This is a genomic window from Mangrovimonas sp. CR14 (assembly GCF_011764015.1).
Taxonomy (GTDB): Bacteria; Bacteroidota; Bacteroidia; order Flavobacteriales; family Flavobacteriaceae; genus Mangrovimonas; species Mangrovimonas futianensis.
In genome coordinates, this window is record NZ_JAAFZY010000003.1 from 173015 (window position 1) to 288357 (window position 115343).

The following is a 115343-nucleotide window of genomic DNA, read 5'->3' on the forward strand; positions in this document are numbered from 1 at the left end:
GTATTTTTATAATAGCTCTCTCCTTTTTTTTTACTTGACCACCAGCTTTTTAATGGTCTTTGATTCCTTATTGTGAATTGAAGCCATATAGATTCCTGCTGATAGTTGCGAGACATTCACCGTAGAAGACTGCATAGGCAATGATTGTTGAAAAATTAAATCGCCTCTTAAGCTAAAAATCTCCAAAACACTGTCATTAGGAGCATTAGAAATAGTTAAAGTATCCATAACTGGATTTGGGTAAATGCGAATGGTAATATCCTCTAATTCAACATCCTTAATCGAAAGAGTAGCACATTCCTCTTCATTAGCTACAAAAAATGTATTACCACCTATGTTCCAATTAGCAAGTGTTACTGCTGTTGTTTCATCAACCATAATACATGACAAAGACTCATTACCTGACATGTTAAATTCAACAATATTACCATTATTGCCATTTCTTAAATCAACAGTTGTCAATTCATTATTCTGGCACTGTATTCTCCTCAAAACCCCATTATCTGATAAATCCAAGGATGTCAATTGATTATTAGCTGCATAAAACAAACTTAATTGTGGATTGCTACTTAAATCGATATTTGTAACCTCATTATTGAACATAAGAATTTTCTCCAATAGTGGATTGCTGCTCACATTTAAACTGGTTAAACCATTATTTGAGCAGTTTAAATATGATAATGCTGGGTTATTATCTAAATTCAAATTGGATATATTGGATTGGGAACAATCTAATATTTCTAACAAAGTATTATTGCTAATATCTAAATTTGAAAGATCATTGGTACCAACAAATAAGCTCTTTAGATTGGTATTCAATGAGACATCGATTGTGTTTAAATTATTTCCATAGCATAACAAAAACTCCAATCCAGGATTTCCCGAAACATCTAATGAAGACAAATTATTTAAATTACAGGATAAATATTCCAAGTTGAGATTATTGGAAACATCTAAACTGGAAATGTTATTATTACTGATGTCAAGTTCTTCCAGCTCTAAATTGGCCAGAATATTTAAAGCGTTTAACTGATTGTCTTTGATGTCTATAGATTTTAAATCTATATTTTGACTTAAATCAACTTCTTCCAAATTATTGGAATAAACATTCAAATGTCTTAAACTTATAAATGCTTCGATACCATCAAGATTGTGAATAAAATTGTCAAAAATATTAAGGGTGGTCACATTTTCAGCATCACAATTCAATATATCTCCTGTTATTCCATTTGTGTCAATACCTAGAGTCACAAGAGCCTGTTCAAAATTGGTATCTGGAATTGGAGTTGATTGCGACCATGCAGAGGAAGAAACCGCAGTTAAAATAAAAACTGACAAGAAGTACTTTACGGTATTCTTTGGGTAAAAAACCATAATCGTCAATAGCTTACAAAGGGATTATTAATAGCAAGTCAAATATATCATAATGAAGGAATTAATGCATATTTAATCGATAGGAGAATAATTAATCCGTTAAGTGACTTCTCTTGTATGTAAACTTCTCAAAAAAAACTAGGTTCAATTACACTATGGGCAAAGAATGCTCAGTATAATAACAAATTACCAATTTTTTAATGTTTTTTGTAGGAAAAAAAATTTGTAACTTTATAACTATCAAAGTTATCCCCTCCAAACTACCTCTATTAGATTTTGAAAAAAAAATCATTTACCAATTAGAAACCAACCTTATGTAACGAAATAAAATCAAGCAAATTCTTATAAATTTTATTCAATTGAAATTATCATGAAAAAACAACTTTTAATTTTACCGCTTTTGCTATTTGTTTTCATAGCAAACTACCAATTATCTGCTCAAGAAACAGCCTCAGATTTACAAAGTTTAATCGATATGAGGGCGAGCAACCTTGACTATCAAATGAGAAATCATGGTTATGAATTTATAAAAACTGAAAAGTCTGGATATAATGCCTACCAAAATTGGTGGAGTTCCAGAAAGGATAAATGTGTAACAGTTAGAGTTTCTGATGGTAGAATTAAATCTATTGTTAATTCGCCCGACTTTGATTGTAATAAATCCAATAGAAATTATTCCAATAATCACCGAAATAATGGCAATTCCTTCTACTATGACAACAATGAAAAAACAAATTACAATTATAGTAGATATGTAAATAATTCAGCTACCTCTGCTTATGGTAAGTTAGAAGATGATGGTTTTCATGAAATAAAAACGCACCAAGAAGATGGTTACACCTATAAGCTATGGTATAAAAACAGGACTAATGAATGCCTTAAAACAGTTAGCTATGACTATAAATTAACCAAAGTTTTATATTCTCATCATTGTGATGAAAATAACAGAGGTTATTCAAATAATAGAGGATACTCAAATAATAGAAACCGAGGAAATTTTTATGATTCCTATGATCATGAAGATACGCACACTAATTACACATCTTATATTAATAAAGGAGCCACAACAGCATATCGAAGACTAGAAGATGACGGATTTAGAGAAATTAAAATTTTCCAAAAAGACGGCTATACTTATAAGTTATGGTATAAAAACAGAACCAGAGAATGCATTAAAACGGTTAGCTACGATTATAAATTGACAAAGATTTTGTTTTCTCATCATTGCGATGAAAACAGATAAAATAATCTAAAATATATCAGCACTTTAATTAAGAAAAAGATTAACTTAGGAAGGTGTAATTTTAAATAATAATTCCATGAAAAAAACAAGCTTATTAATTCTTTTCTTCTTTACCGTTTTTATTTCATTTTCTCAAGAAACCGCCTATGACCTTAAAGATTTGGTTGATATGAGAGCTAGTTCTCTTGATAACGAAATGGGAAATCGTGGTTACGATTGGATAAAAACTGAAAAATCTGGGTATAATTCCTATCAAAATTGGTGGAATAACCGAAAGAACAAATGTGTCACAGTGAGGGTAAGTGATGGTAAAGTGAAATCAATAGTCAATGTTCCTGATTTAGATTGTAATAAATCTAGAGGAAATCAGAATCACTCAAACAATAGAGGAGAATTCCATCATTCTAACGACAATGAAAGAAATCACGACAATTATCAGACTTACGTGAATGGTCCCGCCACCTCCGTATACAGAAAGCTTCAAGACGACAATTTTAAAGAGGTTAAAGTTTTCCAAAAGGATGGTTACACCTATAAGCTTTGGTATAAATATAGAACTAAAGAATGCCTAAAAACGGTTAGTTATGATTATAAATTAACCAAAATACTATTTTCCCATCATTGTGATGAGAACCTATAAATCTTCTTAACGAAAACATAAAAAAGCAACCAAATGGTTGCTTTTTTTGATGGTTAGAAATTCTATCAGCCTAAAAGGTTATATTTTTGCAGCACAAATTATTATTATGAAAATAAAGAGTCTGACAATTTTTAGAATATTAGCCTTTTTAGAGGGTATCTCGTATATTTTATTACTTTTTGTAGCTGTACCCATAAAATATTGGCTTGGTGATGAACAGTATGTCAAGTTATTGGGAATGCCTCATGGACTTCTTTTTATAGGCTACATTGCTTTGGCCATTTTAATTAGTAAAGAGCGGAATTGGAATACTAAGGAAACTGGAATTGTGCTTTTAGGATCTATTATTCCATTGGGTACCTTTTTTGTAGATGCCAAGTATCTCAAAAATTCCTAACACATGAATAATTTGACTCATTTCTTTTATGACTTATTTATTGAAAAGGGCCTGAGCGAAACCAGTGCTACTTTTTTGAATATGCTCTCCCTTTTGATTTTATTGGTTATTTTAATTTTTACGACTGATTTTATCACTAGGAAGATTTTAGTTCAGGCATTCAGTAAATTTGCAGATCGTACTACAACTCAATTTGATAACCTCTTAATAAAACACAAAGCTCCGAGAAACTTAGCGCATTTAGTGCCTTTGCTTTTAACCATCGAGCTATTTCCGATTGTATTCAATGACTACCCATCAGTAGAGCAGCCTATTGAAACTTTATTGAAAATTTACGGTGTTTTATTGTTTATTTGGATTTTAAGGAGCATCCTTAAAACCCTCGAATCCTATTTCAAAACTATTCCTTCTTTAAAGGATAAACCTATTGACAGCTATGTACAAGTAGGCATGTTAGGTGTTTGGATTGTAGGTATTGCCTTTTGTTTTGTTATCATTACAGATATTACTCTTATTCAATTTTTCACCACTCTGGGTGCTGCTTCAGCAGTATTACTTTTAATTTTCAAGGATACTATTTTAGGATTTGTAGCCAGCATCAATGTGGCTGTAAACGATACCGTAAGAATTGGTGACTGGATTACCATGGAAAAATATGGTGCAGATGGAGACGTTATTGAAATCAATTTAAATACCATCCAAGTTCAAAATTTTGATAAGACAATAACTAATATTCCAACAGGGTCACTAATGACCGATGCATTTACCAACTGGCGTGGAATGTCTGACTCTGGAGGAAGACGAATTAAACGAGCCATAATTATTAAAGCGACTTCCATTAAATACTTAGCCCAGGAAGAAATTGATGATTTAAGGAAAATTCAATTGATATCAGATTATGTTTCCCAAAGACAAGAAGACATCAATCATTATAATAGAGAAAAGAACATAGACAAATCTGTTTTAATCAATGGTCGCAATTTGACCAATTTTGGAGTTTTTAGAAAATACATTCAAAATTACATAGAAGGTCATTCGGCTATAAATAAGGACATGACCATCATGACCAGACAATTGGCTCCAACTCCACAGGGAATACCTTTGGAGATCTATGCTTTTAGCTCTGATAAACGTTGGGAAAATTACGAATACATTATGGCTGATATTTTCGATCATCTCTTGGCTGCTGTTCCTTATTTCAAACTAGAAATATTTGAACTTCAAAATTTCGATCCAAACGTAATAAAATAAAAAAAAGAGCAGATATCTGCTCTTTTTTTTATTTCTATAATTTAGGATTCTCCTAATTTCCACTTTCGTTTTTAGCGTCTTCCACCATTTTTTCATTTGGTAAAATTGCTAAATTCACACGTCTGTTTTTCGATCTTCCCTCAGAAGTTCCGTTGTCATACATGGGCTGTGTTTCTCCAAACCAGTTGGTGGTAAATCTTGAACTACTTAAACCTTGACTTACAAAATAATCGCGAACTGAGTTGGCACGATTTTTAGACAATGTCATGTTATAAGAGGCATCACCAGTGCTATCTGTGTGTCCCACTACTAATACATTTGTATCTGGATACTCTTTAAGTACATTTGACAACTTATCAAGAGTCACTTGAGAGGCAGAGTTGATATTGTATTTATTAGTATCAAAATAAACACCGCTATTTTCATCAAATGTAACTACAATTCCATTGTCCACTCTTTCTACTTGAGCCCCTGGTATTTCATCTTCAATTCTTTGGGCTTGTTTATCCATTTTATTACCAATAAGAACTCCTGCTCCACCTCCAATGACGCCACCAATAACAGCCCCTAGTTCACCGTTCCCTCCTTTACCGGCATTGTTACCAATTATAGCACCAATAATAGCACCACTAGCAGCACCTATGGCAGCACCTTTTTGCTTATTATTTGCGTTTTGAACAGATTCACAATTGGTCATGGTAAACATTACCGAAACGGCAATTACCATTGTTGTTATTTGTTTTAAATAAGTTTTCATTAGTCGCTTGTTTTAGTAAAGTTCATAAATATTGTAAAAGGTTTTCCATCATCCAATGTCACGGTTTGTTGCCATTGCATGTTGGATTCAGACAATTGAGCTAACTTAAGTCTAAATCCTTGATTGGTTTCAGATTTATGTTTTGCATTGGTAGGCTTTAACATAAAATCATACAAACCTGTATCCTTATCAATAGTTTGAATACTAAAGACAAAGTTGCGTATAGATGAGTCACAATCCATACCGCTTAACGTATAGTTCCCCGTATTGTTATTTGGGATAAAACGCCATGTACTACCTTCAAAACATGCTTGTTCGGCATCATTTAAGAGGTTGACATTAAATTCTCCTGATTCGCTATAGGTTATGGAATTTAAACTCCAATATCCTTTCATGACTTTTTTAGAAACTCCTGTTGTTTTGGTAGAACCGCAAGAGAAAATGGTAGCCACAACCATGAATAATAGAAGTGATTTTTTCATCATGTTAATGGTTATAAATTAAGTGTTAATTTCTATAAATTTACGAATTATACTACATTCAAAGATGTTAATCTCTTCCAAAAAAATCTTAAACCTTGTTAAGACAACCGGTTTTTTACAAACTCGACTTCAGTCTTTCCATGTGGTTTCGGTTTGCCATCATTACCTAAATTTACCATAACAATATTGTCAACCGTTAAAATAGTTTCCCTAGTCATTTTATTTCTGGCTTCACATCTTAAACTTAAAGAGGATTTCCCAAATTTAATGACCTCGATTCCAAGTTCTATAATATCTCCTTGTCTGGCAGAACTCATAAAATTGATTTCAGACATATATTTGGTAACTACCCTAGAATTTTCTAACTGGATTATTGTATACAAAGCTACTTCTTCATCAATCCAAGCTAATAGTTGCCCCCCAAACAGGGTTTCATTGGGATTAAGGTCTTCTGGTTTCACCCATTTTCTGGTGTGGAATCTCATAATGATAATAATTTTTGTTGATCTGAATCATTTGGAATTTTTAAATTGGCATTCAACTCCAGATTCAATTTTTTAATAAAATAAGTGGACAATAAAGGAGATTCTTTTTCAATATTTTGATGAACAAAGAAATCCATTTCCTTAATGCCTTGTTCTTTCCATTCTTTTAAGCGTGCAATCCAATCATCAAGACGACTATAGTCACTCGGGTGGTTAGCACCAACATATCTAATGAAGGCCTTGGAATTTGTTAATCGCATATGCATTAAATCCCTCCTACCTGCAGTATCCACGATGATATTTGTCACATCATTTTTCTCCAACAAATCATAAACCTGATTGGCAACAGCTTCATCATTATACCAATCGGTATGTCTAAACTCCACGGCAAGGGGAATTTCTTTAGGCCATGATTCTACAAAACCAATTACCCGGTCAAAATCCCTAGGTGAAAAATTATTGTGCATTTGTAAAAAGACCGTTCCTAGTTTTTCCTTGAGTTGTGAAGCACTGTATAAATAATCATCAACAACAGTCTTTACCTCATTTAACCGCTTCCAATGACTTATTTCCTGATTAATTTTAGGAAAGAACCTAAATTGGTCAGGAACTTTCTCATACCAAGTCGTAAACTGCTCAGGAGGAAAAATTCTATAAAAAGTAGCATTCAGTTCAATGGAATTGAACTGACGCGAATAATAAGACAGTTCATCCTTGGTACCTCTGGGATAAAATCCCTTTAAATCTGCCCTATTCCATTTGGCGCAGCCCACATAATATTCCGGTTCATTGTCATCCTTGGCCAAATTCAGCACTCTGCTCGTATCTATATGATCTGGAGGTAATGTAAAGTCAATGTTTTCTGGGTTATCTACACTTCCAAATTTCATATAAAATCTTTTATTCAAAGGTACTTCATAATAATGGCTTTCAAAATGTAAACTCCCAAATGTTGATAAAAATGTTAACATCAAAATGTTAGCCCAACATAATCACCTAACAATATGATTAAATTTAATCAAAACTTACAGCCATGAGAAACCGAAGTACTGACTTACTACAGTGTCGTCCTCAAATTCCTTCAGCCGTATTTACTGAAACCATGAGCAGCGACGAACGATTTCAAAATGCCACTTTAAGACCCATTATTAAACTTCAAAATGACCTTTTTGTTGAAGTTTTTAAAAATTATGTCCACAAGCACAAAAATGTATTTTATAGTTTAACAGTGCCAAAACAAATGGAGTATATAGAAAATGCCATTCAGAAGGACATTAAGTTTAGAAACTCTTTAAAAGGTATGGTCATTGGTCAATTCACCGTTGAAGAATATCAATTTTACATTACCAATTCCTCTGCTCTAAATAAAAGGATGATGAATATTGTCAAGGATCGCTTAATAGATAACCTACAGATTTTACAGCCACTCTGTGCCTAATTAATGAATACAAAATTTGAGTTGCTACAGGTTTGTATAGACCATGTACAAAAGCGTATTGAAAGTTATAAAAGCGAAATAGCTCTAATCAAAGAATCCATTGAATCCAATGATAAAAGTTCTGATGATGAGGATGATTCTGGAAACAGTAAGCTTTTTGAAGATTTAGAGAAAAACTCTCAATATTTAAGTGATGCCCAAAAAACCATGGGTATTATTAAAAGTATCAACCCAAATATAAGGTATGAAACATGTGTGTTGGGAAGCTTGGTAAAAACGCAAGAAAACTCTTTTTTTATATCTGCTAGTATCGGAAAGATTGACCTTGATTTTGGCTCCTATTATGCCATTTCTTTACAATCGCCTATTGGGCAATTGATGAAAAATAAAAAAGCTGGAGATCATATAGAATTTAATGGTAAAACTTTTTCAATTTTAGAGATTAAATAACGGATTCCCCATTTAAATTGGTGGTCAAGACATCACTCATATAATCAAAGTAAGGTCTAATCAATTGAAATGATTTGTCGACATCATCCAGGAAATTTTCTGAAAGAACCTCTTTATCTGAATATTTTTTGATGAAAATATATTGTTTTTTCCTAATGAGATCTATGTTAGGATGATCTTTTTCAAAATCTCTTGGAGCTGTTTTAAGTTCGTCTCCTTGTAAATCACCCCAAACTGATTTGAATTTAGGGTCTGCCAATAAATCCCTCATTTCTGAAGCATCCATTTCAAACTCTCTTCTAATCCTATTCAAATCATCTTTATTCGGTTCCCAGAATCCCGTTGCCATAAAGGATTCATTATTTGGAGATAGATGTAAATAATACCCACCTCTTAACTCAGGTTTTTTTCTATGAAAAGAACCTCCAAAATGGATTTTATAGGGTTCTTTGTTTTTTGAAAATCTAACATCCCTATAAATTCTAAAAATTTTGAGATTATCTACTTCGTCATGCATTTTCAACTTAGAAAATAACATTTCATAAAAGTTCTTAACCTCTTTTTGAATTCCCTTAAACTCCTTTTTATGATCATTAAACCAATCGCGATTATTGTTACTCTTTAACTGGTTCAAGAAAGTAAATATATCAGAAGTTAGTTGTGTCGCCATTCATTTTTAATTTAATTAAAAGTACAAAAAAAAGTCCCAAATGAATGGGACTTTTCTTGATGGTTATTTATTAAAGGAATTATTGGATGTCTTTAACAGCAACAAATTCCTGTTTGACTAATTTATTTTTATTTTCATCAAAGTATTCTACGGTAAAGTTACCTTGACTGTTAAAATAGCCTATTCCCGAATACTTATCAGATCTAAAAAAGTAATGGTTTTTGGTGCTTGACTGAATCGCGTTACCAAAATTTACATCATTATCATTTTTAATAGCGACCACCTTGAAACCAGTATCACATCTGTCAAAGTCATACATAGTACCATCGCAAACATATTGTGCAGTTTGCAACTTAGAATCATAAAAGACATCATGATCACTATCAACTTCCACAGTTTTGGTTACTTTTTTCGGGGAAGCCACAATAGATTGATTGACCTTGTTCTTGTCATCTTCATCCAATTTGATTTCCTGCTCCTCCTTGGTCGTTACTTTAATCTTTTTTTCAGTTACTTCTCTACCATTATCAATTTTAATGGTTTTCACGGTTGTTTCCTCAGAAACATTTTTCGGCTTTTCTTGAGCCAAAAGAACTCCTGAAAATAGGAAACAAGCAGCATATATTATCGATTTCATTTTAAGAATTTTAAGGTTAAACAATTAGAAGAATTAAGTTGGGTGCTGTTTATTAATCTACAGCATCTTCAACTTCATCGGCTGCATCCTCTAATCCATCACCTACATCATCAGCAGCTTCTTCAATTTTGTCTCCAGCATCCTTCTCTTCTCTACAACCTACAAAGGCAGTGGATATGGTAAACATCAGCATTAACATATAAATTAAACGTTTCATAATTTTTAAGGTTTTAGGGTTAATTAAAATATTGTTTGAATAAGTTTTTAAGAATGAGCTATGGTTATCTTTTAACCAAACCTCTAACAAGTGATATAACTAGTAGAACTAGAAATACGAAGAAAATAATTTTGGCAATCCCGGCAGCTGCTCCCGCAACGCCTCCAAATCCTAAGATTGCAGCTATAACAGCAATAACTAATAAAGCGATAGTCCAACGTAACATAATAAATTGTTTTAAGGTTAATAATAATGAATCGTAAAAAAGATTCTTATTCAAGGTACGTTGCTAATGAGTGACTTACGCTTTGCATTAACAGTATTTAACTTACATTTTTTTTCTTTAACAAAATTTATGTTAAGATTTAATCTGTTGTTCTTAAAAGTTTTAAGAAGAAGGTTTATTGGAATTCGATCTTATTTAAAATCAAACCTGAAGCTGGTGCAATGTAATTACTTATAGAAAATTCAGATGTGTCTAAACTACGCTCTATGTCTTCCAAGCTAAGTTCATTTTTTCCCAATCTAATAAGGGCACCCATCATTAATCTAATTTGATTTCTGCCAAATCCTTGCCCAACCACACGAAGCATATAGGACTTCTCTGGAAAAAAATTGGCTCTATACAAATCATTTTCAACAAGTTCGCAGGTATCAATCGTTCTATCATACAATCCTTGATCTGTAGCCCGATAGCAATAATTCTTGAAGTTATGCTGTCCTTCAAACAACTTGGCTCCTATCTTCATTATGTCGATATTCAACTCGTCCAAAATAGTTGTTAGGATTGGAGCGCAAAATGGATGGCATTTTTGCCCATGAGCAAACAAATAGACATATTCCTTTAATTTAGAATTTTGGATGATGTTAAAACTTTCATCTACTTCCTGAATATTTAAAGCCCTAATATCTTGAGGCAAATTGTAATTAAACCAATTTAAAAATTGATCTAAATCATCGATGGGTTCATAAACGAAAAGTTCAAAAGCAGTTTCATTAGCTGATACCATAGCATCGGTTCTACCAGCTACCAAAGTTTTAAATGATTTCCCCTCCAACACATATTTAAAGGTTCTATCTATCATTAAATGAAGGGTTTTTAGGTTGGGTTGTTTTTGCCATCCATGGAATCTGTATCCTAAATATTGACATGTAATGAGGTAATAGAAACGCTTTTGAAACACTTATTTTTTGATTTAATCGATTAAAAAGTAATCTGTTACTCTAAGTAAGATTTTTTTTATAACTTCATTCTTATCTGCTAATCTAACTATTAAAAACACAATGACAGACAATTTAACAATCAAACCTCCAAAATGGTATTGGGCCGTAAGTATCATTGCCTTCATTTGGAATCTAATGGGAGTTATTGCCTATTTGGGCCAAGTATACATGACCGAAGAAGATTTAAGGGCACTACCTGAAGCTGAAAGAAGTCTTTATATGGATGTTCCAGCTTGGGTAACGGGCGCCTTTGCTTTGGCCGTATTTGGTGGTGCATTTGGTTGTCTTGGACTTATTCTAAAAAAGCAATGGTCTAAACCACTATTAATTTTATCATTAATAGCCGTTATCGCTCAAATGTCTTACAATCTCTTTATGAGCAGAGCCAGTGAGGTTTATGGACCTGGAGGAATGATTATGCCGATTATGGTAATTATATTGAGTGCTCTTTTGGTTTGGTTTGCTTACTATGCCGCTAAAAACCGCTGGATTTCCTAAAACAATCACATAACTTATTAAAAAAAGGCATTAGAAACAACTAATGCCTTTTTTTAAGAATATCAACAACATCTTCTAAACTAAATCCTTTAGCTTTAAGAAGCATGAGATAGTGAAAAAGCAAATCGGCGCTTTCGTTTAAAAATAAATCGTCGTTGTCATCTTTGGCCTCAATAACCATTTCTACAGCCTCCTCTCCAACTTTTTGTGCTATTTTATTCATGCCCTTTGAAAAAAGGGATGCCACATAAGATTCTTTGGGATCAAAATTTTTAACTCGGTCATCAATAACCTCCTCCAAATCACTTAAAAATCCAAAATGCGGTGTGTTTTCCTCAGCCCAACAAGTATCTGTTCCCTTGTGGCAGGTAGGCCCCGAAGGTTTTGCTTGAATCAAAATTGTATCGTGATCACAATCTACTTTGACATCTTGCAATAAAAGAACATTTCCACTTTCTTCTCCTTTGGTCCAAAGTCTTTGTTTCGATCTACTATAAAAGGTTACTAATTTGGTGCTCATGGTCTTTTGATACGAATCTTCATTCATGTATCCGAGCATCAATACTTTCTTGGTTTCCGCATCCTGAATGATTGCCGGCACCAAACCATTTTCATTTTTACTAAAATCTATAGTCATTACAAACGTACTTCTATATTATTCCTTTTAATTTCTTTTTTCAAATCTAATATTTCAATTTCCCCAAAATGAAATACACTAGCAGCCAAAGCTGCATCCGCTTTTCCCTTATCAAATGCATCAACAAAATGTTGCGTGGTTCCCGCACCACCTGAAGCGATAATGGGAATATTGACATATTGGGATAACTTTGCCAAAGCTTCATTGGCAAAGCCATTCTTGGTTCCATCATGATTCATAGAAGTAAATAAAATTTCACCTGCACCTCGTTCCTCAACCTCTTTAGCCCAAGAAAACAAATCAATTTCTGTTGGGATACTGCCTCCTGCCAAATGCACTTTCCATTCACCATCAATTTCTTTAGCATCGATAGCCACAACGACACATTGATTTCCAAATTTGGCTGAAAGTTCGTTGATTAAATCGGGTCTTTTAACAGCTGCTGAATTTACAGAAACCTTATCTGCTCCGTTTTTTAATAAAATATCCACATCTTCTACTGTGGATATACCACCTCCAACAGTGAAAGGAATGTTAACTTGTTCGGCTACTTTAAGAACCATCTCTCTGGTTGTTTTCCTACCTTCCAAAGTTGCTGAAATATCCAAAAACACCAATTCATCCGCGCCTTTATCGGCGTATTTCTTTGCCAACTCTACCGGATCTCCAGCATCTCTTAAATTCACAAAATTAACCCCCTTAACCGTTCTTCCATTTTTTATATCCAAGCACGGTATTATTCGTTTTGTAAGCATTAAATAAACTTTTCTAGATCTCTTAATGAAATTTTGTTCTCATATAATGCCTTCCCTATGATGACACCTTCACATCCAAGTTCCTTTAGCCTAATAACATCATCTAAATTTGACACCCCACCAGAGGCAATCAACTTGACTGATTGGTCTGAGCTGGAATTGGAGCATTCATGGATAATTTTGGAATACAGCTCATTGGATGGTCCTTCAAGCATTCCATCTTTTGAAATATCAGTACAAATGACATACTGCACGCCTTTTTTTTGATAGGCTTTGATAAAGGTGATTAAATCCAAATCACTTTGTTCCTGCCACCCATTTACAGCAATCTTCTCATCTTTTGCATCGGCACCAAGAATTATTTTTTTACCTCCATATTTATCCAGCCACTTTTCAAAAACCTTTGGATTTTTAACCGCAATACTACCTCCTGTGACTTGTTTAGCTCCCGAATTAAAGGCGATATATAAATCTTCATCTGACTTCAATCCACCTCCAAAATCGATCTTTAAAGACGTTTTAGTAGCAATTTGCTCCAATACTTTATAGTTGACAATTTCATGAGCTTTCGCCCCGTCCAAATCAACTAAATGCAAATATTCAATGCCTGCATTTTCAAACTGTTTGGCCACTTCCAGCGGATTTTCATTATATACTTTTTTGGTGTCAAAATCGCCTCTTGTGAGTCTGACACACTTGCCGTCGATAATATCTATTGCTGGTATAATTCGCATTTTTAAAGTTTTAAAAAATTATTCAAAATTTGAGCCCCCACTTCGCCACTTTTCTCTGGATGAAATTGGACTCCATAAAAATTATGATAGTTTAGAGCGGAAGCATAAACCAATCCATAATCGGTTTTGGCAATCGCTTGTGATCCCAACTCGGCATAATAACTATGCACTAAATATAAATAGGACCTATCTGGAACCTCTTTAAACAAATCTGATTGAAGATCTGTAATGACATTCCAGCCCATATGGGGTACTTTAACGGAATGGTCAAACCGTTTAACATTTGTATCAAAAATACCTAATCCTTCGGTATCTCCTTCTTCGGTGTAATTACATAATAATTGCATTCCCAAGCAAATACCTAAAACCGGTTGTTTTAACTCCGGAATCAATTGATTTAATCCACTTTTTTTAAGCATCTTCATGGCACTACCTGCCTCTCCTACTCCCGGAAAAATGACCTTATCAGCATTTATAATATCCTTTTCATCATGAGTTAAAATGGCATTGACACCCAATCTATTAAAAGCAAATTGAATGCTTTTAATATTCCCCGCTCCATAATCTATTATCGCTAATTTCATTAAAGAACCCCTTTTGTAGATGGCAAAATCATTTTATCCACATCTCTTTTAATAGCCATTTTTATGGCCTTGGCGAAAGCCTTAAAAATGGCTTCAATTTTGTGGTGTTCATTGCTCCCTTCTGCCTTAATATTCAAGTTACACCTAGCACCATCTGTAAAAGATTTGAAGAAATGATAGAACATTTCTGTTGGCATTTTTCCAATCATCTCCCGCTTAAAATCAGCTTCCCAAACCAACCAATTTCTACCTCCAAAATCTATAGAAACCTGAGCTAAACAATCATCCATGGGCAAACAGAAACCATAACGCTCCAAACCTAATTTATCTCCTAATGCTTTATAAAAAACTTCGCCTAATGCTATGGCTGTATCCTCAATAGTATGATGTTCATCTACTTCAAGATCTCCCTCTACTTTTATCCTTAAATCCAATTGCCCATGTCTAGAAATTTGGTCAAGCATATGGTCAAAAAATGCCAAACCAGTCGAAATCTCACTTTGTCCCGTTCCATCCAAATTTAAATCAATCGCTATTTGGGTTTCCTTGGTGTTTCTAACTATGGAAGCAGAACGATCAGCTAATTTCAAAAACTTATAAATAGTCTCCCAATCATCTGTTTCTAGAGCTATAAATTCATTTAATTTTTGTCTGTCTACCGTTACTTCATCTTCACCCAAATAACTTTCGTTATTAATAAAAATGCCCTTAGCTCCTATGTTTTTGGCCAATTCCACGTCTGTTAATCGATCTCCAATAACAAAAGAGTTTTCAAGATCATAGGCCTCAGAAAAATATTTGGTCAGCAAGCCGGTATTAGGCTTTCTGGTTGGAGCATTATCCCTTGCAAAAGTGCGATCAATGAATTGCTCTTTGAATACAACACCCTCCGAAGCAAATGTTTCAAGAATCAAGTTATGAACCGGCCAAAAAGTTTCCTCAGGATAGACTTCTGTTCCCAAACCATCCTGATTGGTAACCATCACCAGTTCGTAATCCAGTTCTTTGGCAATTCTTCCTAAATATTGAAACACTTTTGGATAAAACACCAACTTTTCAAAAGCATCAATTTGCTCATCTTCGGGCTCTTTTATCAAAGTTCCATCGCGATCTATAAATAATACTTTCTGGCTCATTTTATACTTTTTAAAGCTAAGATTAAATTAGTGTTTTCTTCTGTTGTTCCTACAGTAATTCTCAAACAATTCTCACATAAGACTTGATTTGAACGATTTCTAACCACGATTCCCTTTTGTATAAGCTGATTATACCTTTTTGTTGCATCATCTACCTTGACCAAAATAAAGTTGGCATCAGAGGGATATATCTCGGAAATATAAGCGATGCTTCCTAATTCTCTTTCCAAAACATTTCTTTCTGTTAGGATTTGTTGTACTTGGGTTTTAAATACTTCTGTGCTATTCAATTGCTCCAACGCCTTTTGCTGCGTTAATTCATTAATATTGTATGGAGGCTTTATTTTATTTAAGGTAGAAATAATAAATTCTGAGGAATAACAAATACCCAACCGAATTCCTGCCAACCCATAGGCTTTAGACAAAGTTTGGGTTATTACCAAATTTGGAAACTCCTGTAATCTATTAAGCCAACTGGCTTGAGAAGAGAAATCTATATAAGCTTCATCAATTACAACAAGTCCTTTAAACTGTTTCAATAAGCTTTCTATATCTCGTGAATTTAAACTGTTTCCTGACGGATTATTGGGTGAACATATAAACAATATTTTGGTGTCTTCAGAAACTGAATTTAATATGTTCTCTACCCTTAATTGAAATTCTTCGGATAAATTAACGGCTTTCAATTTCACATTATTGACTTCTGCCAAAACTTGATACATCCCATAAGTTGGGGGTAGAATCAATATTTCATCTTGATTGGGTTCACAAAATGCTCGAATTAAAAGATCTAAAACTTCATCACTTCCGTTTCCCAATAATATATTGCTAACCGAAACGCCTTTAAGTTCTGATAATCTTTCCTTTAATTTAGTTTGTTGGGGATCTGGGTATCTGTTCAATCCATTAGAAAATGGATTCTCATTCGCATCTAAAAAAATAAGATCCTTGTTGAACTCTTTAAACTCATCCCTAGCAGAGGAATACGGTTTTAATGCCATCACCGATGGCCTTACCAAATTTTTGATCTCATTAATAGTCATCATGGCTTTTCCTTTTTTAAATCCTTCAATCGGATGGAAACTGCATTTTTATGAGCCGACAAACCTTCTGCTTCAGCCATTAATTCTATGGTTTCACCAATATTAAGAAGTCCGGTTTCTGTAATCTTTTGAAATGTGATGCTTTTTGTAAAACTATCCAAATTGACACCTGAATAGGACTTACTAAAACCATTAGTAGGTAGTGTATGGTTCGTTCCAGAGGCATAATCCCCAGCACTTTCAGGAGTGTAATTTCCTATAAATACTGAACCCGCATTCCTAATTCCATTAATGAAATAATCTGCATTTTCCGAACAGATAATAAAGTGCTCCGGACCATATTCATTAATTAAATCCAAAGCCTGTTCATTACTTTCCAATAATACAAGCCTTGAATTATTAATGGCAGCTTGGGCAATAGATTTCCTTGGAAGTTCTTCAAGCTGATTTTCTATTTCCTGCTCCACTTCTTTCAATAACTTCAAAGAAGGTGTGACCAAAATCACTTGACTGTCTCCCCCATGTTCAGCCTGACTCAATAAATCTGAAGCCACATAACTTGCTTTAGCAGATTCATCAGCATAAACCAAAAGCTCGCTAGGACCCGCTGGCATATCAATGGCTACATTAAATTTTGTTGCCAACTGTTTGGCAACAGTGACGAACTGATTTCCCGGTCCAAAAATCTTATAGACCTGAGGAATTGTTTCAGTACCAAAGGTGAGGCCTGCTATCGCTTGAATACCCCCAACTTTAATGATTTTAGTCACGCCACATAACTGAGCCGTAAATAAGATTTCATCTGCTAATTTCCCTTCTTTATTAGGAGGTGAACACAATACAATTTCTTGGCATCCTGCAATTTTAGCTGGAACAACCAACATTAATACAGTAGAGAATAATGGCGCACTACCACCAGGTATGTATAATCCTATTTTTTCAATAGGGCGTTTTTCTTGCCAACAGGTAATACCTTTTGTCGTTTCTACTTCTACTTTACCTGTTTTTTGTGCGGCATGAAACCGTTCAATGTTATTCTTGGCAATTTCAATGGCATCCTTCAAGTTTTGAGGCACCCTAGAAATTGCTTCCTCCAATTCTTGTTGACTTACCACATAATCAGAAAGAGTAACCCCATCAAATATGGAAGTATACTTTAAAACAGCTGTGTCACCATGTCGTTTGATATCCTCAAAAATCTCTATGACCGTTTTTTCAATGTCTTCAACCTTTTGGGTGGGACGTTTTAAAATTTCTTCCCAGCCTTCGCTATTTGGATTAACTATCGTTTTCATTTACAATACCATATTTTCTATTGGACATACTAAAATTCCTTCGGCACCATTGAGTTTAAGCTCATCTATTACTTCCCAAAATTCATTTTTATTGATAACGGAGTGTAAAGAGCTCCAACCTTCCTTAGCTAAAGGCATAATGGTAGGACTATTCATTCCAGGTAAAATTCTTATAATATCATCTATCTTATCATTAGGCGCATTCAAGAGAACATATTTATTCTGCCTACCTTTTAAAACGGATTGGATACGGAATTGCAAACGCTGTAAAATAGTTTGTTCTACCTCGCCAATCTTTGGAGAAACAGCCAATACCGCCTCCGATTTTAAAAGTACTTCTACCTCCTTTAAGTTGTTTTTAAACAAGGTACTGCCACTGGAAACAATATCAACAATAGCGTCAGCTAAACCTATATTAGGGGCAATTTCTACAGAACCATTAATGATATGTAATTCAGCATTTACCTCATTCTCTTTCAAAAATTCCTTAACCGTATTTGGATAAGAAGTAGCAATTCGTTTTCCGTTTAAATCAGAGAGCGTGTTATAACTTTTTGATTTAGGAATGGCCACAGATACTTTACATTTTGAAAACCCTAATTTTTCAACAGTCTTTATATCTCTTCCCTTTTCAAAAAGAACATTTTCCCCTATTATAGCGGCATCCACTACTCCATCATTTAGATATTGGGGGATGTCTCCATTTCGCAAATAAAATACTTCGAGAGGGAAATTGGCTGCAGATGCCTTTAACTGATCTTTACCGTTATCTATTGAAATTCCAACATCTCTCAGAATTTTCATGGAATCCTCATTAAGTCTTCCAGATTTTTGAACAGCGATTTTTAGTTTCTTCATTACTTAATTTTTTTAAGTTGAGTAAACCGAAGGATTTAGAAATAAAAAAACCCGTTTGATTTACTCAAACGGGTTTTAAATATCTTGATTTTATTCAATACATTTTCAGCTCGCCTGAGTGCAAGTATGAAAATGATGATGATGTAATTGAATAAAATTCATGTTTCGTTTTGTATATGCAAATTTTCAAAATAAAAATCCATATATCCAAATGTTTGGATCACAATTATAAATTTTTATTAAGTTTTAAATCTGATAGTGCTTTTTTTATTGATCCCCTAAAATTATTGGCATCCCTGAATCTCCAGATCCTATAACAACTACTTTGCTATTATTAGATTCCGATAGTTTTACTGTCGCTTCAATACCTTTGTCTTGAAGTATTTTATCTGTTAAAGAAGCACTTAAGATACGGTTAGCATCTGCCTTTCCTTGAGCCTCAATAATCTGTCTTTCAGCTTCTTTTTCAGCAGTAACTAATCTAAATTCGTATTCTAGAGATTCTTGTTCTTGTCTAAGTTTACGCTCTATAGCGTCTTTAATGGTAGGTGGCAAAGTTACATCTCTAATTAACACATTGTTTAATTGAATATATTGCCTTTCTACTATTTTTTTTGTTTCCTCAAAAATTTCTTCTTGAATGGCATCTCGCTTAGTAGAATATAATTGCTCAGGAGTATAACGTCCCACCACGCTTCTCGCTGCACTTCTAATGGCTGGCTGCAAAACTCTGCTTAAATAGTTTTCACCTTTCTCATTATGTAATTTTCCTAAATTCTTTACATCTGGCTCATATAATACAGAGGCGTCTAACTTTATATCTAATCCGTTAGATGACAAAACCGACATTTTTTCTGGAATTTCCTGTTGGCGAGTTTCATAGTCGATAACTCTATTCCAAGGAGCAATTATATGAAAGCCCGGTCCAAGCGGAGCTTTATCTGAATCTACTCCATCTCCTAGGGTTTCATATAATACAGCAGCATGACCAGCATCAATAGTGACCGTTGATTTTGCTAGAATAATAATTAAAAAAATAAGTGCTGCAATGGCAGGAACTGCCACTTTTGGTAATCTCTCCATGATAAAAAATTTAAATTAGTCCGTTATATTTTCTGATAAACCACTCAGCACCAAGCAGTAACACTACCAATGCCAAAAGGTATTTCCAGTCTATTAAAGGTACAACAATTCTATTGTTTTTCAAGAGAGGTTTGTAGCGATTATCTCCTAATAAATCATTAATGATCTGATCATAATCATCAATAAAAAAGCTTTTACCTTGACTTTGGGAAGCCACTTGATTTAGCTTGGTAATTTCGGCATTCAAGAATTGTTGTTCCACATTGTAATCTAAAATTTTAAAGCTTCCGGAGGTGGAAATATTTTCATCCACTGCCTTGACAGTAAAACTATAATCGGATGGTGGCAAATTGCTTAAATCAACTTCAAAAAAGTTATTTTTCAATACCAATGGATAGGTTGTTACCTGTTCACTATTTTTATCCTTTATAACAACTTCTAATGGCTCCCTTTGATCAAATTCATAGTTCTTATTGAAGTATTGGGCCTTTAAAGAAATGTTATTATTACCCTCATAAAAAGATTCGTAATCAACTGTTAATCTACTCTGCTTTTTGGTTGAGGCCAAATACTGAATCAACTTACCTAAAAATGTATCAAACTCTGAAAACGATTTGGAATTCAGATACGTTTGGGCTCTCCATTTCCAGATTCCTTCTCCCAATAATAAGGCATACCGATTTTGATTTCTTTCAAATGTGGACAGCAAAGGTGTTTCTGTTGAAACACTTCCTATTCTTTGAAATAACAAAGGATTTGCTGCTATTTGATAATCTACCTCCCCAAACGTTGATTGCAAAGGTGGAAAAGATTCAAAATCAATATCTTCTATCAAAAAATTAGAATAACCTAGATTCAAGTAAGCTAGATAATCCTCTTTTTGATTGGTAACCGTTTGTTTAAAACCGAGATCCAAAGAATTCAAAAAGTTCCAATCGGTATGAGTGCCTGTGATATAAAATACATTTCTAGAAAAATCATTGAATGAATCAAATACCTTTTTAAAGGTGGTATTAGGTTGATAAGCAATGACTAATTGATAATTATCAATATTCTCTAAATAAGCTTCTGGTGTTAAAATTGTAGCTTCCCGTTGTTCGTTGCTCTCAACAGCCTTTTTTAAAGCACCTAGATCAGGATGCCTAATAGCACTAACCAAAGCCACATTGGTCTTTTGGTCAATGACTTCAACTACAAAATTTTTAGTGTTATTAACCGTATTCTTTTCATTCTCCAAAGGAATGATTTCGGCATGATAGGTAAACACTCCAACTTTATTAGCCGATAAATAAAAATTTAATACTTCAGAATTATCATCAGGAGAAAAAGTGACATTTTTTGAGAAAACCGTTGTATTCCCTACAGTTACTTTAAACGTTGAACTAACAGTTTCTTCGCCATTATAAACCAAAATGGCCTCTACTGGGAATCGATTCTTCAGAAATGCATACTTATTGACATTCAATTTTTGAATTTTCAAATCACTATACACTGTGGAATCTCCAAGAATTACCGGATAAACCGATTGTCCATATTTTTCAGAAGTAAAAGAATAATCTCCACCATAGGTTTGATTTCCATCAGTGACTAATATCGTTGGCGCATTTTCCTGTCTGTAAATCTGAGTTAAATCTGAAAATACCCGATCTAAATTCGTTTGTTTTCCTTTAAAATCAAGAGTATCAAGTTCCGTTAAATCTTCACTAAACGCATACCAATCAACATGAAACCTTTCCTTTAATTCATCATTGTTATCTATGCTTTCAATCAATCTCTTAACTTGGTTATCATGTTCAAGATAAGCGACAGAATTGGAATTATCTACAGCAACAACCAAAGTCGGTTTTTCTTCATAAGAAACCACCTTTTCAAACCTTGGATTAACCAATAACAAGCACAACAAAAAAACGGATAGGAATCTTATTCCTATCAAGATCCAATTTATGGTGCCTTGGTTCTTTCTTTGGTATTTATACTGAAAAAGCGCTAATAAAAGCGCTATGATTCCTGATAATATGATATAAAATATGGTTTCTAAAGACATAAATTATGTTAACATTCCACCATCAACATTAATGGTTTGTCCTGTTACATATGCACTTAAGTCACTGGCTAAGAACACACAAGCATTTGCAACATCTTCAGGAGTTCCGCCACGTTTTAATGGAATAGAATCTCTCCAACCTTGAACTGTTTTCTCATCTAATTTACCAGTCATTTCAGTCTCGATAAATCCTGGTGCAATAACGTTACTTCTAATATTTCTACTTCCTAATTCTAACGCTACTGATTTTGAAAAACCAATGATCCCTGCTTTGGAAGCAGCATAATTGGTTTGTCCTGCATTTCCTTTTACTCCAACTACAGAACTCATATTGATAATAGAACCTTTTCTTTGTTTAAGCATAGTTCTTTGAACTGCCTTCGTCATATTAAAGACTGACTTCAAATTAACTTCGATTACCTTATCAAAATCTTCCTCACTAATCCGCATTAACAAATTATCTTTGGTAATTCCAGCATTATTAACTAAAATATCCACTGAACCAAATTCAGCAACGACATCATCTACCAATTTTTGAGCCTCATTAAAATCGGCAGCATTACTTTGATATCCCTTAACTTTTACTCCGAAAGTTCCTAAGTCTTTTTCCAATTGTTGAGCAGCTTCTACAGAAGAACTAAAAGTAAATGCTACATTGGCTCCATGTTGAGCAAAGGTTTCTGCAATTCCTTTACCAATTCCTCTACTCCCACCAGTGATTATTGCTGTTTTTCCTTCTAATAATTTCATTTGATTTTAAAAAATAGTTGATATTCAAATATACTAATAACAAATTGACGAAATAAAAAAAACCTCACAATATTGTGAGGTTTTAAATACTATTTAAGAATAATTACCCGACTACTTCGGCCACTTTTTTACCGATTTCAGCAGGAGAATCCACTACGTGAATTCCACATTCTCTCATAATTTTCTTTTTTGCTTGAGCTGTGTCATCACTTCCACCAACTATGGCACCAGCATGTCCCATAGTTCTACCTGCAGGAGCAGTTTCACCAGCTATAAAACCAACAATAGGCTTTTTGCTTCCACTTTCTTTATACCATTTGGCCGCATCAGCTTCCAATTGACCACCAATCTCACCAATCATAACCACGGCTTCTGTTTCAGGATCATTGACCAATAATTCTACCGCTTCTTTGGTAGTAGTTCCAATAATAGGATCTCCTCCAATACCAATTGCAGTAGTAATACCTAAACCTTGTTTTACTACTTGGTCTGCCGCTTCATACGTTAGGGTTCCTGATTTAGAAACAATCCCTACTTTTCCTTTTTTGAAAACAAATCCTGGCATAATACCCACTTTTGCCTCTTCTGGAGTAATAACTCCTGGACAGTTAGGACCAATTAAACGACAATCCTTATCTTTTATGTAATCAGCAGCTTTAATCATATCAGCTACTGGAATACCTTCTGTAATTGTAATGATTACTTTGATTCCTGCATCGGCAGCTTCCATAATAGCATCAGCAGCAAATGCTGGCGGAACAAAGATAATAGTTGTATCTGCCCCAACTTGATCAACAGCTTCCTTAACGGTGTTGAAAACAGGCTTATCCAAATGTGATTGTCCGCCTTTTCCTGGAGTAACTCCACCAACTACGTTGGTACCGTAATCAATCATTTGACCAGCGTGAAAGGTACCTTCACTACCAGTAAATCCTTGAACTATTATTTTTGAATCTTTATTAACTAAAACGCTCATTTATGATAGATTTATATTTTTTTTCGAAAACAAATTTAAATTAATACTTAATTAAATTAAAGGTTTTTTACACTTTTATTTGGGAAAAGGAATTAGCCGCCAAAGCATCATCATCTGCCAACTGACTAATCTCGAAACCTTTGAACAACTTTCCATCTTTTAGTTCCCAAATACTAATATAATGCGCCAAAGCAGTCTCTTCATTATCATTCTCAACCGTTGTCACGTAAACAGTATAACGGGTAGTCACATAATTATCTTCTTGCAAAACGTGACTGATTTCTGTTCTCAATTCTGGAAAAGCAGCATTCAAACGCTTTATAAAATCAAAAATACCTTGATGATCTAATGAATGGAATCCTTTGCTACTATTCCAATGAAGTAAGCAGTCGGGATGAAAAAAGTCAATGAAATGTGCCAGAATGTATCTAAAATCAGTTTTATAATAATTCTTGACAAATTCCTTTGAACTCATTCTATTGATTCTTTAGCTTATTGATGATATTAGGAATTTCCTTGACATAGGCCATTTCTTTAAGCTTCTGTCTGGCTTCTTCAGCGGGATACCCAAAATAGGTTTTATGACCTTCCAAAGATTTACTAACCCCTGACTGCGCTAAGATGACCGCTTTTTCTCCAATGGTAATACCACTGGTACTTCCTACCTGCCCCCAAATGGTGACTTCATCTTCAATCACTACACAACCCGCAATTCCTACTTGGGACGCTAAAAGACATTTTTTACCTAAAACGGTATCATGACCAATTTGAATTTGATTGTCCAGCTTAGAACCTTTGCCTATGGTTGTATCTCCTGTCACACCTCTGTCAATAGTACAGCAAGCACCAATATGAACATCATCCTCAATTACCACACGCCCTCCAGAAAGCAATTGATCAAATCCTTCTGGTCTGTTTTTGTAGTAAAAAGCACTAGCTCCTAAAATAGTTCCAGCGTGAATTATCACATTATCTCCAATTACCGTGTCATCATAGATGACTACATTGGGATGAATAATACAATTATCACCGATAGTTACATTGTTTCCAATAAAACAGTTAGGCTGAATGACCGTTTTGTTTCCAATTTTGGCAGTTTCTGAAATGGAACTGGAAGAAGGAACAAACGGTTTGAAATGATTGGTTAATTTATTAAAATCCCGAAATGGGTCATCACTAATCAATAAAGCTTTACCTTCCGGGCAAGCTACCTCTTTATTAATTAAAACGATAGTTGCCGCCGATTGCAAAGCTTTATCATAGTATTTTGGATGATCTACAAAAACAATATCCCCTGGTTCAACCACATGAATTTCGTTCATTCCTAATACAGGAAATGACTCATCTCCAATAAAATCACACCCAATTAAAGATGCGATTTCTTTTAACTGATATGTTTTAGGAAATTTCAATTATTCCTTGATTCGTTCTTTATACGTCCCTTTTTCAGTTTCAATTTTGATTTTATCCCCTTCGTTTATGAATAAAGGTACCATCACTTCAGCTCCTGTTTCAACGGTAGCTGGCTTAGTTGCATTGGTAGCTGTATTTCCCTTAACCCCTGGTTCAGTTTGAGTAACCTCCAAAATAACACTTGCCGGCATCTCTACTGATAGAGGCAAATTATCTTCTGTGTTGATAAGAACAGTTACAACTTCACCTTCCTTCATTAAATCAGCACGATCTAAAGCTGCTTCCAACAATCTAATTTGTGTATAATCTTCAGTATTCATGAAATGGTAAAACTCCCCATCATTATACAAAAATTGAAACTTATGTGTTTCCACTCTTACATCTTCAATTTTATGTCCCGCTGAGAAGGTGTTATCTATCACTTTTCCAGTAGTAACACTTTTCAGTTTAGTCCTAACAAAGGCTGGACCTTTACCTGGTTTTACATGTAAAAATTCTACAATTTTATAAATGTCATGATTAAAACGAATGCATAGTCCGTTTCTAATATCTGATGTACTTGCCATATAATTTTAACTTGATTTTACGTATCCTTTCATGATTCCGCGATGAGAATTCTTTATGAATTGTAAGATTTCATCACGCTCTGGAGTTGCCTCCATTTCAGCTTCAATAATATCAAAAGCCTGAGTATTGTTATAATTTTTTTGATACAGAATTCTATAGATATCCTGAATTTCTCTGATTTTCTCTGTAGAGAATCCCCTTCTTCTAAGTCCTACTGAATTTATTCCAACATAAGATAAAGGTTCACGTGCAGCTTTAACAAAAGGAGGCACATCTTTTCTTACTAAGGATCCACCTGTTACGAAGGCATGATTTCCGATAGAGCAGAATTGATGTACAGCAGTCATACCAGCAAGTACCACATAATCACCTACGGTGATATGACCTGCAAGCGTACTGTTATTAGAAAATATACAATTGTTTCCCACGATACAATCATGTGCTATATGGCAATAAGCCATAATTAAACAATTGTCGCCAACAACCGTTTTCATTTTATCTGTAGTTCCTCTATTGATGGTCACACACTCTCTAATCGTGACATTATCACCGATAATTGTTAGAGTATCTTCATCATCATATTTAAGATCTTGAGGAACAGCTGATATCACAGCACCTGGAAAAATATTACAATTTTTTCCAATTCTCGCTCCTTCCATGATGGTTACGTTACTACCAATCCAAGTTCCTTCACCAATCACTACGTTGTTATGTATGGTAGTAAATGGGTCAATCACCACATTCTTGGCTATTTTGGCGCCCGGATGGACATATGCTAAAGGTTGATTCATTTCTTAGTTTTTTACTTTACTTATTTGTGCCATAAGTTCTGCTTCAGCACATAATTTTCCGTTAGCATAAGCATATCCTTGCATATGACAAATACCTCGTCTAATAGGGGTTAATAAATCACATTTAAAGATTAAGGTATCCCCAGGAACCACCTTTTGCTTGAACTTCACATTATCTATTTTCATAAAAAATGTAAGATAATTTTCAGGATCTGGAACGGTGCTTAGCACTAAAATACCTCCTGTTTGAGCCATGGCTTCTACTATTAATACACCCGGCATAACTGGAGCTCCTGGAAAATGTCCCTGAAAGAATGGTTCGTTCATGGTCACATTTTTCATGCCTATAACACAAGAATCCGTTAAGCTAAAAATTTTGTCAATCAATAAGAAGGGCTGCCTATGAGGCAACATATTCATAATTTGATTCACATCCATCAAAGGCTCTTGATTTAAGTCAATTTTAGGAACATTATTCCTTCTTTCATTCTTGATGACCTTTGACATTTTTTTTGCAAACTGTGTATTGACAAAGTGTCCTGGTTTGTTTGCTATAACTTTTCCTTTAAGTCTAATACCTATTAAAGCCAAATCTCCAACCACATCAAGTAGCTTGTGTCTTGCCGCTTCATTAGGGTAATGCAATGTTAAATTGTCTAAAATACCATTGGGTTTTACGGCAATGGAATCTTTATTAAAAGCTATTTTTAATTTATCAATAGTTGCTGGAGAAATTTCTTTATCAACGTAAACTATTGCATTATTAAGGTCACCTCCTTTAATAAGTCCATGCTCTAAAAGCGTTTCCAATTCATGTAAAAAGCTGAAAGTTCTTGAGGATGAAATTTCAGTTTTAAAATCACTCATGGTGTTTAAAGTGGCATTTTGGGTTCCCAAAACTTTGGTGCCAAAATCTACCATGGTTGTGATTTGATACTCGTTGGATGGCATAACCAATATTTCACTTCCAGTGTCTTCATCGGTATAAGAAATCACATCACTTACTACAAACTCTTCCCTGAAAGCATCCTGTTCTACGATCCCTACTTTTTCTAGAGCTTCTACAAAAAACTTAGAAGACCCATCCATAATTGGAGGTTCTGAGGCATCTAACTCGATGATGGCATTATCAATATCCATTCCCACTAATGCTGCCAAAACGTGCTCTGACGTTTGGATTGTCACTCCATTTTTCTCTAAGCAAGTTCCTCTTTGGGTATTGGTAACATAATTAACATCCGCTTCAATAATAGGAGTGCCTTCCAAATCTATTCTTTTAAAAGCAAACCCGAAATTTTCAGGAGCAGGCTGAAAGGTTAAAGTAACCTCAGTTCCTGTATGCAAACCAACTCCTTTTAAAGAAATGGAGTCCTTAATGGTTTTTTGTTTGACTTCCGTATTAACTATTGCCATTTATTTTCTTTTCAATATCGTTTATGTTTTTAACTATTTTAGGGAAGTTCTTAAAGTGAACATATGATTTGTTAAATTCACCATAATTAAGCGCTGGCGATCCTTGCAACATTTCATTGTCTTTAATATTTCTTCCTATTCCTGATTGTGCTTGAATCTTTACATTGTTTCCTATAACAATGTGTCCCACAATTCCTACTTGCCCACCAATTTGACAATTTTCTCCAATTTTTGTTGAACCAGCAATTCCGGTTTGTGCAGCTATTACGGTATTTCTACCTATTTCTACATTATGGGCTATTTGGATTTGGTTATCCAATTTAACACCTCTTCTTATAATGGTCGAACCTAATGTAGCTCTATCAATAGTTGTCCCTGCCCCCACATCAACAAAATCTTCTATAATAACATTTCCTGTTTGGGGTACTTTGGAATATTCGCCATTTTCATTAGGCGCAAATCCAAATCCATCCGCACCAATGATTACTCCAGAATTAATCACGCAATTACTTCCTACCTTACATTCTGAATAAATTTTGGCTCCTGAAAATATGATGGTATTATCACCTATCTCTACATTATCTCCTATGTAGGCATTTGGAAAAATTTTGACATTATTGCCAATCTTGACATTTTCACCCAAATACGTGAAGGCGCCAATATAAATCTTTTCACCATGCTGTGCCGTTTCCGACATAAACACTGGTTGCTCTATTCCTTCCTTATTCAATTTAACCATGTTGTAATATTCCAACAATTTTGAAAAGGATTTATAGGCATCATCTACCTTAATTAAAGTCGTTGACAAGTCATGTTCTGGTGAAAATGTCTTATTAACTATGGTGATAGAAGCCTGTGTAGAATAGATATATGATTGGTATTTTGGATTGGCCAAAAAGGTAAGAGAGCCTTCAGTGCCTTCCTCTATTTTTGAAAGTTTAGATACTTCAACATCGGGGTTACCCTCAATGTCTCCTTCTAAAATTCCCGCTATCTGATGTGCTGTAAATTTCATTGTCGCAAAAATATAAAAAAAAGTCCTAAAGTTTTTCTTTAGGATAACACATATAGAATTTTGTTACTGGTTTTGAAAGGGCTTTTAGGTTTAATTGATCGGATGCCTTGATGATGTTTTCTATCTTCCCTGATTTATACAAAATATTAATATGGTCCTTTTTCATTTGATAGGCTTGATTTGATATTTCGCCGGTAAAAACAAAATATGATGCCTCTTTTTCAGAGATATTGTACTTCTCCATTAACTTACTTCTATGAAACTCCAATTTCTCTTTTTGAACTTTTTTCTTTTTTAATTTTATCTTTAATAAATCCCTATTAATAATCATATCAGATAAATTCCTCAAAACAAAATCCGAATGATATTGCCATTCTTTCATAGCCGAGATGATATCATAATCATCTAATCTCGCAAATACTTCTAGAGTATTTGAATCGAAATTCTCTATACGGATATCATTCGATAAAAAATACTGTAAAGCCTCAGTGCATTTGAGTGTTTTCCCTTCATGAGTCAATTCTTTGGCTCTTTGCAACATCCTTATTAATAATTGCTCTGCTACCAAACTAGTTTTGTGCAAGTACGTTTGCCAATACATCAATCGTCTTGCTACCAAAAACTTCTCTACACTATAAATCCCCTTTTCCTCTACAACCAGTTCATCATCTACAACATGCAACATGGTAATTAGTCGCTCACTATTTATATTTCCTTCGGCTACACCACTGTAAAAACTATCTCTTTTTAAATAATCTGCTCGATCCATATCTAATTGACTTGAGATGAGCTGACATAAAAAACGACGTTGATATTCCCCCTTGAAAATTTGGATTGCAAGCGTTAAACTTGAGTTAAACTTATCATTCAAATGCTCCATAAACATCATGGAAATTTGTTCATGAGATACATTATTTACAATACTATTTTCCATAGCATGAGAGAAAGGTCCATGCCCTATATCATGTAATAAAATAGCTATATAAAGTGCCTGCTCTTCCTCTTCAGAAATCTCAACACCCTTAAACCGAAGTACATTAACAGCTTTTTGCATTAAATGCATACAACCTAAAGCATGATGAAACCGTGTATGATGAGCACCTGGATAAACGAGATATGACAAACCCATTTGAGAAATTCTTCTAAGTCTTTGGAAAAATTTATGCTCAATCAAATCATAAATCAGCGAATTTGGAATGGTAATAAATCCGTAAATTGGATCGTTAAATATTTTGAGTTTGTTTTGCACTCTCAATCTTTAAAACATTAATTAGTTAAACAAATATACATGAACCATATAAATATTCTTTGGGTTGATGATGAAATTGACCTTCTCAAACCTCACATCCTTTTTCTTGAAAAAAAGAATTACAAAGTAACCACTTGTAAAAGTGGCAGTGAAGCTTTGGATGCTTTAGAAGAAAAAACATTTGATATTGTCTTTTTGGATGAGAACATGCCGGGACTTACTGGATTGGAAACCTTAAATGAAATCAAAGAGAAAAGAAGCACTTTACCGGTCGTTATGATAACTAAAAGTGAGGAAGAATATATTATGGAAGAAGCCATAGGCAACAAAATTGCTGACTACCTCATTAAACCAGTCAATCCCAATCAAATTTTATTGAGTTTAAAGAAGAATTTGGATCATTCCCGTTTAGTTTCTGAAAAAACTACTTCCAATTACCAACAAGAGTTTAGAAAAATAGCTATGGATTTATCTATGGTGAACTCTTATGAAGAATGGGCCACTTTGTATCAAAAACTCATTTATTGGGAAATGGAGCTAGAAAACATTGAAGATGCCGGTATGTTTGAGATTTTAGAATCACAAAAGACTGAAGCTAACATTCAATTTGGAAAATTTATTGATAAAAGGTATTCTGAATGGTTTAAAAACAATCATGATGCCCCTGTCATGTCTCATACTTTAATGAAAAAATGGGTAGTCCCTGAATTATCAAAAGACCAGCCTACCTTATTAATAGTCATTGATAACTTGAGATATGACCAATGGAAAGCATTTGAACCAATTATTTCGCAATACTATAAAAAGGAATCTGAAGAACCCTATTTCAGCATTCTTCCTACTGCCACCCAATATGCCAGAAATGCTATTTTCTCTGGACTCATGCCCAGTGACATGGAAAAAAGACATCCCGATCTATGGAAAAATGATACCGACGATGGCGGCAAGAATCTGCACGAAGCCGACTTTCTTGAGGCTCAAATGAAACGTCTTGGCTTGAATGATTATAAGTATGAATACCATAAAATTACCAATCTAAAAACAGGCAAAAAGTTAACTGAAAACTTCAAATCTTTAAAAGATAACGACCTAACAGTGATCGTGTACAATTTTGTGGATATGCTATCACATGCCAAGACCGAAATGGAAGTTGTAAAAGAATTGGCCTCAAATGATAAAGCATATCGTTCCCTGACACAAAGCTGGTTTAAAAACTCTCCTTTGTTGGAAATGATACAACAAGCGCAACAACTAGGTTTTAAATTACTGCTAACCACAGACCATGGAACTATAAATGTAAAAAGACCTTCAAAAGTCATTGGTGATAAGGATACAAGTTTAAACCTTAGATACAAAACGGGAAGGAGTTTAACTTATGAAGAAAAAGAGGTTTTGGTTGTTAAGGACCCAAAATCGGTTCATTTACCTTCCATAAATATGAGCAGCTCCTTTATTTTTGCCAAAGAAGATATGTTTTTTGCTTATCCTAATAATTACAATCATTATGTAGGATATTACAGAAACACTTACCAACATGGAGGGGTTTCGCTAGAGGAAATGGTTATTCCATTCATTAAACTGAGTCCGAAATAAATCCTTGTAATGCATAAAAATCCGATGAAATACATATTTTTTTGGGTATTGTCACATTTTATTCTTAATATTGTCAAGTAATATCTCAAATTTTGGATACCAACTATTTAATTTCTGATTTAGAAGATGTTGCAAAAGAAGTTCTTGCAAATCTGAAAACCAAAACAATAATCCTCAAAGGTAGTATGGGTACCGGCAAAACTACCCTCATCAAATCTTTAGTTAAACAACTAGGAAGTAATGATGAAGTTTCCAGCCCTACCTTCTCCATTGTAAATGAATATCATTTAGCCAATGGTAAAATTTATCATTTCGACTTATATAGACTTAATGATATTGAGGAGGCCTATAATTTTGGTATTGAAGATTATTTGTATTCTGGACATTGGAATATCATTGAATGGCCTGAATTAATAGAAGATTTGCTTGATGATTATGATAAAATCGAATTAAACATTAATAAAGATAATAGTAGAAATTTAAGATTGAAAGCATAAAATAAAGAACCCAATCTGCCAAAAAATGCACGACTTACGGTTTTTCCCGTAATGAAAAATCCAAAAAGTTATGTTTTTAACATAATTTTAACATTTCGAGACAACTAAACAGAAGGTCTCTACATACTTTTGGGATATAATTAATTAATTAATCCCTTATTATTATGAAAACTAAGAAGTATGTAATCGCAATTGCAATTTTTGGTGGAATGCTGTTCACAGCTCAAGCTACTAACATTTTGAAAGTTGATGGACACCAAACCACAAAAATCGAAAAAAAGCCATTTAAAGTACCAACCCACGGCTAAAAAAGGGTTATTGGTAGGGAGTTTAATTGCTACTTTTATAGCAATTACACCTTACTTATATTCATTATACGAAAGTGTTCCACAAACACAAATATGGAACACTTTTTTATTTTCATATAACAGTACTTATTGGCAGGATGCCAATTTGGTTATGTGGATTTTAACTGGAAAGCTAATACCTCTTCTACTTCTTACTATTTGGTTTTTCACTTGTCGCCATTGGTGGTATCATGCATTATTAGTACCTATTCTTATGTATATTTATCAAATAATAGGCTTATTTAATGAAGACTTGAAGTACATTGACGAATTACAATTACTCTATCTATTACCAATCATGGCTATTGTTATCCCTTCAATTTATCTAATAAGAGCCCAAATGTTCAACAAATTGAATACTGTTGACAAATCTATGGAAGACCTAGAAGAGGAGTTCAAAATTAAACCTACCACCCTTTGGGGTAAAATCAAACAGTATTTTTAATTACAGCCTATTTACTTTCAAAATTTAATTGTATTTTGACTTTTATTTTATTAAGCTATCATGTCAAAATCTTTTTCGCCATTTTCTAAACACGAACTCATACCTCAAGAGGAAACTTTAGAAATTCTTAAACATAAAAGTGCCCTCTTTATTGGTATTCCAAAGGAAACGGCCTACCAAGAAAAACGTGTCTGCTTAACTCCTGATGCCGTTTCGGCATTAATAAACAATGGCCACAGAGTTTTAATTGAGTCTGGTGCTGGGTTTGGCGCCAATTTTACTGATACGGATTATTCAGAAGCCGGAGCAGAAATAACAAATGATCAAGCCAAAGTCTACGGATGTCCTATAATTTTAAAGATAGAGCCCCCTACCCTAGAGCAAATAAAACTAATTAATCCCCAATCTATTTTAATTTCAGCTTTGCAATTAAAAACTCAAAGCAAAAAATATTTTGAGGTCTTAGCTTCTAAAAGAGTTACTGCTCTTGCATTTGAATTTATAAAAGATGAAGATGGCGCCTATCCTGCTGTTAAATCATTAAGCGAAATAGCTGGAACTGCTTCTGTATTGATAGCTGCTGAATTATTAAGTAATGTTAATGATGGTAACGGTTTAATGTTTGGGAATGTTAGTGGTGTACCACCTATTGAAGTTGTTATTTTGGGTGCTGGAACTGTTGGTGAGTTTGCTGCTCGAAGTGCTATGGGACTGGGTGCGAACATCAAAATCTTTGACAATTCCATCACTAGGCTACGAGGTATTCAAACCAATTTAGGCAGACCTCTATTTACATCCACACTTCAGCCTAAAAATTTATTAAAAGCACTTAAACGTTGTGACGTTGTTATTGGCGCCGTAAGAGGTAAGGATCGTTCACCTATTTTGGTTACAGAAACAATGGTTGAATGCATGAAACCTGGCTCTGTTATTATTGACGTTAGTATTGATATGGGTGGTTGTGTTGAAACTAGTGAAGTAACCACACATAAAACCCCAACATTTACTAAGCATGGTGTCGTTCACTATTGTGTTCCTAATATCCCGGCCAGATTTTCGAGAACAGCCTCTATTTCAATTAGTAACATGTTTACGCCATATTTATTGAAAATTGCCGATGATGGAGGTCTGGAAAATTCATTAAGATTTGACAAAGGTTTAAAAAATGGATTGTACTTTTACCACGGCATTTTAACAAATAAAGCCGTAGGAGAATGGTTTGATTTAAAACACAGCGATATCAACCTTCTTATTTTTTAATCTAATTCATTTTTAATGAAATTCATACATCGTCTGGGGTATTACTTGGGAGGATTTTCAATTGGCCTCATTCTTTTGGCCTTCTTCTTAAGTGGAAAAAAGGTATCCTGTGATTACGGTCCCGAAGCCAGAGTTAAAAAAAACATACAATCTAAGCCTTTAAAATATTCCGAGATCATTCAATCACAAATCGGTTCCGGTTCCATTGACAGTCTTGACATCTCCTCCGTTTTGCAACAAGGAGATATTGTTTTTTCTGAAAGCGAACCAAGAAAAGAACCTTGTGGTGTTTATAAGATTAAGTTTGAAGAGAAAGAAATCATGGTCGAAAATTGTGACAGTTTAGTTTCAATTCTTTCTTATAAAAAATAGAAAAGGGAGCGATATGCTCCCTTTCTTATTTTACTTCTAAAATTCTTTTACTGATTTAAAATTATTTTCTTCGTATAAGAGTTCCCTCCTTGTTTAATGGTTAATACATACATACCATTTTGAAAATGACTCAAATCATATTTTTTATTGAAAGTACTTGAAGTTGCGCTTATAGCTTCATTAATTAAAATATTACCCATCATATCGTGAAGGTAAATGGCCGTAATTCTTTCAGCGCCACCTCTCACTTTAATATGAATAAAGTTCTTTGTTGGATTAGGAAATACTGAAAAATCAAAAGCATAATTTTGCTCTCCAGAGTCCGAACCACTACCTAAGTTGTTACAATCCTGATCCACCAACACCATAACACTATCGGTTTGAGAATTAATCCCATTTGACACTACCACAAAATATTCCGTAGTTTCATCAGGACTTACATCTATGCTTTGTGTTGTCGCTCCATTACTCCATAGATAAGTTAATCCACCTTCTGCAAATAACTCAACACTTTCTCCCAAACAAATTTCTTCATCTTCTCCTGCATATGCATTCACTAAAGGAACTACATTAACTATTACACTATCTATTGAAGAACATTCGCCGGTTGTTACCGTTACCTCATAGGTCGTGGTTGCCGATGGGCTTACCTCAATACTCTGGGTCGTTGCCCCGTTGCTCCACTGATAGCTCTCACCACCGGTTGCGGTCAACACAACGGTGGATCCTACTTCCATACTCACATCTGATCCTGCATCTGCTGTTGGTAAGGCATTGACGTTGACAGTGACACTGGCACTTCCGCTCTGCTCACCTTGACTCACGGTCACTGTATATTCCGTAGTGGTATTTGGTGACACTTGAATACTTTGGGTAGTGGCTCCGTTGTTCCATTGATAGCTCTCTCCTTCTGATGCGGTCAATACAGCAGTACTTCCTTCACAGATGGTTACATCATCTCCTGCAGATACAACCAATTCTGGTGTTTCTGGTTGGGTCACTGTTACCGTTACTGAATCTGTGGAAGAACATTCGCCGGTTGTTACCGTTACCTCATAGGTCGTGGTTGCCGATGGGCTTACCTCAATACTCTGGGTCGTTGCCCCGTTGCTCCACTGATAGCCCTCACCTCCGGTTGCGGTCAACACAACTGTAGATCCTACTTCCATGCTCACATCTGATCCTGCATCGGCAGTTGGTAAGGCATTGACGTTGACAGTCACGCTGGCACTTCCGCTCTGCTCACCTTGGCTCACGGTCACTGTATATTCTGTTGTGGTATTTGGTGACACCTCAATACTTTGGGTCGTGGCGCCGTTGTTCCACTGATAGCTCTCTCCTTCTGAGGCAGTCAATACAGCAGTACTTCCCTCACAGATGGTTACATCATCTCCTGCAGACACAACCAATTCTGGTGTTTCTGGTTGGGTCACTGTTACCGTTACTGAATCTGTGGAAGAACATTCGCCGGTTGTTACCGTTACCTCATAGGTCGTGGTTGCCGATGGGCTTACCTCAATACTCTGGGTCGTTGCCCCGTTGCTCCACTGATAGCTCTCACCACCGGTTGCGGTCAACACAACTGTAGATCCTACTTCCATGCTCACATCTGATCCTGCATCGGCAGTTGGTAAGGCATTGACGTTGACAGTCACGCTGGCACTTCCGCTCTGCTCACCTTGGCTCACGGTCACTGTATATTCTGTTGTGGTATTTGGTGATACCTCAATACTTTGGGTCGTGGCGCCGTTGTTCCACTGATAGCTCTCTCCTTCTGAGGCAGTCAATACAGCAGTACTTCCCTCACAGATGGTTACATCATCTCCTGCAGACACAACCAATTCTGGTGTTTCTGGTTGGGTCACTGTTACCGTTACTGAATCTGTGGAAGAACATTCGCCGGTTGTTACCGTTACCTCATAGGTCGTGGTTGCCGATGGGCTTACCTCAATACTCTGGGTCGTTGCCCCGTTGCTCCACTGATAGCCCTCACCTCCGGTTGCGGTCAACACAACTGTAGATCCTACTTCCATGCTCACATCTGATCCTGCATCGGCAGTTGGTAAGGCATTGACGTTGACAGTCACGCTGGCACTTCCGCTCTGCTCACCTTGGCTCACGGTCACTGTATATTCTGTTGTGGTATTTGGTGATACCTCAATACTTTGGGTCGTGGCACCGTTGTTCCACTGATAGCTCTCTCCTTCTGAGGCGGTCAATACAGCAGTACTTCCTTCACAGATGGTTACATCATCTCCTGCAGATACAACCAATTCTGGTGTCTCTGGTTGGGTCACTGTAACCGTTACTGAATCTGTGGAAGAACATTCGCCGGTTGTTACCGTTACCTCATAGGTCGTGGTTGCCGATGGGCTTACCTCAATACTCTGGGTCGTTGCCCCGTTGCTCCACTGATAGCCCTCACCTCCGGTTGCGGTCAACACAACTGTAGATCCTACTTCCATGCTCACATCTGATCCTGCATCGGCAGTTGGTAAGGCATTGACGTTGACAGTCACGCTGGCACTTCCGCTCTGCTCACCTTGGCTCACGGTCACTGTATATTCTGTTGTGGTATTTGGTGATACCTCAATACTTTGGGTCGTGGCACCGTTGTTCCACTGATAGCTCTCTCCTTCTGAGGCGGTCAATACAGCAGTACTTCCCTCACAGATGGTTACATCATTTCCTGCAGATACAACCAATTCTGGTGTTTCAGGTTGGGTCACTGTAACCGTTACTGAATCTGCGGAAGAACATTCGCCGGTTGTTACCGTTACCTCATAGGTCGTGGTTGCCGATGGGCTTACCTCAATACTCTGGGTCGTTGCCCCGTTGCTCCACTGATAGCTCTCACCACCGGTTGCGGTCAACACAACTGTAGATCCTACTTCCATGCTCACATCTGATCCTGCATCGGCAGTTGGTAAGGCATTGACGTTGACAGTCACGCTGGCACTTCCGCTCTGCTCACCTTGGCTCACGGTCACTGTATATTCTGTTGTGGTATTTGGTGACACCTCAATACTTTGGGTCGTGGCACCGTTGTTCCACTGATAGCTCTCTCCTTCTGAGGCGGTCAATACAGCAGTACTTCCCTCACAGATGGTTACATCATTTCCTGCAGATACAACCAATTCTGGTGTTTCAGGTTGGGTCACTGTAACCGTTACTGAATCTGCGGAAGAACATTCGCCGGTTGTTACCGTTACCTCATAGGTCGTGGTTGCCGATGGGCTTACCTCAATACTCTGGGTCGTTGCCCCGTTGCTCCACTGATAGCCCTCACCTCCGGTTGCGGTCAACACAACTGTAGATCCTACTTCCATGCTCACATCTGATCCTGCATCGGCAGTTGGTAAGGCATTAACGGTTACTTGTACTTCATCAGAGTCAGAAACACCACCCTGAGAAACAGTCACAGAATACACCGTAGTTTCATTTGGAGAAACATCAATACTTTGGGTAGTTGCACCTGTACTCCATTCGTAGGAACTTCCTCCACTCGCTGTCAAGGTCGTGGTTCCTCCTTCACAAATAGCAACATTTTCACCTGCAGAGGCAACAACTTGAATTTGATTTACATTTACGGTTATACTATCCTCTGAAGTACAACCATTATTAGTTACATAAACAACATAAGTTGTTGTTTGATTAGGATTGACAACAATCTCATTGGTGGTTTCACCTGTACTCCATTCAATAGACCCTTCAGCATTCACTGATAAATTTGCCGTATCCCCTTGTTCAATAGTAATATCTGAACCTAAATTAATTTCAGGTAATGGATTTACGGTCACTGTTATTTCATCTTCACTACTACATCCATTCTCAACTACAGTTACCGTATACGTAGTAGTACTATTTGGACTTACAGTTGTAGTAGCATTTGTCGATCCAGTACTCCACTCATATGAGTTACCACCTGTTGCCGTAATAGAAACAGATTCACCTTCACAGATAGTTACATCTTCTCCTGCATTTGCAGTTGGTAATGGATTAACTGTTACTTGTACTTCATCAGAGTCAGAAACACCACCCTGAGAAACAGTCACAGAATACACCGTAGTTTCATCGGGTGAAACCTCAATACTTTGTGAAGTAGCACCTGTACTCCAAACATAAGAACTACCTCCATTCGCCGTCAAGGTTGTGGTTCCGCCTTCACAAATATCAACATCTTCGCCAGCTGAAGCTACAACTGTTGGTGTTGAACCAGCCTGTGGGACAGAAACAATCCAAGCAGGAGGATTAGCGTCATTCATTAAACCAGAATTATTCCAATTACTTGCAAAAATTACTTTAGTTCCATTTCTATTTGGAACCGCCATAGACTCATGGCCATATCCAGAGTCATAGTCTGAATGATGTTTTGCATATCTCTCAACTGTATTGGAAGCATCTAATTTTATTGCAAAAATTTCTCTTGAAGCGGTCGGATGATCGGTACAACACCCTTCTGAAACATAGGCCCAACCTGGTCTATTGATATTTCTACAGGAAATATGTCCTCCCCAAATACCAGACTCACCATGAATAGATTGTGGGTAATAATAAAGAGGCGTGATTTGGGCATTGCTAAACCTAATCATTACTAAATAGTACTCATCATTCCAAGTGGAATCATTTCCATATTGAACAAAAACCTCATTACCACTAGCATCAATTCCAAAGTCACCATGGGCCGTATAGTCATAAATATGAGTTTCATTGGTCATATCTATGTTGTATCTTTTCATCCCTTGAGTGGTACCGCTACCATCAGGACGCCAAGAAGCTATGGCATAATTTCCTAAGGAACTAACACTAAACCAATCCAAATCACCATCTGGGATATTTTTGGTTCCGACTACGTTATCATTTTGAATGTCATAAACAATAAGAGTGTTTCCATTCCCAATAAGTCCAACGTATTGGTCATTGTTATCTTGGGTTCCTTCACCATATCCAAAATCAATACTTGAATAATTAGAAAAGGTATGTAATACAGTTGTTTGATCTGTACTTACATTATACTGAACAAACTTATTACCAGAAGTACCATAAATAATATTGGGTTGTGTATTACTCCATCTTCCGTAAGAAGGAATATTAGCCCAATATAAAAATTCATAAGTTTCGCCATCTAAAATGGCTGCTGGATATCCTGCCAATTTAATCAGCGATCCATCAGAGTTCCAAACCTGATCTACGGCATAATTATGTCGCAATCTTGCTGAGGTTGTTCCAAAAACTCCTTTGTCACTTACCCTTGTAATTGAATTTCCGTAAGTACTACCGGTCACTTCTGATAAGTAACCTGGTAAACTAGAACTAGGGGCTTGATAAGCAGAATAATCAATATTGTTCAAATTTTCCTGAGGTGGATAATTTTGAGAAAGTAGGTTAAAAGTTAAGAATAGACTCAAGACAACATATAAATTCCTAGAGCATAGGAATTTAATCCATACAGTTACATTCATTCTCGGGGATTTTGCTATTAATCGAGGCTAAACTATTAAACGACTTAAAAAAAAAATAAGAGGTTTAAACTTATTCGACGAACTACATCAATTAAACAAGTTAATTCCTACTTTTAGTGTATTTTGTAGGATTTAACAACCTCTTAATCGTATAGTTACGTATTTCGTCGGATATTTTTTTTCAGAGAGGATGTTGCACATCAATTATAAGCAGAAATGTAGCGGTTTTTCTACTTTTAAAGGATAATTGAAGATTCAAAATGGGAATAATACCTTATTGAAGTCATTCGGGGTGCAAATATAGTTTTTTATCTAAATAATTAGGAACAATATTCCATATTTAACTAATTTAGTTTTAGCTTTTTAAAAGCGAAACAATGACCCAAAACCAACCTATAAAAAAGCCTACATTGGCATTAGTCATACCCAGTCTTACCCCAGGCGGTGCAGAACGTGTGTTTTCCAATATTGCCAACCACTTGGCAAACAGATATAATATATACATTTTTACCCTCTATAAAGATTTGATTTTTTATGATCTACATCCTTCAATTAAAGTTAACTATTGTCTTGAAGAATACCGATCAAATGTCAATAGGCTAACGTCCTTAAAAATTCATTTTCAATTATTTAGCCGTCTAAAACGTAAAGTTTCAGACATAAATGCCGATTTAATACTTAGCTTCACTACTACAGCTAATTTCTATACGGTTATTTTATCGAAGATTTTAAACATTCCGTCGATAATAAGTGAACGTATTCATCCAAAATACGCCTTAAACAAAGCTTGGCAAATTTTGGTGAGACATAGTTATAAGTACACAACCATTTTAGTAGTTCAAACTGAGGAAATTAAAAATTACTTTAAGAGGTCGCTGAAAGACAATAAGTTGAAAATTATTGAAAACCCCCTTTCAGAGCATTTAATTAGTAAAAAAAACGCAGCATTAAAAAGGAGCAATTCTATTCTGAGCATTGGAAGATTGGAATCTCAAAAAAACCAAGAACTTCTTTTACGGGCATTTAGTAAATTAAACCACAACGACTGGGAATTATTGATCATTGGTTCGGGCAGTCTTTTAGATTATTATAAAGAACTATCCTATACATTAAAAATTGAGTCCCAAGTATCCTTTTTAGGAGCCATAAAGGATGTTTCTCCTTTTTTAAATCAAGAAGGCATTTTTGTTTTAACTTCAAATTTTGAGGGCTCTCCCAACGCCTTGATTGAAGCCATGTATTTTGAAATGCCATGTATTTCAACTGATTGTCCTTCCGGGCCTAATGAATTGATCGTCAATAACCATAATGGCATTTTAATACCTACAAACGATGAACAAAAATTGATTGATGAATTAAATCGATTAATGAACAATTCAGATTTAAGAAATCAATTAGGAAGAGCTGCCAGCGTATCCGTAAACCGGTTCATGCCAGATATCGCCTTAAAAAAATGGGAAGATTTAATTGAAAACACCTTGAAATGATGGATTTAAGAACATTATTACCCACATATAGCGAGAATCAAAAGCAGGATGAATTTTTGTATAAATTCACAGTGTTCACACCAGTTTACAATAGAGCGAAAACTGTTCATAGAGTTTTTGATTCCCTCAAGAACCAAACATTCAAAGACTTTGAGCTTTTAATTATCAATGATGGCTCTAAAGACAATTCAGATGAAGTCATTAGGGAACTTATTAAATCCGCAAACTTTCCGGTGAACTATGTTAACAATGAGATCAATCGCCATAAAATGGCATGCCTCATTCAAGGTTTTTCATTAGCTAAGGGCGAACTGTTCTTAACACTCGATTCTGATGATGAATGTGAAGATAACTCTCTTGAAGTATTTTACTCGAGATACCAGGAAATACCCGAAAACATAAAACCTCTAGTTAGTAGCATGACCTGTATGTGTAAAGATCAATTTGGAAATCCTGTTGGGGATACTTTCGAAACAGATCCTTACTACAGTTCCACTTTCAAAAATATGCTAGACGAAAAGTATCAAAAAGAAAAATGGGGATTGGTGAAAACCAGTATTTTAAGAAATATCGAACTAAGTCCAAAATTATATAGTCAAGGTTATATCCCAGAAGGTGTTCTTTGGTGTTTTCTATCTAAACTCAATTATGAAACTTATTATTTCAATGATTTTTTAAGGACTTATTACATAGACGAGAATGACCAAAATATTTCAAGTGGAACAAGAAAAAATAATCCATTGGGATTAGCAGTATATGCCCTTGGAATTCTCAATTGGTTTCAAAAAGATTTCAATAAAAATCCCAAACTATTTTTAAAGTGGATTTATTATTTATTGCTAGCCTCAAAATACCTGCCCTATAAAAGAAAAGACTACAATCAATCTATTGAAAATCCCTTATTTAAGGCTGTTTTTAATATGGTTTGGCCCATCAAAAACATTGTTATTACTAGAGAATAGTTTTCATGTTGAAAAATCAAATTAATAAAATAATCCAGAATAAAACGGTTTCTAACATTGCTGTAGTTGCCATCATTACCATTTTGGTGAAATTTGTTGGGTTTTACAAAGAAGTAAAAGTTGCAGAAGAGTTTGGTCTTTCTGAGTTACTAGATACTTTTTATATCGCTTTGTTGATCCCGGGCCTGATTAACCAAGTATTTTTAATTTCTTTCAAATCGGTTTTTATTCCAAATTACATTGCAGAATTAAAGGAAAAAAAAGAAGCCGCCTCATTTCAAACAGTGAGTTTTGTTATTACCATTGGCCTTGGACTCATTTTTACCCTTATTTCCTTTTTTTTCACAGACTTTTACTTAGATATTTTCTTTCCAGACCATACAGAATCCTATTACGGCTTGGTTAAGATTCAATTTCATTATCTAGCCCCTTGTTTAGTCATCTGGGGATTAAATGCCCTTCTAAGTGGTATTCTAAATATTTTTGACGAGTTTAAATACTCCTCTGTCTACCCCATTCTGACATCCATATTGATGCTTGTTTGTCTTTTGGGCTTTCAAAATATATTGCAAGAACGTGTACTGGCAGTTGGTATGCTATTAGGTTCTTTAGCTGAATTTATCTTTCTCCTAATTGTTAGTTTACGAAAGGGTATTATCAAGTTCTCAACCCCTGATTTTACCAGTAAAAATACCCGAATGATGTTAAGGGAGTTTCCGGCCAGAATTACATCTAGCTTTTTAACCGGAATGGTCCCTGCTACCGATCAGTATTTTGCCGGACAATTGGCCATAGGCTCCATTACCGCCTTAAATTATGGTTATAAAGTGCCTGCCTTTATTTCGGCGATAGCTATTGTGGCGCTAGGAAATGTCCTTCTTCCCTATTTTTCAAAACTCATTTTGGACAATAAAGAAACTGCTTATGAAAGACTGTATACCATCATAAAGGTTTTGTTTGGAGGCATTTTAGCAGTAATCATTCCTCTATGTTTCCTATCCTATTTTGTTATCGAAATTTTATTTGAAAGAGGTGCCTTTACCGCCAATGACACCAATACAGTAGGCTTGATTCAAATTGTTTACTTTTTGGCACTTCCATTTTCAATATGTACAGATGTACTAGTGAGGTTTTTAACCGGTATCAACAAAAATACATTTATGGCTGTTGTATCTTTCATTAGTCTTCTTTTAAATATTATATTCAACTATATTTTTATGAAATTGTATGGGGTCATGGGGATAGCCCTATGTACCACCGCGATTGAAGCCTTGAAATTTGGAGTCTTTTACATGTATTCCAAAAAGTTGCAAAAAACATGAATCTAGTTATTAGAAATATCATTCTTATACTTCTACTATTGAAGCTAGATAGTTTTGCTCTTATTCATGTTAGTGAGGGGTTGGGTAGCGCATTAAGCTACTTAATGTTGGCGCTATTGGTTTTCTATTATTTTATTTCTGAGAAAACCAAACCTGAATTTTTATTGCTCATTTTAGGATTGTCCTATTTTGTTATTTCTGTTTTTCAATATTATGGGCCAACCAATAATTACATCATTGATTTAATCAAGTTTTTGGTATTTATTATCACTGCCAGTACTCTGGCAAATCAAGCCTCACCTAAAGAAATTGCACTTTATTTATCCATTGGTTCTTTTAGCATTATTGTAAATACTATTGCATTCCCTAATGACTACGGAAGATACAGTGGATTTTATATAAACCCCAACAACGCAGGCCTTATTGCGCTTCTGGGATTTGCTTTTGCATTTGCTGTAAGTAATGTCAAACTGCGAATTGTTTTTCAATTTTTGTGTATTGCTGGAGGAATCATGACGCTTTCAAGGTATTTTTTAATCACCTTAACGCTTATTGCTCTATTATCAGCACTCTATAAAAAATCAAATTTAATAGGTATCCTTTTTGGAGCTATGGCCTTTGTACTGGTACTTTCCAGCGGAAACTTAAAATTAAACACCACTCGTTTCCAAGCCCTTCAAAGTGTCTTTTCAGATGATGTAGATACTCAAACGATTACAAAAGAATCTAGGGAGGAAACTTGGGCCCTGTATAAAACTCCCATACTAAATCATTTACTTTTTGGTAATGGCTATAAGGCAACGCATGGACATGAAAATGACTCAGTTGGCGTGATTACTGGGGTTCACAACACCTATTTGATGGTATTGGGAGACTCAGGGTTTATACCTTTTGTTATTTTAATTTTTATATACATCAGACAACTAGTTAAAAGTGCCAAACACTTTTTTAAACAACCAGAACATTTATATATTGCATTGATATTGGTTACCTTTTTATTAGTAAGTCATAATTATTTTGATAATTACATTGTATTGTTTTTTTCCCTTTGGCTATTTCAAAAAAACAGAGCATTTGAAAATGATTTCATCAAACTAAAAAAGGAATGAGTAAATGTGTGGAATTTACGGAAGTACAAAAATCTATGAACCAGACCAAGTTCAGAAGAAGCTAGAAAGAACCAATTTTAGGGGTCCCGACAAGCTACAACATATAAACATCAACAATAAAGTCGTATTTGGACATAACAGACTGGCCATTGTCGATTTAGATGAAAGGTCAAATCAACCTTTCACTTACCATCATGTACATATTGTATTTAATGGTGAAATTTATAATTTTTTAAGTCTGAAGGATGAACTTGTTCTTAAAGGATACTCCTTTAGAACCACAAGCGATACCGAAGTTATTTGTGCCGCTTACCTTGAATATGGAAATGAATGTGTCAATAAATTTAATGGCATGTTTGCCTTTGTCATCTACGATGAGAAAAATAACATTCTATTTGGAGCCAGAGACCGATTGGGGCAAAAACCGTTTTATTATTATCACAACAAAGGTCACTTTGAATTTGCTAGTCAATTAGCTCCCATTCAGCTTTACAATTCAGATTTAACCATATCAAGTAAATCAATAAGTTATTATTTAGCATGGGGTGATGTTCCAGATCCCTACTCCATTTTTAATGAAGTTAAAAAACTGCCTCCAGGGAATCATTTTACATACCAATTAGATTCCTATAATTTAACGATAAAACCTTACTGGAACATCTCAACCAAACACACCCCTTATTTTCAAGGTTCGTTTGAAGAGGCCAAAGAAGAGCTTAAATCGGTTTTAAAAGATGCCGTAAAGATGAGACTTTTTGCAGATGTTCCCGTAGGGGTATTTCTTTCTGGTGGTGTGGATTCATCAGTAATCGCTGCCATGGCAACACAAACAACAGAGAGCAAAATAAAAACGTTTTCTGTAAAATTTAATGAGAAAAAATTTGATGAGAGTATCTATGCTCAACAGGTTGCGAATCACTTAAAAACGGATCACCATGTTATAGAGTGCAATTATGAAGAAGGTATCGACTTAATCGACAATTTTTCATACTACTACGACGAACCTTTTGCTGATTCCTCCGCCATTCCAAGCATGTTATTATCCAAATACACAAGAGACCAAGTTACAGTTGCTTTGTCTGGTGATGCAGGTGATGAAAATTTTATTGGTTATGAAAGGTATGTTTGGATCAAAAAGGGTAAAATGGCCTTTATGCTTCCTAAACCTGCTCGTCAATTAGCATCAAAAATTCTGCAATTACCTTCTAATTACCGTATCAAAACAATCGGTAAGGTTTTAAATTTCAATGATGTAAATGACATTTACATTGCTGGAATGACAGGTGTTGACACGAGTTGGATTGATTCTGATTTTAATTATCTGGAAGTTGATGAACTGAAATATCTAAAACACAAGGAGAAGAATATTTACGAGCGCATGTCTGATTTTGATCTAAAAACCTACCTTAATTGGGATATCAATACCAAGGTTGATCGTGCCACCATGGCATACTCATTGGAGGCCCGTTCTCCTTTGATGGATTATAGAATAGTAGAGTTTGCAAGATCCCTGCCTACAGAATACAAAATACAGGGTAAAAACCAAAAGCGCATTTTGAAAGAAGTACTTTATGACTATGTCCCTAAAGAAATCTTCGACAGACCAAAAGCAGGCTTCACCATGCCATTTCAAGAATGGTTTAGAGGAACTTTAAAAGATTATGTATTGTCGGAATTAAGTGATTCTGAACTTAATAATATTCCAAACATCAATACTAAAGAAGTTAGTTTAAGAATCAATCAACACATGGATGGATCCTGGAACCGATACCCGCTTATATGGAAACTGTTAGTTTTAAAGCAATGGCTCTCTAAAAATGGAAAAGGCTACTCCATCAAATAATGGAAAAAGACAAAAAACATATAATTTTCATTATTCCTTCTTTGGCTGCCGGTGGTGCCGAAAGAATATTTTCTTTCGTTTCCCAAAAATTGAATAAAGAAAAATTTAAAGTGGAACTTCTTGTAATTGGGAGCGCCCTAGATTCGGTATACCCGATAGACAATGTAGAGACCATCTATTTAAACAAACCAAAGATTTCCAAGGCTTTTTTAAAAATCATCAAAGTATTTAAAAGTAAAAAACCAGATATCGTTTTAAGCTCTATTGCGCATTTAAATTCCATGATGGCTGGCATCTCAATTCTTTTTCCGAACATTAAATTCGTTGCAAGAGAAGCCAATGTGATAAGTGTTTTGGATCAATACAATAAATCCAATGTACTTCCCAAATCAGTTATTGTTAAAACCAACAGGTTCATTGATAGATTCATTGCGCAATCCAAAGACATGAAAGAGGATATGATCAAAAATTTTGGTATTCCTGAAGATAAAATAGAACTTATCAACAACCCCATCACCTCCAAGATCTCTTTAAAAAAATCAACGGTACATTCACTACTCAAATTTATTACCGTTGGAAGATTAAGCAAAGAAAAAGGTCATGACCGAATTTTAAGAGCTTTAGGACAATTGAACTTTCCTTTTTCATATACCATTATTGGGGATGGGAATGAAGCTAAAAATGTTTTTGCATTGGCAAAAGAATTAAATATTCAGAATATCAACCATATACCATTTACTTCGGATGTGGGCAAAGAACTTGGCAATCACGATATATTCCTACAAGGTTCCTATGTAGAGGGATTCCCCAATGTTTTACTTGAATCATGTATGGCAGGGACACCCATAATCGCATTCCAGGCTCCTGGCGGGCTTAACGAAATTATAGAACCAAATATCAATGGTTTAATTGCTCAAAATGAAGATGAATTCATTAGCCACTTGAACCATATCAATCAAGTATTTCCTTTTGAAGCTGAAGAAGTAAGAAAAATTGTTTTGGATCGATTTAATGAGGACAAAATTATTAGTCAATACGAAAATTTGTTACTCAATCTCTAATGAAATCTAAACCTAAAATAGTACTTTTTACCTATGCTCTTTATTTTGGTGGCACAGAAAGAGTTGTAAGTATACTTGCAAATGAACTCGTTAAATATTATGATGTTACAATCATTCTATTTTACAAACAAATTGACTTCTTCATTGATCCCAATATTAAGATCTTAAGCTTATCGAAGCAAAATGAAAAAAGCAAATCCAATCTTGTATCTAAATTGAATGATTATTTGTCGTTTTTTAAATCTTATAAGAAGACATTAATCGAAAATAAAATTGATGTTTCTATTTCCTTTTTAGCTCTGCCCAATGTAATTAATGGCTATGCTAAATCACATTCACCAAAATTAAGAACAATCATAAGTGAACGCTGCTTTCCGTCAAAAAACTATACAGGTATTATTGGTAAAAACCTGAGAAAATGGGCTTTTAAAAAATACTATAACTCCAATGATATCTTATTTTCAAATTCGCAGAATATCAACATAGATCTTAAAAAGAATTTTCATATAAATATGGATACAAGGGTCATCTATAACCCTATTGTTATCGATGCTGAAAAGGATTATTCCTTTCTAAAAAAAGATTCCGAATCCATGAAAATCATAAGTGTTGGCAGGTTTACTTCAGTTAAAAACCATGAAGGAATTATAAGAAGCCTTAAAAAAGTAAACAACCAAATCAGTTTGGATATTTACGGAAATGGTGAACTTGAAGATTATTATAAATCTATCATAACGACAGAAAATCTCCAGAACCGGGTGAATCTTAATAAGGCTGTTCCCAATATTAAAGAAGTTTTAAAAACATGTCATGGTTTTGTTCTTAATTCCCATTCAGAAGGATTTCCAAATGCCCTTTTGGAAGCTATGTCGGTTGGTTTGCCTGTAATAGCAACAAATTGTATGACGGGTCCACTGGAACTGTTAAATGAGAATCAAAAAATCAACATTCCACAAGGAGAATTTCACCTTGCCAAATACGGAATTTTAATAAATGTCAATGACGAAATGGGTCTCGCTAAGGCTATTGAATTTTTATACCACAATGAATCCGAACGCTTAAAATTCAGTAAATTAGGCTTTGAAAGAGCTCAGGATTTTGACATTGAAATAATTGGAAACCAGATCAAACAATTAATAGATACTTTGCTTTAATGTGCGGAATTAACGGAATCATATCATACCATTCAAGTTCTATTGAAGATTTTGAGAATAGGCTTCTTAAAATGAATAATCAAATCATTCATAGAGGTCCCGATGACTCTGGTCATTTTGTTCAAAGAAATTCAACAAATCAAGTGGGGATGGCTATGAGAAGGTTGTCTATTATTGATTTAAATACAGGACATCAACCTATTTATAATCAAGATAAATCATTGGTTATTGTATTCAATGGTGAGATATATAACTATCAAAACTTAAGGTTTGAACTTGAAAATGCTGGAGCTACCTTTCAAACCCAAAGTGACACCGAAGTCATTTTAAAACTTTATGAATTCCAAGGTCCCAAAGCATTTTCAAAGCTGGATGGCATGTTTGCCTTCAGTATTTATGACAAAAAAGAGGAAAAAGTCATAATTGCTCGCGATCTCTTTGGGGAAAAGCCACTCTATTACTATCATGGGCAGAATGAGTTTATTTGGGCTTCTGAGCTTAAGTCGATTGTTTCCTATTTAAATTTTAAGCCTGCTATTTCCAATCAAGGTTTAAGTCTATTTTTAAAACTAACATATATACCAGCGCCTTACACAATTTATAATGACATTTATAAATTAAACGCTAACTCCTATATTGAATTTAACATTCAATCAAATGCATTCAAAACACATTTAATCAACGAGTTAAAAAACTACACAAATACTGAAATTCAATTCTTAAATGCTAAGTCAAAAGTACGTGATTTAGTTATGGAAAGCATAGAATCTCGATCTATTTCAGATGTGCCATTAGGCACTTTTTTGTCAGGAGGTGTGGACTCATCCATCGTGAGTTGGGGATTATCAAAGATTAAAAATGAGAGAATTAATACTTACTCCATTGGCTTTGAAAAGGAGGCGTTTGATGAAACTGACAAAGCCAAAACGGTTGCCAAACTTATAAAAAGTAACCACCATGAGTTTATCTTAAAGGAAAGCGACATTGAAGAAAGTATCCATGAAATTATTTTAAATTTTGACGAACCTTTTGCCGACCCCTCTTCTCTCCCAACCTACATGGTTTCCAAACTTACTCGAGAACACGTCAAGGTTGCTTTAACTGGGGATGGTGGCGATGAAGTGTTTGGTGGTTACAACAAGTATTACATGGGTAAACTGAACACCCATTACACACGTTGGGTTCCAAAAAGCCTTCACAATGCTACTAAAGATTTGACTAATAAATTGCTTTCAAGTAAGGATGATAATCAAGGAATTAAATTCAAACTTAAGAAACTTATTAATTCTGTTGAATATGGCAATTCTTACTATTGGAATATTATAAGTCAAGGCTTTTTACAACCAGAACATATGCTTCAGAAAGACTTTGTTTATGAAAATCCGTTTGATCATTACCAAGAAATCACGAAACACCTAAAATTAAATTCTCTTAATGATTTCAGAGAATTAGATAGACATGTAAGTTTGGAAGGAGATATGTTGGTTAAGGTGGATAGAACAAGCATGTTTGCCTCTTTAGAGTGTAGAGCTCCTTTTTTAAATAAAAAACTCTGGAAATACACCAATTCGCTTCCATCAAGCTTTTTATTGAATGGATGGAATAAAAAACACATCCTGAAGGAAACATTCAAATCTGAATTCCCTGAAGGTTTTCTAGAGAAATCAAAGCAAGGTTTTGTTGTTCCTGTTGGCGATTGGTTACGATCAAGTCTAAAAAAAGAAGTGGCGCATTATGTCTCAAATGAATTTTTAAACAAACAAGGCGTCTTTCAAAAGGATCAAATTCAAGACTTGCTGAACAACCACTTAACCGGAAACATAGATAGTAGCAGACAAGCATGGACATTTTACGTCTTCCAAAAATGGTATGAAAAAAATTATTTATGACAATAGAAAGACGTAAAATTTGTTTAGTAGGCGGCGAAGATGTGCACAAAAGAATCGATCTTTCAAAATATCTAATTGAAGCTGGATTTGAAGTGACGATTATTGGGACAAGTTCCTATAATTTTCCTGACTATATCAGATATGAGAACTACCCTTTGCAAAGGGAGTTTTCACTTTTATCAGACCTCAAGACAATCCAGTGGTACAAAGAATATTTTACAAATAACTCCTTTGATCTGATACACACTTTTGATACCAAACCAGCTTTTCTTTTGCCTATTGCTTTAAGGAAGCAAAATACTCCCGTCAGTAGAACGATTACGGGACTTGGGAAAATTTTCATGAAAAAAGGCCTCTCTTCTTTCATCTTGAAGACCATGTATCAAAAGCTCCACAAATCCATACGGAAAAGAGTTGCTGTTACGGTATTTCAAAATACAGACGATCAAGATTATTTTATTGAAAATCAATTAGCAGATAAGGACCAAACAACCTTAATTTTAAGTAGTGGAATAGAACTAAAAGACATTTCAAAAGTAGCAGCTAGAAAGAGCAATCCTTACACCTTCATTTGCGTTTCAAGATTGGTGTATGAAAAAGGAATCATTAACTATTTAGAGGCCGCAAAGACATTAAAAAGTCAAGGATTTGATTACCGCTTTTTGCTGGTTGGCCCATTGGAGGAAAATAGCGAAAGACTCAATCAATCCATTCTAGATCAATATCAGAATATCGTAGAAATATTGGGTTCCAGAACAGATATCATGGATTTACTTTGTCAATCTGATGCTTTTGTATTACCTACATTCTATGGTGAAGGCTTCCCCAGAGTATTGTTGGAAGCCGCTGCAGTGGGCTTACCCATAATCTCCACAAAGGTCACAGGCGTAACACAATATGTCTACAACAACAAGGAAGCGGCCATTTTAATTGAACCCAACCAAACGAATGCTTTAGTAGAAACCATGAAAGGGTTGGCTGAAAATAAGTACTTGAATGAAGACCTCTCAAAAATTGGGTTGGAGCATGTAAAACAGTTCGGATTAGATAAAATAAGTAAGGAATATATAACTATCTTTGAAACAGCTATTAATCAAAGAAAAATATGAAAATCCCATTTTCACCACCCTACATTACCCAATCCGTATTAGATGAAGTTATGGATTCCTTGCAATCGGGATGGATTACTACCGGACCTAAAGTCAAGAAACTTGAAGAAATGATATGCCATTATACAGGAGCTAAAAATGCTCTTGGCGTGAACTCTGCAACATCAGGTTTAATATTGGCTCTAAAATGGCTGGGAGTCAAAAAAGGTGATGAAGTCATTATTCCTGCTTACACTTATTCTGCAACAGCTCTTGCTGTAATTCATGCTGGAGCTACACCTGTAATGGTAGATGTTAAGGATGATTTTAATATTTCGATTGAAGAAATTGAAAAGAAAATAACTGATAAAACGAAGGCCATTATTCCTGTTGACATTGGCGGTTGGCCATGTGATTATGACGAAATCATGAAAATCACCACCAATTCAAGGCATCTATTTACTCCAGAATCAGTAAATCAGGAGAAATTGGGGAGAATTTTGGTATTATCTGATGCTGCTCATTCATTGGGGGCCAAATACAATGGAACGTATTTAGGTGCATCAGCCGATTTAACTGTATTCTCATTTCATGCAGTCAAAAATGTTACTACTGCAGAAGGAGGTGCCATATGCTTGAATTTACCGGAAGAACCATTCAGTAATGAAGATGAGTATAAATACCTTAGATGCTTTTCTTTAAACGGTCAAACCAAAGATGCATTTACAAAGTCACAAGCGGGTGGATGGAAATACGACATAGTTTACCCAGGAATAAAAGTTAATTTACCAGATGTTTTGGCAGCTATCGGTATTGCTCAATTGCCTGAATATTTTGATTCTACACTTCACCAGCGTAAAGATATTTTTTCATTTTATCAAGATTTTTTTCAGCAAAAGACATGGGCCATTTTACCAAAATTTCAGGATAACGCTAAAGTATCTTCCTGCCATATTTATGCTTTGAGAATAGCCGATTGTAGTGAGGAGCAAAGAGATGAGATTATGAAGAAAATTGCAGAAAAAGAGGTTTCTGTTAATGTTCATTTCCAACCTTTGCCTCTACTATCCGTTTTTAAGGATATGGGGTTTGAAATTGCAGATTTCCCTAGTGCCTATCAACAATATAAATGCGAAATCTCACTTCCTATTTATCCGCAACTAAAAGAAGAGCAATTAAACTTTATCACCCAAACTGTGAGTGAAGCAGTTGAATCTGTCTTATGATTAAAAGAATGTTTGACATTATAATGTCCATTTTGGGAATCTTTTTTTTGTCTCCCATTTTGTTGGTAATCGCCATTCTAATCAAATTGGATTCAAAAGGTCCGATTCTATATCTTCAAAAACGAGTAGGCAAAAACAATCATGATTTCTTTATTTATAAGTTTAGAACCATGTATGTAGATGCCGATAAAAAAGGATTATTGACCTTAGGAGATAAAGATCCAAGAGTGACACATATTGGACAATTTTTAAGGAAATTCAAATTCGATGAACTACCTCAACTATTTAATGTTCTAAAGGGAGACATGAGTTTTGTCGGTCCCAGGCCAGAAGTAAGGAAATATGTTGATTTTTATTCTAAGGATGATTTAAAAATCCTAGAAGTAAAACCCGGTATAACAGATTATGCTTCCATTGCCTTTAGAGATGAGGCCGAATTACTGAAAAAAGCAGATAACCCAGAGGAATATTACATTTCTGAAATCATGCCTGCCAAAATCAAATTGAACATGAACTACATCGACCGTCCGTATTTAATAACGGACATTAAAATTATTTTAAAAACCCTTTTTAAAATAATGAGCTAGTTTCTCAGGTTCTAAAAAATTGATATTTTTATTTCTACAATTATTAATTAAACCAAACCTTTAATCTTTCATGGTCATTGAAGCAGTAAATTCAATATGAGACATTATTTCTTATTTCTAAAATTAGTTTAAACCATTGTCTAAAAGCATCTTAAAGGAACATCGTAGAAATGAGCGATTTATCGTATTTTTTTGAAAGTTAAATGATTATAACAGATATTTACCATGGATCAAAGCGCCAAAAAGGAATATAAGAGAATTTGGTTGTCCCCTCCACATATGAGTGGAAAGGAACTGAAATACATTCATGAAGCCTTTGAATCCAACTGGATTGCCCCAATTGGACCAAATATTGAAGGGTTTGAAAAAGACCTTGAGAGTTATTTACAAAACAGCTCCTATGTCACAGCAGTTACCTCTGGTACTGCAGCCATTCATTTGGGACTTATTATGTTAGGGGTGCGACCTGGAGATGAAGTGCTTTGCCAAACAAAGACTTTTATAGCCTCAGTTAATCCAGTTATTTATTTAGGAGCAAACCCTGTTCTAATTGATAGCGAAAAAGACACATGGAATATGTGTCCTGAATTATTGGAAAAAGCAATAATTTCAAGGATTAAAAAAGGAAAAAGGCCAAAGGCTATAATTGTAATAAATCTTTATGGTATGCCATATAAAGTGGAGCAAATACATACTATTGCAAGCAAATACGGAATCCCCATTTTAGAGGACAGTGCCCAAGCCATAGGCAGTTCCTACAAAAACCAAAAATGTGGTACGTTTGGCGATTTCTCTGTCCTTTCCTTCAACGGCAATAAGATAATTACCACCTCTGGAGGTGGCGCTTTAATTTCTAAATCAGAAAAATTAAAAGCCAAGGCTGTTTATCTTTCTACTCAAGCCAAAGAAGTTGGAATTCACTACTCCCATAAAGACATTGGATACAATTATAGAATGAGTAATGTTTCAGCTGGTATTGGACGCGGTCAAATGGAGGTGCTGGAAGACCGAATTGCATCTAGAAGAAAAATTTATAATTACTATAAAGACAAACTAGACAATATAGAAGAAATCAGTTTTCTTGAAGAACCCGAAGGATTTTTATCCAATAGATGGTTGACGTGCATTTTACTTAAAACACAAGAACAACGTGATGGTATCTTAGACTTATTACTTTCTAAAAATATTGAAGCCAGACCATCTTGGAAACCTATGCACATGCAACCCATTTTTGAAAATGTGCGAGCCTTTTTAAATGGCGTTTCAGAAGACCTATTCAAAAGAGGCCTTTGTTTGCCGAGTGGCTCAAGCATGACAGATAAAGATTTAAATCTTATTATAAAATACATTAAAGCATATTTTGAATAAATTAAACTACATATTGAGAAAGCTATTTAACCGCTATGCCAGTAAATGGCTGGTCATGCTGTTTGATCTCTGTGTCGTTTCATTTACCTTTTTCTTGGCTTACATCATTAGGTACAACTTCGAAATAAATTTTGATGTCGTCATTTTTCTCAAACAAATTCCATTTGTTTTAATAGCTGCTGTAATTAGCTTTTTAGCAGTCAAATCCCACGAGGGCGTGGTTCGATTTACAGGCGCCAACGATGTTATTAACTTGATTATTGGTATTAATATCCTAGCAACCATTTTAATTATTACCACCTTTTTAAGCAGAAAATATCAATTTGATTTAGTATTTGACATACCGGGTTCCATTATATACATCCACCTCTTATTAAATATTTTCTTTTTGGTAGGTGCCAAGTTTTTTGTGAAGTCCATTTACCAAAGTATTGTTACTGAATTTGACGAAAAGAAAATAGCTTTGATTTATGGCGCCGGAACCTCTGGTATGATTGCCTATGATGCCGTCACCAATGACCCCCGAAGTAACATTCAAGTAATTGGCTTCATTGATGATGATGAGCGAAAAACTGATAAAAAAATAAACCAACTGAAGGTTTATAGTCCCAAAAAAATAACTAGAGAGTTCGTTGATAAAAACGTTATAGATGAGGTCATTATTTCCATTCAAACGATAGATTCCAATAGACTATTACAAATTACAAGTAGATTATTTTCGATTGGACTAAAAGTAAAAATTGTTCCAGCTGTAAAGCATTGGATTGATGGCGATTTAAGTTTTGGCCAAATTAAAGATATTAATATTGAAGACTTGTTGGGACGAGAACCTATCAATATAGACAACCCACTCTTAACAGAAGAATACAGCAACAAAGTGGCCTTGGTTACTGGAGCTGCCGGATCTATTGGTAGTGAATTGGTTAGAAAATTGACTAATTACAATCTCAAAAAAATAATTCTTTTAGATAATGCCGAATCTGCGCTTTATGATGTGGAACAAGAATTATTACAAAAGGGAATAACCAATATTGAGGCCATAATCGCTGATATTAGAAATATTCAGAGACTGGACCTCCTATTCCATCGTCATAAACCCGATATTGTATTCCATGCAGCGGCATACAAGCATGTTCCCCTCATGGAACACAACCCCTACGAAGCAGTTAGTGTTAACGTAAAAGGAACTCAAAACCTAATAAACTTATCTAACAAATACGGTATTAATAAGTTTATCTTGGTATCTACAGATAAGGCAGTTAATCCGACAAATGTTATGGGTGCCTCAAAAAGAATTGCTGAAATGATAGTTTGTTGCCAAAAGAAATTTTCAAATGGTAAAACCAAGTTTATCATTACGAGGTTTGGAAATGTTTTAGGCTCAAATGGCTCAGTCATTCCTCTATTCAAGAAACAGATTGAAGCTGGTGGGCCACTTACCGTGACCCATCCCGATATCATAAGATATTTCATGACTATTCCTGAAGCTTGCCAGCTAGTACTGGAAGCTGCTGCTATGGGTCATGGCTATGAAATCTTTGTTTTTGATATGGGCAAACCAGTCAAGATTTTTGACCTTGCTGTCAACATGATTACACTTTCAGGATTTCGATATCCAGAAGACATTGGAATTAAAATAACAGGATTGAGACCTGGAGAAAAGATTTATGAGGAACTCTTGGTGGATGGAGAAAACACTAAACCCACGTATAATGAAAAAATCATGATTGCTAAATGTAAAATCATTGACATTATTCAAATGGAAAAAAACATTAAGGATTTATGTACTGTGGGACCCCACACTCAAAATATTGATATCGTGGCTAAAATTAAAGATATCGTTCCAGAATACAATCCTAACAATACCAAATATGAGGTATTAAATATGAGATCAAAATAATCATTATGAAATCCAAAACCAACTATTACATTATCCTCTTAATCGCTGTTTTCCTATTAAATGCATGTGCCTCTAGAGAGGATGTTGTTTATTTTCAGAATCAGCCTATAACGGCAGAATCAAACATTGCGTTCTCTCCTAGCATTACTTATAAACCTAATGACTTGGTATCCATAAACGTTTCAGCACTTGACCCTGAAACCGTCAAGCCATTCAATTTACCTGTGATTACCAACACTTTCTCATCGGTAAATTATCAAGGAGAAATGCGAATACAGACCTATTTAGTGGATGCCGATGGTAATATCGAATTCCCTGTGCTAGGAACCATTCAAATTGGCGGTTTAACCAGACAAGAAACCGTAAATATGATGCGAGAAAAAATTTCGGAGTATGTTAAAGATCCTATCATAAATATCAGACTTACTAATTTTACTGTCACTGTTTTAGGTGAAGTAAATAACCCTGGTACGTTTTCAATTGAAGACGAACGCATTTCTTTAAGTGAAGCTCTTGGAATGGCTGGAGATTTAACTATCTACGGAAAACGAGACAATGTATTTTTAATAAGAGAAAAAAACGGAGTGAAACAATATGGCAGGTTTAATCTAACTCAAAAAAACGTTTTGAATGACCAAAATTACTATCTAGAACAAAATGATGTAATTTATGTTGAGCCTAATAAAGCTAGGGTAAGATCAAGCGCCTTTAACCAAAATAATGCCATCATCATTTCAGCAGTAGCAACATTAGTTACTTTGGTAGCCATATTGGTAAAATAATTTTATGAAACAAAAAGATAGTTTTCGAGAAATTCTCTCTCCCTATTTACTTAAGTGGAAATTCATTTTAATCTGCTTAATTGGTTTTATGGCATTGGTATTTTTATATTTAAGATATACCGATTATTTATACCAAGCTTCAGCCACTATCAAATTGAAGGACGACAAAAGCAACTCTAAATTACCAGAATTAAATACGCTTCAAAATTATGGTCTCTTTAAAACCAATAATACTAACGTTCTTGATGAAATAGAAGTCATAAAGTCGAGAACCATTATCACCGAAGCCATAAAAGACTTAAAATTTAATATCCAATACTTTGTGGAGGGTAGAATTAATGACCACGAAACCTATTCCAATCCTCCCATTTCAATTAATTTCAGTGAACCCGACTCTCTAATTTATAAGGTTGACACCACCTTAACAATTAAAATTAATTCTGGTACGCAATTTCTCCTTAAAGGAGCCGACTTTTCCAAATTGAAAACAAAAAAGGAAAAGGATTTGGATGACGAAGGCACCATTCATAATTTTGGAGAACCTGTAACAACCAGCTTTGGAGACATTACTATCACTCCCAGAATAGGTGAATATGCCGCCAAAATAGGCTCAAGAATAACTGTAAAAATAAGTCCAATTGAAAAGGTGGCTTCTGATTATAAAGGAAAATTGATTCTTGAAAATAAAGAAACTTCCAATGTCATTAAACTATCCATTAAGGATCATGTTAAGGAGAAAGCCTCCTTATTTCTCGATAAACTAATTGAGAAATACAATGAGGATATTGTCAAGGACAAAGAACTAGTTGTTCAGGCCACTTCTGACTTTATCAATAGCCGACTGGAAATCGTTTCCGAAGAATTGGGCGAAGTTGATTTAACTGCAGAATCCCTGCAGAAAGAAAACAAATTAACCGATCTTCAAACCCAGTCTTCCCTATTCCTTCAAAATGAAAAGGAAAACGAGAGTCAAATCATTCAAACAGCCAATCAAATTCAATTGATTGACTACATGTCCGATCATTTATCTGAAAAAGGACAAGCCAATGACCTACTTCCTGCCAATATTGGAATATCCGACAATTCAGTTGCTTTAATTACCAAAAAGCATAACGAATTGGTTTTAGAGCGTAACCGACTATTAAAGAATTCAAGTGATAAAAACCCAACGGTTGTTAATTTAACCAATCAAATTGATCAGCTTAAAGCGAATTTACAAGAAAGCTTAAGCAGCATCAAATCAACGAACCAAATCACTTATAACAATCTAGTAAATGAAAACCAACGAATAAACTCCCAAATATATTCTGCTCCTAAAAAACAAAGACAATTCAGGGACATTAAAAGACAACAAGACATTAAAGAAGCTTTGTACCTCTATTTACTTGAAAAACGTGAAGAAGCGGCTATTACTCACGGAGTCTCTTCCCCTAATGCCAAAATTGTTGACAAAGCGTATGTTTCAAACCAACCAGTTTCACCCAAGGTACCATTAATTCTACTCGCTGGGTTGATACTCGGTTTAGCAGTACCAGTCGGGTTTGTTTACTTAATTGACTTATTAGATGATAAGGTTCATAACATTTCCGATATCAAAAAAGCCCTTTCCGTTCCTTTTATTGGAGACATCCCAAGATCAAACAAAAAACAACATTTGATATCCAAAGTAGACTACTCACCAAAGGCTGAAGCTTTTAGAATGGTTCGAACGAATATTGATTTCATGCTTCAGAATATTTCCGATAGAGCCAAAATTATTTTTGTCACCTCCACTACGAGTAAGGAAGGTAAATCTCATAGTTCTATTAATTTGGCTTTATCCCTAGCCTATTCCGATAAAAAAGTTCTCTTAATCGAAACTGATATTCGAGTTCCTAGAGCTACTAATTATTTGGATGTTGAGAATAAAACAGGTGTTACCAATTTCATTGGAAACCATCATTTAGACATCCATGAAGTTATTTCAAAATATCCGGGATCCGAATATTTAGACATCATTCCATCTGGAACCATTCCTCCTAATCCGGCTGAATTATTAATGAGTCACAGGGTCAAAGATATGTTTGATTCCGTAAAAAACTCTTATGATTATATCATTGTTGATACGGCCGCTGTTGGTCTGGTAACCGATACGCTCTTAATCAGCAAGTTTGCAGACTTGTTTATATATGTAGTGCGTGCCAATTACCTTAGAAAAGATCAGCTGGAGATAGCTCAAAGAATGTATGATGAAAAACGCCTTCCAAACATGGCTATTCTTTTAAATGGAGTTGACCACAAACGTGGCTATGGCTATGGCTATGGTTACGGAAAGATGCCTTCCAAAAAGAAAGCATGGTGGAAGTTTAAATAATTTAATCTTCTTTTTGGTTTTTCCTTCTTTCCTTTTCTTTGGTTAACAACATTAATTCCCGACCAGTTTGACCGGCAACCGAAGTATTTTCTTCCGCTCTCCTAATAAGATAAGGTAACACATCTTTGACGGGGCCAAATGGGACATATTTTGCTACATTATAGCCTTTTTCAGCTAAGTTAAAGCTAATATGGTCACTCATACCATATAACTGCCCAAACCACACTCTTTCGTCATTATTTGCGATATTCTTTTGAGCCATTAAATCCATGATCAGATAACTACTGAATTCATTATGTGTACCAGCAAATAAGGATATTTGATCCAAATGATCTAAAATATAAGTAGCTGCATTATTGAAATTCTCATCAGTCTCAGCCTTATTGGCACATATCGGGGTTGGATACCCCATCTCCTCTGCACGCTCATTTTCCTTCTCCATATAGGCCCCTCTTACGATTTTGTAACCCAAAAAATAGCCTTTTTCATTGGCTATTTGATGTTCTCGTTTAAGAAAATCCATACGGTCATGTCGGTACATTTGAAGCGTATTGAATACTATTGGTTTTTCTGTATTGTACTTCTCCATCAACTGGCTTACCAAATCATCTGCTGCGTCTTGCATCCAACTCTCTTCAGCATCAATCAAAAGCTCTACATCCAGCTCTTTGGCTAATTTTCCAATTTGATCAAATCGATTCACTACACGTTCCCATTCTTGTTTTTCTGAATCGGTAAGTGGACCTTTTTCTCCAATTTTTTGATACAATTTCAACCTACCAAACCCAGTTGGTTTAAAAACTGCTATTGGCATCGCGTCTTTATTGGCTGAAAATCTGATGATTTCTAGGGTCTTTTCCATCGCAAAATCAAAATGCGCTTCGTTTTCCTTCCCTTCAACAGAGAAATCCAAAACGGAGGACACCCCTTTTTCAAACATTTGGTCAATTACGGGTAGGCAATCTTTCTCATTCACTCCACCGCAAAAATGGTCAAATACTGTTGCTCTAATAACGCTTTCTACCGGTAAATTGGATTTGATTGCAAAATTACTTAACGCCTTCCCAACCTTTACTAAAGGTTCAAATGAAATCATCTTAAATAATAAATAAGCACGATTCAATTCAACATTGCTTTTTAACGAAAAAGCAACCTTGGTGTTATCAAAAATACGTTCGTTATTCATTTCAAAAAATTGGTGTGCAAATATAATTTATCGCAAGCTTTTTTGGTATTAAATTAACGCTTATTTTCACACTTAAAATGACTATTTTTGAACATGAATTCTATTATAAGTAATGGTTGCCCCATTCATTTCAATAATGAATGTTATAAGCAACTAAACCAGCACCTAAAAGAGGTTCGTTATTCTAAAATTTTTGTTCTTGTTGACGAGAATACACACGAGTTTTGCTTGCCTTCCCTTTTGTCTCAAATAGAAACCACTTGTGACATAGAAATTATAGAAATTGAATCTGGGGAAGAACATAAAAACATCGAAACCTGCCTTGGTGTTTGGGAAGCCCTTTCGGAATTGGAAGCAGACAGAAAAAGTTTGCTTATCAATGTAGGAGGAGGCGTCATTACAGATTTAGGCGGATTTGTAGCCTGTACTTTCAAAAGAGGAATGGCTTATATCAATGTTCCCACTTCCCTGCTTTCTATGGTCGATGCCTCTATTGGCGGAAAAACAGGCGTAGATTTGGGTCATTTAAAAAATCAGATTGGGGTTATTAGTTCAGGTGAAATGGTTTTAATCGACACTTCCTTTTTATCTACTCTACCAGAAAACCAATTTAGATCTGGTGTCGCTGAAATGCTCAAACATGGCCTCATACAAGATGAAACTTACTTCAATGCCTTCAAAAAGATGGAATTGTTGGAATCGGACCAATTTGATCAATTAATCCATCAATCCATATTAATTAAAAAGGAGGTAGTTGAAAAAGATCCCAACGAGAACAATTTGCGAAAAACTCTCAATTATGGTCATACACTAGGGCATGCCATTGAATCCTATTACTTAAGCCATCCCCAAAAAAATCCGTTCCTACATGGTGAAGCCATTGTAATAGGAATGATTTTAGAAACTTATATTTCCTTTAAACAACTAGGTTTTCCAGAACATAAACTAGTTGAAATCACTAAAACTTTGATTGAAATATTTGACCATCACCCCATTGCAGAAACGGATTTCCAACCTGTTATAGAGTTACTCAAATACGACAAGAAAAATGATTATGGGCAAATTAATTTTGTTCTTTTAGAGGATATAGGATTGCCAAAAATTGATTGCCAAGTAGACAATAATTTAATAGAGGAAGCTTTCATTTTTTACAACAACCAATAAATTTATTTTGTATTTTTATAAAAAGTTGCTGGAGAAAAGGTTGTAAACTGCATCAATAACACCTAAATCCTTGGTAATGAGAAAAATTATAGTTGACTATAAAAGACTCACGCCTGAAATTCTCAAATTACTAACCGAGAAATTCCCCGATGGTTATGGTGATGACGATATCATAACCTTTGACAATCATCACAACCAAACCATTGAAGCCGTTGAAGTTAGAACTGAAGATGCCATTTACTTGGTAAAAGTAAGTAGCAAATTACATTATACTATGACCAACTTTGAAAGCATTGAAGATTTAGAAGTTGATGACTTAGGTAATGTTATCATTAATGAAGATTTTAAGGGTGAGGTTTATAATGATGACGAAGAAGAATAATCTTGCAAATACCTTTCTTCAAGAACTCGCAAATGATGCTGGCAATGTCCTATTATTACAAAACCCAGCGCCCTAACGGTCATTATTCCATTATTGGCAGTACCTGCCAAGGTTAACTTTTCATCACTAAAGCTTTCAAATAATAGAATGTTGCTTTTTCTGACCATTTCAAATTCCGAAATAAGAGATTCCCAACTACGATTAATTGCTTCTGCAGTTTTTGCATAATCATTCTCATCAAACCCTGGTAAGTTTGTTTGATCTCCTCTTGAAAATCTTAAGGCGCGATAAGCAAAAACTCTTTCAACATCAATCATATGCTGGATAACATCCTTAATAGTCCATTTATCCTCTTGGTAACAATAACCGTGTTTTTCAACAGGTATCTTGTCAAAAAACTCTAGCGACTCCTTTAAATTTGTTTTAAGCCCCTCTATCAAAACCATATCCCCTAATTTATCCATATATGGTTTATAAAAGGAGTGAAATTCTGCAGGAAGGATATTTGATGCTTTCATATAAAAAACAAGCCCCTTTATTTTTAAAGAGGCTTGGCGGATAATAAGTTTAACAATAATATTATAACATATCATTAAAAATAGAATGCATCAAACGCTTCTTGTCGTTGATACTTTCTTCCAATGATATCATAGTTTCTGTTCTGTAAACCCCTTCTATGTCGTCCAGCATAAATATTACATCTTTGGCGTGATCTGTATTTTTAGCTCTTACTTTGCAGAATACATTGAATTTGCCAGTTGTAATGTGCGCCACGGTAACAAAAGGTATTTCGTTAATACGCTCCAAAACAAATTTAGTTTGTGAAGTGTTTTGAAGAAAAATTCCCACATAGGCAATAAACGAATACCCTAACTTTTTGTAATCTAATGTTAATGAAGAACCTTGGATTATTCCAGCTTCTTCCATTTTTTTCACACGTACATGTACCGTACCTGCAGAGATAACCAATTTTTTTGCAATATCAGTAAAGGGAACCCTAGTATTATCAATCAACATATCCAAAATTTGGTGATCGATTTCGTCTAGTTTAAATTTAGCCATAGCGTTTTCGTTATTTTTAATAAAAATCAAAATTAATACATTATTATTAAATAATATGCATCTTTTATTAAGATTTTATCAGTTATAATGAGAATTTCTTAGAATTTATCTCAACGAAATCGATTTCGATACCCTCTGAAATAAGTGTTCCTTTAGCACTTAATACCTTGTGTTTATTGGCATTGAAGACCTTATGAGCGAAGAATTTTGACAAATTGGAAATTTTTTCAACTTTTGGTATAAATTTAATAGTGTTTTGGTCCAATTTTTCCTGATACTGAATTCCTATATCAAATTCAGGACCTTCCATTACATTTCTTATAATGATGTCAAAGAAATTCTTTTCATTATTTGGAATACTAAAATACCCTTCACTCCTATCTCCTTGTACTTCATTTTCTGATATATAAGATAAAGCGCGTAATAGTGAAAAAAATATAAAATACCTCGTTTCCTCCCGATTATAATCATCATCATAATGACCTGCCTCAAACAAAACCGTAGGAGTCCCTAGATTCTGAAACGTATCCCCAACACAATTAATATTGAAACTATCATCATAAATCCCTACCTGCCCTGGAATAACTCTTTGAAGTTCGTCATTCATAGCCGAGATAAGCTCCATAGCAACCTTTCTTGTAGAATTCACGGTTCTTTCTGGGTCTGCAGCTGGAGATAAAAAAGAAACCGTAGCTGATTTTCCTGTATCTCCCACACCAAAGATAGTGCGCTGCCCATGCAGATTAAAACAGAAGTGCGGTTGATATTTATTATAATAATCCCTCAATATAATACTTTCAGGTTGACTAAGATTGACAGCGTCTCGATTCAAATCTACTTCATTGGCATTAACCCTTGTATATTGTTCAGCTCCATCTGGATTTAAAATAGGAATAATAGCAATGGAACAACTATTAAGAATAGCATCAGAATCTTTATTGGATAGTGAAAGAAGATTCAGTATATCAAATACAGCTTTTGTGGTTGTACTTTCGTTCCCATGCATCTGTGACCACATCAAAATCCTTTTGGGTCCATTACCTAACTCAATAGCATAAATAGGCTTATTTAAAACAGATCGTCCAATTTCAGTTACTCTAAAAACGCTCTTCAAGTTGTCTAAAAGAGGTAGTACATGATCGTTGCAAATGTACCTTCCAAACAATGTTTTCTCTTTGACAAGGTTAAAAGTTTCCTGATGTTTAGCTGCCATATTATTTTAAAAATACAAATGTAAACATTTACTTTTTTACAACTGTAAACAGAGGTTTTATAATAGTTTGTATACATCAATAAACATCACCAAGGTCATTTAGAGAGTCTTCCTGATGTTATAAACGCATAAATTAAGCACTAAATCTAAAATTGTATTAAAACGTTGTTTTTCAGTATTATAAATAGACTTTAGTAAAGCATAAATTCAATATATTTTTTACATATTTAAACAAATATTTGAGAAATCTCTATTTAAATATTACATTTGTAACATGTAGTTTTTGAAAATGTAATTTACAATGGTAAACAGCTCCGAATTCGCCATCCGACTTCAAAAAATCATAGAATACTACCAAGAATCTGCCTCCTCCTTTGCAGAAAAAATTGGTGTACAACGTTCCAGTATCTCACATATACTTTCTGGGAGAAATAAACCTAGTTTGGATTTTGTTTTAAAAATTCTCTCATCCTACCCTGAAGTAGAATTGTATTGGCTATTGAATGGAAAGGGGCAATTTCCAGATGAAGGACAAGAAAAGAACACTCTTTTTTCAAACGAAGATTTCGATGTGAAAGAAAATAAAAAATCCCCTGAAAAAACATCGAACGAAGTTGTTTCAGAGGAATTCAAAAAAGATGGTAATAAAATAGAACGAATTGTTATTTTTTATAAAGACGGTACTTTCAAAAATTTCGATCCATCCTAATTTCCTATTTTACAAATCTAGAATGCCAGCTTTCACTAGCTGGCACTTCCCAGTTTTCTTTAAATTCAGCAATGTTATTCACCAAATTATTAAATACAATGGTATTTTTTGAAACAGCTTTATCCTTGGCCATTTTTCTAAATTCGATTAAAGGCTTATAAGCGACGAATTCTCCTTGCTTATAGGACACATTCATTTTGTCCATCAAATCTACCTGGTAAGCCTGCTCCAATTGCTGAATAAAATGTACGGAAGCGTCAATGGAACACCCAGTAGCTGATTGCAACTCCTGATCCAAAGCAATAATGATAAAACGCTTGTATTTTATTGTATATCCTGCTTTTAGGTCACTACCATGAGCCGTCCAAGCCTCTAAAAAGACTTTTAATTTTTCTTCAATATCAGACAATTCCTCATCCGAAAAAGATCTGTTTGCCTGATAGATCCAAACTCGGGATTCATCTGGCAGTGTATCAAAATCAACTAACATAGTTATTTATTTTCGTAGTAATTAAATCTATTTGCAAAGGTCATAAATCCGCCAAAGAATAGAAAATGGAATACAAATTTCCACACATTAAAATCATGGTCTACAAACCAATCAAATCCAGCCATTAGTATAGCAAAAATACCACCGCTGATTACGTACATTTTCACTAACTCCTTTGTAGTTTTTAATTTTCTATCATTCATTTTTCTTCCTCTATTGCTTTTTTATTGAATTGAATCCATAAAACTAAGTGCCCAATAAAAATAAAAACTTATGCTTCATTATGGTATGCTAGGTACAGATCATTGAGCTTCCTATTCCAACAAGTCGATATGTCTATCATGATAACCCAATAGATAAAGTACGCCGTCCAATCCGATACTTGAAATGGAATTTTGAGCATTGTTTTTAACAGTGGGTTTAGCATGAAAAGCAATTCCCAAACCAGCTAGATTGAGCATTGGCAAATCATTGGCTCCATCACCAACCGCAATAGTCTGACTGATATTAATCCCTTCTTTATCAGCAATCTCTTTGAGGTATTCTGCCTTTTTTAAGCCATCCACAATTTCACCAACATACCCTCCTGTCAATTTCCCGTCTTTTATTTCCAGTTGGTTAGCATAGACATAATCCATGCCCAATTCCTTTTGCAAATAATGACCAAAATAAGTAAAGCCTCCAGATAAGATAGCTGTTTTAAAGCCATAGCTTTTTAACGTGTCAATCAATCTTCTAGCACCTTTTGTTATAGGCAGGTTTTTAGCAACATCTTGAAGCACTTCCTCGCTCAAACCTTCCAATAATTTCATACGTTGCGTAAAACTCTCCTTGAAATCAATCTCTCCCTGCATTGCTGATTCGGTAATAGCCTTCACTTGTTCTCCCACCCCTGCTAATTCAGCCAACTCATCAATAACTTCTGTTTGAATTAACGTAGAGTCCATATCAAAACAAACCAATCTTCTGTTTCTCCGGTAGATGTTATCTTCCTGAAAAGCAATATCTACATCCAAATCCTGTGATATTTGCATAAATTTTTCAGTGAATTCCGATTTATCATTGATGCACCCTCTAATGGAGAGTTCGATACAAGCGCGTGGATATTCTTCTTCCTTATTTAAAGAAATCCGCCCTGTTAGTCTTTTTATGGCATCAATATTTAAATTTTTCTCTGAAATAACTTTAGTAACCTTGGTTATTTGTTCGGCGCTTAATTTTTCACCTAAAAGCGTAACGATATAGCGGTCCTTTCCTTGAAAGCTTACCCATTTTTCATAGTTCTCAGAAGTAATTGGCGTAAACTTTGCCGTGATTCCTAATTCATAGGCTTTGAAAAGCAAATCTTTAAGAACAGCCGCAGACTTTGCTTTTGACTTTATTTCGAACAAGATTCCTAGAGATAAGGTATCATGAATATTAGCTTGACCAATATCGAGAACTTTCGCTCCGTAATCGGCCAAAACTTCTGTTAAAGCTGATGTTAATCCTGGTTTATCTTGTCCTGAAATATTTAAAAGGAATATCTCTTTAGTCATGTCTATTTTATCTTTTTTGGGCTGAATAAAAAACTAACTATGAATTGAAAACAAATTCAAATAAATTTTAGAAGACCTAAAACAATAATGTAATCTTGAGATTGTGCGATAGATATTTCAATCTAAAAAGGTTATAAATCTTGGGAATTTGCAATTAATTCAGCGACATCCAATACTTGTATGCTATCCTCCTTCTCCTTCGACTTAACACCATCTGTCATCATCGTATTACAGTAAGGACAACCCGTTGCTATAATTTCAGGCTGGGTTTCAAGGGCATCTTCTGTTCTTAAAACATTAATATCCTTATCACCTTTCTCGGGTTCTTTAAACATTTGAGCTCCACCAGCACCACAGCATAAGGCTGTTCTCCTATTTCGCTTCATCTCCTTAAGGTCTACCCCCAAAGTCTTCAGTAGATTTCTAGGAACTTCAAAAACTTCATTGGCGCGACCTAAATAACAAGGATCATGAAAGGTTACTCGTTTTCCATTTAATTTGGAACTGCTCTCTAGTTTCAGACGACCATTTTGTAATAACTCCTCAATATATTCAGTATGGTGCTGCACGTGATAGTTTCCTCCTAATGAAGGATATTCATTTTTAAGTGTATTATATGAATGTGGACAAGCGGTTACAATTCGTTTTACTTCATAGCCATTTAAAACCTCTATATTCATCATAGCCTGCATTTGAAACAAAAATTCATTCCCTGCTCGTTTGGCTACATCGCCTGTACAACTCTCTTCAGTTCCTAATACCGCAAAATCAACTTGAGCTTTGTTTAAAATCTTAACGAAAGCTCTAGTGATTTTTTTGGCCCTATCATCATAACTTCCAGCTGAACCCACCCAAAACAATATTTCGGGTTGCTTTCCTTCGGCCATAAAATCAGCCATGGTTTTTACTATCAATTGGCTCATGTCGTTTAAAATCTTTTTAAATTCAAGTTATTCATTTACCCAATTAAGACGGTCCATTTGGTTGTAAGGCCAAGGCGCGCCATTATTTTCAATATTGGTCATCATGTTATTCAATTCCATGGGTGCAGCACTTTGTTCCATAACTAAATAACGTCTCATTTCCATAATAATGGACAACGGATCGATACTTACTGGACAAGCTTCCACACAAGCATTACAGGTAGTACATGCCCATAGTTCTTCATTAGTTATGTAGTCGCCAAGTAATTGTTTACCATCGTCCTTAAATTCTCCTTTATTGGCATCGATGTTTTTACCAACTTCCTCCAAGCGGTCTCTGGTATCCATCATGATTTTTCTAGGAGATAATTTTTTACCTGTTTGGTTTGCAGGACATTCACTGGTACATCTTCCACACTCGGTACATGTATAGGCATTTAATAACTGAACCCAATTCAAATCCATGACATCACTAGCTCCAAATTTTGCAGGAACAGTTGCATCGGCTCCTTCTGCAGGTGCTGCAAATGGGTCTACATTGGGATCCATCATCATTTTCACCTCATTAGTAACGGCTTCCAAATTATTGAATTGTCCTTTTGGCGTAACACGACCATAATAGGTGTTTGGAAAGGCCAACAGAATATGTAAGTGCTTTGAAAAATATAGGTAATTAAGAAAAACCAAAATTCCCAAAATATGTAACCACCAAGCGGCACGCTCGATCGTATGCAAGGTTCCAACTGATAAACCTTCAAACCACGGAGCAATCATTTGACTTATTACATTTCCTGAATTCATCTCCTGAAAGTGAACATCTGTAGCATTCATGACTAGAAACAAAGTCATCAATACCATTTCAAAATATAGGATGAAATTTCCGTCATTTTTTGGCCAACCCTTCATTTCGGGCTTCCAAAAACGCTGAAGTTTAATTACATTTCTTCGAATCCAAAAAATAATTACCGAAACAAAAACCAATAAAGCCAATACTTCAAAAGACCCTATCAAGAAGCCATAGAAACTCCCTAAGCTAGACATGATACGATGCGTTCCAAAAAGACCATCGATTATAATTTCCAGTACTTCAATATTTATAATGATGAAGCCTGCATAAACAATAATATGAAGAAATCCAGCTATAGGACGGTTGACCATTTTGGACTGCCCTAAAGCTATTCTCATCATATTACGCCACCTTTGTGGCTTTTGATCGCTTACATCTACATCATGGCCTAGGCGAATATTCCTTAAAAGTTTTTTGACATTTTTAGCAAAATAGCCAATGCCCAAAATTAAAGATAAGGCAAATAAAATATTTGGTAAGTAGTTCATTTATTGATTTTTAAATCACTGTCTTTCATCTTCTGGTTTAACGTATTCATCTTTGTTTTTTCCTCCAAAAACAGACACGTTAACATAGCGCTTTGGGTTCAGTTTGAAATCTTGCAACAGTTCTCTTAACTGCAAAGAAGCAACCTCTAGATTATGGTAAAGCTTATCATCAGTAAGTAATTTACCTAAAGATCCTTCACCATTATTTAAACCAGCCATTATTGAATTCACATTGTCTAGGGTTCCTTCTAAATCATCAACCGTTTTAGATAACTGAACTCCTTTAAGATCTTCTGTAAAAACCGCTAAATCTGTTGTTATTTTATTGAAATTAGCAATGGCCATACTCAAACTATCCTCATTTTGAGCGATTAAGGATCTAACATTGTTAGAGGTAGATCTAAAAGACGCCAACGTTAAATTCAACTCCATAACAGCGTGCTTCAGTCCCTCCTCGCCTTCATCTTGTATAATTCTATTGACATTCAACAGTAAGGAATCGGCTCTTCTTAAGGTGATATCCAAGCCTGTACTCAAACCAGAAAAGTTCTTACTTAAACTTTGAACCAAACCTTGTTCTACTTCAGAATTTAGAAAATCACCATCCTTGGCTACAGCCGCTCCATCTTCTGCAGGAATTATAGCAATCCCGTTGCCCCCCATCAGACCCATTTCATACATTCTTATTCGACTGTTCTTTGAAAATTCCAAACGACTGTCCACAGTGAAAGAAACTCTGGTTTTTCCCGATTCTATCTCATATTTTATTTCATGAACTTTACCAATATTATTCCCTTTAATTGTAACGGGTGAGGATGTAGTAAGAGCATTATAATCAAACTCTGTATAATATGTATTGTTGGACTCCAACAAATCTTCTCCTTTTAAATAGTTATAACTGAAAATTAGAAGAACAATTCCAAGTATAACTAATAAAGCTGTTTTTACTTCTCTAGATAATTTCAACTTATGCGTTTTAGGTTAGAAACAAAATTAGGAATAAATTATAAAGTGGCATGATTTAAATACTATTTTAAGGCTTCATCCAAAGAAATCTGCTGCCCATTTTTAAAAGCTACAACAAAGCTTGACGGGTAACCTTTTGATTTTGCGACACTTTGCATGCGTTTAATTTGAGTGTAACTTGAAGTGTAACCGTAATAGTATTTATAAAGATTTCCTATTTTTTCTCTTGAGATATCATCAAGGCCGTTAAAATTAAAAGGCTTTGGTTCTAACTGTTTGGAGCTTGCTGCAATTTGAACTTTAAAAACCACATTCTCATAAACCTGCTCATTTGAAGCTTCTAAATCATCTTCGCCAACATGCTCGTCAACAATCACATGAGAAATTGACAATTTACCTGTGTTCTGTTCAATGGCGGTCTTATAATCCAAAATCGCCTTAGCAATATTTTTGGAAATTTCGGACTGCCCCTTTTTAGAATTTAAATAATCACCTTCATTTTTATTAGTTACAAACCCAGTTTCTATTAAAACACTTGGCATTATTGTTTGATGTAATACTATCAGTCCAGCCTGCTTAACACCTCTACTTTTGCGTTTTAGAACTTTTGAAAAATTATCTTCAATGTAACGTGCCAACAATATACTTTGATCCAAATACTCTTCCTGCATAAGGGTTAAGCCTATATAAGATTCGGGTGCATTTGGGTCAAATCCGGCATAATTCTCTTCATAATTATCCTCCAAATAAATTACCTCATTTTCCGCTTTGGCTACATTAAAATTGGTTTGGTTTCTATGAATTCCCAACACATAAGTTTCAGTACCGTAGGCCTGAGAATTGTGGGCATTACAGTGAACAGAGACAAAGAGATCTGCCTTGGCTTCATTTGCTATTTTACCTCGAACAAACAAATCAACAAAAACGTCTTTATCTCTAGTGTAGACCACTTTTACATTTGGAGTTTTCTCCAGAATTTTACCCACGGTCAAAACCACATTAAGAGCGATATCTTTCTCCTTATAACCATATTGAGAGGGTTTACCAGGGTCCTTTCCGCCATGTCCAGCATCCAAAACCACCACAAATTGGCCACTTGATGATTGGGAATAAAGCGATTGGAGTGAAATATTTGTTAAACCTAAAAATATTAATAAGAAAAGGGTAATAGGGCGCGTTTTCATACAGATATAACAGCTTTTTTGCCGGTTTATTTTATTGCTCAAAATTTGGGGATTATTAATTTAATCACAAAAAATATATGTACTTTTGGCAATTCAAAAACCGAGCCATACTTTTACAAAAATACACTTAAAAGCATTGCGTACAAACATCTTCCACATACTTTTTACCCTAAGTTTTACAGTGCTTATCAACACTTTTTCCATGGCTCAAGACCTGCCAGGTAAAAGCACTGAGATAAAACCAAAGTTAGAAGATGACACCATTCAAAATGACAGCCTAAATTTGAATGCTGCCGATTTTGAAAAAATGGAACTTTCTGAGAGAAATCAAGACAGCACTCTTCAAGACTCGGTAAAACCAAAAAGAGAGACGCTCACAGGCCCCATAAAATATAAAGCCACAGATTACACTAGGTTCAACATGAAAGAACAGAAGCTTTATTTATACAATGAAGCAGAAGTTCTTTATGAGGACATGCAAATTACGGCCGGTATAATCGTTATTGATTATAATAAAAAGGAAGTTTACGCCGGAAGAATCAAAGACTCTCTAGGAAACTACACTCAAAAACCAGTCTTTAAACAAGGGGATAACGTTGCGGAACCGGATTCCATTCGATTCAATTACGAAACCGAAAAAGCTCTGGTATTCAATACAAACACAGAACAAGGAGGCATGAAAATTTATGCTCCGATAACAAAAAAGGAAAACGACTCTACCATCTTTTTATATAAAGGACGTTTTACCACTTCAGAAAACATTGAAGATCCAGAATATTATTTTCAATCGAACCGAATTAAAATGGTTCCAAAAAAGAAAATTGTAGTAGGATTCACTGATATGTATATCTATGACGTGCCAACTCCCATCCTACTACCCTTTGGATTTTTCCCTTTGACCGAAAAACACACCTCTGGGGTAATCATTCCAACTCCTGGGGAAGATAGCAATAGAGGATATTTTCTTCAAAATGGAGGATATTATTTTGCCATCAGTGATTACGTCGATTTGGCTGTTCTTGGTGATTATTATACAAATGGAAGTTATGGACTAAGAATGGAAAGTAATTATTCCAAAAGATATCGATACAGCGGAAATGCTGGTTTTAGATATGAAAGTCTTATACAAGAAGAACGAGGGTTTCCAAATTACGCCAAGACTTCTATATACAACCTAAGGTGGACTCACAGTCAAGATGCCAAGGCCAGTCCTAATTCCAGGTTTACAGCATCGGTCAACATGGGGTCTAGCCGTTATTATCAACAATCTATCAATCAGGTTAATTCACCCTCTTTTTTAAATAACACACTGGCATCCTCAGTTTCCTATTCAAAAACCTTTGTTGGAGAACCTCAAGTAAATTTAAGTTTAACAGCTACGCATTCGCAAAACACGCAAACCGAGTCCATCAATATGACGTTGCCTACCTTGCAAGCCAGTGTAAGCAGGATTTTTCCATTTGAACCAAAAACGGGCACTAAGAAAGGAATCATTCAAAACATCAACTTCCAATATAACGTCAGAGGAGAAAATAGAATTCAAACGACTGATTCGCTTTTCTTCCAGAAGGAAATGTGGGATGATGCTAGAATGGGTTTAAGACATTCCATTCCATTGACAACGAACTTTAAAGTACTAAAGTATTTAAGTCTAAGTGCCGGAACTAATTATGATGAAACTTGGGTCTTTGAAACTTACAGAAGATCTTATGATAACGAGGAACAAGAAGTTATTACTACAAAGGAAAATGGTTTTGCATCTTACAGAACTTATAATTTCAATTCTAGTTTAGGTACCACTATTTATGGAATGTTTCCTTTTGAAAAGCAAGGAGAAGACAGGAAAATAAAAGCTATCAGACACGTCATGAGACCGTCTGTAAGCTACAATATCAATCCTGGGTTTGAACAGTATTATGACACCTATACCGTAATTAGTGCTGATGGTTTGACATCTGAAGAGGTAGAATACTCAAGATTTCAAGGAACTTTATATGGCGCTCCTAACCAAAATTATTCAAGTTCCATGGGATTTAGCCTTTCCAATAACATTGAAATGAAAGTAAGGGACAAGGACTCCACTGCCACCGAAGCCAAAAAAATCAAGTTATTGGATAACCTTAATTTTTCTACGGGTTATAATTTTTCTGCGGATTCTCTGAATTGGAGTGCTGTAAGAATGACAGGTAGCACCAAAATTTTTGACCAAAAAATGGCCATCAACTTCGGAGCAACCTTAGATCCCTACGCACTAGATAACAACAATAGAAAAATTAACACCTTTAATATCGATAATGGAGGTAGTCTATTTAGATTAACAAGTGCCAATTTAACCACTAGTTACACCCTTTCTAATAGTACCTTTAACGGTGGGCAAAGTGATGAAAGTAAAGAAGAAACGCTACGAAGTGGTGGTAGAAATGATGACATGTTTGGTAGATCTCAAACTTATTATGATGAAGGTTTTTATGATGAAGAAGAAGACGGTACAGATGAAGAAGAGGAAACACCCAACGACCTTTACACCCATAAAATTCCTTGGAATTTAAGGCTAGCTTATGCTGTCAATTATTCCAATTCAAGAAGGGAAAATGAAATTTCGTCACATTCCTTAATGTTTTCTGGAGATATCGAATTAACCAAACGTTGGACCGTAGGAGCCTCTTCGGGATATGACTTTAAAAATCAAGGATTTACATATACGCAGTTACGTTTTGAAAGGGATTTATTAAGTTGGAGAATGAGTTTTAACTGGATTCCTTTCAGCACTAGAAGTTCTTGGAACTTCTTTATTGGTATCAAATCCAACATGTTAAAAGACATTAAATACGATAAACGTAAGCAACCAGACCAACGATTATAAATCAATGACCATGAAAAAAATTATTCAAACTCCGCATGCCCCTGCCCCTATTGGACCTTACAACCAAGCAGTTTTAACTAATGGGATGCTGTTTACCTCAGGACAAATCGCCCTTCATCCTGAAACTGGTGATTTAATCATGGGATCCATTGAAGAGGAAACCAAACAGGTCATGGAAAATTTGAAGGCCGTCTTGGAAGCAGCAGAAATGTCCTTTGAAAATGTGATTAAATCGTCTATTTTCATTAGTGACATGAACAATTTTGGTAAAATCAACGAGGTTTATGGTTCTTACTTTGATGAAGCTACTGCTCCAGCAAGAGAAACAGTTGAAGTAGCTAATCTACCAAAATACGTGAATGTTGAAATCAGTATGATTGCTGTTAAATAATTTGGTTTGACCAAAAAGGAACTTAAGGAATTTCTTGATCAAAAAGCGGCGCTTTATAATAACACGGATTTTATTTCTACAGATCCCATTCAAATTCCACATCAATTTTCTTTAAAGGAAGACATAGAAATTGCAAGCTTTCTCACAGCCTCTATTGCTTGGGGCAATAGAAAAAGCATTATCACCAATGCTAAAAAATTGATGTTACTGTTGGACGAAAGTCCACATGATTTCATCATGAATCATGAGGATTCTGATTTAGACAAAATGCAATCCTTTGTGCATCGTACGTTCAACGGCTTAGATTTAATCACTTTTATAAAGGGGCTTAAGCACATTTATTCTAATCACGCAGGTTTAGAAGGTATTTTCAACAAATATCAGGAAAAGGATTCCTTGCAATTTGCTATCCATAAATTAAAGGAACATATTTTTGAGATTGAGCATTTACCACGAACCCAAAAACACGTAAGTGATCCTTTAAAAAACTCAGCAGCGAAACGAATAAACATGTTTTTAAGATGGATGGTAAGACCCAATAATACCGGTGTTGATTTTGGATTATGGCAGCATATTTCTACTTCCAAACTGTCCATGCCTTTAGATGTTCATACAGGAAATATTGGAAGAAAACTAGGTCTTTTAACAAGAAAACAAAATGATGCCAAGGCATTGAAGGAGTTGGATCAGGCGCTCAGAAAATTCGATCCACAGGATCCAGTTAAATATGATTTTGCACTTTTTGGCCTTGGTGCATTTGAAAAATTTTAACTTTAAGGCTCTAATTCTTTGAGTCTTATGAAAAAATTATTCTTTTCCCTTCTTCTTTTGGTTTTTATTATTCCAAATGCGTTTTCTCAAAAACGTGAGATTCCTACCGATACAGTAATTACCACAAGCCATCAAGCAACCATCAATGGTCAAAATTTCAACTATGAAGCCAAAGTGGGAACACTTCCGGTTTGGAACAAAGACAATGAACCAATTGCCACCTTATTCTATACCTATTATAAGCGTTCCTTAAGTAAACCAGATGACAGCAGGCCCCTAGTCTTTTCTTTTAATGGCGGCCCCGGCTCTGCTTCTGTTTGGATGCACATTGGCTACACGGGTCCGAAAATCTTGAACTTAGATAAAGAAGGCATGCCCGTGCAACCCTATGGCGTTAAGGATAATCCTTATTCCATTTTGGACGTGGCAGATATTGTATATGTGGATCCTGTGAATACTGGATATTCCAGAATGGTGAAAAATAAAGAGGGAAAAGATCCAGACAGAAGTCAATTTTTTGGAATCAATGCCGACATAAAATATCTGGCAGAATGGATGAATACCTTTGTTTCCCGATACAATCGCTGGAACTCCCCAAAGTTTATCATTGGTGAAAGCTATGGCGGAACGCGGGTTATGGGATTAGCCGAAGAACTACAAAACAAACAATGGATGTATCTGAATGGTGTAATCATGGTTTCCCCAGCAGATTACAAGCTTTATAATAACGGTTTAATTTCTTCTGCTATAAATATCCCCTATTTCACAGCCGCTTCCTGGTATCATAACAAACTTCCTTCTGATCTGCAAAACCGAGAATTAGAATCCATCTTACCAGAATCAGAGCAATTTGCTATCAACGAAGTTCTTCCGGCCTTGGTCAATGGAGCTTTTTTAAATGAATCAAGAAAACAGCAACTAGCTGAAAAAATGGCAAAATATACTGGTTTGGATAAAGAACGTATTCTAGATCAAAACTTAGACCTATCAACCTTCTATTTCTGGAAAGAATTGCTCAGAGATGATAAGTTGATCATAGGTAGATTGGATTCGAGGTATTTGGGAATCGACAAAAAGGATACCGGAGACAGACCTGAGTATTTTCCTGAATTAACCTCATGGAATCATTCTTTTACACCTCCTATAAATCATTATTTAAAAAATGATTTAGAATTCGTCACAGATACAAAATACAATATGTTTGGAGATGTACATCCATGGGATTTAACCGAAAACAACACAAGGGACAGGCTAAGACAGGCTATGGCTCAAAACCCATATCTCAATGTTTTGGTGCAATCTGGATACTATGACGGAGCTACCACTTATTTCCAGGCGAAATTAACGATGGGACTTGTTGACCCTAGTGGAAAAATGAAAGACAGGCTCAACTTTAAGGCTTATAAAAGCGGACACATGATGTATGTAAGAGATGAAGATTTAAAACAGTCTACGGCCGATTTAAGAAATTTCATTCTTAAATCTACAGGTCACAAAACGTCAGCAAAATATGATAATCCAAAAAACTAAATTAGATTCATTTTAAACAGTAAGGGTAAATTAACAAAGCTAACATTGACATAACTATTTCTTCATTTAATACCAATTTTTAGTTAACAGACTGGATAAGTATTACTTATAATTTTAGAAAAACATTAATCCATCTAAAAAACTAAAAAATGAAGAAAGTTTTTCTATTGTCTTCTTTAGCAGTTTGCTCCTTTTTCTCATGTGAAAAAGAACTAACTACAGAAGAGTTAAACCAAACAACTACAAACGCTAGCCTTGAAAAAAAGGCTGGAATGAATTTGGAAAATCACTCCATCACTCCCTCTTTTCTTGATTTGAAGCAAGAATTCAAAAACCTAAAAGTGTATCCTATTTTATCCTCTGAGGATGTTCTTGAAGATTCCCCAGAATTCGTTTACGGATCTATGGCCGATGGTGCCGGTTTGTTAAAAAACGAGGATGGAACCTACACTCTTATCAATAACATCGAAGCCGACTATTCCATTGCCAGAATTACATTAGACCAAAACTTAAAACCCGTTCATGGTGAATACATTCTCAATGCAGCTGCAACTGCAGCTACAGCTCAATGTTCAGGTTCGTTAATTACTCCAGAAGAACATGGCTTTGGACCTCTTTATCTTTCAGGAGGGGAATGGGGAGGAGCTTCAAAAGGTGTTTTTGCAACAAACCCTTTTAAAGATACCAATGACGCATCGGTAGCTACGCTTTTGCCCGCCATGGGACAATGGTCTACTGAAAATGCAGTTGCTATAGGAAAAGATGCTTACCCAGGAAAGACCGTTGTATTCATTGGAGATGACCACTCAGATAACACGGTTCCTTCAGGGCAACTTGGTATGTATGTTGGAAACCAAGGAGATTTAGACGGTGGTAATCTTTATGGCTTAAAGGTGACTGATCCTAGCGTCTTATTTGAAATGGACATGGAAGAAGGGCAGTCCTATCCTATGGAGTTTGTACAACTGGAAGAAACCCAAATTGATCTTTTAGATGCCGAATGCAAGCAAAAAGGCGTTATGGGATTCTCTAGATTAGAAGATATTGACTGGAGAAAAGGGTCGCCAGAGAACAACAGAGAGATTTATTTCTGTGTAACAGGTCGTGATAAGCCAGATTTAATTGGAAAAGGAACTAAATATGGTCGTGTTTATAAAGTGACTTTAAATCCAGAAGACCCTACAGCTGCAGGAACCATTACCTGTATTTTGGATGGGGATAATTTAACCGGAAAAGCTAAAGCATTCCATAGTCCAGATAACATAGTCGTTACCAATAATTATGTTTACATTCAGGAAGATCCAAATGGATATTATGACAACCCAAACAAAGATCACTTTGCATCCCTTTATGAATACAATATAAATTCTGAAAAGTTAAAAACCGTATTAGAATGTGATCAAACGGCTGCTCAGGCTTTAGGGTATGGAACTACTGGTAGCAAATGGGAAATTACAGGAATGATTGATATATCTGATGTCGTGGACGTAAACAAAACTTTTATTTTGATCACCCAAAATCATGGTTGGGAAGATCCTGGATTTACAGATCCGAATGCCAACCCAACAACAGCCTCAAATGAAGGAAGTATGTTGTATGTTATTCAAGGATTAAAAAGATAAGTGTCTGCTACTATCTAAAAATAAAGCCTGACCGTTTTGGTCAGGCTTTTCTTTTATAATTAGTGAATACCGATTATCCTCTTAACCAAGCTTCACGTAATTTCTTTTGAGATTCGGTAGCGTCTTCAACAGGTCTTAAAGATTCGCCTTCTGTGAATGATTGCTCTAAAGTTCCTTTTAGTTCAATATCCTGACCTTCTCTTGAAATAACCATTTCAAATTCCATTCCAGGTTGCCACATAAATACTTCTTGGAAAATGTTGTTAGCATTTTGCAACGTCACCTGCTCTCCTCCTACTGATTTAATCACATCATTTGGTTGTACCCCTTGTTCTTTCCAGAAACTGTTGTTTTGAACTGCATCAGAGAAAAAGATAGTTCCATCTTGCGGATTGGCACCAACAATCAACACGCCATCATTTTGGATATAATTTGTCTTTACTTTAGCCTTAGACTTTGCTAATCCTACCTTCTTAAAGAAATCATTATAATTGATTGGAATATCACCTACCACATGATCTTTTAAAAATTCTCCAATTGATGGATAAGTCATAGCTGTGATTTCCTCAATGATTTTATCATCCTCAAACGGTTTGTTCTTTCCATATTTCATTGAAAGCTCTTTCATTAATGATAAAATACCTCTTTGTCCATTGCTTTCTTCTCTCAATAAAATATCAATACACATACCTATTAAAGCTCCTTTTTGATAGACATTGTAATATTGACTAGCATAAGGTTCGTCCAAAACATTTTCACTCATAATGGTAAAACTCATGGAGTCATTCATCATGGCTGCTGTTTTGATTTTTTCTTCAATTTTATCATAAAAATCGTCATCAGAAACCAAACCTTGATCTACTTGGAATAAAGTAGCAAAATACTCAGTTACCCCTTCATACATCCACAAATGCTTAGAAAAAGTAGGCTTGTCATAGTCGAAATAATGAACATCTTCTGAATGTACACTCAAAGGCGTAACAATATGGAAAAATTCGTGAGATACCACATCTATCATGCTTTCATCCAAGGCGGCTTCAGGCATAGATTCTGGCATAACAACCACAGTAGACGTATGGTGCTCTAAAGCTCCAAAACCTTTAGGAGATTGTTCATCACCTCTTGACAAGTACAAGTAAATATCATATCTAGGTGTGCTATTGATGTCTCCTAAATAGGTTTTTTGTCCTTTCATCATTTTAAACATAGTTTCCTTCAACTTCTTGGCTGTATGTGCCTTGGTTGGAGAATAAACACTTAAAACAATTTTGATATCGCCCACTTGAAACTCTTCTACATCTAGATTTCCATACATCATTGGGTTATCAGTAATATCAAAATATCTAGGCGCATAATAACTGGAAGTCATGGTTTGCCCATCATCACTTTTGGAAGTTCCTACTACTTGTAAAGCAGACGTTCTAACAAAATCTGAAGGAGCTGTAACATCCAATTTGTATTGGGCATTTTTTAAAGAATCGAAATAACCAACAAATCCATGAAGGTTTAACACATAATTATCAGGCTCGATATTAGTTCCTGCAGGAGAAAACGGCGTATCGCCTCCAATGCCTCCAGTAACTTCAACATCAAAGGTATCATTGACGTAATAAGTCACATAATCAAGATTTGATGCTTGATTGATTTGCCAGGAATTGGTGTCAATTTTTTCAGTTGGAATTTCTTTACCTTCATAATCAAAGGCTTTGAAATCCTCAATATATTTTCCAAAATCACTAACCGAATAGGTTCCTTGTACCACTCTTGGAAGACGGTAAATTTCAGTTTCACTTGTAAATCGTCCAGGGTTGATGATCACTGGAACTTTATCATCTTTTACTTTGGTCAAGTCTATAGAAGACTCAATCGGATTGCTAATAGCAAGATCTTTAGTAGTTTGGTTAGTTGTTCCGCATGCCATCATAAGCACACCAACTCCTACCGCGGTTAGGATTCTGTTCATTATAAGTTAATTTTCGTTTAAGTTTATGACGCCCAAATTTACAATGTGTTACAGATATAAAACCTAACTTTATGTTAAAAAGTTACTGTTTCAAAGGCTTGCTCACCTATTTATGATTAATTTGATCAAATTGAATTTATTTTCAATACAAACACTATTTTTGTAAATAAATCCTCGGAATGCAGTTTAAACACCCAGAACTTCTTTATGCTCTTTTTGCACTGCTCATCCCCATTATAGTTCATTTATTCCAGTTAAGAAAATTCAAGAAACAGCCATTTACCAATGTGGCTTTTCTCAAAAAAATAAAATTTGAAACTAGAAAAAGTTCGCAACTTAAGAAATGGTTAACCTTATTGACCAGAATGCTGCTTTTAGCTTGTATCATTTTTGCTTTTGCCCAACCCTATTATGCAAAAAAAGGAACTTTTCAAACTAAGAAGGAAACGGTTATTTATTTAGACAACTCCTACAGTATGCAAGCCAAGGGTGATAAAGGAGAATTATTAAAGCGGGCTGTACAGGATTTATTGGAACAAGGTGATGCCTCAGAAAAACTTTCCTTGCTCACAAATGACCAAACCTTTAAAGACATAACCATAAAAGGCGTTCAAAAGGAACTATTGGATTTAGGATACACTTCAAATCAATTAGAAAAAGACGCGGTGCTTTTAAAATTAAAAAAGTTATTGTCACAAGAAAACACGATTAAAGATGTGATTTGGATCTCCGATTTCCAACAAAAGGAAGAACCATTTTCCCTTGAAAGTGATTCAACACTCAACGTTCATTTGGTACAACTAAAACCAGAGAAAACAAATAATCTATCTATCGACAGTTTATATATTGAAGATAAAACGGCGTCAGAAATGGAGTTGGTCGTTATTGTTAATGGTGAAATGGAATCTGCCATTCCTGTTTCGTTATTCAATGGAGATACACTTATAGGAAAGACAACTATTGCCAAAGAACAAAACCCAGCTACGGCTCGATTTACCCTTCCAACCAATAATGGTCTGAATGGTGTTGTCACTTTGGATGATAATCACTTGGAATTTGATAATACCTTCTACTTCTCCATTAACAAAAACAAAAAAATCAATGTTTTAAGTATCAATGCCATTTCAGATGATTTTTTAAAGAAAATTTATACTGAGGAAGAATTCAACTTTACGGGATCAACTTTGGAACAATTGAACTACAGTTCCCTTGAAAACCAAAATTTAATTATTCTGAATGAGCTGCAACAGCTGCCCATATCCTTAACAAATGCCCTAAGGGTGTTTACAGAAAATGGTGGTAATTTGATCATTATTCCTGGAAATGATATAGACATGGAATCATATAATGCCTTGACCTCCATGTTTCAAATAAACTATTCAAGCAAAAGTAGAAACGAGCGCAAAATTACTACGATAAATTTTTCACACCCCATATACTCCAATGTATTTAATAAACAGGTAACCAACTTCCAGTACCCCAATGTAAGAGAGTTCTATGCTTTAACCTCTCCACATTCCAATCCTTTACAATTTGAGGATGGAAGGCCTTTTTTAACTTCTGGTGAAAACATTTTTGTCTTTAGTGCTGCGATAGATAGTGAAAATTCTAATTTCAAGTTGTCTCCCTTAATTGTCCCAACACTGTATAACATTGGAAAGCAAAGTTTAAAAATACCAAACCTTTATTATACTATTGGACAACCGAACGAATTTGATGTCACAGTAGAATTAAAACAAGATAATATTTTAACACTTTCAAAAGACGGGAAAGATATCATTCCGCAACAGCAGTATTTCAATAATAAAGTAAAAGTCAAAACCAACGAATCCCCAACTGAATCAGGAATTTATGCAGTCAAAGACAAAGAAAAGGTTTTGGAATACGTGAGTTTTAATGATAATCGGTCTGAAAGTCAATTAATCTATAATGATTTAAGCCAAATAAAATCCGCTACCGTTTCCAATTCCTTAAATCAAACCTTAGAGGATATAAAAAGTAACTCTAAAGTTAACGAGCTATGGAAATGGTTTGTTATTTTTGCATTGATTTTTCTGGTTCTTGAAATTCTCATATTAAAATTCTTCAAATGAACGCACTTATAAAATCAGCCAAAATTATTGACCCAAAAAGTGATTTTCATAATCAAACGGTTGATATTCTTATTGAAGAAGGCTTGATTACCCAAATTTCCAACGACATTAAAAACAATAAAAACTTCAAAGAAATTAACTTTGAAAACCTTCATGTGTCCCAAGGATGGTTTGATAGTAGCGTTTCCTTTGGTGAACCAGGATTTGAAGAGCGCGAAACTATTGATAATGGTTTAAAAACCGCTGGTAAATCAGGATTTACGGCTGTGGCATTAAATCCCAGTACCAATCCAATTATTGATACGAATTCCAGTATTTCTTTTGTAAAGTCTAAGGCTTCAAATCATGCAACAGGCCTGTACCCAATAGGTGCATTAACAGCAGGCTCTAAAGGTGACGATTTAGCAGAATTATTTGACATGAAAAATGCTGGTGCAGTTGCATTTGGCGATTATAAAAGTCCTATTACCAATCCAAACCTTGTGAAAATTGCATTGCAATATGTTGAAGGATTTGACGGGTTGGTATGCTCCTTCCCTTTTGAGCCTAAGATAGCAGGTAAAGGGGTTATGAATGAAAACATCACTAGTACTAGATTGGGCCTAAAAGGTATTCCTAGCCTGTCTGAGGAACTACATATTACCCGAGACCTGTTTATTTTGGAATACACCCAAGGAAAACTTCACATCCCAACGATTTCTACAGCAAAATCAGTTGAATTGATTAGAGATGCCAAAAGTAAAGGACTTAATGTAAGCTGCAGTGTTGCCATTCACAACTTAGTTTTGAATGATGATGCATTAACTACGTTTGACACCAATTTTAAGGTGCTTCCACCATTAAGAACTGAAGAAGACAGACAAGCCCTTATTGAGGGACTTAAAGATGGAACCATCGATATGATTACCAGTGATCACAATCCTTTGGATGTGGAACATAAAAAAGTGGAATTTGATAATGCTGCTTATGGAACCATAGGATTGGAATCTGCATTTGGAGCCTTGAATAAGTTATTTACCACCAAACAAACGATTGAATTCTTAACAAAAGGAAAAAATCGTTTTGGAATTGAATCACATTCGGTTCAAGTGGGGAGTAAAGCAGAATTGACGCTCTTCAATCCTGATGGCAAACAAACATTTGAAAAATCAGATATTTTATCCACTTCCAAAAATGCCATTTTCCTAAACCAGGAACTTAAAGGAACTGTATATGGTATCTTTGCTAACAATAAAATGGAATTGAAATCATGATGTCACAACAAACCATACAAGAGGGTAAAACATGGGCTATTGTTAGTTATTTTACCTTCATAGGTCTCATAATAGCCATTGTTATGAACATTGAAAAGAAAAACCCTTTCACATCTTTCCATATTAGACAAATGTTAGGGCTCATCCTTATGCTGATTGTTTCTAATGTTACAGAAGCCTATGTCAATTCATGGTTAGGGACCGTTTTATGGATTATTACTTTTGTTTGCTGGATTTTTGGTCTTTATCATGCCATCAAGGAAGAAGCCAAACCCATTCCCGTAATTGGAGAGAAATTTCAGGATTGGTTTAGAAACCTTTAATAAATTATTACACTTTGAGTTTAGAATATATCACCAGACCATCATCTCTTCAAGAAAACGCACCTTTACTTATCATGTGTCATGGCTACGGCAGTGATGAAAACGACCTGTTTTCTTTTGCTTCGGAATTACCTGAAGAGTTATTTATCATCTCTTTAAAGGCACCATTTAAACTGGAACCTTATGGAAATGCTTGGTACGCCATTAATTTTGATGCCGAAAAAGGAAAATGGAGTGATGATGAACAAGCAAAGCAGTCTCGTGATTTGATCTCTAATTTTATAGACGAAGCTTGTGAAAAATATCCGGTAAACCCATCAAATGTGACCTTATTAGGTTTTAGCCAAGGCTCTATTTTAAGCTATGCTGTAGCATTAACTTACCCCAAAAAGGTTAAAAATGTGGTGGCCTTAAGTGGTTATATTAATCCCAACATTTTACCGTCAGAATTTACCAATAAAGATTATTCCAATCTTAGTATCTATGCTTCCCATGGAAGTGTAGATCAAGTAATTCCAGTGCAATGGGCTCAGCAAACCCCTAAATTTTTGAGTCAACTAGGCATTGAGCATGCCTATTCTGAGTTTCCTGTAGGCCACGGCGTTGCTCCCCAAAACTTTTATGAATTTAGAGAGTGGTTAAAAAAACACTTGTAATCTAGTATTCTTTGGTATAAAGTAGATGATCAATCAGTTTGAAATTTAATTGCTTGTCGTCTGTAAATTCATAACGCAATAAAATTTCTCCCCAATATTTACCGTCTGAGAAATTGGCAATAATCCATCTATGGTTTAAAATTCTGATATCATCTATAGCCATTTTGGAATTGGTCATAGAAACATATGGAATCAAAGGATGCTCCTCTCCTTTTTGCAAATTCAATTCATACAATTGATCCTTGATGTAGGGAATAACTTTGGAAATACTGTACCCTTGCTCTTCTAAATAGGTCATGGCCGATTCATTTTCATCCAATTTAAACTGTGATAAATCCAAAATTCGATCTTGCAATTGATTTATAGTATCCTCACAATGCAAATCCTGCCCTTCCACTTTAGATAATTTAGATTCATAATCTTCCAATATCTTTTTTGAGTTGACATATTGAAAAATCACCAACAATAAGGTGAAAATAAAGAGGTACATGAATATTCTACTTTTCATTCTATGGTTATGGTTAAGTTATCGTATGCTAAAAAAACGCCATCTGGCAAGGATTGTTGTACGTTGTCATGAAATCCTAATAAATGGCTAATATGCGTTAAAAAGGCTCGCTTTGGTTTTAATTTTTTAATAAGATCCAAGGCTTCTTCTAAATTGTAGTGGGAAGGATGTGGGTCTATCCTTAAAGCATTAACTACCAAAACTTCCAATCCTTTTAATTTTTCCAATTCCTCGTCTGCGATCGTTTTCATATCGGTCAAGTAAGCAAAATTATCAAATCGAAAACCAAAAACCTGCAAATTATAATGCATGCCGTCAATAGGAATTACTTCTAAATTTCCCAGTTTGAAAGGCTCATTTTTAATTTCATTGCAAACTACACTTGGGGCTCCTGGATATTTATTTTCAGTTTCAAAAATATACCCAAATCGATGCTCCAACTCTCCTAAGACCCTTTTATGGGCATAAATGGGAATATCTCCTTGTCTAAAGAAAAAGGGTCTAATATCATCCAATCCCGCTGTGTGGTCGGCGTGTTCATGAGTAAAAACAATGCCATCAATACGTTCACGATTAACCCGAATCATTTGTTGTCTAAAATCTGGCCCACAATCCACAACATAAGTATATTCATCCCATTCGATTAATATTGATACCCTTAGACGTTTATCTTTAGGGTTCTCACTTAAACATACGGGGTGTTTGCTCCCTATGATTGGGATTCCTTGAGATGTTCCTGTACCTAGAAATGTAACTTTCAACAGCGCTAGCGTTTGGAACAAAAATAAACTTATTTTTTTGTAAAACATGGCTTTTTAATACCTTTGTCTTAATGATAACCTCTGAATTCAAACATGGAAATAACCCTTAAAGGAGATAAGGAATTTGATGATATTCCATCAATAAAAACCAAGGCGCTCCGGATTAATTTAAACGAAAATATTTACGGAACTTTTGCCGAAATTGGTGCCGGCCAAGAAACTGTAAGAAACTTTTTTAGGGCTGGTGGTGCTTCAGGCACGATCGCTAAGGCCATGTCAGCTTATGATAAAGATTTTAGCGATTCTATCTACGGGACTGAAGATGATGGAAGGTATGTGACAGAGGCACGTCTCAGGAAAATGCTTTATCATGAAATAGGGTTGATTGAAAAACGATTAATTCGGGAAAAACACCCTAATAAATTGTTCTTTTCATATGCCAATACGGTTACTACTATTGATTTTGCCAAACAATTTAAGGGGCATGGTTGGGTAGGAATTAAATACCAATTAGATCCCAACCAAAAAGAATACAACGAGATTATCCTCCACATCCGTTTTAAGGAGAATGACGCCAGATTACAACAAGAAACTCTGGGAATTCTAGGAACTAATTTGATTTATGGTGCTTTCTATAAATATAACCAACCTAAAAAGTTGTTGAGATATTTATATGACCATTTAGATAAGGATCAAATTGAAATAGATACCATCAATTTTTCAGGTCCCATTTATAAAGATGTTGATAACCGATTGATGAGTTTGCAATTGGTCAAAAATGGTATGACTGATGCGGTAATGTTTTCGCCTGATGGAAACAATGTCCTTCCAGCAAGAATTCTTTATAAAAGAAATATTTTAGCATTTAGAGGTAGTTTTAGACCCGTTACTAAAGTAAACATGGATATGTATAAAAATGCATATGAAATGTTTATCAAGGAAAATAAAGTAGACGTTAATAAAACTCAGGTTATATTCGAGATCACCTTATCAAACCTACGGGCAGAAGGGGAAATTGATGAACAAGACTTTATGGATCGAGCTAAATTGCTTTGCTCATTAGGTCAAACCGTTCTAATTTCCAATTTCCAGGAATATTACAAATTAGTTGAGTATTTCTCTCAATATACCAAGAATAGAATGGGATTGGCCATGGGTGTCAACAATTTGGTTGATATTTTTGATGAAAAATACTATAGACATTTAAGCGGTGGTATCTTGGAAGCATTTGGTAAATTGTTCTTCAAAGACCTTCGGGTTTATCTCTATCCTATGGTTGGAGAAGATGGCCACGTTATAAATAGTGAGAACCTAAAAGTACACCCACGTATGAAAGAATTGTATAAATTCTTTAAATACAATGGCAAGGTAGTAGATATTACTGATTACGATCCAAAAATACTTACTGTTTTCTCAAGAAGAGTGCTTAAAATGATTACTGGAGGAGAAGATGGTTGGGAAGAAATGTTGCCAAAAGGTGTTTCCAAACTTATTAAAGAAAAACATCTATTTGGACACCGAAGCAAAGAAGAAGTATTAAAAGATAATTAACAAAAAAGCGACTGTAAAAGTCGCTTTTTTTTATTTCAGAATTTGATCGGAATGTTCCTTAGTTTTTACTTTGGAAATAACGTCTTTAATCATCCCATTTTCATCAATAATAAAAGTCGTTCTGTGAATCCCATCATATTCCTTTCCCATAAATTTTTTAGGTCCCCAAACACCATAGGCATTAATGACCTCTTTATCTTCATCTGCTAATAAAGGATAAGGGAAATTATATTTATTTCTAAAATTAGATTGTCTCTTTTCAGAATCAGCACTAACACCCAAAATATCATAACCCTTAGATTTAAAGGCTTCATAATTATCACTTAAGTTACAGGCCTCTGCAGTACATCCCGGTGTGCTTGCTTTAGGATAAAAAAACAAAACCAGTTTTTTACCTTTATAGTCACTTAAAGAAACATATTCACCATCTTGATTTTTCACTTTAAAATTTGGTGCTTGATCTCCTGATTTTAATTGTGTCATAATGTTTAAATTTGAATGTTCATTACAAAAATACAATCCATAAATGACTAAGCAAGAAAAGGTAGACTTTGTTATGAAAACTTTAGACAATATCTACCCTACCATTCCCATTCCATTAGACCACAAAGACCCTTATACTCTACTGATAGCCGTTTTGTTATCTGCTCAAAGTACCGATGTTAGAGTGAATCAAATCACTCCAAAACTGTTTACAAAAGCTGATAATCCTTATGATATGGTTAAACTAACGGTAGAAGAAATTAGGGATATCATTAAACCGGTTGGGCTCTCCCCTATGAAAAGCAAAGGTATTTATGGCTTATCTAAAATTCTAATAGAACAACATAACGGACAGGTTCCTCAAACTTATGAAGAACTAGAGGCGCTTCCGGCGGTAGGTCATAAAACCGCTGCTGTTGTATTATCTCAAGCTTTTGGCATACCAGCTTTTCCTGTAGACACTCACATTCATCGCTTAATGTACAGATGGAATCTTTCCAACGGAAAGAATGTTGTTCAAACTGAAAAAGATGCGAAACGATTATTTCCAGAGGAATCCTGGAACAAATTACACTTACAAATAATCTGGTACGGGAGAGAATATTGTCAAGCTCGTGGTTGGGATTTGGAAAATGATATCATTACCAAAACCATCGGAAGAAAATCAGTTCTTGACACCTACTATAAAACAAAAAAGTCCTGATTGCTCAGGACTTTTTTCAAAGTTTAGTTGAGAAGTGCTTCAAACTTCAAATTATTAATATTTATAACACTTAAAGCCTTAGAATAATTCAATAGAAACTCAATAGTTTCATCTTTTGGGTTAAGTTTACCAGTTTGATTCTTTAGGGATTTTTGAGAGTAAATTTTTGCCATTAATACTGTTTTTATCTGTTACACACATTATTAACGGACTATATAAACCTTTATTGTTTAGTTTGTTAAAATTATTTGGTGTTTATCAATAATCTTTCTCATATTGATTAAAGCATAACGCATCCTTCCCAAGGCTGTATTAATACTAACCCCCGTTATTTCTGATATTTCCTTAAAACTCATATCCTTATACATACGCATCATCAAAACTTCCTTTTGATCTTTTGGCAATTCTTCGATAACCATCTTTAGATGGCTTTCTACTTGATCCTTAATTAAAGCTTTTTCAGCATTTGGTGAATTATCACTTAATACAGAAAAAATATTAAAATCTTCCGTATTGCTAAATTTAGGCATACGGGTATTTTTTCTAAAATGATCAATAACTAAGTTATGAGCTATACGCATCACCCAAGGAAGAAATTTTCCTTCTTCATTATATTTCCCTCGTTTCAACGTTTTTATAACTTTAATAAAAGTGTCTTGAAAAATATCTTCAGCGATATCTCTATCTAAAACTTTGGAATAAATAAAGCTATAAATACGTTGTTTGTGTCTGTGTATTAAGATTTCAAGAGAAGATTCATCTCCTCGAATATAGCTCTTAACCAATTGGGCATCAGTGATAAGTTCATTTTGCATAATCATTACTTTTTAAGCATAGAAAGCTTCTATGTTGGGGTTAAATAGATTAAAAGAGTAATGTTATGCTATAGGCTATATTCGTGATTTTAAGATTAATAAAACCAAATATAACAACAATCATTCCTAAAAAACAAATTCACCAATTAATTTAACATTTAAACCTTTATTAATCTATTTTACATCCTAAGAAACAAATGATATCTTTGTGGGATTAGTCTTTTAGATTCCATGGCAACAGATATTTCACAAGTAAATCCTAAGCAAAACATAATTATAAAAGGAGCAAAACTGCACAATCTCAAGAATATTGATGTGGTTATTCCCAGAAACAAACTAGTTGTAATTACTGGTTTATCAGGTTCTGGAAAATCCAGTTTGGCCTTTGATACGCTTTATACCGAGGGTCAAAGAAGGTATGTTGAAAGTTTATCCTCTTACGCCAGACAATTCCTAGGTAGGCTTAATAAACCCAAAGTTGATTACATCAAGGGAATTGCTCCCGCCATTGCTATCGAGCAAAAAGTGAATTCAACCAACCCAAGGTCTACCGTAGGCACTACTACCGAAATTTATGACTATTTAAAACTTCTCTATGCTAGAATAGGAAGAACCTTCTCTCCTATTTCTGGTGAAGAAGTGAGGAAAGATACGGTCACCAATGTTTTAGATTATATTAAAACCTATGATGAAGGTGAAAAGTGTTTGCTTTTGGCACCAATCCATCTGGAGGAAGGTCGCAAAATGCCTGATAAAATTAAGGTACTTCAACAACAGGGTTATGCCCGAATTAAAATAAACGACCAAGTTTTAAGATTAGATCAAATTGATCCCAACGAGGTTCCAAACGATTGTTTTTTGGTGGTGGATAGAATCATTACTAAAAACGATGAAGATTTTTATAACCGATTGGCTGATGCCACTCAAACTGCCTTTTTTGAGGGCAAAGGAGAATGTATTGTTGAAAGTCTTAAAGACGGGAAACAAAAGCATTTCAGTAATAAGTTTGAACTGGATGGCATGAATTTTCTGGAACCTAATATCCATTTGTTCAGTTTCAATAACCCATACGGGGCCTGTCCCAAATGTGAAGGCTATGGTGATGTTATTGGTATTGATGAAGATTTGGTGATTCCTAATACTGCTTTATCTATCTATGAAAATGCCATTTTTCCTTGGCGTGGAGAAAGCATGAGTTGGTATCGGGACCAATTGGTTAACAATTCCCATAAATTTGATTTTCCGATTCATAAACCCTATTTCAAACTTTCGGAAGAACAAAAAAACTTAATCTGGGAAGGCAACTCCTTTTTCACGGGCTTGAATGAGTTTTTTGGCGAATTGGAAGCAAAGGCCTATAAAATTCAAAACCGAGTCATGTTATCAAGATATCGCGGAAAAACCAAATGTAAAACGTGTCATGGTAAACGCCTTCGGAAAGAAGCTGAGTACGTTAAGGTAGGAGGTAAATCTATTTCTGATTTGGTGGATATGCCTTTGGAAAAGCTAGCCATTTTCTTCCAGGATTTGGAATTGAGGGAATTTGAGCAAAAAGTAGCGGATAGACTTCTAAAAGAAATCAACAATCGTTTATCTTATTTATCTAACGTCGGATTAAGCTATTTAACCCTAAACAGAAAGTCTAATACCCTATCGGGTGGGGAGAGTCAAAGAATTAATCTAGCCACTTCCTTAGGAAGCAGTTTGGTAGGTTCTATGTATATTCTTGATGAGCCAAGTATTGGTCTGCATCCCAAAGACACCGAAAAATTAATTGAAGTTCTCAAATCGTTGCGTGATCTCGGAAATACGGTTATTGTTGTGGAACATGATGAGGATATCATGAAAGCTGCAGATGAAATTATTGATATCGGACCAGAAGCAGGCACATTGGGTGGTGAAGTAGTGGCATTTGGAACATATAAAGACATTCTCAATTCCAAGTCTTTAACAGCTGGTTACCTTAACGGAAATCTGGAGATTGAAATACCCAAAAAGCGTCGCGCTTCAAAATATCAGGTTGAAATTACTGGAGCGCGTGAAAACAACTTAAAGAACATCGATGTCACGCTACCTTTAGGAATGCTTACCGTGGTAACTGGCGTTTCGGGTAGTGGAAAAAGTACCTTAATAAAAAAGATTGTCTATCCCGTACTTCAAAAAAAACTAACTGATTTTGGAGATAAACCTGGCCAATTTTCTGAGCTAAAAGGAAACTTTTCCAACATCAAGCAAATTGAATTTGTGGATCAGAACCCCATAGGACGTTCATCTAGGTCCAATCCAGTGACCTACATTAAAGCATATGATGATATCAGAAACCTCTTTGCCAAACAAAAACTTAGTAAAATAAGAAACTACCAACCCAAACACTTTTCTTTCAACGTAGATGGCGGAAGATGTGAAACCTGTAAAGGAGAGGGTGAAGTAACCATAGAAATGCAGTTTATGGCAGATGTTCACCTTACCTGTGAAACTTGTAATGGTAAACGATTCAAAAAAGATGTTTTGGAAGTGACATTTAATGATAAAAACATTGATGATGTTTTAAATATGACCATTGACGACGCCATTTCATTTTTCACTGAACAGAAACAAGAGAAAATCCAAAGTAAACTACAGCCCTTGCAAGATGTTGGTTTGGGCTATGTCACACTGGGGCAAAGTTCCTCAACACTATCTGGTGGAGAGGCCCAACGTATCAAATTGGCTACATTTTTAGGAAAGGGAAACCGCAGCGATAAAGCACTTTTCATTTTTGATGAGCCCACCACAGGACTCCATTTTCATGACATTAAAAAACTTTTGAAATCATTTAACGCCTTAATCGAGGTTGGTCATTCCATAATTGTAGTTGAACATAACTTGGATTTAATTAAATGTGCTGATTACATCCTAGATCTTGGCCCAGAAGGTGGTGAAAAGGGAGGCCAACTGGTTGCTTCGGGAACACCCGAGGAAATAGCCTTAAATGAGGAATCCTTCACAGGTAAATACCTTAAAGAAAAACTGCATTAATCTAATAAAACATAAAGGCAAACATCATAAGCAGAATGGACGCCGGTATCATCAAAATACCAAAAACGGTAGCAACGATACTAGTTTTAATATAAGTTAAAAACCAACCTTGACCATAAAACCTTTTTAAGGCAATCATTAAATAGAAAAAGGTAGATAAGATTATTAAAAAATTGGCCCAAGCAGGAAATTTTGCCCAGATTAATGAAACCAACACCAAGATGCTAAATACCACAAAAACAAAAGCAAAAAAGTAAAAACTGAACACCAGATGATGTGCATAACGGCCTTTGTTGTAATATAGGACCTTAAGAATAAGCGCAAATAGTGGTAGAAGGAAAAACATGGCTATAGGCAAGGAATCATAGAAAGCTTTCAATAAAGACCCTCCACTCCTATTCCTATAAAACTTTAAGCCTTGTTGATACATTCTTGTTTTAAAGTAACCTGACTCCTGCTCCAATCCCATTACCTTCAAAATTTCCTCATCTGAGGCCCCTGCTTGAATCAGAGAATCAACTTCTTTTTCCTTCTCACCAAAAACCCAACTGGTTTTGACATTATTTTTATTCTTTTTAATAGCAGTACTTCCAGCGTTTATAATAGAATCCAATTCCTTTTTATCTAAATCCTTTAATCCTAACTGATCCTTGTTTTCGTTATAAACTTGCAAAACTTCATTAACCTTTGCACTATCTACGGGCTGTTCAGAAATAGAGTCCATAGTATGCCTTACCTGGTCAAAATCTTTTTTCAAAGCTTGATCAAATTTTTCCTCTTGATTACGGGCGACAAATGAAAACAAAAAGAAAAATACAACAGATACGAATAAATACATTTGTGCGGGATGCAGATATAGAAGGCGTTTTCCTGCTAAAAATTTCCTGGCTAAATATCCTGGTTTGGCCATTAATGGCCAAAAGCTTTTAAAGAAACGGGCATCAACAGAAAAATAATTGGCAATCGTATTACTAAATAATACACCAATGGTTAATTCCTCTTTATCATTTTGTCCACAATAGGGACAATAATTAAAGGCATCATCAAAAATTTGTTCACAATTTTTACAGGTGGTTTCTTTAATAGCCATAAAGTTGGGATTAGCATTCATAAAAGTAAAAAAATAATGACTATAACAAATACCAACGATAAAGAATCTACCAAAAACGAAAGAAACCAAAGTTATCAAAGCTTTTAAAAATCAATCACTTAAACACTTCAAGAAAGTTTGGCACATATATTGGGTTCCAAATGATATAGCGTAAGCCGAAAAGCTAAAGAGTAGGCATCACTTAAATTTTAGAAATTATGAAAAAATTTTTACTATTTGGAATAAGCATGATGTTTGGAACCATGCTTACTATGGAAGCTGAGAATACCATGATCAAAAATGTTGAGCTTCAATCACGCTATCATTTTGCCCAACCCATTTCTTTTATAGAACGCGGTATTGAGTTTCTGATTTTTCCTGATGGCAGTTTTGATTTTAATACCCATTTTGAAGGCAATTTATATGGAGGTGATATGTATTACAGGAATAATACCAGAAGAGCGTCTATAAATGGAACCTTTGGGGCTCCAAGAACATCTTTAGGAAATCCCGTAAGATATTCTCAACCTAATGCAATGGGTGTATTGATAGAGCATGATAGAGATGGGAAGGTAAGACGTATTGGAAATGTTTTTATCAATTATGACAGATATGGTAAAATTAAAAGAGCTGGATCGGTTTATATGAGTTACAACCGAGGCAACAGTGGTCTATTAACTCAAGTGGGAGGTTTAAAGGTAACTTATAACCACTGGGGTGAATTAGTTCATAGTTACGGTTACGTGAACAGACTGAATACAGGCCTTACCTATGGTAATAGTACCTCAAGTAATGGTTCTGTAGTCTTTAACGATTCCTACACAAATACAAGTAATGAGGATTTCTATTATTACAAACAAAACGGAGAAGTTAGAAAGAAAGAAAAACTAAAAAAATAGGCTACTTGTAATAAATAAAACCCTTCAATAGCTTAAACATTGGAGGGTTTTTTATTCCATGGTAACTTTTTCAACGACATTTTCTCCCGTTGTATAGTCAGTACCTTCCAACAAAATATACTTGGCTTGTACACTAAGGCTCGTTAAGGAATCATCCAGCTCCAAAAACATACGATCTAAATAAATTTTACGTCCGTTAACGTTAACAAATACTCTAGGAATGCCTTTACTTGTCATAATTAAGAAAAAAACAAGTTCTTTGGAAGCTGCCAAAGTGAAACGATATAGATTGGTTTTTACAAACTGTACATGAGTACCGTATGCCATCTTTTTTTGAATTGGGCTTAAAGGTTTTTTTACACCACCTTCGGTGTAAACGATACGATATTCATTAACTGGATTATTCTTTTTAAAATAGCTGCCATCTAAATTGGCATCGTAAACATAGGTGTTATGATTGAAGCTATGTTGAATATAAAAAAGTCTATGAGGTGTCCTTTTTGGAATAGGATAATTCTCCTGACCAAAGGCTATGACATGGAAAACAAGAAAACATCCCATGACAATTACTTTTAAATATCTTACCATAAAGAAAACAAAAATTTGTCCTTGTGCTTTTGTTGATGGGTTTGGATTTTAAGGAAAGCACAGTCTTAAAGATATTAAAAAGAACCTATTTTCAAAATTTAGTTCGTTGAATGGAAACCTAGAATTCATTCCATTTTTACTTTAAAAAATCCATTTCTATTTCATAATAAGGATGCAACTATCTCAAAATAAGTGCTTAATGACATGTCCACATGGCTTAAATAAGTTCTTGATTTTGATATAAAAAGTTACAATTCTTTTATTACAAACTTAATCAGGGTATTTAATGATAATGGACTTTCTACCATATTGTAATTCGATCCTCTTCCTTCAGAAACATGGCTTCATCAGGTTGCACATCAAAAGCTTCATAAAATGGTGTCGTATTCATTAAAGGACCGTTAACCCTCCAAACAGGTGGTGAATGTGGATTATTATTAATCCATAACCGCAAATATTCATCCTTCATCTTAACACGCCATATTTTAGCTACCGAAAGAAAAAAGCGCTGATCTGGTGTAAATCCACCCAATTTAGTGGTATCCTGACCTTGAGGAGTCATTTTAAAAGCATCATAGGCAACGGCTATTCCCGCTATATCAGCAGTATTCTCTCCCACTGTCATGGCGCCGTTTATATGTAATGTGTCCAAAACAGTAAAGGTATCGTACAAATCAATGACTTGCTCTATTCTTCCCTTAAACTTCTTGTAATCTGAGTCCGTCCACCAATTATTGACATTACCTTCCTTATCAAATTGCGCTCCTTGATCATCAAAAGTATGCGTGAATTCATGTCCGATGACCATCCCAATTCCACCATAGTTTAGCGCGTCATCGGCATCATTATTAAAATAAGGGGGTTGCAAAATACCTGCGGGGAAAACAATCTCGTTGGCCGAAGGATTATTGTAGGCTGTGACAGTTGATGGTGTTGTAAACCATTCTTCTTTATCGACTGGCTTTCCAAGGTTATTCAAATTAGTTTGAAACAAATTTGCAGAAGCCGAAAGTACATTTTCAAAGTATTGATCCCGATCAATATGCACTTTACTATAATCTTTCCAAACATCAGGATAACCTATTTTTTTGCTGATGGCAAACAACTTTTCTTGAGCTTTTTGTTTGGTACTATCACTCATCCACTCTAACTTATCAATTCTTGCTGCATACGCCTTTTGCACATTGTTAACCAAATCCAACATTCGTGATTTGGCTGATTCAGGAAAATAGGCCTTAACATATAACTGCCCTAGAGCTTCTCCCAAATAGCCATCTACCGCACTTGCCATCTTTTCTCCTCGTGATTTTTGAATTGCTTGACCAGAAAGTACTTTTGTAAATTCAAAAGAAGCATCCACAAAAGGCGTGCTCAAGTAATCTGCATAGTTTGTTAAGGTTTTAGCTTTTAAATAGATTTTCCAGTCTTTAAGAGGAACACTATTTATTAATGTATTTAAGGTTTCATAATAAGCAGGTTGAGCAACGTTTATTGAGTCTGTTTGGGCATTCAAATAACCTAAAAATTGGCTCCATTCAATGAATGGTTGATCTGTATTAAGATTAGCTACTGCCATTTTGTTATAATTAGCTTTGATATCGCGTCGTTCTACCCTAGTCTTATGTGATTTGGCCATTTGCTTTTCTAAATCATAAACCAAGTTTGCTTGTTTGACTGCAACACCTTTATCAGTTCCAATAAGTTGAAGTAAGCTGGCAAGATATTCTTTGTAAGCATTTTGAATTTCGAAAGTAGCAGCATCTGTTTTAAAGTAATAATCTCTATCTGGTAACCCAATGCCCGTTTGATAAGCATGCGCCATATTCATGGCACTATTTTTATCATCAGGACCTACAGATAGTCCAATAAAGGAATTGTTGTTCATCTTCATAGCTTCCGCTACAAACTTCATAATTTCCGACTTATCTTTAATGTTTTCTACATTATTAAGAATTCCTTTAATTGGGTCGTAACCTCTTTTTTCTATGGTAATCGTATCCATTCCAGAAGCGTAAAAATCCCCTACTATTTGTTCGATACTTCCTTCCTGATATTCATGACTAGAAACACTATCCAATATACTTTTCAACTTAATGCGTTGAGGGTAATTCATAAACCGATAGGCACCCACCCCTGCTTGTGTAGATGGAATACTTACCGTATCATACCATTTTGCATTGACATACCTAAAAAAGTCATCTCCAGGCCGCAAGTTTTCATCAATTCCAGTAATTTCAATAACAGGTTTATTTTCAATTTTGGAAGTTTTATTACACGCGACTAAACTGAGAAGTGCAATAAAGATTACAAATATGTTTTTCATGATTTAGATGATTGGTTTTCAAAAATTATAGTAGGAAAGAAACTTTAAGATTGGAATCTAGCTAAAGATAATCATTTTTATTAGAGGGATTTAAGGATTTAAAAAAAGGATTTTCTAAGTAAGGTTGGACTTTTAGGTATTTAAAATGGATTGTGATCCTATTTGCCTAAATTCAAAAAATTGAGGAGCCACTAATATCTAAATAAAAGCTAGAAAATTTAACACCTAAACTTATTAACTTAAATAGCCTTTTTCATTTAGTCAAATTATTTATTTCCTCTACTGATTGATAGAATGGAAAAGGAATATCATTAGTAATGGTTCCATTTTTAGCAATAAAGGAATACGTTGCTCCTCCGTAACAGAAGGCAGAAATATTTTTATCACTAAAGCTCTTTAATGTAGATTCATTTCCCTCAATAGATAAAAAATAGTGTTTAGCTTTCCAATCATTATCAATTATCCTTGCCGCCCACAGGTTCTTATGAGCTAAGTTATCTATGCATATATAAAGGACGTTTACCCTATCTTTATTCGTTTCTTCAAACTCTTTTATTACAGGTAAATTATTTACCAAAGATGAGCCGGCAAATTGCGCAGACCAAAATACAATGAATAAAGGCTTGTTATTATAATTTTCTAGCAACCCATTAAATTGCTCATGATCTAACAAATTGTCAATTAGATCATAATCTGCATTGTACAGTCCATTTTTCAACAAAGAATTAAAGAATTTGAGTCTTGACACATATTTATTCCCTGAGTTCATTGTGTCTAGCTTTTCATAATACATATTATGGTCATACCCCAAAGTCATGCTATATCCAGATAATGTTGAAAAATATTTAGAATAAATATCGTTGTTGAAATTCTTTTTTATGAAGTTTGCCGCCCATTCCATATAGTTTTCATAACGAGGGCCACTAAAAAAAGACTGCCAATTTCCATAAGTGATTTTAACTCCTTCCCTTTGTTTTAAATTTCGTAAATACTCTACTTTCAAAATGCTTTCTAAGCTATTTCCAAAATTCCAATCATTTATGTTATCTAAACTTCTATAGGCATTGCTATTGAAGACATCAAAGGCTTTTGAATTTAAGTCAATTTCTAAGGTCTCAGACTTTTCTTGTGATGATATCATTGATAAAAAATGAGTCACTAAAGTATATTGCTGATAATTTATACGATTAACTAGGAAATTATATTCTTTTCTGGTCAAAGGAGATTCTAATATAATTTTTTCTATTTCAACTTTGTTATCGGCTTTAAGAACCCAATCACTTTTTATGTCTTTATAATATATACTATTTAACAGGTTTATTTGTCCTGTAATTACCTCTTCAATATGTTTTGTAAATGCAGTGAGGGTCTTATTGTTGTCAAAATCAAAATTATTGTATCCAAATTGTCCTAAACGAAGTGTATTGATTTTACCAGCTCCTCGACCTTCAACAAAAAGGGAATTACTTGGATTTTTCATATCAAATTCAAGCTGGATACTATCTCCCTGAAACAAAATAAGAGGTATTGAATGCTTATTAAATTCTAAAATATAATTTGCCCCATCAGTGATGTGATCTGAATTAAAATTAAATTGGCCTCTTGAATTAATATGAGTAACAAGGCTTCTAAAGTTATCAAAGTTGAGGTTCCCTCGAATTCTTGAAACATAGTTTAAGCAAACATGCTCTTTGTTTGAATTCTTCACATACCCATCAATATAGACTTTTTGAATGTTACCAGAATTTGTTTTAAATGAAACGAGAAGAATAAATAAAATGAAAGCTGTAGAAATGTTTTTCATATTTGGTTAATTAGGTCTAAAGATTGATGGTTTGATCTATTTATTACCGTCATTATTCTCCTCCCATTATTTTCAAACAGATTATTCTAGTTTTTATTGTAACCAATAAATAGGAAATTTTACCAGTACATCAGAATCCATTTGGAAATTAAAAACTCTATCAACCACGAATATAACTCCTCATAATCAATTATATAGTTTAAAAAAGAGAATTCATTCACTTATCAATTAGAAAGAACAAAAAATCTTTGGCACGTTGTTTGTAAAACTTAAAACGAGTTTAATTCAAAACCCTTTCAAAATGAAAAATTTAATAGCTCTTATATTTACAACATTATTAGCCATACCCATGGTGAGTGCTAATACCAATCTTGATAACAATGCCGAATCTACAACTTTGAGAGGTTATGGAAATTCTTTCATTTTTGTTGAAGGCGGAATTGAATTCTCCATATTTCCAGATGGTCAATTTGATTTTTACATGCCCAGTTATGGTCCTAATGTGAACGTAGCGGTAAATGCTCCTGGAGTAAGCATTAGCTTTAACTCTGGATATGATTATGGTGCCTATGTTCAATATGATGATTTTGGTGCTGTCGTGCAAATTGAAAACACTCCTATTTTTTATGATTACTATGGGCGTGTTTCTCAAATAGGTAATGTATTTATCAATTACAACGGATTTGGTTATGTATCCAGAGTCGGAGGCTTATATGTACATTACAACAATAGGGTTTTCACACATTGTACTGGTTTCATCAATGTTTATAATCGTGTTTATGTTTATAGACCTTGGCATCGATTTTATATGATTCCTCCAGCACCTTATTGTGTTGTTTACAATAGACCTTACAGAAGGTATTACACTCCTGTAAGATACCATTACAGCAATCCGTACGTTAATAATTATAGAAGAACAACGGCAGTGGCAAGTAGACGTGGTAACACAGTAAGAAGAAACAGTGCTTTAGCTACACATACCAGAGGAAATGCAACAACTAGAAGAAATGCAACAACAAGAAGTAACCAAGCCCAATCTAGAAACAATCGTGCAACACAAGCAACTAGAAGCAATAGGTCTAACTCACAAACTAGAACGGCCTCTTCTAATAGCAGAAATAATAACCCTAGATCTGTGAACTCATCTCAAGGTAGATCAAAGAATCAAGCAAGCCAAAGAACTACTGGTAATAGATCCAATTCTATTCAAAGAAATCGAGTGGTCATGAATAACCAAGGTTCTCAAAGAACTTATTCCAATCAAAGGAATTCAGGTAATTCTGTTAAGGAAAACCAAAGAAAAACGACCAATAACCGTCAAAGTGTTGGAAAATCGTTAAATAATAGAAATAACTCACGTGTAAATAAACCAAATAACTCAAATACACGTAATTCTAATAGAAATGCACAACAAACAAGAAGTGCATCAAACAGATTGAATAGAAGATAGAATAAATTTTTTGGTTGGTTAGTTAGAAAGTCCTGCGATTAAGTTTGCCTCAAAGCAAATTCGCGGGATTTTCTCGTTTTACCTGTTAAGTAGTTTATTAATAATTTGATTGATATCTTCAGATAGATTGAGCGTATATACAATTATGCCGTATCCCAATGCAATCAATAACGATTTCAAGCCTATATTGACAATAGGATGAAATGAAAAGTCCCAGAAATAAAAAGCTCCCATACAAACCAAAATAAGGATAAATACTTTTACCGTATTGGAAGTGAATGGAGACATTCTAAACTTTTTATACACAAACCCTACCTTTGAAGCGCTGTAAAAAAACATAGCCAATAATGTGGCAAATGCAGCCCCATTAATGCCAAATAAAGGAATAAATAAAGCATTCAGGATGACGGTCAAAATAGCCAAAAAAACACCAAGGATTAACACCATTCTATAATAATCGCTATTGAACAAAATAGCATTATTATTACCGATTATACCTTCCATCAATTTAGCCAAACCAATTACAAAGACCACAACCAAACCATCAGCATATCCAGGTTCTAGCATCATATAGAGTTGATTAATATTTAGAACGATAATCAGAAAAATAAACCCTGTTATAATAAATAAATTGATGGAACTTTTTTGATACAACAACTTTAGTCCATCTCTATCCTTTTCATTTAACAATTTAGCTGTTAAAGGACTTGTAATCTGATGAAGAGATCTTGAAGGAACCCCAATAACCGTAGCTATGTAAATAGCCACACCGTAGAAGGCAACATTTTCAATGGGTACATAATAATTGATCATGAATTTATCAATTTCCAAAATAACATTGGCTACAGAACCCGCTATAATAATCAAGGCTGAATATTTTAAAATAGCACTTAAATTCGGGATTTTACTCAATTTAAAAGATGGAAATCGCAAGCTGTAAGCATATAATTTCATAACTATCATCCTTAAAATATAGATACCTACTATACCCCAGATCAATTGGTCTACAGTTAACCAATCCAAATAGAGGCAAACCAATAATAGTGTGGTTAAAATACGATGAAATACTTCTTTCATAAAATTCCCAAACACTGATTGCATTTGAACACGACTCCAGGCGTAAAAGACCTCAAAATAAGCAAAGGATACCGCTGCAATGTATATATGCCAAACATAATCTTTAACAATAGGATTATCACCAGACAACCATTCACTAATAGAAGAAAAAAATAGACATCCCAAAATGCCTGCAGGTATGATTATCGCAAAAGGCAAAAACAACATTAAAATTAAAAAACTGTTCTGGGACTGTTTGCTCCTGAAAGAAGAATAAAATTTGATAATCGTGTTATGAACACCAAAAGCCATTAAGGGCATTAAAATATTGGCAGTAGACAGTATGTAGGTAATCAATCCAAAATACTCTGGACTAAGAAATTTGGTATATAAAAACAAGACATTTATAGCGCCAATACCAAATCCAAGGTAGGTCAATACCGTGTTCTTTGCCGATTGATTTAAAACTATTCCCATCGAATCAAATTAGACAAAACTTTAGTCAGTTCCCGTCTATGGTACTTCTGAACCCCAATAGGATTAGTTTTTAAGGAACCGCTTTGGAATTCAAGATAATACTTTAAAATGACTTCCTTTAAAGCAGGTTTGGAATCATAATAAAAATAACTTCCAGTATTGCTTTGGGTAATGATTCGCTCTACATCAGAACCTTTAGGGCCCAAAGCTATAATAGGTCTGTTGGCAGCCATATACTCAAAAAGCTTACCCGGAATAATAGCCTTGGTTTCCTCAGAATCAATTTCTATCAAGAGTAATAATTGAGATTTTTTCTGAAACACAATAGATTCATTATGTGACACATAACCCACTTCATTTACAAATTTAGTTAAACCATAAAGATTCATACTTTCCAATACTTCCTTACTCACAGATCCTACAAAATCCAATCTTAAATCGGTCGCAAAAGATGGGACATCTTGAACCAGCTCACTTAAAACTTGCCACAAAATTTGCGGGTTTCTTTTGGACAACAAAGAACCAATATGAGACAATGAAAATTTAGTATCCAAAGGTGGTTGATTTACCTTCTCATCATCAAATCCATTGGTAATTACAGAAATGGGTTGTTGCGTAAGGCCCGAAAATTCATCTTTGGTAACTTGGCTTGTAACAATTATATGATCGGCAGAATTTAATACTAAGTGTTCCAATGCCTTGTGCTTCTTTTGGGCAAATGGCAAGAGTTTTAATTCTTTATGATACCCAATACTCGTCCATGGATCCCTGAAATCTGCAATCCAATGCACCCCCAATTGTTTCTTCAATTCTAACCCTATTAAATGGAGACTATGAGGTGGTCCCGTTGTAATTACCGTATCAATGATATGAATCTTTAAATAGTCTTCCAAATACGTTACAGAAGGTTTCACCCAGGATTTCCTTGCATCAGGAATAAAAAAATTACCCCTTATAAATAACATGAGCTTCTCCACCACTCCTTGCTTCCTTTTATCTGGAATAATTCCTTTACTAATGGTTTTAGATTTGTTTTTGGAGAACCTACTCGCTAATTTATAGGGTTCTTTAATAGGCTTCTTTATAACAGTAACATGCTCTGACACTTCGCTTTCAAGAGAAGAATCAGTTAAAGGGTAAGTTGGATTCTCTGGAACAAAAACAATGGGTTCTACATCAAACTGCGGTAAGTATTTTACAAACTTGAGCCATCTTTGTACGCCTGGTCCCCCGGCAGGAGGCCAATAATACGTTATGATGAGTACTTTTTTAGGCACTTTCCTCCTTTTTAGTCTTAAAGATGTAAAATAAGCCTCCTAAAAATAGTAAACCAAAGATTATGGAGCTTGCCATGGCAATTGTGCTTCCCTTAGAAATAACCTCAGGCTCAAATTTAAACGCCACTTCATGGGTTCCGGAAGGAATAAACATCCCTCTAAGAACATAATTGACTCGTACATGAGGAACTTTCTTTCCATCTAAATAAGCATTCCAACCTTGCTGATAATAAATCTCAGAGAATACGGCAAAACCATCTGAATCATTGCTCGTAGTATATTTAATCCTATTTGGTTCATAGTCCTGTACCTTGATACTAGCTAAAGAATCTGTCACAAATTGAGTGGATTTTAAAGTCTTGAGATAGTCATCAAAAACACTTGCATCTATAATGGCCTCTTGTTTTGTATTTAAACTATCCAATGCCGAAATCTCCTCATTGCTATTCGACACGCTCTTCAAGGAATTGATAAACCAAGCATTGCCATTGGCATCAGGATTAGTAAAAGGAAAAGGACTTCCTTTCTCATCTTCAGCAATGATATATTTGGTATTCAGCATATTCAAAACTTCCATATTATTTTTAGCAATGTGGAAATCATATAATTCGTCAAAACGTTTCAGTTTAGCAGCGTGATAACCACTCAATGAATTATAAAAGTAAGAAGCTCTTGCAGGTTCCCTATTGAATAAATCAAGCACCCGAAATTCTGTGGTGTCTTTTCGAATGTATTGATCCAATTGATTTTCCTGGTAAGGTTTATTCACCTTGATAGAAGCTGTAAAATTCTCATTATTGACATATCTTCTATCAACCCCAACCAAATCAAATAAAATTATAATTGCAAAGCCTATTATAACGGCATTTTGCGAGAGTTTTTTTCTTAAATAGAAAAAGATCATTCCAGCAGATAGAAGCACCAATATCAAAGTTCTAAACGTATCTTTCATAAAGAAGGACATACGGTCTTCTTTGACAGCATCTATAAATTCCTGACCATAATTCTGACGATAAAACCCATCATTTCCTCCTGCAAAATCAAAAGATGATTTCAACAATAAAAGTAATATGGCTAAACCACCAGTAATGGCAGCCGTATATTTTAAAGCTTTTAATTTCTCCTCTTCTCTAACAACATCATTAAACAAACGAACCAATGCAAAAACTCCCAAAACAGGCATACACAATTCCAAAATTACCTGAATGGAAGTAATAGCTCTAAACTTGTCGTAAAGTGGAACTACGTTGATGAAAAAATCGGTCAAAAAGGCTAAATGATATCCATAAGATAGCAATAGTGATAAAAGAGTACCTCCTACTAACCACCATTTAAGTCTGCCTTTGACCAAAAATAACCCCAGAACAAACAAAAAGATAATAACGGCTCCAACATAGGCAGGTGCTTCTAATATAGGCTGTTCTCCCCAATAAGTAGGAATGCGCTTAGTTTGCTCTAAGGCTTGAACCGGTGTTGCTCCCAATTTTAAAAAATACTGGTAGGAAGCGGATTCCTTTCCTACATCTTCCAAGCTTCCTCCTCCCATTAATCTTGGAACAAACAAGTTTAAAGATTCTAAAAATCCATAGCTATATTCGGTAATCTTATCCTTATCAAGTCCGCTGGTGATCTCTTTTGGAGAACCATCAGGGTTAATAGTCAACGTTGACTTACCACGAGTACTTTCTTTGGCATATTCTTGAGTTGCCATGATGTTTGTAGCATTTAATCCAATCGCTAAAACGACTGCTCCAACCATAATACCTACCGACTTAAAATAATGAGGTAGTTCTTTTTTCCTGTAGGCATCTACTAAATAGGCAATTCCCAAAACCACAACCAAAAACAGCAAATAGTAAGTCATTTGAAAATGGTTGGCCACCAACTCCAAAGCCATCGCAATGGTCAATACTAAAAAGCCAATAATATATTTTTTCCTAAAGGTTAAAATGATACCGCTTAATACCAATGGCATGTAAGCAATAGCATGAGCCTTACTATTATGGCCTACTCCCAATATGATAATTAAATATGTTGAAAACCCGAAAGCTAGCGCCCCCAATGCAGATAACTTATAATCAACCTTCAGACATAACAAAAGAATATAAAAACCGATGAAATACAAAAACAAATAGTCGGCTGGCCTTGGCAAAAATCTAATAGCCAAATCCAATTTTTTAATATAATTATGAGGATACTTTGCTCCTAATTGATAGGTAGGCATCCCACCAAAAGCACTATTGGTCCAATAGGTTTCTTCTCCGGTAGCTTCACGAAAATCGTTTTGCTGTTTAGACATACCTATGTAATGTAGGATGTCACTCTGATAGATTTCCTGACCTTTTAAAACGGGATTGAAATAAGCAAGGGAAACAACCACAAAACCTATAAGTACCAAGAAATGTGGAAGTAACTTTTTAAAAGTAAACTGCATCAAATTATGTTAAATCTTGAAGGGGAAAATTAATCAATTTCTTCGTAATCTACATATTCTCCCACCTTTTTATTTGAAGATTGGCGAGATTGCGGCATCTTATCTATGGTAACTTCTCCCTCCTTATTTTGTTGGGTTTTGTTTTGATAATTATTGAAACCACCATTAAAACGCTCCTCTGCCTTTTTTGCTACATACTTTACCAATACAGGCGCAAAAATTCTTGATAGAATTTTCAATCCATAATATATCAATAGAATGATCAATAAGGTCCTTAGCAAACCAGTAAATGAAGCGTATTGCAACATGCGTATAGTTTTCAACAAAAATACAATTATCAAATCTTTTATTCCGTTTTAAATACTTAAAAAATCTATAAAATCAATATATTTGATTTTTAACTTTAGTGAAAAAACATAGTGATTTAAGGAGTTCAGAGCAATTGAATTTCTTATTTTAATTCCAAAACCAAAATTTAATGAAAGCTATAAAGCCCTTATTATCTGCACTTACCTTTTTTGCCTGCTTGAATGGATTTTCCCAATACACGGAGGTTATAAACTCCAACAGACCGGGAGTTTCAAAAAGCGCCTTTGCTGTTGGCACCAATGTTCTCCAATTTGAAGCTGGTCCCTACATGCTTACTGAAAAACACAATTTAGCCAATAGAAAAGACAATAGTTTCGGACTTGATTTTGCCGCTAGATATGGTTTATTATGGTCTCCTTTAGAAATAAATGTCGAAGGTACCTTTCAATCAACCAAGAGAACATATTCTAATAATTTGGCAGAAGATGACAGATTCTCAAATTTTAAAACTTTAACAATAGGAGCTAAATATTTGGTGTATGATCCCTACAAGAATTCCGAAGAAGAAAAACCGAATATTTATAGTTGGAAAGCAAACCATAGCTTCAAATGGAAAAATTTAATTCCTGCCGTTGCTGTTTATGTAGGCGCTAACTTTGACACCAAGGACAACCCCTTTACGGCATATGGCGTTGAAGGATTTAGCCCCAAAGTTATGCTGGCGACGCAAAACAACTTAGCTGGAGGCTGGGTGTTTGTAACCAATTTTATTTTGGACCGCATCGGAACCGATCAAAATGATTTTTCCTATATATTAACCTTAACCAAATCTATAACAGACCAGTGGGTGGCATTTGGAGAAACACAAGGAATCAAAAGTGATTTCTATGCTGATAACTTATTCCGTTTTGGAGGTGCTTATCTTTGGAGTAAAAACTTCCAATTGGATGCTGGCGTTACCTTAAACACAAAAGATACGCCCTCTGTTTTTGGAGCAACTCTAGGGGCCTCATACCGCTTGGATTTCCATGTAGACAAGAAAATAGACAATGCTAATTCTGCTGAAGAAGAATTGGAAAGAGAAATGAATTCTCGAGGAGAGAATAAAAAAGAAAAGAAAAGACAGCGTAAGCAGAACAGAAAAAAACAAAAAGACGTCGATTTTGATAGTTAGACTAAAAGTGCCTTATGAGTAATGTGACGTTAAAAAAAGTTTCCAACAAGAAGGAACTTAAGGAATTTGTAACCTTTCCATTCAAAATATATCAAGGATCCAAATACTGGGTTCCCCCTTTGATTGCTGAGGAAATGACCACCTTCAATCAGGATAAAAATCCAGTTTTTGAAAATGCTGAAGCGCAATTATTTCTAGCCTATAAAAATGGTGAGGTGGTTGGGCGTATTGCAGCGTTAATCAATTGGATCGAAATCAATGAACAACAGATTAAACGGATGCGTTTTGGTTGGATGGACTTCATTGATGACCTCGAAGTTTCAAAAGCCTTATTGGATCAAGCTGAAGAAATAGGTAGAGAAAATAACTTAGACTTTATTGAAGGGCCGCTCGGATTTTCCAACTTGGATAAAGCTGGAGCTTTGACCTTTGGATATGACCATATAGGTACTATGGCCACATGGTATAACCACCCTTATTACATTGAGCATTTTGGTAAATTGGGTTATTTAGAGGAAAAGGAATATGTAGAGAGCAAATTTAAATTGGAGTCCCTAATTAATTCCAGATTCCTAAAAGCATATAATGCCATCGTCACTCGATATGAATATAAGCCAAGGAACTTTTATAAAACCAAAGAAATCATTCCGCATATTGATGACATGTTTGCCCTGTTGGATCGCTCTTTTGGGGATTTACCATCTTATGTTCCTATCAGTGCCAAAGAACGTACCTATTTAAAGAAGAAATTTATCAACTTTGTAAATCCAGAATATATCAAATTTGTTTTTGACAAAGATGATCGTTTGATAGCTTTTGGGGTTGCTTTACCATCTTTCTCGAAAGCACTTCAAGAAATCAATGGGAAATTATGGCCTCTAGGCTTTCTTAAGTTGTTAAAAGCCAAAAAAGAAACCGAAACACTTTTGCTTTATTTAATAGGCGTTGATCCAGAATATCAGAACAAGGCTGCTCATGCTGTGGTCTTTCATGAATTCTATCAAACTTTTAAGAGTAAAGGTGTAGTTAATTGTATTAGGTTACCAGAATTGGCAAACAACACTGCCGAACAACAAATTTGGAAGGATTCAGGTAGTGAAGTGATTAAGCGTAGAAAAACATTTAAGAAGAATCTTTAAACTACAAATAAAAAAACCAGCTTTTTCAAGCTGGTTTTTTTTATGAAATACACTATATCATTTACTCTCCCATAGCTGCAGATACAGCCGCTGAAAGTCTTTTGTATGTACCGTTTTCAAGTCTATCCCTAATTGCTGAAAACGCATTTAAGGTTTCCTCAACATCTTCTAATGTATGTGTTGCCGTAGGAATCAAACGTAATAGAATTAATCCCTTTGGTATAACTGGATACACTACGATAGAACAGAAAATACCGTAGTTTTCACGAAGATCCTTTACTAAAGCCATTGCCTCAGGAATGCTTCCTTTTAGATAAACTGGAGTCACACAACTTTGTGTCGTACCCAAATCAAAACCGCGATCTCTCAATCCATTTTGAAGTGCATTTACGTTTTCCCAAAGCTTGTTTTTAAGCTCAGGCATGGTTTTAAGCATATCCAAACGCTTTAAAGCTCCTTTAACCAATTGCATTTGCAATGATTTAGCAAACATTTGAGAACGTAAATTGTATTTTAAATAATCGATGATTTCTTGATCGGCAGCAATAAAAGCTCCAGTACTTGCCAAAGATTTTGCAAAGGTTGCAAAATACACATCAATACCGTCTTGTACACCTTGCTCCTCACCTGCTCCTGCACCAGTTTTACCTAAAGTACCAAATCCGTGCGCATCATCTACTAAGAATCTAAACTTGAATTTCTTTTTAAGCTCAACAATCTCCTTCAATCTTCCTTGTTCACCACGCATACCAAAAACACCTTCAGAAATCACAAGGATACCTCCCCCTGTTTGTTCTGCCATTTTAGTAGCTCTTTCTAAGTTTTTTTCAAGACTTTCAACATCATTGTGCTTGTAAGTAAAACGTTTACCCATATGAAGTCTAACGCCATCAATAATACAGGCATGAGCATCTACATCATATACAATAATATCATCTTTAGAAACCAAAGCGTCAATAGTGGAAACCATTCCTTGATAACCAAAATTCAAAAGATATGCAGCTTCTTTACTTACAAATGCTGCTAATTCTTTTTGAAGCTTTTCATGTAAATCTGTATGTCCAGACATCATTCTGGCTCCCATTGGGTAGGCAGAACCATATTCAATTCCTGCCTCGGCATCAACTTTTCTTACCTCTGGATGATTTGCTAATCCCAAATAATCATTAATACTCCAGGTGATAACATCTTTACCCTGAAACTTCATTCTGTTAGAAATTTGACCCTCCAATTTTGGGAATACGAAATATCCCTCTGCTTGAGAAGCCCATTTTCCTAACGGTCCTTTATCCCTGTAAATCTTATCAAATAAATCTCTCATAGTTTAGCTATAATCAAAATTGCATATCATGCAAATGTATATATTTAAATGAATTTTGCATAATATTTTTATGAACTCTTGTTAACAACAAAGCCGCTCTAATTTCATTGTTTAGAACGGCTTTATTTTTATGTAGTAAAGGTAATTTATTTTACATATTGAATGCTTTGAGCAGCTTCTTCATTTTCAGTATCAAAAAATCCTTGATCACTCATCCATTGATCACTATAAACTTTACTCATATATCTCGACCCATGGTCTGGGAATATAACAACTACTTCATCTCCTTCCTTAAACTCTCCTTCTTCATTAAGCTGTTTGATAGCTTGCATTGCTGCTCCAGAAGTATATCCTACAAACAAACCTTCTTTATGGGCTATTTCTCTAGCTGTATGGGCACTTTCTTGATCGGTTACTTTGATAAATTCATCAATCGCATCAAAATCAGTTGCAGAAGGAATTAAATTTTTCCCTAAACCTTCAATGCGGTAAGGATAAATTTCGTTTTCATCAAATTCTTTGGTTTCATGATACTTTTTAATCACAGAACCAAAAGCATCAACTCCAATGACTTTAATATTAGGATTCATTTCCTTTAAAAATCTTGCTGTACCAGAAATAGTTCCACCGGTACCACTGCATGCTACCAAATGGGTGATTTCACCATTCATTTGATTCCAAATTTCTGGACCAGTTGATTGGTAGTGTGCATCAATATTCAACTCATTAAAATATTGATTGATATATACAGAACCTTTAATTTCTTCATGTAATCTCTTCGCCACCTGATAGTATGATCTTGGGTCATCTGCACTTACATGGGCCGGACAAACATACACCTTAGCTCCCATAGCTTTCAGCATATCAATCTTATCAGCCGAAGATTTTGAACTCACCGCCAAAATACATTCGTAACCTTTGATGATACTAACCATTGCAATACTAAATCCTGTATTACCAGACGTAGTTTCAATAATGGTGTCGCCAGGTTTAAGAATTCCCTTTTTCTCGGCTTGTTCAATAATGTAAAGTGCTATTCTATCTTTTGAGGAGTGACCGGGATTAAAAGCTTCTACTTTTGCATAATAGTTTCCCTTGAATGAAGATGTCATGTTTTTTAGCTTAATGATCGGTGTGTTACCTACTAAATCTAAGACATTTTCACATACTTGCTTTTTTTGTTCCATAGAGAAAATTTAGAATAAGGCAATCTTAAACTGCCTCTCAAACCTGACAAAAGTAAAAAAAAATTTTAACTATTCCTTAATTCCTTCCAAATCTAATAAGAATGCATACTCTAAAGCCACTTCTTTCAAGCTTTCAAATCGCCCTGAAGCCCCACCATGCCCCGAATCCATATCCGTATAAAGCAATAGAATATTTTCATCTGTTTTTAAATCTCGCAATTTAGCAACCCATTTGGCTGGCTCCCAATATTGTACCTGGGAATCATGTAGTCCGGTCGTTACCAAAACATTGGGGTAATCTTGGCTTTTCACATTATCATAAGGTGAATACGATTTCATGTACCTGTAATAGGTCTTTTTATTAGGATTTCCCCATTCATCATATTCTCCTGTCGTTAAAGGAATACTATCATCCAGCATGGTCGTTACTACATCTACAAATGGAACGGCGGCAATAATTCCTTGATATAATTCTGGGTTCATATTCATTACAACTCCCATCAATAAGCCACCAGCAGAGCCTCCATAAGCATATAAATGTCCTTTAGCCGCTAATTTTTCATCTAAAAGAAACTTGGAGCAATCAATGTAATCGTAGAATGTATTTTTCTTTTTTAAAAGCTTTCCTGTTTCATACCATTCCCTTCCTAAATATTCACCACCTCTCACGTGAGCTATCGCATAAACAAATCCCCTGTCCAACAAACTTAATCTGATGCTTGAAAAATACGGGTCAATAGTTGATCCATAGGAACCATAAGCATATAGCAATAAGGGATTTCCTTCTGCTTTTTTAAACTTTTTATGATAAACCAAAGAAATAGGAATTTTAACCCCATCTCTGGCTGTTGCCCAAATTCTATGAGACTCATAATTCGCCTTCTCAAATGTGGAATCCAAAACAGCTTGCTCTTTCTTAACAACCTTGGTTTTGGTTTTAAAATTATAGTCAATGACCGAACTTGGAGTGGTTAAGGAATTATAAGAATAGCGCAAAACATCGCTATTAAAGTCTGGGTTATTCCCGACATAAGCGGTATAAGTTTCACTTGAAAATGGTAAATGGTAATCTTCTTCTCCATTCCAACTGATGATTCTTAAATTGTTCAGTCCCTGCTCCCTTTCACTAACCACTAAATAATCTTTGAAAATATCGATGTCTTCAATAAGTACTTCTTCGCGATGAGGAATAACATCCTGCCAAAACTGCTTATCAGTTTTATCAGTGGTTGTTTTCATCACCTTAAAATTATCTGCCTTGTCCTTGTTTGTGATAATATAAAAATAATCTTCAAAATGAGCAATGGCATACTCCAGCTTTCTGGTACGTTTGCTAAATATCTTGAAGTCACCTTCTGGATTATCTGCATCCAAAATTCTGTATTCAGTTGTTAAGGTACTTGAAGAACCAATGACAATATACTTCCTGGATTTGGTTTTGTATACATAGGTATTATACGTTTCATCCTTTTCATGAAATACTTCTTTATCGTTCTCAACCTTAGAGTGAAGTAAATGTTTAAATATCTTATGAGATCTTAAAGTTTGCTCATCTTTTCTGGCATAAAACAAGGTTTTGTTATCATTTGCCCACGTAACGCTCCCAGTAGTATTCAAGATTTTAGTCGAATAAATTTCTTGGGTTTCCAAGTTTTTTACTTGAATGATATATTGCCTTCTACTAACTAAATCCACTGAAAAAGCAGCCAACTTATTATCAGGGCTAACAGAAATACTCCCTAGTTTAAAGTAAGAGTGTCCTTTGGCCATGTCATTACAATCAAACAACACTTCCTCCTCGGCTTCCAAGGTTTCCTTTTTTCTAGTATATATGGGATAATCCTTTCCCGTTTCATATCTAGTGATATACCAATACCCGTTAAGTTTATAAGGAACCGATTCATCATCTTCCTTAATTCTACTTTTCATTTCCTGAAACAATTTTTCCTGAAAAGGTTCTGTATGCTCCATCACCTTTTTAGTGTAACTGTTTTCAGCGTTTAAATAATCTATGACCTCAGGATTGTCTCGTTCGTTCAACCAATAATAATCGTCAATTCTAACGTCATTATGTGCCTCAAGTTCCATGGGGATTTTTTTTGCCTTTACGGGGAAAATGTCCTTATTCAAAGAGAGAAAATTATAGGGTATTAATCGACCAAAAATATAAAAATTAAATAGTTTTGCATTAATAAACTAAAAATATAGAAGATATGTTTGGAGATATGATGGGTATGATGAACAAATTGAAAGAAACCCAACAAAAAGTTGAAGACACCAAAAAAAGACTGGATACGGTACTAATTGATGAGTCAAGCAATGACAATAAATTAAAAGTAACCATTACTGCCAATAGAAAAATTAAAGCTATTGAAATTGACGAAAGCCTTTTGGAAGATAAAGAAGAGCTGGAAGATTATTTAATCTTAACCCTTAACAAAGCGATAGAAAAGGCCACCACCATTAATGAAAACGAAATTGGCGCCGTTGCCAAGGAAGGCATGCCAAATATTCCTGGTTTGGATATGTTTAAATAGGCTTATTTTTCTTTAGTTTCTAATCGGAAATCCTAAATACTAGTCGATATGAAATAACTTTAGGACTAATATTCTATTTTACTATTAAACTAAAATACGTGTTATCACATGTTTTTTCACCAACATCGTATTTACTTGGTTTTGCGAATAGACTGAAATTATATAAATCTTGTAGTAGCTCAAAATCACCCACTACATGATTATCTTTACAAATAATAAATTGACCTAATTGTAAAGAAGTCATTACGAATAGTGGCGGAGCTATATTAGTTGTCCTATCAAATTCAATTTTTTGCCCCAGTTCCAGTTCATGCAAATTATACATTTTAGAGTAAAACTTGATCTGTATGTTTCTAACTATATTTTTTTCATCATAAAATGAGATTTTAAGGCTTTGAAATCTCGTTTTAGATTTTCTTGAAATTCGTATAATACTTCCAATATTATTAGATGTAACAGAATCCACCTTAAAATCATCAAAATGATTCAATGTGATTTTTTCTACCCCACTAATTTGGAATGAAGTATGAACCATAAAATCAGATTCATCAACTTGAATAAAATATCTAAGTAAATCATTCTTGTAGTTTCTATTCGGTTTGATATTAT

The 115343-nt window shown here is 34.9% G+C and carries 106 protein-coding genes (1 of these 106 cut by a window edge); 47 read left to right on the forward strand and 59 right to left on the reverse strand.

Translation table 11 applies throughout. The features are described from left to right. Positions 1-30 precede the first annotated feature (30 nt). Positions 31-1374 (reverse strand): T9SS type A sorting domain-containing protein, encoded by a 1344-nt coding sequence (locus GZ212_RS06770; protein ID WP_166958415.1) that lies wholly within the window; start codon positions 1372-1374, stop codon positions 31-33. Positions 1375-1744: 370 nt separating this feature from the next. Between GZ212_RS06770 and GZ212_RS06775 the strand changes: the two genes are divergently transcribed. The 4 genes from GZ212_RS06775 to GZ212_RS06790 all read left to right on the forward strand — a co-directional run bounded on the left by GZ212_RS06775 (position 1745) and on the right by GZ212_RS06790 (position 4905). Then, complete coding sequence (locus GZ212_RS06775) at positions 1745-2617, forward strand: hypothetical protein (protein ID WP_166958417.1); 873 nt, start codon at positions 1745-1747, stop codon at positions 2615-2617. Between the two features lie 76 nt (positions 2618-2693). Then, positions 2694-3257: a hypothetical protein gene (locus tag GZ212_RS06780; RefSeq protein WP_166958419.1), complete on the forward strand. Its 564-nt coding sequence runs from the start codon at positions 2694-2696 to the stop codon at positions 3255-3257. Positions 3258-3363: 106 nt separating this feature from the next. Next, positions 3364-3654, forward strand: a complete 291-nt coding sequence (locus GZ212_RS06785) for a DUF3817 domain-containing protein (RefSeq protein ID WP_166958421.1) — start codon at positions 3364-3366, stop codon at positions 3652-3654. Between the two features lie 3 nt (positions 3655-3657). Then, positions 3658-4905 carry a mechanosensitive ion channel family protein gene (locus GZ212_RS06790; RefSeq protein ID WP_166958423.1) on the forward strand — a complete coding sequence of 416 codons (1248 nt, stop codon included), beginning with the start codon at positions 3658-3660 and terminating at the stop codon, positions 4903-4905. A 52-nt stretch (positions 4906-4957) separates the two neighbouring features. Here GZ212_RS06790 and GZ212_RS06795 read toward each other — a convergent pair whose 3' ends face one another. The 4 genes from GZ212_RS06795 to GZ212_RS06810 all read right to left on the reverse strand — a co-directional run bounded on the left by GZ212_RS06795 (position 4958) and on the right by GZ212_RS06810 (position 7519). Then, the gene (locus GZ212_RS06795) at positions 4958-5662 is read right to left on the reverse strand and encodes an OmpA family protein (protein ID WP_166958425.1); all 705 of its coding nucleotides are present in this window, start codon (positions 5660-5662) and stop codon (positions 4958-4960) included. Next, positions 5662-6144, reverse strand: coding sequence for a lipocalin family protein (locus tag GZ212_RS06800; RefSeq protein ID WP_166959049.1), 483 nt, complete (start codon positions 6142-6144; stop codon positions 5662-5664). Before GZ212_RS06800 ends, GZ212_RS06795 begins: the two co-directional genes overlap by 1 nt. A 98-nt stretch (positions 6145-6242) precedes the next feature. After that, positions 6243-6629: an acyl-CoA thioesterase gene (locus tag GZ212_RS06805; protein WP_053969973.1), complete on the reverse strand. Its 387-nt coding sequence runs from the start codon at positions 6627-6629 to the stop codon at positions 6243-6245. Beyond that, positions 6626-7519 (reverse strand): DUF72 domain-containing protein, encoded by an 894-nt coding sequence (locus tag GZ212_RS06810; protein ID WP_166958427.1) that lies wholly within the window; start codon positions 7517-7519, stop codon positions 6626-6628. Before GZ212_RS06810 ends, GZ212_RS06805 begins: the two co-directional genes overlap by 4 nt. Positions 7520-7662: 143 nt before the next feature. Between GZ212_RS06810 and GZ212_RS06815 the strand changes: the two genes are divergently transcribed. Together GZ212_RS06815 and GZ212_RS06820 are read left to right on the forward strand one after the other, a co-directional pair. Then, positions 7663-8067, forward strand: a complete 405-nt coding sequence (locus GZ212_RS06815; protein WP_166958429.1) for a glyoxalase — start codon at positions 7663-7665, stop codon at positions 8065-8067. Between the two features lie 3 nt (positions 8068-8070). Further along, entirely contained in the window at positions 8071-8517 is a 447-nt protein-coding gene (locus GZ212_RS06820) for a transcription elongation factor (protein WP_166958431.1), read from the forward strand. On the opposite strand, the gene GZ212_RS06825 is transcribed toward GZ212_RS06820, so the two are convergent. From GZ212_RS06825 to GZ212_RS06845, 5 genes are all read right to left on the reverse strand, one after another. Next, positions 8510-9187, reverse strand: a complete 678-nt coding sequence (locus GZ212_RS06825) for a DUF2461 domain-containing protein (protein ID WP_166958433.1) — start codon at positions 9185-9187, stop codon at positions 8510-8512. The two genes, GZ212_RS06820 and GZ212_RS06825, sit on opposite strands and share 8 nt — an antisense overlap. 79 nt (positions 9188-9266) lie before the next feature. Next, positions 9267-9824, reverse strand: coding sequence for a hypothetical protein (locus GZ212_RS06830; RefSeq protein ID WP_166958435.1), 558 nt, complete (start codon positions 9822-9824; stop codon positions 9267-9269). Positions 9825-9876: 52 nt separating this feature from the next. Further along, positions 9877-10041: a hypothetical protein gene (locus tag GZ212_RS06835; protein ID WP_166958437.1), complete on the reverse strand. Its 165-nt coding sequence runs from the start codon at positions 10039-10041 to the stop codon at positions 9877-9879. Positions 10042-10105: 64 nt separating this feature from the next. Further along, on the reverse strand, positions 10106-10267 hold the full coding sequence (locus GZ212_RS06840; RefSeq protein ID WP_082316484.1) for a DUF1328 domain-containing protein: 162 nt from the start codon (positions 10265-10267) through the stop codon (positions 10106-10108). 175 nt (positions 10268-10442) lie between these two features. Then, the gene (locus GZ212_RS06845; protein WP_166958439.1) at positions 10443-11225 is read right to left on the reverse strand and encodes a tRNA pseudouridine(38-40) synthase TruA; all 783 of its coding nucleotides are present in this window, start codon (positions 11223-11225) and stop codon (positions 10443-10445) included. 100 nt (positions 11226-11325) lie between these two features. Between GZ212_RS06845 and GZ212_RS06850 the strand changes: the two genes are divergently transcribed. Beyond that, on the forward strand, positions 11326-11763 hold the full coding sequence (locus GZ212_RS06850; RefSeq protein ID WP_166958441.1) for a hypothetical protein: 438 nt from the start codon (positions 11326-11328) through the stop codon (positions 11761-11763). 40 nt (positions 11764-11803) lie between these two features. Here GZ212_RS06850 and hisIE read toward each other — a convergent pair whose 3' ends face one another. The 19 genes from hisIE to GZ212_RS06945 form a co-directional block, all read right to left on the reverse strand. Further along, positions 11804-12400, reverse strand: a complete 597-nt coding sequence (gene hisIE, locus GZ212_RS06855; protein ID WP_166958443.1) for a bifunctional phosphoribosyl-AMP cyclohydrolase/phosphoribosyl-ATP diphosphatase HisIE — start codon at positions 12398-12400, stop codon at positions 11804-11806. Next, positions 12400-13155 carry an imidazole glycerol phosphate synthase subunit HisF gene (gene hisF / locus GZ212_RS06860; RefSeq protein WP_166958445.1) on the reverse strand — a complete coding sequence of 252 codons (756 nt, stop codon included), beginning with the start codon at positions 13153-13155 and terminating at the stop codon, positions 12400-12402. The genes hisIE and hisF overlap by 1 nt, the downstream gene beginning before the upstream one ends. Continuing rightward, positions 13155-13889 (reverse strand): 1-(5-phosphoribosyl)-5-[(5-phosphoribosylamino)methylideneamino]imidazole-4-carboxamide isomerase, encoded by a 735-nt coding sequence (hisA, locus tag GZ212_RS06865; protein ID WP_166958447.1) that lies wholly within the window; start codon positions 13887-13889, stop codon positions 13155-13157. Before hisA ends, hisF begins: the two co-directional genes overlap by 1 nt. Before the next feature lie 2 nt (positions 13890-13891). Further along, positions 13892-14473, reverse strand: a complete 582-nt coding sequence (gene hisH, locus GZ212_RS06870; protein WP_166958449.1) for an imidazole glycerol phosphate synthase subunit HisH — start codon at positions 14471-14473, stop codon at positions 13892-13894. Beyond that, the gene (gene hisB / locus GZ212_RS06875) at positions 14473-15609 is read right to left on the reverse strand and encodes a bifunctional histidinol-phosphatase/imidazoleglycerol-phosphate dehydratase HisB (RefSeq protein ID WP_166958451.1); all 1137 of its coding nucleotides are present in this window, start codon (positions 15607-15609) and stop codon (positions 14473-14475) included. Before hisB ends, hisH begins: the two co-directional genes overlap by 1 nt. Continuing rightward, positions 15606-16655, reverse strand: coding sequence for a histidinol-phosphate transaminase (gene hisC / locus GZ212_RS06880; protein WP_240923778.1), 1050 nt, complete (start codon positions 16653-16655; stop codon positions 15606-15608). The genes hisB and hisC overlap by 4 nt, the downstream gene beginning before the upstream one ends. Continuing rightward, a complete protein-coding gene (gene hisD / locus GZ212_RS06885) occupies positions 16652-17947 on the reverse strand; it encodes a histidinol dehydrogenase (RefSeq protein ID WP_166958453.1) in 1296 nt (431 codons plus the stop codon). The genes hisC and hisD overlap by 4 nt, the downstream gene beginning before the upstream one ends. Further along, entirely contained in the window at positions 17948-18805 is an 858-nt protein-coding gene (hisG, locus tag GZ212_RS06890; RefSeq protein ID WP_166958455.1) for an ATP phosphoribosyltransferase, read from the reverse strand. A 267-nt stretch (positions 18806-19072) separates the two neighbouring features. Next, positions 19073-19888: a prohibitin family protein gene (locus GZ212_RS06895; protein WP_053969989.1), complete on the reverse strand. Its 816-nt coding sequence runs from the start codon at positions 19886-19888 to the stop codon at positions 19073-19075. 10 nt (positions 19889-19898) lie between these two features. Beyond that, complete coding sequence (locus tag GZ212_RS06900) at positions 19899-21932, reverse strand: VWA domain-containing protein (protein ID WP_166958457.1); 2034 nt, start codon at positions 21930-21932, stop codon at positions 19899-19901. 3 nt (positions 21933-21935) lie between these two features. Next, a complete protein-coding gene (fabG, locus tag GZ212_RS06905; protein ID WP_166958459.1) occupies positions 21936-22682 on the reverse strand; it encodes a 3-oxoacyl-[acyl-carrier-protein] reductase in 747 nt (248 codons plus the stop codon). 103 nt (positions 22683-22785) lie between these two features. After that, complete coding sequence (sucD, locus tag GZ212_RS06910; RefSeq protein WP_166958461.1) at positions 22786-23658, reverse strand: succinate--CoA ligase subunit alpha; 873 nt, start codon at positions 23656-23658, stop codon at positions 22786-22788. Between the two features lie 67 nt (positions 23659-23725). Further along, positions 23726-24133 carry a nuclear transport factor 2 family protein gene (locus tag GZ212_RS06915; RefSeq protein WP_166958463.1) on the reverse strand — a complete coding sequence of 136 codons (408 nt, stop codon included), beginning with the start codon at positions 24131-24133 and terminating at the stop codon, positions 23726-23728. A gap of 1 nt (position 24134) precedes the next feature. Further along, positions 24135-25070 (reverse strand): UDP-3-O-(3-hydroxymyristoyl)glucosamine N-acyltransferase, encoded by a 936-nt coding sequence (locus tag GZ212_RS06920; protein ID WP_166958465.1) that lies wholly within the window; start codon positions 25068-25070, stop codon positions 24135-24137. Beyond that, complete coding sequence (gene efp, locus GZ212_RS06925; RefSeq protein ID WP_053969995.1) at positions 25071-25637, reverse strand: elongation factor P; 567 nt, start codon at positions 25635-25637, stop codon at positions 25071-25073. Positions 25638-25643: 6 nt separating this feature from the next. Next, complete coding sequence (gene lpxA, locus GZ212_RS06930; RefSeq protein ID WP_053969996.1) at positions 25644-26429, reverse strand: acyl-ACP--UDP-N-acetylglucosamine O-acyltransferase; 786 nt, start codon at positions 26427-26429, stop codon at positions 25644-25646. 3 nt (positions 26430-26432) lie between these two features. Beyond that, positions 26433-27842 carry a bifunctional UDP-3-O-[3-hydroxymyristoyl] N-acetylglucosamine deacetylase/3-hydroxyacyl-ACP dehydratase gene (locus GZ212_RS06935; protein WP_053969997.1) on the reverse strand — a complete coding sequence of 470 codons (1410 nt, stop codon included), beginning with the start codon at positions 27840-27842 and terminating at the stop codon, positions 26433-26435. Beyond that, positions 27829-28857, reverse strand: a complete 1029-nt coding sequence (lpxD, locus tag GZ212_RS06940; protein ID WP_166958467.1) for a UDP-3-O-(3-hydroxymyristoyl)glucosamine N-acyltransferase — start codon at positions 28855-28857, stop codon at positions 27829-27831. Before lpxD ends, GZ212_RS06935 begins: the two co-directional genes overlap by 14 nt. Before the next feature lie 25 nt (positions 28858-28882). Continuing rightward, positions 28883-30112 (reverse strand): HD domain-containing protein, encoded by a 1230-nt coding sequence (locus GZ212_RS06945; protein WP_166958469.1) that lies wholly within the window; start codon positions 30110-30112, stop codon positions 28883-28885. A gap of 33 nt (positions 30113-30145) precedes the next feature. On the opposite strand from GZ212_RS06945, the gene GZ212_RS06950 reads away from it, so the two are divergent. From GZ212_RS06950 to GZ212_RS06970, 5 genes are all read left to right on the forward strand, one after another. Continuing rightward, a complete protein-coding gene (locus tag GZ212_RS06950) occupies positions 30146-31699 on the forward strand; it encodes a bifunctional response regulator/alkaline phosphatase family protein (protein WP_166958470.1) in 1554 nt (517 codons plus the stop codon). Positions 31700-31791: 92 nt separating this feature from the next. After that, on the forward strand, positions 31792-32196 hold the full coding sequence (gene tsaE, locus GZ212_RS06955; protein ID WP_166958472.1) for a tRNA (adenosine(37)-N6)-threonylcarbamoyltransferase complex ATPase subunit type 1 TsaE: 405 nt from the start codon (positions 31792-31794) through the stop codon (positions 32194-32196). Positions 32197-32445: 249 nt separating this feature from the next. Continuing rightward, entirely contained in the window at positions 32446-32988 is a 543-nt protein-coding gene (locus GZ212_RS06960; protein ID WP_166958474.1) for a hypothetical protein, read from the forward strand. A 60-nt stretch (positions 32989-33048) separates the two neighbouring features. Further along, entirely contained in the window at positions 33049-34248 is a 1200-nt protein-coding gene (locus GZ212_RS06965; RefSeq protein WP_053970002.1) for an alanine dehydrogenase, read from the forward strand. Between the two features lie 15 nt (positions 34249-34263). Continuing rightward, positions 34264-34620 (forward strand): hypothetical protein, encoded by a 357-nt coding sequence (locus GZ212_RS06970; RefSeq protein ID WP_166958476.1) that lies wholly within the window; start codon positions 34264-34266, stop codon positions 34618-34620. Between the two features lie 47 nt (positions 34621-34667). On the opposite strand, the gene GZ212_RS06975 is transcribed toward GZ212_RS06970, so the two are convergent. After that, positions 34668-40082, reverse strand: a complete 5415-nt coding sequence (locus GZ212_RS06975) for a T9SS type A sorting domain-containing protein (protein WP_166958478.1) — start codon at positions 40080-40082, stop codon at positions 34668-34670. 377 nt (positions 40083-40459) lie between these two features. Between GZ212_RS06975 and GZ212_RS06980 the strand changes: the two genes are divergently transcribed. From GZ212_RS06980 to GZ212_RS07050, 15 genes are all read left to right on the forward strand, one after another. After that, a complete protein-coding gene (locus GZ212_RS06980; RefSeq protein ID WP_166958479.1) occupies positions 40460-41569 on the forward strand; it encodes a glycosyltransferase family 4 protein in 1110 nt (369 codons plus the stop codon). Then, positions 41566-42531: a glycosyltransferase family 2 protein gene (locus GZ212_RS06985; RefSeq protein ID WP_240923779.1), complete on the forward strand. Its 966-nt coding sequence runs from the start codon at positions 41566-41568 to the stop codon at positions 42529-42531. Before GZ212_RS06980 ends, GZ212_RS06985 begins: the two co-directional genes overlap by 4 nt. Positions 42532-42536: 5 nt before the next feature. Then, entirely contained in the window at positions 42537-43853 is a 1317-nt protein-coding gene (gene murJ / locus GZ212_RS06990) for a murein biosynthesis integral membrane protein MurJ (RefSeq protein ID WP_166958481.1), read from the forward strand. Further along, positions 43850-44962, forward strand: a complete 1113-nt coding sequence (locus GZ212_RS06995) for an O-antigen ligase (RefSeq protein ID WP_166958483.1) — start codon at positions 43850-43852, stop codon at positions 44960-44962. Before murJ ends, GZ212_RS06995 begins: the two co-directional genes overlap by 4 nt. A gap of 4 nt (positions 44963-44966) precedes the next feature. Continuing rightward, complete coding sequence (gene asnB / locus GZ212_RS07000; RefSeq protein WP_166958485.1) at positions 44967-46805, forward strand: asparagine synthase (glutamine-hydrolyzing); 1839 nt, start codon at positions 44967-44969, stop codon at positions 46803-46805. Further along, a complete protein-coding gene (locus tag GZ212_RS07005) occupies positions 46805-47866 on the forward strand; it encodes a glycosyltransferase (protein ID WP_166958487.1) in 1062 nt (353 codons plus the stop codon). Before asnB (GZ212_RS07000) ends, GZ212_RS07005 begins: the two co-directional genes overlap by 1 nt. After that, positions 47866-49020 carry a glycosyltransferase gene (locus GZ212_RS07010; RefSeq protein ID WP_166958489.1) on the forward strand — a complete coding sequence of 385 codons (1155 nt, stop codon included), beginning with the start codon at positions 47866-47868 and terminating at the stop codon, positions 49018-49020. The genes GZ212_RS07005 and GZ212_RS07010 overlap by 1 nt, the downstream gene beginning before the upstream one ends. Further along, positions 49020-50909 (forward strand): asparagine synthase (glutamine-hydrolyzing), encoded by a 1890-nt coding sequence (gene asnB, locus GZ212_RS07015; protein WP_166958491.1) that lies wholly within the window; start codon positions 49020-49022, stop codon positions 50907-50909. The genes GZ212_RS07010 and asnB (GZ212_RS07015) overlap by 1 nt, the downstream gene beginning before the upstream one ends. Next, positions 50906-52018, forward strand: a complete 1113-nt coding sequence (locus GZ212_RS07020) for a glycosyltransferase (protein WP_166958493.1) — start codon at positions 50906-50908, stop codon at positions 52016-52018. The genes asnB (GZ212_RS07015) and GZ212_RS07020 overlap by 4 nt, the downstream gene beginning before the upstream one ends. Further along, positions 52015-53223 carry a DegT/DnrJ/EryC1/StrS aminotransferase family protein gene (locus GZ212_RS07025; protein ID WP_166958495.1) on the forward strand — a complete coding sequence of 403 codons (1209 nt, stop codon included), beginning with the start codon at positions 52015-52017 and terminating at the stop codon, positions 53221-53223. The genes GZ212_RS07020 and GZ212_RS07025 overlap by 4 nt, the downstream gene beginning before the upstream one ends. A gap of 8 nt (positions 53224-53231) precedes the next feature. Then, on the forward strand, positions 53232-53810 hold the full coding sequence (locus GZ212_RS07030; RefSeq protein WP_240923780.1) for a sugar transferase: 579 nt from the start codon (positions 53232-53234) through the stop codon (positions 53808-53810). 225 nt (positions 53811-54035) lie between these two features. Further along, positions 54036-55178 (forward strand): DegT/DnrJ/EryC1/StrS aminotransferase family protein, encoded by a 1143-nt coding sequence (locus GZ212_RS07035; RefSeq protein WP_166958499.1) that lies wholly within the window; start codon positions 54036-54038, stop codon positions 55176-55178. 13 nt (positions 55179-55191) lie between these two features. Next, positions 55192-57078, forward strand: a complete 1887-nt coding sequence (locus tag GZ212_RS07040; protein ID WP_370520458.1) for a polysaccharide biosynthesis protein — start codon at positions 55192-55194, stop codon at positions 57076-57078. Between the two features lie 5 nt (positions 57079-57083). Next, on the forward strand, positions 57084-57860 hold the full coding sequence (locus GZ212_RS07045; RefSeq protein WP_166958501.1) for a polysaccharide biosynthesis/export family protein: 777 nt from the start codon (positions 57084-57086) through the stop codon (positions 57858-57860). Positions 57861-57864: 4 nt separating this feature from the next. Beyond that, on the forward strand, positions 57865-60213 hold the full coding sequence (locus GZ212_RS07050) for a polysaccharide biosynthesis tyrosine autokinase (protein WP_166958503.1): 2349 nt from the start codon (positions 57865-57867) through the stop codon (positions 60211-60213). Position 60214: 1 nt separating this feature from the next. Here the strand turns inward: GZ212_RS07050 and GZ212_RS07055 are convergent, their stop codons facing one another. Beyond that, complete coding sequence (locus tag GZ212_RS07055) at positions 60215-61399, reverse strand: proline dehydrogenase family protein (protein WP_166958505.1); 1185 nt, start codon at positions 61397-61399, stop codon at positions 60215-60217. A 93-nt stretch (positions 61400-61492) separates the two neighbouring features. Between GZ212_RS07055 and aroB the strand changes: the two genes are divergently transcribed. After that, positions 61493-62563, forward strand: coding sequence for a 3-dehydroquinate synthase (gene aroB / locus GZ212_RS07060; protein WP_166958507.1), 1071 nt, complete (start codon positions 61493-61495; stop codon positions 62561-62563). 76 nt (positions 62564-62639) lie between these two features. Continuing rightward, entirely contained in the window at positions 62640-62945 is a 306-nt protein-coding gene (locus GZ212_RS07065; RefSeq protein ID WP_053972714.1) for a hypothetical protein, read from the forward strand. Here GZ212_RS07065 and GZ212_RS07070 read toward each other — a convergent pair. The 3 genes from GZ212_RS07070 to GZ212_RS07080 form a co-directional block, all read right to left on the reverse strand. Next, positions 62921-63463 carry a DinB family protein gene (locus tag GZ212_RS07070; protein WP_166958509.1) on the reverse strand — a complete coding sequence of 181 codons (543 nt, stop codon included), beginning with the start codon at positions 63461-63463 and terminating at the stop codon, positions 62921-62923. The genes GZ212_RS07065 and GZ212_RS07070 overlap by 25 nt on opposite strands. Positions 63464-63524: 61 nt before the next feature. Beyond that, positions 63525-64007, reverse strand: a complete 483-nt coding sequence (locus GZ212_RS07075) for an Lrp/AsnC family transcriptional regulator (protein WP_053972712.1) — start codon at positions 64005-64007, stop codon at positions 63525-63527. Between the two features lie 82 nt (positions 64008-64089). Further along, complete coding sequence (locus GZ212_RS07080) at positions 64090-65220, reverse strand: M14 metallopeptidase family protein (RefSeq protein ID WP_166958511.1); 1131 nt, start codon at positions 65218-65220, stop codon at positions 64090-64092. A 301-nt stretch (positions 65221-65521) separates the two neighbouring features. Between GZ212_RS07080 and GZ212_RS07085 the strand changes: the two genes are divergently transcribed. After that, entirely contained in the window at positions 65522-65929 is a 408-nt protein-coding gene (locus GZ212_RS07085; RefSeq protein ID WP_166958513.1) for a helix-turn-helix domain-containing protein, read from the forward strand. 4 nt (positions 65930-65933) lie between these two features. Here the strand turns inward: GZ212_RS07085 and GZ212_RS07090 are convergent, their stop codons facing one another. The 7 genes from GZ212_RS07090 to GZ212_RS07120 form a co-directional block, all read right to left on the reverse strand. Then, entirely contained in the window at positions 65934-66419 is a 486-nt protein-coding gene (locus GZ212_RS07090) for an ABC transporter ATPase (protein ID WP_166958515.1), read from the reverse strand. Between the two features lie 2 nt (positions 66420-66421). After that, a complete protein-coding gene (locus tag GZ212_RS07095) occupies positions 66422-66622 on the reverse strand; it encodes a hypothetical protein (RefSeq protein ID WP_166958517.1) in 201 nt (66 codons plus the stop codon). A gap of 111 nt (positions 66623-66733) precedes the next feature. Further along, complete coding sequence (gene serB, locus GZ212_RS07100) at positions 66734-67957, reverse strand: phosphoserine phosphatase SerB (RefSeq protein WP_206080403.1); 1224 nt, start codon at positions 67955-67957, stop codon at positions 66734-66736. A 131-nt stretch (positions 67958-68088) separates the two neighbouring features. Next, the gene (locus tag GZ212_RS07105) at positions 68089-68880 is read right to left on the reverse strand and encodes a (Fe-S)-binding protein (protein WP_206080404.1); all 792 of its coding nucleotides are present in this window, start codon (positions 68878-68880) and stop codon (positions 68089-68091) included. A 27-nt stretch (positions 68881-68907) separates the two neighbouring features. After that, positions 68908-70215 (reverse strand): (Fe-S)-binding protein, encoded by a 1308-nt coding sequence (locus tag GZ212_RS07110; RefSeq protein ID WP_166958519.1) that lies wholly within the window; start codon positions 70213-70215, stop codon positions 68908-68910. 15 nt (positions 70216-70230) lie between these two features. Then, positions 70231-71181: an MlaD family protein gene (locus GZ212_RS07115; protein ID WP_166958521.1), complete on the reverse strand. Its 951-nt coding sequence runs from the start codon at positions 71179-71181 to the stop codon at positions 70231-70233. 62 nt (positions 71182-71243) lie between these two features. Then, entirely contained in the window at positions 71244-72365 is a 1122-nt protein-coding gene (locus GZ212_RS07120; protein WP_166958524.1) for an N-acetylmuramoyl-L-alanine amidase, read from the reverse strand. A gap of 85 nt (positions 72366-72450) precedes the next feature. Here GZ212_RS07120 and GZ212_RS07125 point away from each other — a divergent pair, with 85 nt between their 5' ends. The 5 genes from GZ212_RS07125 to GZ212_RS07145 all read left to right on the forward strand — a co-directional run bounded on the left by GZ212_RS07125 (position 72451) and on the right by GZ212_RS07145 (position 79542). Further along, the gene (locus GZ212_RS07125; RefSeq protein WP_166958526.1) at positions 72451-75228 is read left to right on the forward strand and encodes a putative LPS assembly protein LptD; all 2778 of its coding nucleotides are present in this window, start codon (positions 72451-72453) and stop codon (positions 75226-75228) included. 10 nt (positions 75229-75238) lie between these two features. Beyond that, positions 75239-75619, forward strand: a complete 381-nt coding sequence (locus GZ212_RS07130; RefSeq protein WP_053972738.1) for a RidA family protein — start codon at positions 75239-75241, stop codon at positions 75617-75619. Between the two features lie 6 nt (positions 75620-75625). Then, positions 75626-76390, forward strand: coding sequence for a TIGR02757 family protein (locus tag GZ212_RS07135; protein ID WP_166958528.1), 765 nt, complete (start codon positions 75626-75628; stop codon positions 76388-76390). A 27-nt stretch (positions 76391-76417) separates the two neighbouring features. Continuing rightward, positions 76418-77920 carry a S10 family peptidase gene (locus GZ212_RS07140; RefSeq protein ID WP_166958530.1) on the forward strand — a complete coding sequence of 501 codons (1503 nt, stop codon included), beginning with the start codon at positions 76418-76420 and terminating at the stop codon, positions 77918-77920. A 149-nt stretch (positions 77921-78069) separates the two neighbouring features. Further along, positions 78070-79542 (forward strand): phosphatase, encoded by a 1473-nt coding sequence (locus tag GZ212_RS07145; RefSeq protein WP_166958532.1) that lies wholly within the window; start codon positions 78070-78072, stop codon positions 79540-79542. A gap of 73 nt (positions 79543-79615) precedes the next feature. On the opposite strand, the gene GZ212_RS07150 is transcribed toward GZ212_RS07145, so the two are convergent. Further along, the gene (locus tag GZ212_RS07150) at positions 79616-81505 is read right to left on the reverse strand and encodes a peptidase M61 (protein ID WP_166958534.1); all 1890 of its coding nucleotides are present in this window, start codon (positions 81503-81505) and stop codon (positions 79616-79618) included. 179 nt (positions 81506-81684) lie between these two features. Between GZ212_RS07150 and GZ212_RS07155 the strand changes: the two genes are divergently transcribed. From GZ212_RS07155 to GZ212_RS07170, 4 genes are read left to right on the forward strand one after another with little or no spacing between them, the layout of a single operon-like run. Beyond that, the gene (locus GZ212_RS07155; protein ID WP_166958536.1) at positions 81685-83598 is read left to right on the forward strand and encodes a BatA domain-containing protein; all 1914 of its coding nucleotides are present in this window, start codon (positions 81685-81687) and stop codon (positions 83596-83598) included. Next, a complete protein-coding gene (locus GZ212_RS07160) occupies positions 83595-84851 on the forward strand; it encodes a dihydroorotase family protein (protein ID WP_166958538.1) in 1257 nt (418 codons plus the stop codon). Before GZ212_RS07155 ends, GZ212_RS07160 begins: the two co-directional genes overlap by 4 nt. After that, positions 84848-85174, forward strand: coding sequence for a hypothetical protein (locus GZ212_RS07165; RefSeq protein ID WP_240923781.1), 327 nt, complete (start codon positions 84848-84850; stop codon positions 85172-85174). The genes GZ212_RS07160 and GZ212_RS07165 overlap by 4 nt, the downstream gene beginning before the upstream one ends. 14 nt (positions 85175-85188) lie before the next feature. Continuing rightward, the gene (locus tag GZ212_RS07170) at positions 85189-85830 is read left to right on the forward strand and encodes an alpha/beta hydrolase (RefSeq protein ID WP_206080405.1); all 642 of its coding nucleotides are present in this window, start codon (positions 85189-85191) and stop codon (positions 85828-85830) included. Between the two features lies 1 nt (position 85831). Here GZ212_RS07170 and GZ212_RS07175 read toward each other — a convergent pair whose 3' ends face one another. Continuing rightward, positions 85832-86338: a hydrolase gene (locus GZ212_RS07175; RefSeq protein WP_232394617.1), complete on the reverse strand. Its 507-nt coding sequence runs from the start codon at positions 86336-86338 to the stop codon at positions 85832-85834. Then, entirely contained in the window at positions 86335-87099 is a 765-nt protein-coding gene (locus tag GZ212_RS07180) for an MBL fold metallo-hydrolase (protein ID WP_166958540.1), read from the reverse strand. The genes GZ212_RS07175 and GZ212_RS07180 overlap by 4 nt, the downstream gene beginning before the upstream one ends. A gap of 93 nt (positions 87100-87192) precedes the next feature. Here GZ212_RS07180 and GZ212_RS07185 point away from each other — a divergent pair, with 93 nt between their 5' ends. Next, on the forward strand, positions 87193-88650 hold the full coding sequence (locus GZ212_RS07185; protein WP_166958542.1) for a TonB-dependent receptor: 1458 nt from the start codon (positions 87193-87195) through the stop codon (positions 88648-88650). Positions 88651-88680: 30 nt separating this feature from the next. On the opposite strand, the gene bcp is transcribed toward GZ212_RS07185, so the two are convergent. After that, positions 88681-89133: a thioredoxin-dependent thiol peroxidase gene (gene bcp, locus GZ212_RS07190; protein ID WP_166958544.1), complete on the reverse strand. Its 453-nt coding sequence runs from the start codon at positions 89131-89133 to the stop codon at positions 88681-88683. A 43-nt stretch (positions 89134-89176) separates the two neighbouring features. Between bcp and nth the strand changes: the two genes are divergently transcribed. After that, entirely contained in the window at positions 89177-89836 is a 660-nt protein-coding gene (gene nth / locus GZ212_RS07195; protein WP_166958546.1) for an endonuclease III, read from the forward strand. A gap of 23 nt (positions 89837-89859) precedes the next feature. Here nth and GZ212_RS07200 read toward each other — a convergent pair whose 3' ends face one another. Further along, positions 89860-90009 carry a hypothetical protein gene (locus GZ212_RS07200; protein ID WP_166958548.1) on the reverse strand — a complete coding sequence of 50 codons (150 nt, stop codon included), beginning with the start codon at positions 90007-90009 and terminating at the stop codon, positions 89860-89862. 57 nt (positions 90010-90066) lie between these two features. Then, positions 90067-90651 (reverse strand): RNA polymerase sigma factor, encoded by a 585-nt coding sequence (locus GZ212_RS07205; protein ID WP_166958550.1) that lies wholly within the window; start codon positions 90649-90651, stop codon positions 90067-90069. A gap of 231 nt (positions 90652-90882) precedes the next feature. Here GZ212_RS07205 and uvrA point away from each other — a divergent pair, with 231 nt between their 5' ends. Further along, positions 90883-93669 carry an excinuclease ABC subunit UvrA gene (uvrA, locus tag GZ212_RS07210; RefSeq protein ID WP_166958552.1) on the forward strand — a complete coding sequence of 929 codons (2787 nt, stop codon included), beginning with the start codon at positions 90883-90885 and terminating at the stop codon, positions 93667-93669. 1 nt (position 93670) lies between these two features. Here the strand turns inward: uvrA and GZ212_RS07215 are convergent, their stop codons facing one another. Then, positions 93671-94759, reverse strand: a complete 1089-nt coding sequence (locus tag GZ212_RS07215) for a DUF3667 domain-containing protein (protein WP_166958554.1) — start codon at positions 94757-94759, stop codon at positions 93671-93673. Positions 94760-94977: 218 nt separating this feature from the next. Here GZ212_RS07215 and GZ212_RS07220 point away from each other — a divergent pair, with 218 nt between their 5' ends. Further along, positions 94978-95658 carry a hypothetical protein gene (locus GZ212_RS07220; protein WP_166958556.1) on the forward strand — a complete coding sequence of 227 codons (681 nt, stop codon included), beginning with the start codon at positions 94978-94980 and terminating at the stop codon, positions 95656-95658. 51 nt (positions 95659-95709) lie between these two features. Here the strand turns inward: GZ212_RS07220 and GZ212_RS07225 are convergent, their stop codons facing one another. From GZ212_RS07225 to GZ212_RS07235, 3 genes are all read right to left on the reverse strand, one after another. After that, positions 95710-96219: a DUF4833 domain-containing protein gene (locus tag GZ212_RS07225; protein WP_206080406.1), complete on the reverse strand. Its 510-nt coding sequence runs from the start codon at positions 96217-96219 to the stop codon at positions 95710-95712. A 328-nt stretch (positions 96220-96547) separates the two neighbouring features. After that, positions 96548-98569 carry a M13 family metallopeptidase gene (locus tag GZ212_RS07230; protein WP_166958560.1) on the reverse strand — a complete coding sequence of 674 codons (2022 nt, stop codon included), beginning with the start codon at positions 98567-98569 and terminating at the stop codon, positions 96548-96550. Between the two features lie 253 nt (positions 98570-98822). Then, positions 98823-100373: a hypothetical protein gene (locus GZ212_RS07235; protein ID WP_206080407.1), complete on the reverse strand. Its 1551-nt coding sequence runs from the start codon at positions 100371-100373 to the stop codon at positions 98823-98825. 301 nt (positions 100374-100674) lie between these two features. On the opposite strand from GZ212_RS07235, the gene GZ212_RS07240 reads away from it, so the two are divergent. Continuing rightward, the gene (locus GZ212_RS07240) at positions 100675-101823 is read left to right on the forward strand and encodes a hypothetical protein (protein ID WP_166958565.1); all 1149 of its coding nucleotides are present in this window, start codon (positions 100675-100677) and stop codon (positions 101821-101823) included. A 78-nt stretch (positions 101824-101901) separates the two neighbouring features. Here the strand turns inward: GZ212_RS07240 and GZ212_RS07245 are convergent, their stop codons facing one another. From GZ212_RS07245 to GZ212_RS07260, 4 genes are read right to left on the reverse strand one after another with little or no spacing between them, the layout of a single operon-like run. Continuing rightward, positions 101902-103356, reverse strand: coding sequence for a lipopolysaccharide biosynthesis protein (locus GZ212_RS07245; RefSeq protein ID WP_166958567.1), 1455 nt, complete (start codon positions 103354-103356; stop codon positions 101902-101904). Next, on the reverse strand, positions 103347-104633 hold the full coding sequence (locus tag GZ212_RS07250; protein WP_166958569.1) for a glycosyltransferase family 4 protein: 1287 nt from the start codon (positions 104631-104633) through the stop codon (positions 103347-103349). The genes GZ212_RS07245 and GZ212_RS07250 overlap by 10 nt, the downstream gene beginning before the upstream one ends. Next, positions 104626-107067: a YfhO family protein gene (locus GZ212_RS07255; RefSeq protein WP_166958571.1), complete on the reverse strand. Its 2442-nt coding sequence runs from the start codon at positions 107065-107067 to the stop codon at positions 104626-104628. Before GZ212_RS07255 ends, GZ212_RS07250 begins: the two co-directional genes overlap by 8 nt. 29 nt (positions 107068-107096) lie before the next feature. Next, the gene (locus tag GZ212_RS07260; RefSeq protein ID WP_166958573.1) at positions 107097-107375 is read right to left on the reverse strand and encodes a DUF4834 family protein; all 279 of its coding nucleotides are present in this window, start codon (positions 107373-107375) and stop codon (positions 107097-107099) included. A 170-nt stretch (positions 107376-107545) separates the two neighbouring features. Between GZ212_RS07260 and GZ212_RS07265 the strand changes: the two genes are divergently transcribed. After that, a complete protein-coding gene (locus tag GZ212_RS07265; protein ID WP_166958575.1) occupies positions 107546-108550 on the forward strand; it encodes a transporter in 1005 nt (334 codons plus the stop codon). Between the two features lie 14 nt (positions 108551-108564). Beyond that, positions 108565-109689 (forward strand): GTP cyclohydrolase, encoded by a 1125-nt coding sequence (locus GZ212_RS07270; RefSeq protein WP_166958577.1) that lies wholly within the window; start codon positions 108565-108567, stop codon positions 109687-109689. A gap of 61 nt (positions 109690-109750) precedes the next feature. Here the strand turns inward: GZ212_RS07270 and GZ212_RS07275 are convergent, their stop codons facing one another. The 3 genes from GZ212_RS07275 to GZ212_RS07285 all read right to left on the reverse strand — a co-directional run bounded on the left by GZ212_RS07275 (position 109751) and on the right by GZ212_RS07285 (position 114285). After that, the gene (locus GZ212_RS07275) at positions 109751-111010 is read right to left on the reverse strand and encodes an aminotransferase class I/II-fold pyridoxal phosphate-dependent enzyme (RefSeq protein ID WP_053972677.1); all 1260 of its coding nucleotides are present in this window, start codon (positions 111008-111010) and stop codon (positions 109751-109753) included. A gap of 146 nt (positions 111011-111156) precedes the next feature. Beyond that, entirely contained in the window at positions 111157-112197 is a 1041-nt protein-coding gene (locus GZ212_RS07280) for a PLP-dependent cysteine synthase family protein (RefSeq protein WP_053972676.1), read from the reverse strand. 69 nt (positions 112198-112266) lie between these two features. After that, positions 112267-114285 (reverse strand): S9 family peptidase, encoded by a 2019-nt coding sequence (locus GZ212_RS07285; RefSeq protein WP_166958579.1) that lies wholly within the window; start codon positions 114283-114285, stop codon positions 112267-112269. A 125-nt stretch (positions 114286-114410) separates the two neighbouring features. Between GZ212_RS07285 and GZ212_RS07290 the strand changes: the two genes are divergently transcribed. Beyond that, the gene (locus GZ212_RS07290; protein WP_166958581.1) at positions 114411-114734 is read left to right on the forward strand and encodes a YbaB/EbfC family nucleoid-associated protein; all 324 of its coding nucleotides are present in this window, start codon (positions 114411-114413) and stop codon (positions 114732-114734) included. A gap of 73 nt (positions 114735-114807) precedes the next feature. Here the strand turns inward: GZ212_RS07290 and GZ212_RS07295 are convergent, their stop codons facing one another. After that, positions 114808-115343, reverse strand: the 3' portion of a protein-coding gene (locus GZ212_RS07295; RefSeq protein WP_166958583.1) for a hypothetical protein. Its footprint extends 58 nt past the window's final position; only the last 536 of its 594 coding nucleotides appear in the window; its start codon lies off the right edge, out of view; it ends in the stop codon at positions 114808-114810.

Bases quoted from the DNA above. Each gene is read 5' to 3' on its own strand.
- GZ212_RS06770 (WP_166958415.1), bottom strand. From the start codon at position 1,374: ATGGTTTTTTACCCAAAGAATACCGTAAAGTACTTCTTGTCAGTTTTT.
- GZ212_RS06775 (WP_166958417.1), top strand. From the start codon at position 1,745: ATGAAAAAACAACTTTTAATTTTACCGCTTTTGCTATTTGTTTTCATA.
- GZ212_RS06780 (WP_166958419.1), top strand. From the start codon at position 2,694: ATGAAAAAAACAAGCTTATTAATTCTTTTCTTCTTTACCGTTTTTATT.
- GZ212_RS06785 (WP_166958421.1), top strand. From the start codon at position 3,364: ATGAAAATAAAGAGTCTGACAATTTTTAGAATATTAGCCTTTTTAGAG.
- GZ212_RS06790 (WP_166958423.1), top strand. From the start codon at position 3,658: ATGAATAATTTGACTCATTTCTTTTATGACTTATTTATTGAAAAGGGC.
- GZ212_RS06795 (WP_166958425.1), bottom strand. From the start codon at position 5,662: ATGAAAACTTATTTAAAACAAATAACAACAATGGTAATTGCCGTTTCG.
- GZ212_RS06800 (WP_166959049.1), bottom strand. From the start codon at position 6,144: ATGAAAAAATCACTTCTATTATTCATGGTTGTGGCTACCATTTTCTCT.
- GZ212_RS06805 (WP_053969973.1), bottom strand. From the start codon at position 6,629: ATGAGATTCCACACCAGAAAATGGGTGAAACCAGAAGACCTTAATCCC.
- GZ212_RS06810 (WP_166958427.1), bottom strand. From the start codon at position 7,519: ATGAAATTTGGAAGTGTAGATAACCCAGAAAACATTGACTTTACATTA.
- GZ212_RS06815 (WP_166958429.1), top strand. From the start codon at position 7,663: ATGAGAAACCGAAGTACTGACTTACTACAGTGTCGTCCTCAAATTCCT.
- GZ212_RS06820 (WP_166958431.1), top strand. From the start codon at position 8,071: ATGAATACAAAATTTGAGTTGCTACAGGTTTGTATAGACCATGTACAA.
- GZ212_RS06825 (WP_166958433.1), bottom strand. From the start codon at position 9,187: ATGGCGACACAACTAACTTCTGATATATTTACTTTCTTGAACCAGTTA.
- GZ212_RS06830 (WP_166958435.1), bottom strand. From the start codon at position 9,824: ATGAAATCGATAATATATGCTGCTTGTTTCCTATTTTCAGGAGTTCTT.
- GZ212_RS06835 (WP_166958437.1), bottom strand. From the start codon at position 10,041: ATGAAACGTTTAATTTATATGTTAATGCTGATGTTTACCATATCCACT.
- GZ212_RS06840 (WP_082316484.1), bottom strand. From the start codon at position 10,267: ATGTTACGTTGGACTATCGCTTTATTAGTTATTGCTGTTATAGCTGCA.
- GZ212_RS06850 (WP_166958441.1), top strand. From the start codon at position 11,326: ATGACAGACAATTTAACAATCAAACCTCCAAAATGGTATTGGGCCGTA.
- hisIE (WP_166958443.1), bottom strand. From the start codon at position 12,400: ATGACTATAGATTTTAGTAAAAATGAAAATGGTTTGGTGCCGGCAATC.
- hisF (WP_166958445.1), bottom strand. From the start codon at position 13,155: ATGCTTACAAAACGAATAATACCGTGCTTGGATATAAAAAATGGAAGA.
- hisA (WP_166958447.1), bottom strand. From the start codon at position 13,889: ATGCGAATTATACCAGCAATAGATATTATCGACGGCAAGTGTGTCAGA.
- hisH (WP_166958449.1), bottom strand. From the start codon at position 14,473: ATGAAATTAGCGATAATAGATTATGGAGCGGGGAATATTAAAAGCATT.
- hisB (WP_166958451.1), bottom strand. From the start codon at position 15,609: ATGAGCCAGAAAGTATTATTTATAGATCGCGATGGAACTTTGATAAAA.
- hisC (WP_240923778.1), bottom strand. From the start codon at position 16,655: ATGATGACTATTAATGAGATCAAAAATTTGGTAAGGCCATCGGTGATG.
- hisD (WP_166958453.1), bottom strand. From the start codon at position 17,947: ATGAAAACGATAGTTAATCCAAATAGCGAAGGCTGGGAAGAAATTTTA.
- hisG (WP_166958455.1), bottom strand. From the start codon at position 18,805: ATGAAGAAACTAAAAATCGCTGTTCAAAAATCTGGAAGACTTAATGAG.
- GZ212_RS06895 (WP_053969989.1), bottom strand. From the start codon at position 19,888: ATGGAGAGATTACCAAAAGTGGCAGTTCCTGCCATTGCAGCACTTATT.
- GZ212_RS06900 (WP_166958457.1), bottom strand. From the start codon at position 21,932: ATGTCTTTAGAAACCATATTTTATATCATATTATCAGGAATCATAGCG.
- fabG (WP_166958459.1), bottom strand. From the start codon at position 22,682: ATGAAATTATTAGAAGGAAAAACAGCAATAATCACTGGTGGGAGTAGA.
- sucD (WP_166958461.1), bottom strand. From the start codon at position 23,658: ATGAGCGTTTTAGTTAATAAAGATTCAAAAATAATAGTTCAAGGATTT.
- GZ212_RS06915 (WP_166958463.1), bottom strand. From the start codon at position 24,133: ATGAGTTCAAAGGAATTTGTCAAGAATTATTATAAAACTGATTTTAGA.
- efp (WP_053969995.1), bottom strand. From the start codon at position 25,637: ATGGCAAGTACATCAGATATTAGAAACGGACTATGCATTCGTTTTAAT.
- lpxA (WP_053969996.1), bottom strand. From the start codon at position 26,429: ATGAATCAACCTTTAGCATATGTCCATCCGGGCGCCAAAATAGCCAAG.
- GZ212_RS06935 (WP_053969997.1), bottom strand. From the start codon at position 27,842: ATGGCAATAGTTAATACGGAAGTCAAACAAAAAACCATTAAGGACTCC.
- lpxD (WP_166958467.1), bottom strand. From the start codon at position 28,857: ATGAAATTTACAGCACATCAGATAGCGGGAATTTTAGAAGGAGACATT.
- GZ212_RS06950 (WP_166958470.1), top strand. From the start codon at position 30,146: ATGAACCATATAAATATTCTTTGGGTTGATGATGAAATTGACCTTCTC.
- GZ212_RS06960 (WP_166958474.1), top strand. From the start codon at position 32,446: ATGGACACCAAACCACAAAAATCGAAAAAAAGCCATTTAAAGTACCAA.
- GZ212_RS06965 (WP_053970002.1), top strand. From the start codon at position 33,049: ATGTCAAAATCTTTTTCGCCATTTTCTAAACACGAACTCATACCTCAA.
- GZ212_RS06970 (WP_166958476.1), top strand. From the start codon at position 34,264: ATGAAATTCATACATCGTCTGGGGTATTACTTGGGAGGATTTTCAATT.
- GZ212_RS06975 (WP_166958478.1), bottom strand. From the start codon at position 40,082: ATGAATGTAACTGTATGGATTAAATTCCTATGCTCTAGGAATTTATAT.
- GZ212_RS06980 (WP_166958479.1), top strand. From the start codon at position 40,460: ATGACCCAAAACCAACCTATAAAAAAGCCTACATTGGCATTAGTCATA.
- GZ212_RS06985 (WP_240923779.1), top strand. From the start codon at position 41,566: ATGATGGATTTAAGAACATTATTACCCACATATAGCGAGAATCAAAAG.
- murJ (WP_166958481.1), top strand. From the start codon at position 42,537: ATGTTGAAAAATCAAATTAATAAAATAATCCAGAATAAAACGGTTTCT.
- GZ212_RS06995 (WP_166958483.1), top strand. From the start codon at position 43,850: ATGAATCTAGTTATTAGAAATATCATTCTTATACTTCTACTATTGAAG.
- asnB (WP_166958485.1), top strand. From the start codon at position 44,967: ATGTGTGGAATTTACGGAAGTACAAAAATCTATGAACCAGACCAAGTT.
- GZ212_RS07005 (WP_166958487.1), top strand. From the start codon at position 46,805: ATGGAAAAAGACAAAAAACATATAATTTTCATTATTCCTTCTTTGGCT.
- GZ212_RS07010 (WP_166958489.1), top strand. From the start codon at position 47,866: ATGAAATCTAAACCTAAAATAGTACTTTTTACCTATGCTCTTTATTTT.
- asnB (WP_166958491.1), top strand. From the start codon at position 49,020: ATGTGCGGAATTAACGGAATCATATCATACCATTCAAGTTCTATTGAA.
- GZ212_RS07020 (WP_166958493.1), top strand. From the start codon at position 50,906: ATGACAATAGAAAGACGTAAAATTTGTTTAGTAGGCGGCGAAGATGTG.
- GZ212_RS07025 (WP_166958495.1), top strand. From the start codon at position 52,015: ATGAAAATCCCATTTTCACCACCCTACATTACCCAATCCGTATTAGAT.
- GZ212_RS07030 (WP_240923780.1), top strand. From the start codon at position 53,232: ATGTTTGACATTATAATGTCCATTTTGGGAATCTTTTTTTTGTCTCCC.
- GZ212_RS07035 (WP_166958499.1), top strand. From the start codon at position 54,036: ATGGATCAAAGCGCCAAAAAGGAATATAAGAGAATTTGGTTGTCCCCT.
- GZ212_RS07045 (WP_166958501.1), top strand. From the start codon at position 57,084: ATGAAATCCAAAACCAACTATTACATTATCCTCTTAATCGCTGTTTTC.
- GZ212_RS07050 (WP_166958503.1), top strand. From the start codon at position 57,865: ATGAAACAAAAAGATAGTTTTCGAGAAATTCTCTCTCCCTATTTACTT.
- GZ212_RS07055 (WP_166958505.1), bottom strand. From the start codon at position 61,399: ATGAATAACGAACGTATTTTTGATAACACCAAGGTTGCTTTTTCGTTA.
- aroB (WP_166958507.1), top strand. From the start codon at position 61,493: ATGAATTCTATTATAAGTAATGGTTGCCCCATTCATTTCAATAATGAA.
- GZ212_RS07065 (WP_053972714.1), top strand. From the start codon at position 62,640: ATGAGAAAAATTATAGTTGACTATAAAAGACTCACGCCTGAAATTCTC.
- GZ212_RS07070 (WP_166958509.1), bottom strand. From the start codon at position 63,463: ATGAAAGCATCAAATATCCTTCCTGCAGAATTTCACTCCTTTTATAAA.
- GZ212_RS07075 (WP_053972712.1), bottom strand. From the start codon at position 64,007: ATGGCTAAATTTAAACTAGACGAAATCGATCACCAAATTTTGGATATG.
- GZ212_RS07080 (WP_166958511.1), bottom strand. From the start codon at position 65,220: ATGGCAGCTAAACATCAGGAAACTTTTAACCTTGTCAAAGAGAAAACA.
- GZ212_RS07085 (WP_166958513.1), top strand. From the start codon at position 65,522: ATGGTAAACAGCTCCGAATTCGCCATCCGACTTCAAAAAATCATAGAA.
- GZ212_RS07090 (WP_166958515.1), bottom strand. From the start codon at position 66,419: ATGTTAGTTGATTTTGATACACTGCCAGATGAATCCCGAGTTTGGATC.
- GZ212_RS07095 (WP_166958517.1), bottom strand. From the start codon at position 66,622: ATGAATGATAGAAAATTAAAAACTACAAAGGAGTTAGTGAAAATGTAC.
- serB (WP_206080403.1), bottom strand. From the start codon at position 67,957: ATGACTAAAGAGATATTCCTTTTAAATATTTCAGGACAAGATAAACCA.
- GZ212_RS07105 (WP_206080404.1), bottom strand. From the start codon at position 68,880: ATGAGCCAATTGATAGTAAAAACCATGGCTGATTTTATGGCCGAAGGA.
- GZ212_RS07110 (WP_166958519.1), bottom strand. From the start codon at position 70,215: ATGAACTACTTACCAAATATTTTATTTGCCTTATCTTTAATTTTGGGC.
- GZ212_RS07120 (WP_166958524.1), bottom strand. From the start codon at position 72,365: ATGAAAACGCGCCCTATTACCCTTTTCTTATTAATATTTTTAGGTTTA.
- GZ212_RS07130 (WP_053972738.1), top strand. From the start codon at position 75,239: ATGAAAAAAATTATTCAAACTCCGCATGCCCCTGCCCCTATTGGACCT.
- GZ212_RS07140 (WP_166958530.1), top strand. From the start codon at position 76,418: ATGAAAAAATTATTCTTTTCCCTTCTTCTTTTGGTTTTTATTATTCCA.
- GZ212_RS07145 (WP_166958532.1), top strand. From the start codon at position 78,070: ATGAAGAAAGTTTTTCTATTGTCTTCTTTAGCAGTTTGCTCCTTTTTC.
- GZ212_RS07150 (WP_166958534.1), bottom strand. From the start codon at position 81,505: ATGAACAGAATCCTAACCGCGGTAGGAGTTGGTGTGCTTATGATGGCA.
- GZ212_RS07155 (WP_166958536.1), top strand. From the start codon at position 81,685: ATGCAGTTTAAACACCCAGAACTTCTTTATGCTCTTTTTGCACTGCTC.
- GZ212_RS07160 (WP_166958538.1), top strand. From the start codon at position 83,595: ATGAACGCACTTATAAAATCAGCCAAAATTATTGACCCAAAAAGTGAT.
- GZ212_RS07165 (WP_240923781.1), top strand. From the start codon at position 84,848: ATGATGTCACAACAAACCATACAAGAGGGTAAAACATGGGCTATTGTT.
- GZ212_RS07175 (WP_232394617.1), bottom strand. From the start codon at position 86,338: ATGAAAAGTAGAATATTCATGTACCTCTTTATTTTCACCTTATTGTTG.
- GZ212_RS07185 (WP_166958542.1), top strand. From the start codon at position 87,193: ATGGAAATAACCCTTAAAGGAGATAAGGAATTTGATGATATTCCATCA.
- bcp (WP_166958544.1), bottom strand. From the start codon at position 89,133: ATGACACAATTAAAATCAGGAGATCAAGCACCAAATTTTAAAGTGAAA.
- nth (WP_166958546.1), top strand. From the start codon at position 89,177: ATGACTAAGCAAGAAAAGGTAGACTTTGTTATGAAAACTTTAGACAAT.
- GZ212_RS07200 (WP_166958548.1), bottom strand. From the start codon at position 90,009: ATGGCAAAAATTTACTCTCAAAAATCCCTAAAGAATCAAACTGGTAAA.
- GZ212_RS07205 (WP_166958550.1), bottom strand. From the start codon at position 90,651: ATGCAAAATGAACTTATCACTGATGCCCAATTGGTTAAGAGCTATATT.
- uvrA (WP_166958552.1), top strand. From the start codon at position 90,883: ATGGCAACAGATATTTCACAAGTAAATCCTAAGCAAAACATAATTATA.
- GZ212_RS07215 (WP_166958554.1), bottom strand. From the start codon at position 94,759: ATGGCTATTAAAGAAACCACCTGTAAAAATTGTGAACAAATTTTTGAT.
- GZ212_RS07220 (WP_166958556.1), top strand. From the start codon at position 94,978: ATGAAAAAATTTTTACTATTTGGAATAAGCATGATGTTTGGAACCATG.
- GZ212_RS07225 (WP_206080406.1), bottom strand. From the start codon at position 96,219: ATGGGATGTTTTCTTGTTTTCCATGTCATAGCCTTTGGTCAGGAGAAT.
- GZ212_RS07230 (WP_166958560.1), bottom strand. From the start codon at position 98,569: ATGAAAAACATATTTGTAATCTTTATTGCACTTCTCAGTTTAGTCGCG.
- GZ212_RS07235 (WP_206080407.1), bottom strand. From the start codon at position 100,373: ATGAAAAACATTTCTACAGCTTTCATTTTATTTATTCTTCTCGTTTCA.
- GZ212_RS07240 (WP_166958565.1), top strand. From the start codon at position 100,675: ATGAAAAATTTAATAGCTCTTATATTTACAACATTATTAGCCATACCC.
- GZ212_RS07245 (WP_166958567.1), bottom strand. From the start codon at position 103,356: ATGGGAATAGTTTTAAATCAATCGGCAAAGAACACGGTATTGACCTAC.
- GZ212_RS07255 (WP_166958571.1), bottom strand. From the start codon at position 107,067: ATGCAGTTTACTTTTAAAAAGTTACTTCCACATTTCTTGGTACTTATA.
- GZ212_RS07260 (WP_166958573.1), bottom strand. From the start codon at position 107,375: ATGTTGCAATACGCTTCATTTACTGGTTTGCTAAGGACCTTATTGATC.
- GZ212_RS07265 (WP_166958575.1), top strand. From the start codon at position 107,546: ATGAAAGCTATAAAGCCCTTATTATCTGCACTTACCTTTTTTGCCTGC.
- GZ212_RS07270 (WP_166958577.1), top strand. From the start codon at position 108,565: ATGAGTAATGTGACGTTAAAAAAAGTTTCCAACAAGAAGGAACTTAAG.
- GZ212_RS07275 (WP_053972677.1), bottom strand. From the start codon at position 111,010: ATGAGAGATTTATTTGATAAGATTTACAGGGATAAAGGACCGTTAGGA.
- GZ212_RS07280 (WP_053972676.1), bottom strand. From the start codon at position 112,197: ATGGAACAAAAAAAGCAAGTATGTGAAAATGTCTTAGATTTAGTAGGT.
- GZ212_RS07285 (WP_166958579.1), bottom strand. From the start codon at position 114,285: ATGGAACTTGAGGCACATAATGACGTTAGAATTGACGATTATTATTGG.
- GZ212_RS07290 (WP_166958581.1), top strand. From the start codon at position 114,411: ATGTTTGGAGATATGATGGGTATGATGAACAAATTGAAAGAAACCCAA.